A 109,561-nucleotide genomic window follows, 5' to 3' on the forward strand; every position below is an offset into this window, starting at 1 on the left:
TACTCCCGGGGGTAGAGCACTGAATGGGTAATGGGGGCCCACAGCCTTACTGATCCTAATCAAACTCCGAATACCGGGAAGTACTATATGGCAGACACACAGCGGATGCTAACGTCCGTTGTGGAGAGGGAAACAACCCTGACCTACAGCTAAGGCCCCTAATTCATGGCTAAGTGGGAAAGCAGGTGAGACGACCAAAACAACCAGGAGGTTGGCTTAGAAGCAGCCATCCTTTAAAGATAGCGTAACAGCTCACTGGTCTAAATAAGTTGTCTTGCGGCGAAGATGTACCGGGGCTCAAGCCATGAGCCGAAGCTTAGGGTGTGCATTTATGCACGCGGTAGCAGAGCGTAGTGTGACATAGTTCCATTCCTCCTTAGATCCTTCGGGGTCATTGGAGGATCGGAGCTTTCTGTGAAGCCGGCCTGTGAGGGATCCGGTGGAGAGATCACTAGTGAGAATGATGACATGAGTAGCGACAAAGGGGGTGAGAGACCCCCTCGCCGAAAATCCAAGGGTTCCTGCTTAAAGCTAATCTGAGCAGGGTAAGCCGGCCCCTAAGGCGAGGCCGAAAGGCGTAGCCGATGGGAACCAGGTTAATATTCCTGGGCCAGAAGGAAGTGACGGATCTCGAAGGTTGTTCATCCTTATCGGATTGAATGGGCAGCTTAGAGGTTCCTGGAAATAGCCCTTCATGAGACCGTACCCTAAACCGACACAGGTGGATAGGTAGAGTATACCAAGGCGCTTGAGAGAACGATGTTGAAGGAACTCGGCAAAATACCTCCGTAAGTTCGCGAGAAGGAGGCCCAGTTTCTACGCAAGTATTGACTGGGGGCACAAACCAGGGGGTGGCGACTGTTTACTAAAAACACAGGGCTCTGCGAAGTCGCAAGACGACGTATAGGGTCTGACGCCTGCCCGGTGCCGGAAGGTTAAAAGGAGGTGTGCAAGCACCGAATTGAAGCCCCGGTAAACGGCGGCCGTAACTATAACGGTCCTAAGGTAGCGAAATTCCTTGTCGGGTAAGTTCCGACCTGCACGAATGGCGTAACGACTTCCCCGCTGTCTCCAACATCGACTCAGCGAAATTGAATTGCCTGTCAAGATGCAGGCTTCCCGCGGTTAGACGGAAAGACCCCGTGCACCTTTACTACAGCTTCGCACTGGCATCAGGCACAACATGTGCAGAATAGGTGGTGGGCTTCGAAGCAGGGACGCCAGTTCCTGTGGAGCCTCCTTTGAGATACCACCCTTGTTCTGCTTGATGTCTAACCGCGGTCCGTTATCCGGATCCGGGACCCTGCGTGGTGGGTAGTTTGACTGGGGCGGTCGCCTCCTAAAGCGTAACGGAGGCGCGCGAAGGTTGGCTCAGAGCGGTCGGAAATCGCTCGTTGAGTGCAATGGCAGAAGCCAGCCTGACTGCGAGACTGACAAGTCGAGCAGAGTCGAAAGACGGCCATAGTGATCCGGTGGTCCCGAGTGGAAGGGCCATCGCTCAACGGATAAAAGGTACGCCGGGGATAACAGGCTGATACTGCCCAAGAGTCCATATCGACGGCAGTGTTTGGCACCTCGATGTCGGCTCATCTCATCCTGGGGCTGGAGCAGGTCCCAAGGGTATGGCTGTTCGCCATTTAAAGAGGTACGTGAGCTGGGTTTAGAACGTCGTGAGACAGTTCGGTCCCTATCTGCCGTGGGTGTAGGATACTTGAGAGGAGTTGCCCCTAGTACGAGAGGACCGGGGTGAACGATCCACTGGTGGACCAGTTGTCGTGCCAACGGCAGTGCTGGGTAGCTATGATCGGAAAGGATAACCGCTGAAGGCATCTAAGCGGGAAGCCCCCCTCAAAACAAGGTATCCCTGAGGACCGTGGAAGACTACCACGTCGATAGGCCGGAGATGTAAGCATGGTAACATGCTCAGTTGACCGGTACTAATGGTCCGATAGGCTTGATTTGATCCAGTAGAAGACAAATCTACTGATAAATCAAAAGCATACACAAAAGTGTACCAACTTGGATATTTGGAAAACCAAATTCGGGCTCAAGTAGCCGAAGGCGGTAGCCCAAATAAAATTGGATTTTTACTCGGTTTGGTGGTCATAGCACAAGTGAAACACCCGGTCCCATCCCGAACCCGGCCGTTAAGCACTGTCGCGCCAATGGTACTGCGTCTTAAGACGTGGGAGAGTAGGTCACCGCCAAACCTAGTAAAAATCCAACCTATCCTCTCAATACGATCACATAAATCAAAAAACGCCCTTCGCACAAAAGCGAGGGGCGTTTTTGCATGCAGGGAAAAGACAATTATCAAGAAAGTGAAACTGTAAGTGCCATCACCGATGGCGAGAGGATCAGAGGCTGTTCGCTCCCTGCAGTTTCAAAATAACACCTTCAAAAAAAGACCTTACCGCCATACGGCCCCAATCAACGGCTGAGACGTACCTATCAAGTAGCGGGTCGAGTTGGGGAGCCGCTTCGGCGACGTTCGGTGCGTATGCGTAAAGAAGAAGCAGGATCAGGGCGAGCCCGACGCTCAACACAAACCCTTTGCGATATCCGCTACGGGTCTTTGATGTGGCAGGATCACTGCCGTCCTGCTCTATCTCATCCCCTTGTTGGGCATCGAGAGTAGAGTTGATTTCCTCAATGTCCGGCAACAGATCTCGTCCACGACCTTCGGTAAGTGCCTGGGTGGCTTCGAAATCATCGTCGGCACCGCGAAGTCGTGCCATACGTTCACGTATGGATTGCCGTTGCGCCTCTTCCTCATCAAAGTCTTCCAAACCCATTTCGGTTTGGGTTTCGATCTGTTCCTGATGTGATTGACGCGCTTCCAATTCGCGCTGCGCTTCCTCTTGCAAGATCGCCTGCACGTCCGGGCTCAGGGAGCGCCGTGGCGGCGTTTCCTCTGCAGCTGCACTATCGGATGTGGGGTCAGAAACCGGCTCTTGCTCCGGCTCCTCCTCCTGAGGGATCTCTTCGGCCTCGGTTGCGGCGGGATCCATGATCGCTTCTGCGGTGTCTTCCGGCATCTGGGCGCCGCGTTGAAACCAGGCGTGGCCACAGGCAGAACACTGCACATCACGCCCGGTCTCAGGCATGACGCGATCGTCAACCTCGTATTGTGCTCCGCAATTGGGGCAAACCAAACGCATTTTCTCACCCGTCCCGCCACCTCAATGGGTGGCACCACCTGCCTTTTAAGATGTAATATGAGCAAGATAGACCTGAAAACCGAACCAAGGCAATCATTACATTGAAACAATTGACCTTGTGGGGCAAAACTGTCGCCACATCAGGCGGGGGTAGAAAGTGATCGAGCTGACACAAGTGTCTTACGGGTATGGCGGCGGATCGCTGTTGCGTGACATGACGCTACAGGTCCCACCGGGATCGTTTCATTTCCTGACCGGCCCTTCGGGGGCGGGGAAGACCACCTTCCTCAAGCTGTGTTACGGAGAACTGGTGCCGACCCACGGGGCGGCGACCCTTTTTGGGCAGGATACCCGGCAGATGAGCCGGGACGACGTGGCTGTGGTGCGGCGCCGAATCGGGGTTGTTCATCAGGATTGCCAGTTCCTCGACCATCTATCGGTTGCCGAGAATATTGCGTTGCCTTTGGCGGTTGCGGGGCGCCCGATGAGCGACATGCAGGAACTGAATGAGCTTCTGGCCTGGGTTGGGTTAACCTCCCATGCCGATGCGCGCCCCCCGGAATTGTCCGGCGGCGAGCGGCAGAGGGCCGCATTGGCCCGGGCAGTGATTATGTCGCCGGATGTCATCTTGGCGGATGAGCCGACGGGCAATGTTGATTGGGACATGTCGTTGCGGTTGCTGACCCTGCTGGTCGAACTCAACAAGCTGGGGAAAACCGTGCTGATTGCGACCCATGACATGAACCTGATCCGACAGGCAAAGGCGCTGGTGCCAACGCGGGTGCTGCGGATCTCAGGGGGTCAGTTGCAGGCAGCGGGGGCAGACCTATGAGCGTTCGGGTGAGGCAGCTTTTGCATCTGGTGTCTGGCGATGCACAGGCAGACCGGGTTGTGCCCCCAACGGGTTTTACGGCGCGCCTGACGGTGTTTGCTGCAGGGGCTATGGCCTTTCTGGCGGTCTTCGCACTTGCTCTGTCACTTGCGTCGGGGCGGCTTGCGGATCGCTGGGCGCAGGCACTGGCGAAAAGTGCCACGATTCGCATCTCGGCGCCTGCGGATCAAATTGACATCCAGGTGCTGGCCGTGATGGAGGTGCTTGCGACCACAGAGGGGGTCAAAGAGGCCCGTCCACTGGGGGATGACGAGCAGCGCAAGCTGTTGGAGCCGTGGTTCGGGCCGGACCTGCCGCTGGAGCGTTTGCCTATCCCGCGTCTTATCGAGGTGATCGAAGATGACACCGGCGTGGATGTTGAGGGGCTGCGTGCGCGTTTGGCAGGGGAGGCGCCGGGCGCTGTCTTTGATGATCATAACCGCTGGAGAGAGCCTCTGGTCAAAGCGGCCGGTCGGCTGCGCCTGTTGGGATACGCGGCCATGGGGTTGATCACCGCGCTGGCAGGGGTGGTCATTACCCTGGCGGCCTCAGCTGCCCTTTCCGCAAATGAACAGGTCATTCGGGTTTTGCGCCTTGTCGGTGCCCAGGATGCCTATATCGCCCGGGCTTTTGTGCGTCGGTACACCCTCAGGGCGTTCATGGGGGCGTTAGGTGGCACGGCGATTGGGATGATTGCAATCCTGCTGTTGCCCTCAGGTGTGGATCAGGGCAGTTTCCTGACCGGGCTTGGGTTCCAGGGGGGGCACTGGCTTTTGCCGCTGGGGATACCGCCCGTGGCTGCTTTTGTCGCCTTTATCGCAACCCGACAGGCCGCTTTGGCCACCTTGCAGGAGAAACGCTAATGCGTCACGCCATTCAGTGGGTTCGCTCGCTTCTGTTCATCACCCAGATGTATCTGGTTCTTCCCATTATTGGTTTTGGTTTCATCCCGCTGATCTGGGTGAAGAAGGATTTTACCTTCGTGGCGATCCGCGCCTATTGCAATTGGGTGCGCTGGACGGCGTCCTGGATGGTGGGGCTGAAATCCGAAATCCGGGGGGAGGTGCCGCAAGATGAGGTGATCATTGCGGCCAAGCATCAAAGTTTCTTTGATATTTTGCTGATTGCAAGCGTCCTTCCCCGTCCGAAATATATCATGAAAAAGCAACTGAAATGGGCGCCGGTGATTGGGCTTTACGGCAAATACACCAATTCGGTTCCGGTGGATCGCGGCAAGCGCGGGGCGGCGATCAAGCAGATGGTGGCGGATGTGAAATCCGGTGCGGCGGCCCCAGGACAGTTGGTGATTTTCCCGCAAGGCACACGTGTGGCTGCAGGCGCAGAGAAGCCGTATAAAATCGGTGCCGGTGTGCTTTACAAGGAAACGGCGCAGGACGTGGTGCCGGCGGCCACCAATGTGGGTGTGTTTTGGAAACGCCACGGGATCATGCGATATCCTGGAACAGCTGTGGTCGAGTTTCTGCCACGGATTGAGGCGGGTAAGGACCTTAAGACCTTCATGTCGGAGATGGAGACTGCGGTGGAAACCGGGTCTGACGCTCTGATGGAAGAGGCGGGGTTTGACCTGGAGACAGGGAAGCGCAATTTCTAAGAAAACTAGAAAACTAGTTTTCTGGTTTTGTTGGGGGGAAGACGTGGAATTTCTTGAAAACATAGAAGAGCTTGAGGCGCTATATTCCTCCCCTTCAAAAGCGTCGCTTGTCAAAGTGGCGAAGCGCATGACCCCCACCTATCGCAAATGGATCATGGCGTCCAAGTTCTGCGTGCTCAGCACTGTTGGCCCCGAAGGGACCGATGGCAGCCCGCGGGGGGATGACGGGTCGGTGGTGTTGGAACTGGATGAGCGCCATATCGCGGTGCCGGACTGGAGGGGCAACAACCGGATCGACAGCCTGCGCAATATTGTCCGCGACCCGCGCGTCTCTCTCATGTTCATGGTGCCGCATGTCGATATTGTTGTGCGTCTGAATGGGCGGGCTCGCCTGACGGTGGATGAGGCGCTGCGCCAAAGGTTTGCGCGTGCGCAGGGAGAGAAGCTCCCGGGGTTGGTGACCGTTGTGCAGATTGATGAAATCTATGCCCAATGCGCCAAATCCATCATGCGGTCGGGGCTCTGGCGTGCGGATCATACTCCGCCCGACATTCCCAGCCTGGGGGAGATGTTGAAAGAACAGTCCTCGGGCGAATTTGATGGGGAGGCCTTTGATCGGGATTGGCCCAGCAAGGCGGCGCAGACACTTTGGTGATCTGACATAAAAAAGGGCCCTCTCGGGGCCCTTCCTGTTTCTGACGGAGGATTGCGATCAGGCTGTGAGGCCCTGCGACCCCATCTTGAGGAATTTCTCGCGCCGCTCCTTTTTCAGGGCGTCGCCCTTCATGCGGTCCATAAGGGCCTTCAGTTCCTCTTCGATGGCTTTCCCAACGGCTTCGATTGTGCCTTTGCGGTCGCGTTGCGCACCGCCCATAGGCTCGTCGATAATCGTGTCGATCACACCCAGTTTCTTGAGGTCCTGCGCGGTCAGACGAAGAGCTTCGGCGGCCTCCCGCATCTTCTCGGCGTCTTTCCACAGGATCGAGGCGCATCCTTCGGGGGAGATGACAGAATAGACCGAATGTTCCAGCATCATCACCGTATTGGCCGTGGCCAGAGCAACCGCCCCACCAGACCCGCCTTCGCCGATGATCACCGAGATCACCGGAACATTGGCGTTGAGGCAGCGTTCGGTCGAGCGGGCGATGGCTTCGGACTGGCCACGTTCTTCTGCCCCCTTGCCCGGATAGGCGCCGGGTGTGTCGACAAGTGCCACGATGGGCAGGCCGAACCGATCCGCCAAATCCATCAGACGGATGGCCTTGCGATACCCTTCCGGGCGGGCCATGCCGAAATTGCGTTCGATGCGGGACTTTGTGTCATGACCCTTTTCCTGACCCATCACCACGACAGGCATATCGCCGATCCGGGCAAGCCCGCCCATGACGGCGTGGTCATCGGCAAAGTTCCGGTCGCCTGCCAGCGGCGTGTATTCGGTGAAAAGGGCGTCGATATAATCCTTGCAATGGGGGCGTTCCGGATGGCGCGCTACCTGGCATTTGCGCCAGGCTGTCAGGTTTTCGTAAAGCTCTTTCAGCAATGTGTCCGCCTTGGCGTCCAGTGCTGTGGCCTCACCCTCCACATCCATCTCTTCATTGGCTCGCGCCATGGCCCGCAGCTCTTCTGCCTTGCCTTCGATTTCTGCCAGTGGTTTTTCAAATTCGAGATAGTGAGTCATGGCCACGCCTGATTGATACCTGTTTCCTGCTATATGACGCTTGGGAAGCCGCATTGCAACGGCCAGCCCCCGGAAAACGCGCCTTGAGCCCGGTTGGACAGAGGGAAGTTTGGCAAGATTTATGCACGGCTCTTGCGGCAGAAACAGGGGGAAAGGTCAGAAGGGACGCTCAAATGCGATATGAAGACCGGCTGGTCCGGGTGCTTAACCACATTCACGACAATCCAAACGGCGATCTGTCACTGGATACTCTGGCGGATGTTGCTGCGATGTCGCGCTTTCACTGGCACCGGGTGTTTCACGCCATGACCGGTGAAACCTGTGCGCAGGCGGTGCGTCGGATGCGTCTGCATCGGGCCGCCGGTCGATTGGTGAGAGAGGAACTGCCTGTCGATCAGATCGCCCGTGACTGCGGCTACCCCAATCCGCGCAGCTTCGCTCAGGCGTTCCGCGCGTCATACGGGATGAGCCCGGTTGAGTTTCGCAGATCAGGTCATTTTTGCGCCCCAGCCTTGCTGCAACAGAAAGGAATAATCACCATGTATCCCATCGAAATCCGCACCTTTCCGGCCAGAACCCTGATCGGTTTGCGCCACAAGGGGGCCTATATGGAAATCGGATCCACCTTCGAGAAATCTGGCGCCATGATCGCCGCGCGGGGGCTCTGGCCGAAATGTGGCCAGGTCTACGGCGTGTATTTTGATGACCCCGCCGCTGTGCCCGAGGCGGATCTGCGTAGTTTCGCAGGGGCTGAGTGGACGGCTGGCGAGATCCCGGAAGGGTTCGAAAGTGTTGAGCTTCCGGCAGGGCAGGCGGCTGTTCTGACCTTCAAAGGCCCCTATGCCACGATCAAGTCCGGCTATGACGCGCTTTACGGGGAATGGTTGCCACGATCGGGTGAGACCCCGGCTGACAGCCCGTGTTTCGAGATCTACCTGAATGATCCTCGGGAAACGGCTCCCGAGAATTTGTTGACGGAACTCTGCCTGCCGCTCGCGTGATATTGGGGGGGGCGGAGCGGCTCCGCCCCATCCGTTCATTTCGTGGCGATTTCAATCAGCTTGGCAAACTGTTCAGGGGTCAGCACCTCACGCCAGTGATCGGTGCAATTTGAACGCATCATCACCAGCGTGGTTTCATTGGCGCCGATTTTTCCGGCCAGGGCTTGGCGTTCTTCGACTGGCGACCCCTTGATGATGGCAGCTTTCATCTCTGCGCGAAGGGCCACGGTTTCATCCTCCAGTGCCTTGCGTTGCGCGGGCATGGACGCCATCCAGTTTTGTAGGATCTCTTTCTGCGCTTCATCCAACCCAATCACATCCTGGTTTTTATTCAGGATGCCGGTCAGCATGATTACGGGCACTGAAAGGCCGGTTTTGGCGGGTTGCGATTGCTGGGCATGACCGGGGATAGCCATGGCGCAGGTCATGGCGGCAGCAAGGAAAAGTGGTTTCATACGAACCTCTTACATTAAAGAGGCGTCCCTTTGTGGCAGGGCGTAGTCAGCGCCCAAGGAAACTTATAAACACATCTGAATTTAAATAATTGATGTATGTCATAGAGGGCCGGGAAACGGGATCCCAACAAAAAAGCCCTGCCGCGTGGGCAGGGCGAGTTGGGGAAGAGAGGTCTGATCAGCTATTGGCGATCAACTCTGCCTGGGCGACGATCACTTCGGCCTGTTTGATGCTTGCGATGTCGACAAGGCGGCCCTTGTAGACAGTGGCGCCTTCGCCATTGGCCTTTGCCTGTTCCATCGCGGCCAGGATCTCGCGCGCTTCGGTGACGGCTTCTTCGGACGGGGTGAAGACCTCGTTTGCGAGAGCGATCTGTTTCGGGTGGATCGCCCATTTGCCCACCATGCCCAGCGTTGCCGAGCGCTTCGCCTGTGCGATGTAGCCCTCATCGTCCGAAAAATCGCCGAACGGGCCGTCGACCGGCAGGATGCCGTGGGTGCGACAGGCGGCAACGATGGCAGCCTGTGCCCAGTGCCACGGGTCGGACCAGTGCTTTTCGCCTTCGCGCAGCATGTAATAGTTTTCCTGCGTGCCGCCGATGCCGGTGGTCTGCATGCCCATCGAGGCGGCGAAATCAGCGGCCCCCAGCGACATGGCCTGCAGGCGGGGGCTGGATGCTGCGATGGCTTCGACATGGGCGATACCGGCAGCCGATTCGATGATCACTTCAAAGCTGACCGGCTTGGTGCGGCCCTTCGCGCGTTCGATTGCCGTGACCAGCGCGTCCACCGCATAGACGTCTTCAGCACACCCCACTTTGGGGATCATGATCTGATCGATGCGATCACCGGCTTGCTCCAGCAGGTCCACAACGTCGCGATACCAATAGGGCGTGTCGAGGCTGTTGATCCGTACCGACATGTATTTGTTGCCCCAGTCGATCGTGTTCAGGGCCTCAATGATATTGGCGCGGGCCACGTCCTTGTCCGACGGAGCAACCGAATCCTCGAGGTCCAGGTTGATCACGTCAGCAGAAGATGCCGCCATTTTGGGGAACAGCTTGGTGTTTGATCCCGGGCCAAACAATTGGCAGCGGTTCGGGCGGGCCGGGGCAGTGGGTTGGATACGGAAGGACATGTGTCACCTCTGAGCAATGAAGTTGCGATTTTCTTGGCGCAATCGTTATGAAATTGCGTGGACTAAGGCAAGTTGATTTTGCATTTGCAGCATTATGCCGCGCGGCGGCAATATCCCTGCTGGTGACAATTTGGCGAAAGGAATTTGCGCCAGATTGTCAAAATGACGAAGAAACTTGTGCAAATGCCGCCAGTGCTCATGCCTTCGCAAAAAAATGCGGCATTAAATCGTGAAAATGCCCGTTGGGGAATATTTAACACCGAAAAAAGAGGAAAGGGCCAAGGCCATGATCAAAACTCCGTACCTGTTGTTCCTGGGCGATGCGCCTGATCAATTGGCCGCCAAGGTCGCCATTGGCATCCGTGACTGGCGTCCGGAAAATGCCGTGGGGCAGTTCCGCATGGAGGGCTGCGGTGCGGATCTCGGCCTGACCGACATGACCTTGCAAGAAGCCAAGGCGGCAGGTGCGAAAACGCTTGTGGTTGGTGTGGCCAACCGCGGTGGTGTGATCTCGAAAGAGTGGAAGAAAGTGCTGGTGATGGCGCTTGAGGAAGGGTTTGATCTGGCCTCGGGCCTGCACAACCTTCTGACCGACGAGCCCGATCTGGTCGCCGTGGCCGAAGCCACCGGGCAGGAACTGCATGACGTGCGGATCCCCGAGGTGGATTACCCGATTGCCAATGGCAAAAAACGGACCGGCAAGCGCTGCCTGGCCGTGGGCACCGATTGTTCCGTGGGCAAGATGTACACGGCCCTATGCATGGATGCGGAGATGCGCAAACGCGGCATGAAGTCGACCTTCCGCGCCACGGGCCAGACCGGTATCCTGATCACCGGTGACGGTGTGCCTTTGGATGCAGTGGTCGCCGACTTCATGGCCGGCTCGATTGAGTATCTGACCCCGGATAATGACGATGACCACTGGGATCATATCGAGGGTCAGGGTTCGTTGTTCCACGTGTCCTATTCGGGTGTGACCATGGCGCTGATCCACGGCGGTCAGCCGGACGCTCTGGTGCTTGCCCATGAACCGACCCGCGCGCATATGCGCGGCCTGCCGGAATACACTCAGCCCTCGCTGGAAGCGCTGCGCGACACCGCGCTGAAGCTGGCCAAGGTGGCGAACCCGGGCTGCCAGGTGATTGGTATCTCGGTCAACACGCAGCACATGTCGGATGAGGATGCCAAGGTCTATCTGACGAAGGTTGAGGCCGATATGGGCCTGCCGGCGACCGATCCGTTCCGCTATGGCGCGGGCAAGCTGGTGGATGCGCTGGCGGCGATCTGATAGGCCGTTGATGTGATCAGAAGGCTGGGGGCTTTGCCCCCAGACCCCCAAGGTATTTCAGGCAAGAAAAAGGCGGGCGCATGGAAATCTCAGTTACTCCTGACGTGTTCAAACTGGCGCAGGTGTTCACTATCTCGCGTGGATCACGGACCGAAGCGAAAGTGCTGACGGTGCGGGTGAAGGATGGCGATCATCAGGGCTGGGGCGAATGTGTGCCCTATGCGCGTTATGATGAAACGTTGGAGAGTGTAACGGATGAGATCATGGGGCTGTCTGGCGACATCACGCGTGAGGTGCTTTATGATCTTCTGCCGGCGGGGGCCGCGCGCAATGCCGTTGACTGCGCGTTGTGGGATCTGGAAGCCAAGCGCGCGGGAAAACGGGTTTGGGAACTGGCGGGGCTAGCTCGTCCGGGGCCGGAGATCACGGCCTATACGCTGTCATTGGCGGAGCCTGCCGAGATGCAGGTGCAGGCCGCAAAAAACGCTCATCGTCCCTTGCTCAAGATCAAGCTGGGCACGCCCGATGATATGCCGCGCCTGGAAGCGGTGCGGGCAGGGGCGCCAAAGTCGCGTATCATCGTGGATGCAAATGAGGGTTGGACCGCCGAGGTTTACGCCGATCTTGCCCCGCATCTGGTGCGGCTTGGGGTGCAGCTGGTGGAGCAGCCCTTACCGGCCGGAGAGGATGATGCGCTGATCGGGATGGAGCGTCCTGTGCCGGTCTGTGCTGATGAAAGCTGTCACGACCGCTCCAGCCTGCCGGGGCTTGAAGGCAAATATGATGTGGTGAACATCAAGCTGGATAAGACCGGTGGCCTGACCGAGGCATTGCGTCTGCGTGAGGCGGCCCTTGCTGAGGGCTACAAGGTGATGACCGGCTGTATGGTTGGCTCGTCCCTGGCGATGGCGCCGGCGGTGCTGGTTGCGCAGCGGTCGGTTGTGACCGATCTGGACGGGCCGCTTTTGCTGGCAGAAGATCGCGAGGCCCCTTTGTTGTTTGACGACAAGGGGGTGCACCCGCCGGAGGCCGCCCTTTGGGGGTGAGCTTAACCGCGCCCGGCGATCTGGGTCAGAAAGACCCCGGCCCCCATCACCGCGATACCGCCTGCACGGGCAAGGGTCAGTGGATGCTGCGTGGCGCCGAACAGGCCCCAGTGGTCGATGATCGCAGCTGAGATCAATTGTCCGATCAGGACGAAAAAGACCGCGTTGCCCACTCCGAATGTGGGGGCCACCCAAGTGATGGTCAGCACGTAAAACGCCACCAGGCACCCGGCAAGGAACAGGTGAGGAGGGGCACCGATGGCACCTTTGAGGGAGCTGCCGGAAAACAGGAAAACCGCGCTGGCCGTGATCAGCGCCACCAGGAAAAGGATCACCCCTGCCGCTACGGGCGACCCCATCCGCTGGCCCAGTGCCGCATTCAGTGCTGCCAATACCGGGATCCCGATCCCGGCCACGAGCATGATCAAAGCAGATTGTGTGGCGGGCATTGAGGCTTCCCCTTTGCAAATTCATCCGTTAGGCCAGTCCTGACGACTTCAATGTCAACAGCCAAGACAGCAACCCACTGCCCCGTCAATCTTTCTTGTATCCCGTGACGCGGCGTTCCAACGAGGAGACACAAATGACCCGTACCGTTTATGTGAATGGCGACTATCTGCCCGAAACCGACGCCAAGGTTTCGATCTTTGATCGCGGATTTCTGTTCGCGGATGCGGTTTATGAGGTGACGTCGGTTCTGGGCGGCAAGCTGATTGATTTTGAAGGTCACGCGGTGCGTCTGGAGCGTTCGCTGAAGGAACTGGGGATTGAGAGCCCGATTTCGAAAGAGGACCTGCTTGAGGTGCACCGTGAGTTGGTGCGGGCCAATGGCATTGACGAAGGTCTGATCTATCTGCAGATCTCGCGCGGGGCGGACAGTGACCGGGATTTCGTGTTCCCGGATGCGGACAAGGTCAAGCCGACAGTGGTGCTGTTTACCCAAAACAAGCCCGGCCTGGCTGAGACGGTAAAGCCGGTCAAGGTGATCTCGATTGAAGACATCCGCTGGGGCCGTCGTGACATCAAAACGGTGCAGCTGCTTTACCCGTCGATGGGCAAGATGATGGCCAAGGCGGCAGGCTGTGATGATGCCTGGCTGGTGGAAGATGGGTATGTGACCGAGGGCACCTCGAACAATGTCTATATCGTCAAAGGGGGCAAAATTATCACCCGTGCCCTGTCCAACGACATCCTGCATGGCATCACCCGTGCCGCCGTGCTGCGCTTTGCCCGCGAGGCGCAGATGGAAGTGGAGGAACGTAGCTTTACAATTGCTGAGGCACAGGAGGCAGATGAGGCTTTCTTTACCTCGGCCTCAGCCTTTGTGATGCCGGTGGTCGAAATTGACGGGGTGGCATTGGGGGATGGTCAGCCCGGCCCGGTCATGGCGCGCCTGCGTGAAATTTACCTGGAAGAAAGCCTGAAAAAGGCTGAGTGATTGAGCGTCACATCCAAGAAGTGTAGCCCCGCTCCGTAAGGTGCGGGGTTTTCTCTGTGATTTGATCTGAGAAGAGGATGGGCTGTCATCCGATTAAAGCGTTTTCGGCTTTGACCAGCGGTGGGAAAAGTCGAAACGCCCGGTGACAAACACCCTCATGTGCAGCCCTCTCACATATTACCCAAACCGGAAACTGGTGGCGGTGACCCCACCGAAAATGCCCTCTTCGTGGTAGCACACGGTGGCCGCGTCTTCTTCGGCTGCGCCAAGCGCGGCAAAGAGCGGCACGAGATGGTCTTCTTCCTTGTGCGCAATCCGGGCCGAGGGGGCCGTTTCCCAGTTCAGGATCGCAGCCCGGCGTTTGTCGGGTGACAACGTCATGGCCTCGTTCAGCCAGGCGTCAAACTCCGCTGAAGGAATGCGCGCCTCGGGACCCATCAGGCGCAGATTGTGATAAGACAGGCCGGATCCGACAATCAGCACCCCTTCATCGCGCAGCGGGGCCAGGGCCCGGCCAAGTGCCATGTGCTGGGCAGGATCGTACGTCCTGTTCAGGGACACCTGGTAGGTGGGCATATCGGCTTTCGGATACATCACTGCCATCGGCGCAAACACCCCATGGTCAAACCCCTGCGCCGCATTCGGCGCGCTGGGCAGTCCCGCAGCGCGGATCAGATTCTGCGTCCTTTGTGCAAGATCAGGATCGCCGGGGGCAGGGTAGGTGATTTCATATGTCTCCGGCGGGAAGCCGGAATAGTCATAGACCATGGGTGGCGCGGCGGATGACATCACGTCAAACCCGTTGCTCTCCCAATGGCCTGAAATCATCAGAACTGCTTTGGGGCGTTCGGGCAATTCCGACGGCATTGCGGCAAGGGATCGCTCCAACGTCGCAAACATCTGGCGCATGCGGGGTATCCACGGCCAGGGGCCGCCACCGTGGGAGATGAAATAGGTGGGTTGTCTCATGTCTTGCTCCTTTTGAAGCAGATATAAGGGGCAAATTTACGTGCGAAATATCGAAGTTTAAACAGAGGGTGTGCGCAATTGCGCAGGGTCCTGCAGGTGCTTTGCAATCCCGCCAACCGTCAGATCCGTAAGCCCTTCAGGTGATCCTTGCCTTGTTTGGGTGATGATCCGGGGCAGAACCTCGGAAAACAGCTCTTCCAAATCCAGCATCAGATCGTCGATTACGTGATCCGAGGGGCGCAGGGGCAGGGGATTTTTGGCCGAGGAGCAGGTGTGCTGGATTGTGTCATAGACTGCACGGGCGATGGCCGGATCCACATCCGGCAGCGCGGTCAGGAACGTGTCAAACCCCTCGCCTTCACGCGCGCGGTAAAGCGCCAGCATTTTCTGTCCGCCATTCCAGATCGACAGGCCGATCAGCACCATGCCACCGAGCATGAAGAGACCAAGGGCAGGGTGGTAATAAAACCCGGCCACGGTCAGCGCGGCGGATGCGGCCGTCAGGATCAAAAGCGTGCGGGTCACGCCTTCTCTTCACCCACATTTTCAGCGAAAGCCACCTTGAACTCCGCCTGTTTCTCCGGGCTGGCATCGGTCTGATACTTGGACTTCCATTCGTCCATGCTCATGCCATAGAAGATCTCGCGCGCTTGGGTTTTGTCCATCTCGATCCCGCGCTCATTCGCCGCTTCCTGATACCAGCGTGACAGGCAGTTGCGGCAAAACCCGGCCAGGTTCATCATGTCGATGTTCTGCACGTCGGTGCGCTTTTCCATCAGATGCGCACGCAGCGCGCGAAACGCGGCGGCTTCAAGCTCGATACGGGTCTGGTCGTCCATCCTGGGCTCCATTTATAAAATGTCTTTCGCATAAGACGGGCTGAGATCTGCTACGTCAACGGACAGGCTGCCGACATTTGGCAGTTGGCGCCGCAACACCGTAAGGATCAGCTGCGCCAACTCACTCTTCACCGTTTCGCTGCGCCCCGGCAGCAAAGCCAGAGCCGCATGGCAAAAACTGGCAGGGTCGGTGCCGATACGATGGGCATCGCAGGGAAGGGCGCGCACTTTCAGGCTTTCGGGATGGGGGATCGCGTCATGGGCTGCCAGCGCCTCGAAAACGGCCTCACATGCCGGCTGCATTCCCGATGTCACACCAGCATATTCTATCCTTACATGTGGCACCGTGCTCTCCTTTTTCTTGCCTGAAATACCTTGGGGTGAGGCCTCCCTCGCAGAGGGGGGGCGAGGGGCAAAGCCCCTTACAGCCCGCTCTCCACCAGCACCTCCGTCAGGATCGGTGCAAGCCGCTCTGCCCACCAGGCCTGTTGGGCCTCGGTTTCAATCAGGTCATTGCGGATCTCGATCAGCACATTGGGAAGACCCAGCTTCAACGCTTGTCGATCGATGCTGTCACCATCCAGATGGCCGCCATAAGGTTCGTTTTCACCGACACACCATTCGCCCTCGGCCTCAAGACGGGCCAATAGCGGCGTTGCCACCCGGCTGTCCTTGTCGTGCAGCACCGCAATATGCCAGGGGCGGGGTTCGCGCCCCTTGAGCTGAGGTGTATAACTGTGCATTGCCAGAAGAACCGGGTTCGGATGCGCGGCCAGAACCCCGGCCAATGCTTCGTGATAGGGGCGATGAAACGCCGCCAGGCGCCGCTCGCGCTCGGTGGCATCGGCGTGGCGGTTGGCGGGAATGATAGACCCGTCATAAAGCTTCATCAGAACAGTCGGGTCGTCCTCGCCCCGGTTCGGATCCACCACAAGCCGCGAAAACCGGGTCAGGATGGCAGGGCTGTTGAGCAGCCGTGACAGGTGGCGGGTAACCCCGGCGGCGCCCACATCATAGGCAATATGGCGGTTCATATCGGCCTCGGGCAGCCCGAGGTCTCCGCCATTGACGCAGGGCGGCACCCGGTTTGAGGCGTGGTCGCAGGAAATCACCCAGCGGCCAGTCAGGGTCTCGCCAATGATTTCAAAAGCATCATGCAAAATCGCGTCTTTCATCGGAGCACTGTCATGGTTTTGTAACGGTCATCTCTTACCGCCATTTACGTCAGTGCAAGGAAAAGCACCAGTTCCCTCATGCATAAAGTGACGTGAAACAAATTGATGAGAGCGCTAACATATCGTTTCACCGCCCCGCAATATTGGCTATAGAGCGGGTGAGGGATGATGTCGCCCAAAAGGAAATGCCGATGAGACGCCAGAGAAATGTAAAAATTGTCGCCACGCTTGGTCCTGCTTCCAACGATTATGACACTATTCGGGCCTTGTTCGAAGCGGGCGCTGATGTGTTTCGCATGAACATGTCCCATGGCACTCATGACGAGCAGCGCGAACGCCACGCGCTGGTGCGCAAGGTGGAAAAGGATCTGGAACGCCCGATCGCTATCCTTGCAGATCTGCAAGGCCCCAAACTGCGTTGCGGTGTTTTTGCAGCTGGCGCAACCGAGATCGAAGAGGGGCAGGTCTTCCGCTTTGATCTTGATGTCACACCGGGGGACAGCCACCGTGTCTGCCTGCCCCATCCCGAGATTTTTGCAGCTCTTGAGCCCGGGGCTACCCTCCTGGTCAATGATGGTAAGCTGCGCCTGCGGGTCAAGGATTGCAGCGCTGATCACGCCAATTGCATCGTCGAAGTTGGCGGCACGATTTCGGACCGCAAAGGTGTGAACGTGCCCGATGTGGTGCTGCCCCTTGCAGCACTTTCCGAAAAAGACCGCGCCGATCTGGAATTTGCCTGCCAGCTGGGGGTCGATTGGCTTGCGCTCAGTTTTGTGCAGCGGGCCGAGGATGTGGAAGAGGCCCGCACGCTGGCGCAGGGCCGTGCCGCAGTTCTGTCAAAGATTGAAAAACCGGCTGCCGTGGATGCGTTTGACGAGATCCTGAAAGCCTCGGATGGGATCATGGTTGCGCGTGGTGACCTTGGTGTCGAGCTGCCGGTTCAGGCCGTGCCGCCGATCCAGAAACGTCTTATCCATGCCTGCCACCGTGCCGGCAAACCGGTGATTGTCGCGACACAGATGCTGGAAAGCATGATCGAAAGCCCGATGCCCACCCGCGCGGAAGTGTCCGACGTGGCCAATGCGATTTATGACGGGACCGATGCGGTCATGCTGTCGGCCGAAAGTGCGGCAGGGGCCTATCCGGTTGAAGCTGTGGCAACGATGAATGCCGTGGCCATCGAGGTCGAAAATGATCCCACCTACCGCGAACAGGTGGATGCACAGCGCGTGGCCGCGCGACGGGGCGTGAATGACGCCATCGTTGCAGCCGCGCGTGAGATTGCCGAAACCACCGACATCAAGGCGATCTGCTGTTTCACTCAGTCAGGCACCACGGCGCTGCTCACCTCGCGGGAGCGGCCACGGGTGCCGATCATCGCGCTGACCCCGCTGCGGGGGACGGCGCGCCGTCTCTGCCTGTCCTGGGGCACCAATTGTTTTGTCACCCCGGGGGAGGTCAAGCGCTTCAAGGCCGCAGTGGTTTCGGCGGCCCGGGCCGCCCGCGCCTCGGGTCTGGCGCAAGAGCATGATCAGATCGTCGTGACGGCGGGTGTGCCCTTCAACGTGCCCGGCACAACCAACATCCTGCGGGTGGCCCCCTGTGACGAAAGGTTGATTTTCGCCACGGATGCGGAGTAATAATACCTTATTTATATAGGGTATTCAGATGACACATGATCTTTTTCTGGTGATCGGGATCTGCGTTCTTGTCCTGTCGATCCCGGCCATCCTCAACGCGATGCTGGATGGCCATGCCCCCCGGGTGGCCGCCATTACGGTGCTGATCGGAGGAGGGCTGATTTTCATGGCGGTTCGGGGAAAGCCCGGCGGATATGCGATTGCGGATATCCCGGATCTGTTTGTCACCGTATTGGGGCGGATCCTCAACTGAGGAGGCATTGCGCCCGCGCGGTTTTTTTGTGCTGAATGGGGGCTGATACCCCTTGTCAGACTGGCGAATCCCTTCTATACGCCACACTTCATGCGCGCCCGGCTCAAGTGGCATGCCGAGTCGCGTCCGAACCGAACCCATGAAGGAGACGGAAATGCCCAAGATGAAGACCAAATCAAGCGCCAAGAAGCGCTTTAAGGTGACTGCAACTGGCAAGGTCCTCGCTGGCCAAGCCGGTAAGCGTCACGGCATGATCAAGCGGACCAAGAAATTCATCCGCGATGCCCGTGGCACCACCACCCTGTCCGCCCCCGACGCAAAGATCGTCAAGGGCTACATGCCCTACGACCGCTAAGAGGAGTATAGACTATGTCCCGCGTTAAAGGTGGAACCACAACTCACGCCCGTCACAAAAAAGTCGTCAAGGCCGCAAAAGGCTATTACGGCCGCCGCAAGAATACCTTCAAGGTAGCGCGTCAGGCCGTCGACAAGGCGAACCAATACGCAACCCGCGACCGCAAGAACCGCAAGCGCAATTTCCGCGCCCTGTGGATCCAGCGTATCAACGCGGCTGTACGTTCGCATGACGAGGCTCTGACCTATTCGCGCTTCATCAACGGCCTGAACCTGGCTGGTGTTGAAGTCGACCGCAAAGTGCTGGCTGACCTGGCCGTGCATGAGCCGGAAGCTTTCGGCGCGATCGTCGAGAAAGCAAAGGCTGCTCTGGCCTAAGCCGGACGCATTACACTAAGATCAAAGCCGCAGGGGAAACCTTGCGGCTTTTTCTGTTTTGGGCTGCGTGATTTCCTGTTGTTGCTATTTAACGAAGTTGCTGGAGGGGTAAGATGGGGCTGACAAAAGAGGATTTGCCGGAAATCGGCGACCGCAATTCGATCTTGGAGTTTGCGGCAGGTTTCAACGGATACACGCATTTTGGTTCATTTGGGGCCTGTTCCGATGCGGCCTGGGCAAAGAAAAGAGAGACCCTCATCGACCTGCGCAACGAGCTTTTCTTTTCCTACCGCGCCTCCAATCACCTCGGGACAGATGATTTCGTAAAGACATATGCCGATCTGCATCCGTATTTTCTCAGGCTTCTTGACGGCGAATGACCTCAGACCGTTTTTGGAAAAATGCTGATCGCATGTCGATTTGGTCGTTTCCCAAACGTCTGGTATCCAGAAAGGCACTGACCTTTCCCCATTTCAGGAAGGAAACCCGATGCAATACATGCTTCTGATTTACAATGCCGAAGACAATGGCCCGCAACCCGGAACTGAGGAGTTCGGGCCCTATATGCAGGGCTATATGGATTTCACCAAAGAGGTTCAGGATGCGGGCAAAATGCTCTCGGGGGATGCGCTGCAACCCGTGGCGACCGCCTCCACCGTGTCTGTCCGGGGCGGCAAAACCGAAATCGTGGATGGCCCCTTTGCCGAAACCAAGGAACAGCTGGGTGGCTTCTATATCCTCGACTGTGAGGATCTGGATGAAGCCCTGCACTATGCCGCCAAGATCCCCGACGCTGCTTACGGTCGGGTCGAAGTGCGCCCCGTGATGATCTTCGACTGATCCCTTATGGTGCCCCCGGTTGACCTCAGCATAGACCGTCTGATCCGCGAAAATTGGGGGCGCCTCCTTGCTGTGCTAACCGCCCGGCTGGGGGATTATGCGCTGGCGGAAGACAGTTTGCAGGACGCGGTGGTCGAGGCGCTCTCCCATTGGCCCAAATCCCTGCCGCTCCACCCGGATGCCTGGCTGTTGACCGTGGCCCGACGCAAGGCGTTGGATCGGTTGCGCCGCGCGCAGACCGCCAGCCGCAAAGAAGGTGAACTTGCATTATGGCTGGATCAGACCCGGTCCGAGGAAGGGGGCGGCATGGGCGTGATCCCCGATCACCGTCTGGAGCTGATCTTCACCTGCTGTCACCCGGCACTTGAGGAAAAGACCCGCACCGCATTGACCCTGCGGGCCATCGGTGGGCTGACCACCGCTGAAATTGCTGCCGCCTATCTGGACAAACCCGAAACAATGGCCGCCCGCCTGACCCGTGCCAAACAGAAGATCCAGCAGGCGGGCATTCCGTTCAGATTGCCGGATGAGGAGGATTTGCCAGAGCGGCTCAATGCGGTGCTGCGGGTCATATACCTCATTTTCAACGAGGGTTTCCGGTCCAACGGGGCGGAACTGACCCGCGCAGATCTTGTGGGTGAGGCGATCCGGTTGGGGCGCATTCTGACGGGCCTCCTGCCAGAAGATCCTGAGGTGAAGGCGCTGCTCGCCCTGATGTTGCTGGGGGATAGCCGCCGTTTGACCCGGTCGGATGAAGACGGGGCTTATGTTCCGCTTGAGGTGCAGAACCGTGCCCGCTGGGACAAGGCGCGTATTCGTGAAGGCATAACGCTGGTAAAGCAGGCGCTGGGCGTGGGCCCACCCGGCCCTTATGCGCTTCAGGCTGCGATCAGCGCGGTCCATGCAGAGGCGCCGGATTTTGACCGCACCGACTGGGCGCAGATCGTGGCGCTTTATGATCTGTTGCTTGCCCGGCACCCGAACCCGGTGGTCCATATCAACAGGGCCGTGGCGCTGTCCTATCTTCACGGGCCTGACGTGGCATTGGCGCAGTTGGATTGCCTGCCCACCCATGCGGGCCTTGGCCGATATCAACCTTTCCATGCCTGTCGGGCCGACCTTCTGGCGCGGCTTGGCCGGGCGAAAGAAGCCGCAGATCACTACCGGCAGGCCATCGACCTGACCACATCCGTGGCGGAAAAGACCTTCCTGTCCGGGCGAATGGCGGCTTTGCCCCTGTGATCGCCCACGCATACTTGCGTTTTCGTGCCTCAATGGGTAGCACGGCAGGGTGCAAACCGGGGCATCCCCCGGGGGTGATCCGATGGCAATCCATCGGCAGCAAACCAAGGGACGAAGATGGACGATCTGAGGCAGAAATATATCGACGCCGTGGCAGGGGCCGCGGATGAGGCCGCACTGGAAGATATCCGCGTGCAGGCCGTGGGCAAGAAGGGCGAAGTGGCCCTGAAAATGCGTGAGCTGGGCAAGATGACGCCCGAGGAACGCCAGATCATGGGCCCGAAGCTGAATGCGCTGAAGGACGAGATCAACTCGGCCATTTCCGCCAAGAAATCCGCGCTGGCGGATGCAGCCCTTGATGAGCGTCTGCGCACCGAATGGCTGGACGTCACCCTGCCGGGCCGTCCCGCACGTCAGGGCACCATTCACCCGATCAGTCAGGTGACCGAGGAGATCTCGGCCATTTTCGGCGACATGGGCTTCTCGGTTGCCGAGGGGCCGCAGATCGAAAGCGACTGGTATAATTTCGACGCGCTCAACATCCCGCCGCACCACCCTGCGCGGCAGGAGTTTGATACGTTCTACATGCACCGCGATGAGGGTGACAATCGCCCGCCGCATGTGCTGCGCACCCACACATCCCCCGTGCAAATCCGTGCGATGGAAAAGACCGGCGCGCCGATCCGGGTGATTGCGCCGGGCCGTGTCTATCGCTCGGATTATGACCAGACCCACACCCCGATGTTCCATCAGGTTGAAGGGCTGGCGATCGACAAAGACATCTCGATGGCGAACCTGAAATGGGTGCTGGAGGAGTTTTGCCGCGCGTTTTTTGAAATCGACGGCATCGAACTGCGCTTCCGCGCCTCGCATTTCCCGTTCACCGAACCCTCGGCCGAGGTGGACATCCGCTGTTCCTGGGCTGGTGGCACCTTGAAGCTGGGCGAAGGTGACGACTGGATGGAAATTCTGGGCAGCGGCATGGTGCATCCGAAAGTGCTGTCGGCGGCGGGTGTGAACCCCGACGACTGGCAGGGCTTTGCCTTTGGCCTCGGCATCGACCGTCTGGCGATGCTGAAATACGGCATCCCCGACCTGCGCGCCTTCTTTGACAGCGATCTGCGCTGGCTGCGCCATTACGGGTTTGCGTCCCTTGATGTGCCGACCATGCGTGGGGGGCTGAGTAGGTGATTTGGCTTGCCGGCGTTCTAGTCTCACTAATCAGTTTCGTTGCTGGCCGAGTGTTGAGCCAGTCGGAGTCGATTTTGGCCGATAAGCGCCGAGTCTATGAAGCGTTCCTCGAAACCTACCCTTCGCCGAACGAGGCATATTTAGAGTGGTCACAAGAAGTGGAACTCGACCGTTTGGAGAGAATGAGCCGCGCAAACGCCCCAATGATGCTATACGCAGGAAAAGACGTTTTGCGCGCGGTTTCGATCTACTCAGAGAAATTTGCATCGGCAGACGAGCAGTTGAGTCCCGACTCTCCTGCTCTGCACCCGATCTACAAAGAACTGGCGAAAGCTCACAACGACATTGCGCTTGAAATGCGAAGAGATGCCTTAGCGTGGTCAGTGTTTGGTTATCGCGGCCAATCCAGACTGCCAAACAAAGAAAGCCTTTCCTAATGCCGATCTGGATGAATGTCATTGTGGTTCTGGCGATGGCCTTGCTTGTCCTCTGGGGCATGCGCGGGCTGGCGCGGTCGATTGATCACTCGATGGAGAACCAGGGGGATGATGACACATCCAAATCGGCAGACCCAGCAGAGGATGAGGACAAGACATGAGCGATGAGATGGAAGACCTGCAGGTCACCTATCCCGGCGCGGGCACGTTCAAGTTTGGCGACAGCGCCGAACTGTCCAAACGCCTGATCGACCTAGTCCGCGCGGGCAAGAAACGCGCCACCTGCGGCGCGCTGGCCGATTTCAAGGACGAACCCGAAGCGATGCCCGTCGTGGGCCGCACCGATATTGCCGCCAACTGGGACGGCACCCCCGCTCTGGTGATCAAAACCGTGAAAGTGCAGGAAATCCGTTTCTGCGACGTGACCGAAGAGATGGCGCTGGCGGAAGGCGAAGACGACACGCTCGCCGGGTGGCGCAAAGGGCACGAGGCCTATTTCGCCCGCAATGGTGGGTTTGACCCGAACATGATGCTTGTGTTTGAGCATTTCGAACTGATTGAGGATTTGGCCGACCGCTAAGCCGGGGCCACGAAGGAACGCCGTCAGGGCAGACGACTGAGGATACGAACATGAAATTCACACTCTCCTGGTTGAAAGACCACCTCGACACCGAAGCCTCGGTTGACGAAATCGCTGAGGCCTGCACCGATCTGGGGCTGGAGGTCGAAGAGATTTTCAACCCTGTGGATCGTCTGGGGGCGTTCACCATTGCCAAGGTCACGTCTGCCGAGAAACACCCGGATGCGGATCGTCTGCGGGTCTGCAAGGTTGAGACCAACGAAGGTGAAAAGCAGATCGTCTGCGGCGCGCCCAATGCGCGCGAAGGCATCACCGTGGTGCTGGCCAAGCCCGGCGATTATGTGCCCGGCATTGATGTCACTCTGAGCGTGGGCAAAATCCGCGGCGTGGAAAGCCACGGCATGATGGCCTCCGAGCGCGAGTTGGAGCTGTCGGAAGAACATGACGGCATTATCGAGCTGCCTTCGGGCGAAGTGGGTGAGAAATTCGTCGACTGGCTGGCCGCCAATGACCCGACCAAAGTGGACCCGGTGATCGAGATCGCCATTACGCCGAACCGCCCCGATGCGCTGGGCGTGCGCGGCATTGCGCGCGATTTGGCCGCCCGTGGTCTGGGCACGCTGAAGCCGCTCAAGGATCACAAGGTCGACGGCAGCTTTGACAGCCCGATCAATGTCACCATTGACGATGATACCCGTGATGACGCGCCGGTTTTCATGGGCCGTCTGATCAAAGGCGTGAAGAACGGCCCGTCGCCTGCGTGGTTGCAGGCGCGTCTGAAGGCAGTTGGCCTGCGCCCGATCTCGGCCCTCGTCGATATCACCAACTTCTTCACCTACGACATGAACCGTCCTCTGCACGTGTTTGACGCCGACAAGGTCAAGGGCGACCTGCGGGTGCACCGCGCGACGGGTGGCGAGACGCTCATGGGGCTGGACGAGAAGGAATACACTTTCCCCGAAGGTGCCGTTGTGATCTCGGACGCGGAAGGCGTGGAATCGATTGCGGGCATCATGGGCGGCCTGCCCACGGGTGCGACGTTCGAGACCACCAATGTCTTCCTTGAAGCCGCTGTCTGGGACACGATCCAGATCGCAAAAACCGGTCGTGCGCTGAAAATCAATTCGGACGCGCGTTACCGCAATGAACGCGGCATTGACCCGGCCTATAACGCCCCGGCGATTGAAGCCGCAACCCAGATGATCCTTGATCTCTGCGGGGGGGAAGCCTCGAATGTGGTTGTTGCCGGTGAGGTGCCGGATGTGGCCCGTGCCTATAAGCTCGACACCGACCGCGTGCAGTCGCTGGTCGGGATGGACATTCCGGCCGATGAACAGCGTGCGACCCTGACCGCGCTGGGCTTCAAGCTGGAAGGCGATATGGCCCATGTGCCGTCATGGCGGCCTGATGTATTGGGCGAGGCGGATTTGGTTGAGGAAGTCGCCCGTGTGGCATCGCTGACCAAGCTGGTTGGCAAGCCGCTCGCGCGGGCCCATGTAGGTGTTCCAAAGGCGATCCTGACCCCGATGCAGAAACGCGAAGGCGTCGCGCGGCGCACCGTGGCGGCGCTGGGCTACAACGAATGCGTGACCTACAGCTTCATTGATCAGGCCAGCGCCGAGCGTTTCGGAACTGGTGGTGATAACGTTGCGCTGGCCAACCCGATCTCGTCCGAGATGAGCCATATGCGCCCCTCGCTGCTGCCCGGTCTGTTGCAGGCTGCGGCCCGCAACCAAGCGCGCGGTTTCATGGATTTGGCCCTGTTCGAAGTTGGCCCCGTTTTCCATGGCGGTGAGCCGGATGAGTATGAACAGATGGTCACCGGTATCCTTGTTGGTCACACCGGCCCGCGTGACCGTTTTGGCGCCCGTCGCCCGGTTGATACCTATGATGCCAAAGCGGATGTCGAGGCCGTGCTGAACGCCATCGGCGCGCCTGCAAAACTGACCTTCGTGCGCGATATGAACGCGTGGTGGCATCCGGGCCGCTCGGCCAAGCTGGGTCTGGGGCCGAAGAACATCCTTGGCGCCTTTGGTGAGCTGCACCCGAAAACCATTGAGCAATCGGGCGTAAAAGGCCCGGTGGTGGCCTTTGCCGTGCATCTGGCAAAAGTGCCCTTCCCGAAGTCGAAAGGCACCGGACGGGCTGCTCTTGGCGCATCCGACCTGCAACCGGTTGAGCGCGATTTCGCCTTTGTGGTGGATGCGGATGTGGAAGCGATCAACCTGGTGAACGCCGCAGCCGGGGCTGATAAGGCGCTGATCACGGATGTGAACGTCTTTGACGAGTTTATCGGCGGTTCGCTGGGAGAGGGCAAAAAATCCCTCGCCATCACCGTGCGCCTGCAACCACGTGACGCAACCCTGACCGATAAGGATATCGAGGCGGTTAGCCAGAAGATTGTCCAGAAGGTCGAGAAGGCCACTGGCGGCAGCCTGCGGGGTTAATTCCTTCGCCGGGGCGCCTTGCGGCCCGGCACACGCCCGCCCGTGCGGGCGCGTGCCTAACGTCTAGGGATGAAAGGGCTTCCTATGACACTTTCCGTTTATCTTTCCGGCGAAATCCACACCGATTGGCGTGATCAGATCATCGCGGCATGTGACGGGCTGGATGTAAGCTTCTCTTCTCCGGTGACCGACCATGACGCATCGGACGATTGCGGCGTGGCGATCCTGGGCGAGGAGCCGAACAAATACTGGCACGACCACAAAGGGGCGATGGTCAATGCGATCCGCACCCGCAAGGGCATTGAAGAGGCCGATGTGGTGGTGGTGCGCTTCGGCGAAAAATACCGTCAGTGGAACGCAGCTTTTGATGCCGGTTATGCGGCAGCCAAGGGCAAATCTTTGATCATTTTGCAGCAACCAGACCATGATCACGCGTTGAAAGAGGTGGATGCCGCCGCCCTTGCCGTGGCCCGCAACCCCGGTCAGGTGGCGGAAATCCTGCGCTATGTGCAAACAGGCGTCCTGCCCTCCTGAGGGGAGTGCTTGACGCCATTTCCCCTGTTTTCACGCAGCAGGTGATTGCATTAGGGTATGCACACAACCGGTCAACCGGTGCGCGAACAAGGGAAAGGGGCTGTTATGCTGCAAGAGTTCAAAGATTTCATTGCCAAGGGCAATGTGATGGATATGGCCGTCGGGATCATCGTCGGGGCCGCCTTCACGGCAATTGTCAAATCCATGGTGGGGGATCTGATCAACCCATTTGTCGGATTGTTTACCGGCGGGGTGGATTTCACCAACCTTTATGTGGTGCTTGCAGGCTCGGTCCCGCAAGGGGCATCGCTTGAGGCCGCCCGCGAAGCCGGGGCTGCGGTTTTCGCCTACGGGGCCTTTGTGATGGCCGTGATCAATTTCCTGATCATCGCATTCGTGGTCTTCATGCTGGTGCGCTATGTCAACAAGGTGAAAGAGGCCGCCGCTGAAAAAGAGCAAGAGGTGGCCGAAGAGGCCCCTGCAGGTCCCACCGAACTGGAGCTCTTGACCGAGATCCGTGACGCGCTGAAAAAGGCCTGAGACCAACACCTGCTGCCCCTTGGGGTGGCGTCAATTCGGGGCGGCCTTCTGGCCGTCCCTTTTCATGTGCAACACGCTCCGAAGCGGAGCATGAGATAAGGCAAAGACATGAGCGAACTTCTTTCCGGGGCCTGGGGCCCGATGATTTTGAATGTGGGGCAGGCCCTTTTGGTGCTTGTTGTCGGCTGGATCGTGGCCGGCCGCCTTGGTGCATTCGCCCGCAAACGTGTGAACCAGACCAAGGGCATTGACCCCACCTTGGGCAATTTTCTGGCCAGTATTGTGAAATGGGTTGTGCTGGCGATGGTGCTGGTGGCGGTTCTGGGGATCTTCGGGATCGAGGCCACTTCGGTTGTTGCCATCCTTGGCGCGGCCTCTCTGGCCATTGGTCTGGCGCTGCAAGGCACCCTGTCGGATCTGGCGGCAGGTGTGATGCTGGTTGTGTTCCGCCCGTATAAGCTGGGGGATTTCGTGGATATCAACGGCACCTCTGGCACGGTGAAGGATATCAACCTTTTTGTGACGGAACTGGCCACCACGGACAATGTGCAGATCATCGTGCCGAATGGTCAGGCCTGGGGGGCGATCATCACCAATTATTCGGCTCATGATACCCGTCGCGTCGATATGGTGTTCGGGATCGACTATGGCGATGATGCCAATGTGGCGAAAGACGTGATCCTTGAGGTCGTGTCTGGTGACGCGCGGGTGCTTGCGGATCCTGAACCCTGGGTGCGGGTGACAAATCTGGGTGACAGTTCGGTCGACCTGACCTGCCGTGTCTGGGTTGAAGCTGCGGATTATTGGGAGGTGAAGTTCCACCTGACCCAGTCCGTCAAGGAAGCTTTTGATGCCAAGGGCATTTCGATCCCCTATCCCCATACGGTCGAGATCCAGAAGAAGGGATGAGGCAAAAAAATGCGCGGGGTGATGGAGAATAATACACTTTCCATTTGACACCATGCGCGGCTTGGAATACTCACCGCCCACGATATGAGATGGCGTGGTAGCTCAGCTGGTTAGAGCACAGCACTCATAATGCTGGGGTCGGCGGTTCAAGTCCGCCCCACGCTACCATATCGAACAAAACCCCCGCCTCTGGCGGGGTTTTTTGTTGGGAAATGATCTGGCCCAGCTGGATGTTTTCATCTGATTCTGCACCTCCGTTCCCGCAAAAGAAAAGCCCCACCGGATGGCGGGGCTTGTCCTGTGTTCTCAATGGCGGTGATCAGATCGCAAGCGCCTCTTCCGGGGTGATGCAGTCCAGACCAAGGGCTTCGCCCACGGCGGCATAGGTCAGTTTGCCGGCATGTACGTTCAGACCGTTCAGCAGGTGCTTGTCGGCCTTGCAGGCCTCTTTCCAGCCCTTGTCAGCCAGCGACAGCATGAAGGGCAGGGTGGCGTTGCCAAGGGCGATGGTCGAGGTGCGGGCGACGGCGCCCGGCATGTTGGCCACGCAGTAATGCATGACGCCATCCACTTCGTAGATCGGGTCTGCATGGGTGGTGGCGCGGGAGGTCTCAAAGCAGCCGCCCTGGTCAATGGCCACATCCACCAGCACCGCGCCGGGTTTCATGGTGGACAGCTGTTCACGCGAAATCAGTTTCGGAGCTGCAGCGCCGGGGATCAGAACGGCACCGATCACCATGTCGGCGGTCTGGATCAGTTCGGCGGTGGCAGCGGCAGTGGAATACTGGTTCTTGAAGACCCCGCCATAGACGTCATCAAGGTAACGCAGGCGCGGCAGCGAGCGGTCCAGAACAGTCACGTCCGCGCCCATTCCGGCTGCGATCTTGGCAGCATGGGTGCCGACGACACCGCCGCCGATGACCACAACCTTGGCCGGGCCAACACCGGGCACGCCGCCCATCAGAACGCCACGGCCGCCATTGGCCTTTTGCAGGGTCCAGGAGCCGACCTGCGGTGCCAGACGACCGGCAACCTCGGACATTGGTGCCAGCAGCGGCAGGCCGCCGCGATCATCGGTCACGGTTTCATAGGCAATTGCGGTGCAGCCGCTTTCCAGAAGATCTTTGGTCTGTTCGGGATCCGGAGCCAGGTGCAGGTAGGTAAAGAGGAGCTGACCTTCACGCAGCATTTTGCGCTCGATGGCCTGGGGTTCTTTCACCTTCACGATCATGTCTGCCTTGGCAAATACCTCTTCGGCAGTGTCCAGAATGGTGGCCCCGACGGCCACATAATCGTCGTCGGTAAAGCCAGCGCCCATGCCGGCATTGGTTTCAACGATTACCGAGTGACCCCGCCCAATGGCTTCGCCAGCGGCGGCGGGGGTCAGACCCACGCGGAATTCTTGCGGTTTGATTTCTTTCGGGCATCCGATCAGCATGGGTGTCTCCTCTTTCCCTGCGCCGTTGTTCGTAAACTGCCCTAATTTTGAGCAGAAATTTGGTGCAATTGTTTTGAAAATTTTGCGGTGCTTGCTATGTTAACCTCGAAGAAAATCCTGACGATAGCGCAATCGGCGCAAGGAAGTTGTGTAATAATGGAACTCGACAGTATAGATCGCCGCATCCTGGGGGTGTTGCAAAAGACGGGCAGAATCTCAAATGCGGATCTGTCTGATCGCGTGAACCTGTCCCCTTCTGCCTGCCATCGGCGGGTCCAGCGCCTTGAGGCGGAGGGGTATATCAAGGATTATGTCGCCCTTTTGAATGCCCGAAAAATGAAATGTCCCAGCACGGTGTTTGTCGAGATCACTCTTTCCGGTCAGGCGGATGAGGTGCTGGATGCATTTGAGCGTCAGGTGTCGCTGGTTCCAAATGTGCTTGAATGCCACCTGATGGCGGGGAAATCCGATTACCTGCTGAAAGTGGTGGCCGAAGATACCGAGGACTTCGCGCGCATTCATCGGCAGTATCTGGCCAGCCTGCCGGGGGTGCAGGGCATGCAGTCGAGTTTTGCGCTTCGGACCGTGTTCAAAACCACCGCGTTGCCAGTGTAAGAGTGGTTGCCGCGCCCTGACGACCTGATGGTCGCAGGGCTTGGCGGTGGCCTCGCTTTGCTCGGGAATGTCTTGCCTCCGGCGGGGATATTTTGAGCAAGAGGAAGGGGGGGGTGACGGCTATGCTGTGCGGGCTGCGAGTGGCGTTTCTTTTACCGGCAAATGGACAATTGCCGAGAATGCGCCGATGCCCACGCCGAACCACCAGACCATGGTGTAATCCCCAAAGGCGTCATACATCCGCCCCCCGAGCCACACCCCAAGAAAGCTGCCCAGCTGGTGTGAGAAAAAGATGATCCCGTAAAGTGTCCCCATGTAACGTAACCCATAGATATGGGCGACCAGCCCTGATGTGAGCGGAACGGTCGCCAACCACAGGGACCCCATGGCGATTGAAAACACGATCACTGAGGTTGGTGTGATTGGCATCATGATGAACAGGGCCGCGACGACCGTGCGCCCGGCATAGATTGCAGCGAGCAGGTATTTCTTCGGCAGGCTCTTGCCCAGATACCCGGCCAGCAGGGTGCCGGCAATATTGGCAAGCCCAATCAGGGAAATCGAAATTGCCCCGAGCGCAGATGTGGTGGATACGCCGATTGAGGCCAATGTGCCGGATGGGTCGATAGCACCGCACATTTCGGTTACGAAGGCCGGGAAATGTGCGGTGATGAAGGCCAGCTGATAGCCGCAGGAGAAGAACCCCAGAAAGATCAGCGTGTAGCTGGGGTCGCGAAAAGCTTTGCGCAGGATCTGGCCGAGGCTCTCTTCCAGCTCTGCCCGGGTTGCGGTGCTGTCTGTCTGTATCAGGGGCAGAAGAGCAAGGGTGGAGAGGATGGCGGCGGCGAAAATCAGGAACACGTCCTGCCAGCTCATCATGCTCAGAAGGAATTCCGCGACAGGGGCGCCGATTACCTGTCCGGCTGAGCCTGCGGCGGTGGCGATTGCGAGCGCCATGGAGCGGTTTTCGTCACTTGCGGCGCGGCCGACCACCGCGAGGATCACGCCAAAGCCGGTGCCGGCGATGCCGAACCCCACGGCGATTTCCAGCAGCTGATGGGCGCCGGGTGTGACGGCGAAAGATGAGGCGACAAGCCCGAAGGCGTAGACAAGCGCCCCCATGATGATCGCCTTGCGGTCGCTCAGCTTCTCGGCAATGGCACCGAAGATCGGCTGGCCAAAGCCCCATGCAAGGTTCTGGATGGCAATGGCCAGCGAAAATTCCGCCCGCGGCCAGTTGAACTCCTGAGCGATTGGGATCTGGAACACGCCAAAAGAGGCGCGGATCGCAAATCCGACCAGGATGATGAGGCAACCGGCCACAAGAACCGGTGAAATGAGGGGCGCGCGTGTTTCTGTCATGTCACAAACATCTCAAATTCGGCCGGACGGTCAATTCTTGGTTTCTGATGTGTCGGTTCACCTTTCCTTATCTGACATCACGTTTTATGGATCAGACATGACCAGTCTGATCGAAATTTACTCTGAACTGGCCCGTAAGGGCGACATAACCCCGGATCCTGCACAAGAGGCCGTTTTGCCTGCGTTAGAGGATGTTCGTGCGCATCTTGAGGCCGCCCCGACCCGCAAGCGCGGAATTCTTGGCGGACTTTTCCATAAGCCCGTTGAAGTGCCGCAGGGGCTTTATCTTTGGGGTGGGGTCGGGCGTGGGAAATCCATGCTGATGGACCTTTTTGTCGAAAACCTGAATATTCCAGCCAAGCGCCGTGTGCATTTTCATGCTTTCATGCAAGAGGTGCATGAGGGTTTGAATGCCGCGCGCAAGACCGGGGTGGATGATCCGCTTGGTCCGGTGGCGGACAAGATCGCTGCTGATGTGCGCCTGTTTGCCTTTGATGAGATGCAGATCACCGATATCACGGATGCCATGATTGTCGGGCGGCTGTTTGAAAAGCTGTTTGACGCGGGTGTGGTGGTGGTGACCACATCAAACCGCCACCCGGATGAGCTTTATAAGGATGGCCTCAATCGACAGCTGTTCCTGCCCTTTATCCAACTGATCAAAGATCAGATGGTTGTGCATGAGCTGGTCAGCCCAAATGATTACCGGCAGGACCGGCTTGCGGGGGGGCAGGTCTATTTCTCACCGGCCAATGCCGAAGCGCGGGCTGAAATGAATGCGATCTGGCAGGATATGACAGGGGGGCATTCGGAGCCTCTGACCTTGTCGGTGAAGGGGCGAGATGTTGTCATTCCCGCGTATCGCAATGGTGCAGGCCGGGCAGGATTTCATGACCTGTGCGGGGCGATGCTTGGTCCGGGGGATTATCTTGTCATCGCGGATGCGCTGAAAGTGCTGGTGCTGGACAATATTCCCCGCCTGTCGCGGTCCAACTTCAATGAGGCAAAGCGGTTTGTCACGCTGATTGACGCGCTTTATGAGGCGAAGGTTCGCCTGATCGCCTCAGCAGCCGCCCTGCCGGAGATGCTCTATGTCGAGGGGGAGGGGTCGTTCGAATTTGAGCGCACCGCCAGCCGCTTGCGTGAAATGCAGGACAAGGATTGGGGAAGCTGAGCTTGTCCCCGCGCTTTTCTGGATGAGAGCCGCGCAGCCCTGTAGGGGGTGTGCGGCGCTTGCAGCATTTTTCCCCGCCATGGCCGAGAGTGAAAGGCCTTATGCTCCGGTGCTCAGCGAGGGAATGGTCAGGCGCTGACCGGCCCGGATTTGGTCCGGGGTCGGCAATAGACGGCGATTGGCGTCGAAAATGCGCGTGTATTCACCGGCATCCCCGTAGAATTTCTGGGCAATTGCCCCCAGGCTGTCGCCACGCTGCACCGTGTAGAACCGATATTGGAATGTCTTGTCTGCCTGCTGGACCACACGAACTTCGACGCCTTTGCCCCCGGCAATCAGTTCATCACTTGGCGGGTGGGCTGTTTCACCTGTGGCCGCACGGGCCAGCTGGTTGATCAGCGTGTCCTTGTCGATCTCACCTTCTGCCGTGCGCATCGCCGCGGGCACGGATATCATTCCGCGATCAATGGCTTCGCTCAGCAGGGCGCGGATCTGGTCATCTGAAGCCTGGGAGATTTGCGTGCCTTCAGATGTCTCGGTGTCCGTGACTGGGATGTTCGTGATTGGGGGGGCACCCAGCCCGGCCAGAACGGATGAGGTCATCTCCCGCAGCGGATCTGTTTCGGGAGGGGTTTTTTCCACGCCCAACCCGGCCAGCACCGAGTTTGTAAGGTCCAGAAGCTCGTCGCCGGCGGGGTCTTGTGTCGCCTGTGACGACGGGGTGTCGACACTGGCCGAGACGGTGGTGACCCGGGTGATCGGTTCAGCCATTTCCTGGGGGGTGGCCTGCGGCACGGAAGGCAGGGCGGTCTCCATGTCGGGCGTTTCGGGCTGCAACAGGATCAGGATCAGAACGGCGGAGAAAAACCCACCCCCGATAAGGGCATATTTATAGATTTCGTTTCTCGTCATCTGAAGTCTCAGTTCATGTTGGGGGTAATGGTCAACCCCAATGAGGACCACACCAGCATCCCACCCCGGTAATAGCGGATTTTATGTGCCGGATAGCCAGTGTTGATCAGGGCGCGGATGGCGTGGGGGCTTTGGTCACATCCGGGACCGCTGCAGAAAATCATCAGCGGGGTCGCGTTTACGAAGTCCCACGTGGGACCAGTCTTAACGCCCCCAAGTGCTCGAAGAATTTCGTCCCGATAGGGGTTCTTGTCCGTGAGGGTTTCGGCCGGAACATTCAGGGCGCCGGGGATAGATCCCTTGGCAAACAAATCGGGTGAACGGCTGTCCAGCAGTAATCCCTGGTCGGACGCCACTTCATGTTCGAGGAATGCTATTACCTCCAGCTCCCCCACGGTGCTCACGCCGGGGGCGGCTTCCATTGCGGTCACGCAAGAAGGGGGGCACAGGGCTGAGGGTTGGGAGAAATCGGGGGGAAGTGGTGCGTCAGGGGTCTGGTTGCGGGTAATTGTGATCGGCTTGCCCTTGATCACGAAGCTGGCATTCGCCTTATCTTTCGTGATGTTGAGTTGCTGCGCGAAACTGGGCGCAGCCGCAACCACAAGCGCCAACATGGCGCCTACCGCGAAACGAACCATGAGACCCCCCCAAGTCTATATGTACTGCTCGACAGGCCTGTCCGCTAAATCGAACTTATTGCCCGTAGAATGCCCTATATATAGAGCATGGAGGTGTAATTCGTCAATATTCTGGGGTGTGCCATAGGCTGTTGAGGGCCAACCCCGAAAAACCGAATCGTTTCAGTGGGATGAATCGCAAAGCTCACTTCTCCTTGAAACAAAACGAAAATTTTTTTCCCCTGTTTAGGGGAGGAGCCGCTGGTTTGGTGGGTGATTTGGGCGTTCAGACAAATCACCCATTGGTCTTCAGAATGTCGCCTGCAAGGTAAAGTGAGCCACAAATCAAGATGCGACAGTTGGGGTCCTTGGCCACAAGTGCTCTAAGGGCCGTTTCGGCGCTGTCGGCGGTTTTTGCCTGCATTCCCACGGCCCCCGCCTCAGCTGCCGTTGTTTCGGCGGGCAGGGTGTTGATTTCGTTGGGGATCGAAATGGCGGTCAGGCTGTCGGAAACAGCGGCCAGCGGGCGCAGATAACCCGCGATATCCTTGGTGTTGAGCATACCGCAGATCAGATGGGTTGCACGTTCGGGCAGATCCGCCAGCACCTTGGCCAGGGTTTCGCCTGCTGCGGGGTTGTGCCCACCATCCAGCCACAGCTCAGCCTTTCCTGCGGCGTCGACCAGCGGCCCGGTTTTCAGCCGTTGCATCCGGGCGGGCCAGGTCACGTCGCGCATGGCGGCTTCGCAGGCGGTTTCGTCAAACCCCAATACACGTAGCGCGGCAATGGCGGCACCGGCATTTTCGATCTGGTGTGGGCCAATCAGGGCGGGCAGGGGCAGGTCCAGGAGCCCGTTCTCATCCTGAAAGATCAGTCGCCCGCGCTCTTCCCACATATGCCAATGCTGCCCGTGCACATAGAGCGGGCATCCCAGTTTGGCTGCGCGCGCTTCGATCACTTCCAGCGCTTCCTCGGGCTGCGGCCCAACCACGCAGGGCACCCCGCGCTTCAGGATACCCGCCTTTTCACCGGCAATTGCGGTGAGGGTGTCGCCAAGGAATTGGGTGTGGTCGATCGAGATCGGGGTGAGGATGGTCAAAGCAGGCCTGTCCACCACATTTGTGGCATCCAGCCGCCCACCCAGACCCGTTTCCAAGAGCGTGTAATCCCCGGGCGTTTCGGCAAAGGCCATGAGGCCGGCCACGGTGGTGATCTCGAAATAGGTGATGTTCTCGCCATTGTTGCGGGCATAGCAGCGATCCAGCACTTCGCTCAGGGCGTCTTCGCTGATCAGTTCGCCTGCCAGCCGGATGCGCTCGTGAAAGCGGGCCAGATGGGGCGAGGTATAGGCGTGCACTTTCTTGCCCACCCCTTCCAGCCCTGCACGCAGCATGGCCTGGGTTGATCCTTTGCCATTGGTGCCAGCCAGATGGATTACCGGTGGCAATCTGTCCTGCGGGTTGCCCACCTGTTCCAGCAGGCGCCAGACACGATCCAGGGTCAGATCAATGATCTTCGGATGCAGGGCCATCATGCGGTCAAGGATAATGTCGGAAGAAGGCGCGTTGGTCATGTGGGCATGTCTCGGATGCTGTGGTCACGATTTGCGATCTCCTACCCGATTTCATGTGGGCAGGAGGGGCAGTTTACGACGTATTGCGGGCAAAGAACGGGTCTGTGCCAGGCTCAGCTTTTGTCAGAGCTTTCCTCGGAAGTCGCGGTGTCGGTCGCAGCGGGGGGCTCTTCCTTCGAGGTGTCTTCCGCAGGGCTTGGGGCAGGCAGATCGCCGGCCACGGCAGGCCCGAGGCCCATCAGCATCCGCAGGATCGTCACCAGTTCCGATTTCATCTCATTACGGTGGGTGACGCGGTCGAGCATGCCGTGATCCAGCAGGTATTCCGCGCGCTGGAACCCTTCGGGCAGCTTTTCGCGGATGGTCTGTTCAATCACGCGCGGACCCGCAAAGCAGATCAGGGCGTTGGGTTCGGCAATGTGCACATCCCCCAGCATGGCGTAAGAGGCGGTCACGCCACCTGTGGTCGGGTGGGTCAGTACGACGATATAGGGCAGGTTCGCTTCTTTGAGCATCTGGACCGCCACTGTGGTGCGCGGCATCTGCATCAGGCTCAGGATCCCTTCCTGCATCCGGGCGCCACCTGCAGCCGAGAACAGGACCAGCGGGCGTTTCAGGGCCACGGCCCGTTCGGCAGCGGCGATGATCGCATTGCCCACATACATGCCCATGGAACCACCCATGAAGCTGAAATCCTGCGCTGCTGCCACGATGGGTGTGCGACCGATTTCACCTTCGGCCACCAGCATGGCTTCGCGCTCGCCGGTGGATTTACGGGCCCCTTTCATGCGTTCGGGGTATTTCTTCTGATCCTTGAACTGGAGCGGATCGTCAATCGGTGCCGGCACCTCAACCTCGGCGAAGACACCGCCATCAAACAGACCGATGAAACGGTCACGCGGAGTGATCGCCATGTGGTGATCGCAATTGGTGCAGACATTCAGGTTTTCGGCCAGCTCCCGGTGAAAGAGCATCGTGCCGCATTCCGTGCATTTGGTCCAAAGGTTCTCGGGCACTTCGCGGCGCGAGAACAGGGAATTGATGCGTGGGCGGACGTAGTTCGAGATCCAGTTCATCGCCATATCCTTCGTCGTTTGGGCCTAGTTAATCTTCCCCGACGGCATTTGCAATTGCCTGAGGGTTTTTTGGCGTTCGGGGGGCCAGCCGCCACCAGATTGCAAATGCCAGCGCGCTGGCGGTGGTCTGCATCAGGATCGACGCGCCGACATAGGGGCTGGTCAGGTCCGGGGCGGACAGGAACAATGACAAGCCGTCGAGGCTTCCTTCATTGCCCAGAACCAGCAATGTGCTGTTATTGGCCATATGCAGCCCGGCAGCGGCGCCGATATTGCCGGTGCGCAATGTGATCAGGGACAGGATAACGCCGACCACCGTCGTGTGCAGCACGTAGAAATAGGCGTTTATGCCATAGGTCGTGGGGTCAAAATGCAGCACCCCGAAGATGAGCGAAGGCAGCAGACCCCAAATCCAGAAACGCTGAAACCGTGCCCGCAGCTGTTGCAGCAGGTAGCCGCGAAACACCAGCTCTTCCGCCATGATCTGCAGGAAAATCAACCCAAGCGCAAAGGGCAGGAGGGTGATCCAGCGCGCAAAGCCCATATGCTGGAATATGTCCGGCGGGGTGATGCCTGTCCCCGGCAGATGGCCACCGGTTTCGATAATCGCAGTTGTCACGGCAACGGCCAGGGCTGCAATCATCCCATAGGCAAAATGGCGCCAGCGGATCTTCCATGTCGGCCCGAACAGGCTGCGATAGGGGCGTTTATGCAAAAACCGAACCACCAGCCACAGGCCGATGTGATAGCCGATAAAGGTGGCGAAAAAGACCATGGTCTTGGCGGGCGTATCCGCGTCGAGCACCGATTGCGGGTTGAAGCCAAGAAGGGCGCCGCCTGCCAGGATGATACCAAAGGTGGCGGCGAAAAAAGTGACATGAATCAGGAACAACCCCAGAAGGCTGCGCCACAGCTGGGGAAAACGCTGTGCAGGCGTCCAAAACGCGTCTGCACCGGAGGATGGGCTGGAGGATGGGAGGGAAACATCACTCATAATGGGGTCCTTATACATGTCCCTCAACTGTAGCCTGCGTGGGTCTGGTCGCAACGGGGAAAAGTGAAAGATCGACGGCTTGTCCGATCGAATTTGCTCTTGTATGTCGGAAAGAGTGGAGGGCGTTCCTTGCGTAATTTGTTGGTATTGATGTGGTTTCTGGGCCTGTCGGCATGCGTCGCCGGAGGCGGGCAGGTGTTGTCCGGGGGGACGGCGCCCAAGAAACAGGCTGTGCTTCAGGGGGGAATGCAAGTGGTTGGTCCGCCGGGGTTTTGCGTGATCCGCTCTGGCATTCGTGAAGATGAGACCAGCGCCTTTGTCCCCCTTGGCCCCTGTGCACCCCTCTCAGGTCGGAAACAGGCGCGGGACCCGCGGTTTCTGTTGTCAGCATCGATTCAGCGGGTAGAGGCATTGGCAACCCGTTCTCAAAGGGAAACTGCAAGTGAACTGAAGGTCGACATGATGCAGGCGGCCCTTGGGGAGGGCGCTGAAATTCTGTCGTCGCACCAGCAGGGAACGGCGCTGATTGCCAAGACACGGGGCCCCCAACCGGTTGGCGAACTGACCAAAACGCAATGGCGCGCACTGTTCTTGCATGGGGCCTTTGTGGTGGCGCTAAGTGTTTCGGAATTTGCCGGGGCCACCGGCTCCGAAGGAGATGGCGAGGTGATCCTGTTGGCGTTTCTGGCGCAGATGCAGGCGGGAAACCCCAAGACAGAAATGGCCGCAGCTCCACCTGGGGCACAAACCGGACCGGCGACGTTTTTTCGGCGTTTGCTGAATTGAAACTATTCGGTTTGAATATGGAAACAATCGCCATAAATATGGCAGTGTCAAAGAGTTAACCGAATCCCATCCTCACGGATCTAATTGAACGGACCGCAGCAGAACTGATCTCATGGCCAAATACGCAACCGGACTTAGACATCGCCTTATTCAATGGAGGGCCACCCGACACTGGACGAAATTGGCACGTCTTGCGAAAGGGGCGGATCTGGCGTCCCTGCGAGTCATGCGATCCGGGGCGCGGCATTTGCGGGCCAGGCTGGACCAGGTGATCCGGGTTGCCGACAGTCGCCTTGCGCTGCCTTTGATTGGGTCCAACGCCTTTGCCAAACCGCTTTATAGTGACTGGTCCTATCGCCCCGAGCTGTGGCGCGAGCCGATTGCACCGATTGGGATCGCAGCCGCGCCCAGCAAATCGAGCTTTGGCGACGAGGTGATGCTGTTTCATGATTGCCGAAATTCGGAATTAACCATGCGCCAGGTGCGCAATACCCGCGAAAGTGACCTGGCCCCGTTTGGCTTGCGCATGGATGTGTTCCGCTTTGATGGCTCGTTTCTGTCCCTCGTGATCGAGATGCCGCAAAGCGCCGTTGAAGGATTGAAGCGGCGCCATCTGGTGCGTATGAATGCCGTGGTTGAGATGGAAAAACCTTTGGAAGTCTTTGCCCGCCTCAATATCAAACATGGCCCCAATACCGAGCAACTGGTGCGTGAGCTGCCCTTTGGGGATCTGGATGAAACCGACCGCGCGGAGGTTGAGATCGAATTTGATCTTGCCTACACAAATATGAACGAAAAACGCGTCGAGCGAATGTGGATCGACCTGGTGATCGAAAACCCGGAGATGAGCCAGATTGTGCTGCGCGATCTCACATTCAGCCGCCGCCCGCGTGCCGAAGTCTAATCGCTGCCGAAAGGAACCAACATGGCCGAAATGACCCTGACAAAAGCGCGCATTCTGGCAGGGGTCTGGGAAGGCGAGCTAACGGTGACTGGCGGCTCTTCCCTACCTGAAATCGAAGTGTTCCATCTGGCAAAGCCCTTGCCGGGGGCCTCGGTGGAACCGCTCCCCGATCAGGCCAGCCGCTATCTTGTGCGCGTGCCGATCCCGTCTGAATTGTTGAGCGAGGGGGTGCAGACCTTCGTGATCGGTGACAAGGCCAGTGGTGAAAAGCTCTCGCATTTCTCTGTTGTGGTTGGTCAGCCGCTTGATGACGATGTTTTGGCCGAAATGGACCTGCTGCGCGCTGAGCTTGATATGCTGAAACGGGCATTTCGCAAACATTGCCTGGAAACTGCGTGACCGGATGTCAAAGCGGAGCCGCGTCTTGATCAGTGCCTGCCTGCTGGGGCAGAAAGTGCGCTATGATGGACAGGCCAAAATGCTGCCGGGTGATCCGCTGCCACATCTGGAGCGGCTGGCTGAGCTGATCCCGTTCTGTCCGGAACTGGCGGGGGGCCTTCCGGTGCCGCGCAGCCCCGCCGAAATCGAACCCGGATTTTGCGGAGATGACGTTCTTGCTGGTCGCGCGCGCGTGCTGGATCTCAGGGGCGAAGATGTGACCGTCGCGTTTATCGAAGGGGCCCAAAAGGCAGTAACCTTCGCCCTTTCGCAGAATTGCAGCCATGCGCTGTTGACCGAGGCCAGCCCCTCCTGCGGGTCGCGGGTTCTTTATAGTGGGCACCATGATGGGCAAAAGCGGGCGGGGCATGGGGTCACGACATCTGCGCTGCGGTTGGCCGGGATCGCGGTCTTCTCCCCCGATGAGCTAGAAGATCTCTGTCTTGCGCTGGGGCGGTCCTGAGGCAATTTTGCAGATTTACGCTGCGTTTCAGGTGACAGAGCTTTACGTGCACGTCAATGTGTTGGGACGAATGCCAATCACAGGATCCCACCATGACCAGCTATCCCCACCTTCTTGCGCCACTTGACCTCGGCTTTACCACGCTGAAGAACCGCGTTCTGATGGGGTCGATGCATACCGGGCTGGAAGAGCGCGGTGACTGGGAACGGGTGGCTGCGTTTTACGGTGCGCGGGCGCGTGGCGGGGCCGGGCTGATTGTCACCGGGGGGATGGCCCCAAATGCCGAAGGGGGGGTGTTTCCCGGGGCGGCGGGACTTTACACAGACACCGATATTGCCAACCACAAGTCGGTCACTGACCGGGTGCATGAAGAGGGTGGCAAGATCGCCATGCAAATTCTTCATGCGGGGCGCTATGCCTATGGGCCGGACTGCGTGTCGGCCAGCGCGGTGAAATCACCGATCTCTCCTTTCCCGCCAAAGGCGTTGGATGAGGAGGGGATCCAGAAACAGATTGCCGACTTTGCCACCGCCGCTGCCCGTGCCAAACAGGCGGGCTATGACGGGGTTGAGGTGATGGGGTCCGAGGGATATTTCCTCAACCAGTTTCTGGTCACCCATACAAATAAGCGTGAGGATCGCTGGGGTGGTTCCTATGAAAACCGGATGCGTCTGCCGATCGAAGTGGTCAAGGCCGTGCGCGCGGCGGTGGGGCCGGACTTCATCGTGATCTATCGGCTGTCGATGATCGACCTCGTTCCAAACGGGTCTTCCTTTGACGAGGTGGTCCAGCTTGCGAAAGAGATTGAGAAGGCGGGCGCCACGATCATCAATACCGGTATTGGCTGGCATGAGGCGCGCATCCCGACCATTGCCACCTCTGTGCCGCGCGCGGCGTTCACATGGGTGACGAAGAAACTGATGGGGCAGGTGTCGATCCCGGTCATCACCTCCAACCGCATCAACACGCCGGCTGTGGGGGAAGAGGTTCTGTCCAGCGGTGCTGCAGATATGGTGTCGATGGCACGGCCTTTCCTTGCGGACCCGGATTTCGTCGCCAAGGCCGCCGCGGGTGAGGCGGATCGAATTGCGCCTTGTATTGCCTGTAACCAGGCCTGCCTGGACCACACGTTCAACGGCAAGATCTCGACCTGCCTGGTGAACCCGCGCGCCTGTTACGAAACCGAACTGCGCTATGACATGACCGATACACCGAAATCCATTGCCATTGTCGGTGCGGGCCCCGCGGGATTGTCCACCGCACTGGTTGCGGATGAGCGGGGGCATGATGTCACCCTGTTTGATCGTGCGGATCAGGTGGGGGGGCAACTCAACATGGCAAAGAAAATTCCGGGTAAAGAAGAGTTCATCGGGCTGGTGGACTGGTATGCGCGGATGGTGGAGGCCTCCGACATCGACTTGCAGCTGGGCAAGGACGTGCAGGTTGAGGATCTGGTGGGCTTTGATGAGGTAATCATCGCCACCGGCGTCACCCCCCGCGACCCGGCCATCGAAGGACAGGGCAGCGACAAGGTGTTGTCCTATATCGACGTGCTGCGCGACGGGGCGCAAGTCGGCGATCGTGTGGTCATCATTGGCGCCGGCGGAATTGGCTTTGATATGGCTGAGTTCCTGACCCAGGCCGGGGAAAGCCCCAGCGAGAACCTGAACGAATGGCTTGCCGAATGGGGTGTGGCCGACCCAGGTGAGGTGCGCGGGGGGCTGTCACCAGAGGGGCCAAACCCCGAAGCTCCCGCCCGTCAGGTAACGCTGTTGCAACGCAAGGCGCAGGCGCTGGGCAAGGGATTGGGGAAAACCACTGGCTGGATCCACCGCGCGACCCTCAAGATGAAGGGTGTCGAGATGGTGGGTGGAGTGAATTATGAGCGCATTACCGAGGACGGGCTGATGGTGTCGTCGGGTGAGGCGCGGGAAAATCCGCGTGTGATCGAGGTCGACAACGTGATTCTCTGTGCCGGGCAGATCCCCAATCGCACACTTGCTGATCAACTTGCTGAAAAAGGCATCACCGCTCATGTGATTGGCGGGGCTGATGTCGCGGCAGAGCTTGACGCCAAACGTGCCATTGACCAAGGATCGCGACTGGCGGCATCGCTTTGACCTGAACCATCAGGCAGGCAAGACACTGGGTGCCATCTGGAAATGAGGTCCCCATGCTGTTTTTGGCGATTTTTCTTGGATTGATGCCCTCCTTCCTCTTGGTCGGGCTGGGGGGGCTGCTGCGGCGTCGGCTGTCGGACAATGCCTGGCAGGGGCTGGATCGGCTGAATTTCGAAATCCTCTTTCCTGCGCTTCTGTTTGTCGCTGCCTCCTCTCGGCCGATTGAAATGTCAAAAGTGGCAGTCATCGGGCCAGCGGTCTGGGTCATCCTGCTGGCAGGGCTTTTGCTGGGCTGGTTTGCGCGGGGTTTCGGACCCGATCGGTTCCTCGATTTTGCTGGTGCATGGCAGGTGGGATGGCGCTTCAACACCGCAATCGGGTTGGTGGCGGTTGGGCTTTTGCAGCGCGGCAGCATGACGGAGATGGCTGTGGCGGTTGGTATGGCCGTGCCTGTGGCCAATCTTTTTGCGGTGTCTGCGCTGTCGCGCGGGGGATCCATGGGGTTGGGGGCGACGTTTCGCAAAGTGGCCCTGAACCCGTTTCTGCTCGCCTCTCTTGGGGGGGTGATTTTCGGTCTTATGGGGTGGCGTTTGCCGGACCCGGTTCAAGCGCCGCTGGACATGCTTGCACGTGCAGCGATTCCCATCGCGCTTTTGTCCATCGGGGCCACGATGAACTGGGGGGCGTTGGCGCGGCTTGACCGGTTCAACGGCGCAATCTGTGCAATCAAGCTGGTGGTCCTGCCTGCGCTGACCCTTCTGGGGGGGCTTTTGGTGGGGCTGCCGCCCGAAATCGGATCGGTGCTGGTGCTGTTTGCGGCGCTGCCTACCGCGTCAGCCGCCCATGTTCTGGCCTCGGCCTTTGGGGCAAACCGCGAGCTGGTCGCCACGCTGATTGCACAAACAACGTTGTTGTCAGCGGTGACATTGCCAATTTGGATCACATTTGCGGCATATTTTTTCTAAGGCTTTTCGTTCATCAATTGCCTGAAAGTGGCCTGATCCCAACAGGTTACGATGCATGCGCCCAGAGGAATAGCGCGACCGGGATTGGAGCTGTGCCCTAAACGGTGCGCCTAATTTCCCCCTTATTGTCCGTTACTGTTCACAGTCTTGCCCCAATTGGCTGCGATACAATCCAGTGCTGGGGATAGTATTGTAGAAAGATAAAAAATGGATCGACTGACCGAAATGGAAGCCTTTGCCACTGTTGTGGACCAAGGTGGATTTACGGATGCTGCCAAGAAAATGGGGATCTCCAAGTCTGCTGTCTCCAAACATGTATCCAGCCTAGAAGCCCGTCTTGGTGCGCGTCTGCTCAATCGCACCACACGCCGGGTAAGCCCCACGGAAATTGGTCTGGCCTATTATGATCGTGCCCGCCGCGTTTTGAATGATGCGGGTGAGGCGGACAGTCTGGTCACATCCATGCAGTCGGCCCCCTCCGGCATTTTGCGGATTTCAGTCGCAACCGATTTTGGTGTGAACCACCTCAGCCCCATTTTGGGCAACTTTCTGCAGGAATTCCCGGACATCAATGTGAACATGGTGCTGAACAACCGGTATGTCGAGTTGATCAGCGAAGGGTTTGATATGGCCATCCGTGTGGGTGAGCTGGAAGACAGCTCTCTGCGTGCCCGCAAAATTGCCGAAACCACCCGCCGTATGGTCGGCAGCCCCGCCTATTTCGAGAAATATGGCCGGCCCGAGCGGATTGACGATCTGAACAACCACAAGCTTCTGCATTATTCCAGCCAAAGCTCAGGCAATGTGTGGAAACTTCCCGCACCGTCCGGGGAAATCCGTCAGGTGCGCTCCGCCGGGTGGCTGTCGGTGAATGACGGCCAGTCGCTTCTGAATGCGGCCATTTCCGGGCTGGGCATCGCCTATCTTCCCAGCTTCCTTTATGCCGATGCGCTGGAGCAGGGTCTGGTCGAGGACGCCATTCCTGATCTACCCATGGACAGTCAGGGGATCTATGCGATCTATCCTCCGGGGCGCTTTACCCAACCGAAAGTGCGCGCTTTCATTGACTTCTTGGTCCATGCCTTTGCTGAAAAAGGCCCGGACAACTGGTAACACCAGATTTTCTGCATATCGCCTGTCCTGACATTTACCGTCTATGGGACAACTGAGCAGCCGGGCTTCCCCGTGCTGCTCTTTTTTTGAGGTCAGGCGTCACCCTCTGACGCTACTCGGTGTTCAGCAAGACCGCTTCGACGCGACGATTCAGCTCGCGCCCTTCCGCAGTCAGGTTGCTGGCGATGGGGGAAAGATAGCCAACCCCTTCTGCCTGCAGGCGTGTGGAAGAGATGCCATACTCCTCGATCAGTCGGGCGCGCACGCTGGCCGCGCGTTTGCGCGACAGGGCGATGTTGCCCTCAAGGCTGCCCTCGGCATCGGTGTGCCCAACCAGCGCAAGGCGGGCATTCGGCGCATCGGTCAGAAACTGAGCCAGGTCTTCCAGCTGCGCATTTGACCCTGCGGCAAGGGTTGAGGACCCCGTGTCGAAACTGACCTCGGTCAAGACGACATGTCCATGTGTGTTCAGCTCTGTCCCAAGGTCTCCAAAGGTCTGGTTCCGAGCTGGGGTGGTGCTCACGCTGGTTGGCGGGCTGTCCGTCTGAGAGCGAGAGATCTGAACAAACCCGTCGGTGCCCCCGTGGCTGACCAGCAGCCCCACAAAGTCGTCCCCCTTGCGCAAGGTGGCATATTGAAAGGCGCTCAGATCAATGAACAGATCCGGCGCGCCAAACTTCCCGACCTCAAAACGGAAATCATAGCCGCCGCAGGACACCGCCTGACAGCGAAACACCTGCTGGTATCCCTGTTGCGAAAGCTGATCGAGCAACGGGGTCAGCAATTGGTAATTGGTCTGTTTATTGCCAATGATCTGCCACGCCTCTACCTGCATCTCGCCGGGCGGCGTGAATAGGGGAACCTTTGTTCCGTCAAACCTCGCACGGGCAAATTCCGCGGGGCTGAGTGTGATTTCATTGGTTCTGACCGCGCCCGCCGGCAACTCCAATGCCGCCGCGGGCAGGGCCATGGAAAGGGCAAGAACCAGACTGAGCACAGGACGAATCATCGTGGCAGAAATGGTCGTGTTACCGGGCACTTGCGTGATAGGCGTCATTCGGTTTCATCCCAACGGCAGAGGCCATTCGGTTGGACATTGAGAAAAAGCCCACGGTTGCGGCGATGTCCCAGATGTCCCGGTCGGAAAAGCCCAGTATGCGCAGGGCCTGGCGGTCATGTTCTTCGATTTCCGCAGAGGATTTCGTGACTTTTTCGGCAAAGGCCAGCATGCCGCGCTGGCGATCATCCAGATCGGCAACGCGCCAGTTCATCACCATCGCCTCCCCCAGCTTTGGATCCCCGGACAGCTCGCGCACCGCCGCCCCATGGGCGACCTGGCAATACCAGCAGCGATTGACCGAGCTGACCACCACAGCGATCATCTCGCGTTCCAGCTTGCTCAGCCCGCTTTCCCCCAGCATCAGCTCATTATACATCGCCATGAAGGGGCGCAGCTTTTCCATGTCGAAAGCATAGGCTTTGAGAACATTTGGCACGAGGCCAAGCTTCTCGTCGCAGATGTCGAAATATTTCTGAATATCCTCAGGCAGCGGATCGACCATTGGCAGATCCAGTGCTGTTACCCGTTCTGTTTTCTGCCCCATCTTCTGCTCCTCAGGCTTGTTTTGCGCGATAATGGTAATGGCCCACCAGATGCATGCCAAGGTCGGCGTAAAGCGGGTTGGCGGCGTGGTTGCCCTGCGTGACGATCAGCGACAGGTATTTGGCACCATGTTCCTCGGCCCAGATCGCTGCCTGACGCAGCAGGTTGCGCGCGGTGCCCATCCGGCGCAACTCCTCATCGACATGCAGCGCATGAACCATGGCGATGTCGTCATGAATGCCCACAAACCCGACACCTGACGGGGTGTCATCCGTGCGTGCCAGCAGGCCGGTCTTAACGCAGTTTGCACGCTCCATCACGGCCTGGCGCCCTTCGCCAATCCCACCGCGTTCCCACAGCTCCTGCATCACGGCAAGCTTAGGCCAGATCGCAAAAGCCGAGACCGGAGGAGGCGTTTCGCGGGACAGGTCCCCTATGGGAGAGACCCAGATATTCACCTCGTCCACCCGATCATACCCATGGGTTTCCAGCATCTCATCCAGATGCTCGTCACCTGCGCGGATCTGAAACAGCGGGGCTTGGCCCATATCCCGCATCGCCTTTTCGGCCGCAGGCAGGTCGGCTTCGGTGGTCGGCCAGTTTTCGGTTGCGGCGGAAACACGTTTTCCACCCCCTTGCCCGTCGCGCACGATCCAGGCGCCGATACGATTGGTGCTCGCGGCAGGCCAGGTCGCTTCGCAGACCTCGATCAGCGTTTCGGCGCTGGGCAGTTCCAGATGCAGCTTGGCGTTGGCGGTCATTTGTCCTCCGGGAATAGCTGTTTGAGGGCGGTCATGGCATCAGACAGGCGCGCGGGCTCGGTGCCGCGCAGCACGATATTCGCACCATACACCCCTTCATGTATGAATGGGTAGGAGCCAATCGACAAATCGGAAAATTTCGCAGCGACCTCGGCAAGTGGTCCCGCCAGATCGCCTTCGCCGCGATTGATACGAAGGGTTTGTGATATGAGCGGCGCCCCGCCGGTGAGTTGGGGCAGCACGCTGGCCACCATCGCTTTGAAGACGCTGGGCACACCCGCCAGGACATGCACGTTTTCAAGCGTGAACCCCGGGGCGATGGATACCGGGTTGTCGATCAGCGTGGCGCGATCGGGGATTCGCGCCATGCGCTGGCGCGCGGCGTTGAATTCACGTCCCTCGCGCGCGTAATAGGCTGCCAGAAGATCATGGGCATCGGCGCGAATGTCGATATGGTCGCCAAATGCCTCGGCAATGCAATCGGCGGTGATGTCATCATGGGTCGGGCCGATCCCTCCTGATGTGAACACATGGTCATAGGTGCTGGACAAAGCCCGCACCGCGTCAATGATGGTCGGCGCCTCGTCCGGCACTACCCGCACTTCCTTGAGGTCAATGCCGCGTTGGGTCAACTCGCCTGCCAGATAATGCATGTTTGCATCGCGGGTGCGTCCCGACAGGATTTCATCGCCAATGACCAGCATGGCGGCGGTGGGATTTGCCATCACTTGCTCCTTTTCTGTCTTCGGTATAGGCCGGGGATATGCAATTTCCCACCCCCCTGATCCCCGCCCGCCTGACCAAACGCTACAAACGCTTTCTGGCGGATGCGGTGCTTGAGGATGGCCGCGAGGTGACCGCGCATTGCGCAAATCCCGGTTCGATGATGGGGCTGGCGGTGCCCGGCAGCCGGATCTGGCTGGAACCCAATGATGACCCCAAGAAAAAGCTCAAATTCGGCTGGCGTCTGGTGGAGCACGAGAACGGGCATTTCACGGGGGTAGACACCTCTGTTCCAAACCGTGCGCTGAAAGCGGCGCTTGAGGCCCGCGCCTTTCGGGAACTGGGGGCCTATGATCAGGTGCGACCTGAGGTGAAATACGGAGAGAAGAGCCGGATAGATTTCCTGCTGCAAGGCGCTGCGCTGACATATGTCGAAGTGAAATCCGTCACCCTTTCGCGCGAGGCGGGGCTGGCCGAGTTTCCCGACAGTGTGACCGCCCGCGGGGCCAAACATCTGGCGGAACTGGAAAAAATGGTGGGGGAAGGGCATCGGGCGGTGATGTTCTATCTTGTGCAGCGCACGGATTGCGACCGTTTCGACCTTGCCCGGGATATCGACCCGACCTATGCCGCAGCTTTTGATCAGGCCCGTGCGGCAGGGGTTGAGGTGATCTGTTATGATACGGTGATCAGCCCGGAAGGTGTCGATATTGGCAAGCCTCTGGCGATTCTTGCCTGACTGGCCTATTTAAGGCGCAAAGGGGCCATGCGGCCCAGGATACGTTGAAGGATGACGTCGATGGATGACAAGATGCGCGTGACCAGAGAAGGGATCCGCCTCTATAACCCCGAGGATTTTGCAGGCATGCAGGCGGCGGGCCAACTGGCCGCTGAGATCCTCGACCGGATTGCACCGATGGTGGCGCCGGGGGTGACCACGGCTGAGCTTGATAAGGCGATCGAGGATATGGTGGACGAAGCGGGCGCCGTGTCCGCCACGATCGGTTACAAAGGGTATAAACACGCCTCGTGCATCTCGCTCAATCACGTGGTGTGTCACGGTATCCCCGGCTCAAAAGTGCCGAAAGGCAAGAACGAGAAATCTGCGCGCAAACATGATGAACTGATCGAGGGTGATATTCTGAATGTCGACGTGACCGTGATTGTTGACGGCTGGTATGGCGACACGTCGCGCATGTATAAAGTCGGCAAAATCAAACCCTTCGCGGACCGCCTGATCAATGTCACCCATCAGGCGCTGATGGAAGGAATTGCAGCGGTCAAACCGGGCAACACCTTTGGTGACATCGGGCACGCGATCCAGAAATACGTGGAAGCGCAGAAAATGTCCGTGGTGCGCGACTTCTGCGGGCATGGTCTGGGCCGGGTGTTCCATGCCCCCCCCAACGTGTTGCATTACGGTCGGCCAGGCTCCGGCCCGGTTCTGGAGGAAGGCATGTTTTTCACCATTGAACCGATGGTCAATCTGGGCCGCCCTGACACAAGGATCTTGGGTGATGACTGGACCGCGATCACCCGCGACAAATCCCTGTCAGCGCAGTTTGAGCATTCGGTTGGCGTGACCGCCGAAGGGTGTGAAATCTTCACCCTCTCCCCCGCAGGAAAGTTCCACCCAACCTGGGAGTGATGCCGGAAGGCGGCGGTTTATTCCGCCGGCTCGCAGATTGAAATCACCGTGTCGCCATAGCGGCGGCTGTCCAGCAGCCGGATGCCCTCTGGCAGGGTGATCTCGGTGTTTTCTTCCCAGACGATCAACGCATCCGGCGCGATCCAGCCCCCGGCGATGGCTGCGCTCAGCGCCTTTTCTCCCAGACCTTTGCCATAAGGCGGGTCAAGGAAGATCAGGTTATGCGCCGTGCCTTCCGGCAGTCGGGTGGCATCCCGTTTGACCACTGTCACCTCGTCCTGACAGCGGCATTTGGCGATGTTTTCCCGGATGAGAGAAAGAGCCTTTCGCCCATCATCCACCAGCGTGACATGGGCGGCCCCGCGTGAAAGCGCCTCAAGCCCCAGCGCGCCGGTCCCCGCAAACAGGTCCAACACGCGGGCCTCGTTGATCGGGTCGCCAAACCGACCACCGGTCAGCATGGAAAAAAGGCTCTCGCGCACCCGGTCGGTGGTGGGGCGCAGATGGGCCCCCGCATCCCCCTTGCCAACGCTTGCCAGTGCGAGCCCGCGAAATCTGCCAGAAATAATCCGCATTACATCAACGACTTCAGTTCGATGCCTGTGTCCGCCACGGCCTTTGAGGCAGGGGACTTTCCGGCTTCGATCAGCCGTTTTCCAATCATATAGGCGCGAGGATCATTGGCCGCATCCACCGCCAAAAGCGTGTCGCCCTGATAATACCAAAAGCTGACCGCGCCCTCTTTGTCGCCGGGGCGCGTGATCACCTGATCATATCCTGTGTTCAGACCCGCGATCTGGAGTTTTACGTCATATTGGTCGGACCAGAACCAGGGCTTGGCCAGATACTCCACACCCTCTCCCATCATGTTGCGCGCGACCACTTCTGCCTGATCAATTGCGTTTGGCACACTTTCCAGCCGGATCCGCTCGCCCCGATACGGGAAGGAGGCACAGTCCCCGGCCGCCCAGATATCGGGGGCTGATGTGCGCCCCTGAACGCCGGTCTTGATTCCGTTTTCGATCTCGATCCCGGCTGCTTCGGCGAGGGCGGTGTTGGCCGTGATGCCGACGCCAACAATGACAAAATCCACCTCAAGCGCGGTCCCATCGGAAAGCCGCGCGCCCGAGACACGCCCGTCTCCCGTCAGGGTTTCAAGGCCGATCCCCTCGAGGATCCTGACCCCATGGGTTGCGTGCAGTGTGCGGAAATAATCAGAGGTTTCCGGTGCCGCAACTCGTTGCAGGATCCGGTCTGCCATTTCCACCAACGTGACCTGAAGCCCCTTTTTGGCGGCAACCGCTGCGGCCTCCAGCCCGATATAACCACCGCCGACAATCAACACCCGGCGCCCTTCGGAAAACTCGGGTTCCATCCTGTCGACGTCACCCAGGGTGCGGACCACATGCACGCCTGCCAGATCGCCCCCAATCGCGGCGGGCAGGTGTCGCGGGGCGGACCCGGTGGTCAGCGCCAGCTGGTCATAGGCAAGGCGTTCACCACCGATCACCACCTGTTTCGCGGCAACGTCAATCGCGTCCACGCGGGTGCTCAGCCGCAACGTGATGTCCTGCTCTGCATAAAAACTTTCAGGCCGCAGATAGAGCCGTTCAAGCGCCATGTCCCCCAAGAGATAGGCTTTGGACAGGGGCGGGCGTTGATAAGGGGGGGCACTCTCTTCACCAATCAGGGTCACTTGGCCTTCAAAGCCGGAATTGCGCAGCTTTGCCACAAGGGATGCGCCCGCCTGACCTGCACCGATCACAATGATATGGCTCATGTTCTTCTCCTGATCCGGGCCTTCTGGACCCGCCCTGTGTCTATCCCGAAATGCTTTAACGATTTCAGCAGATAATCCTAGCCCGCAAGCGCATCAAGCTTTTGTGCAAGCTTCACATCACGCAGGCTGAGCCCGCCAACATCGTGGGATGTAAGCGTCACATCCACAATATTGTAGATATTGGACCACTCCGGGTGGTGGTTCCATTTTTCGGCAAAAAACGCGGCGCGGGTCATGAAACCGAATGCGTCAACAAAGCCGGAGAACCGGAATGCCTTGTGGATGGCGTCACGATCATTGGTGATACGCCACCCATTGTTCAGAAGTGGCGGCAAGTGCGTGTTGCGTTCTTCCTCAGTCAGCCGTGTCATCTTTCGTCCTCTGCGGGTTTGCGAAACGGGCTCAACTCCTGCAAGGCATCCATGTCTTCACGAATAAACGCGGCCTCCTCGCGCAGGAAACGGTCAATTGCCTCGCGCAAACCTTCATCTGCAATCCAGTGCAATGAATGGGTGCGCGTGGGGATATAGCCGCGTGCGTGTTTGTGTTCGCCCTGTGCCCCGGCTTCGACCCGAGAAAGCCCATGGCGCAGGGCATATTCGATGGCCTGATAATAGCACAGTTCGAAATGCAGGCAGGGGTGATGCTCGGTTGCCCCCCAATAGCGACCAAAAAGCGTGTTGCGACCGATGAAGTTCAACGCGCCCGCGACCGGTGCCCCATTTCGCAGGGCCAGAAACAGCAACACATCATCGCGCATCTCTTCCTGGACAAGATCAAAGAACGCTCGGGTCAGGTAGGGGCTGCCCCATTTGCGCGCCCCGGTGTCTTGATAAAAGGACCAGAAGGCATCCCAGTGTTCCGGGCGCAGCTCCGCTCCGGTCAGGGATACAATCTCGCCGCCAAAACCCTGCGCGACCCTCCGTTCCTTACGGATTGATTTGCGTTTGCGAGAGGTCAGGCTGTCCAGATAGCTGTCAAAATCCGCAAACCCGGAATTCTCGAAATGATATTGCACCCCTTCGCGTGGCAAAAGCCCCATCGCTTCACCCGCCTTGCGTTCCTCTTCGGTGCAAAAGGTGACGTGGAGCGATGAGAGCTCATTGTCAGCGGCGATCTGAACCGCCCCCTGCACCAGGGCAGCGCGCCCGATGCTGTCATATCCCGGCCGGGTCAGGAAGCGACGCCCGGTGACCGGGGTGAAGGGGACAGCGATTTGCAGTTTGGGGTAATACCGCCCACCCGCCCGGTCGAGAGCATTGGCCCAGCTGTGATCGAACACATATTCGCCCTGGCTGTGGGATTTTGCGTAAAGCGGTGCGCAGGCGATCAACTGCCCTTCCGTGTGAACTGTCAGGTAATGCGGCTGCCAACCGCTTTGTCCCCCGACGCTGCCGGATTTTTCGAGGGCAGAGAGAAAGCGATAGGTGGTGAACGGGTCAACCGCCCGCCCGTTTATGGCCTCGGGGCAGGCACAGGCATCCCAATCCGCAGCAGAAATGGCGGAAAGTGAGGCATGGGCGCGGATTTCGATCTGGGTGTCAGTCACCAGCCCATTGAGGCAGCCACCGCCCGGGGGGTCAAGCCTCGTACCCTTCGAAGGTCACGTTGTCTGCAATCTGTCGGGCTGTTTCTTCGACCTCTTGCGAACGCACCGTCCAGCACAGAACCGGCAATCCGCGATCCTTCAACCGGCGCACCGCAGGGTTGGTCAGGTCATTGACATCATGGCTGATGAAACCCGCCCCGACACGGTCAAAATCCGGGATGTCGCGCAGGTGGCGACGGGTCGCGGCGGGCAGCAAGGGCCAATCCTCCTGCAAATAGGCGCAGGTGACCAGTCCAAGCGGCAGATCGCGCCGGTGTTTTGCAAATTCGGCGATGGCGTGGGGGTTGAAGGACATGATTGCCACATCTCCCCTGTAATGCTCCAGGCACTGGGCCGCAGCCTGTTCCAACTGGCCGGTGCGTGGCCCCATTGCCCCGTCCTGATCCTTGATCTCGACCAGAAGCGGAACCCGCCCCGCGACTAGCGCCAACACCTCGTCAAAGCTGGGGATCCCCTCATTCCCGCCGCGCAGCCCAATGGCGCCAAGATCATCCGCGCTGCGCTGCTGAATGGGTCCCGTTGCGTCGGCAAGGCGGGCGAGATCATAGTCGTGAAAAACCATTGCCTGCCGGTCCTTTGACAATTGCAGGTCGATCTCGATGCCGTAACCGCGCTCCACCGCGGCTTCGATCGCAGCGCGGGAATTTTCCGGCCGGCCATTTTTCACGTTGTGAAAGGCGCGGTGTGCGATGGGAGCGGTGAAGAATGAGGGGGGAAGGGGCGTCATTTGACTTCGAAAATCCCTTCGATTTCCACGGCTACGCCGAAGGGCAGGCTGGCTGCTGAAACGGCGGAACGGGCATGACGACCGGCCTCTCCAAGGGCTTCGACCATAAAGTCGGACGCGCCGTTGATCACTTTGGGCTGATCTCCAAAATCAGATGTCGAGTTTACAAAACCCACCAGCTTTACCACACGAACCAGACGGTCGAGGTCTCCGCCGCAAGCGGCCTTGACCTGTGCCAGCAGGGCAATGGCGCATTGGCGGGCGGCGGCGGCCCCGGCGTCTGCATCCAGATCCTGCCCCAGTTTTCCGGTGATGAAAGCACCGTCCTTCATCGAGATCTGCCCGGATACATGCACCAGGTTGCCGACCTGTGCATAAGGCACATAGTTGGCGGCGGGGGCCGGGGCGTCGGGCAGGGTGACACCGATTTCGGCCAGTCGTTGTTCATATCCGCTCATGTCGCGTCTCTCCTCATGTCATTTCCCCGGACGCTAGCCTGCTTCCGGGGCTGGGAAAAGGCGAAATGCGTCCATTAGCGATCCCGAAACGCCTTGGTGAAATAATCAGTGAACGGTTTCACCAGATAGGTGAAGGGTGTCTGTTCCTGCGTTCGGGCAAAGCCCGTCACCGGCATGCCGGGCAGTAAGGTGGCCCCTTCGGGCAGTTTCTGTATTTCACCCTCATTCAGCGCAATCTCGGCGCGATAGAAGCTTTCCCCGGTGCTGTCATTGCGGAACGCATCAGGGGACAGGGTGATCACGGTTCCAAGCAGTTCAGGGGTGGTGCGGGTGGAAAAGGTTGAAAACTGCAGCCGCACCTCCTGTCCGACATGGACCTGATCTATGTGCAGCGGGCTGACCTGTGCGGCGATGCGTAGGGGGCGGTCCTGCGGCACCAGAAACAGCACCGTGTCGGCCGGTCGCAGTACCGAGCGTTCGGCAAAGATCTGCATCCCATGCACCACGCCGGACACGGGTGCGCGGATGTCGAGGCGATGCATCTGTTCGCGCAGACTGATCCGTTGTTCGGCCAGTTCCAGCCGGGTGGTTTCCATGTCGCGGAGCGCGGAAATCGCCTCTTCACGTCCTTGGGCCGCAAGCTGGGTAATCTGCAGCTCAATCTCGGTCATACGCCCCGCGGCCTGTGCACGCCCTGCAATAAGCTCTCCGATACGGCCCGCCAGAGAGGCCTCCTCGCGTTGCAGTGCCAGAACCCGGCTGGCCTGAGTTAAGCCTTTTTCAAGTAACGATTTTTGACTGGCCAATTCTGCGCGGATCAACTCCAGCTGCCGGTTCAGCGCCGTTTCCTGCGCCTGCAGGCCGGAGATCTGGCTGTTAATCTGGCCGACGCGTTTGCGCAGTTGTTCGGTCTGTGAGGCGCGTGTTTCGCGGCGCGAGACAAACAGGCGTTCCTGCCCCGCCACCAGCGCGGCGATGTCTGGATGGGTTTGTGCTGCATTCAGCAGTTCCGGCGCAAAGCTCAGCTTGTCCAGATTGTCCCTTTCCGCAACCAGCCGCGCGCTGCGCGCCAATAGTTCGAAATACTGGCCTTCGACCACATTCAGGCGGGATTGCAGAAGGGTTGCATCCAGCCGGATCAGGACTTCCCCAGCCTCTACCAGATCCCCCTCTTTCACGTTGATATCCGCAACAACGCCGCCATCGGGATGCTGTACGATCTGCCGGTTCTGTTCGACTTCGATGGCGCCGGGAATGATCACGGCACCCGAGATGCTGGCCAGGAGTGACCATGAGCCGAACCCGCCAATCAGGAAGATCAGCGCCAGGATGCCAAGGGTCAGGGGGCGTCGAGCCGAGAAGGGACTGGTGGGGGAGGGCTGTGTCATTGCACGCCCCCTTGCCCCTGTTGGGATCTGATCTGCTGGGCGTTTTTCACATGTCTGGCGAGAATTTCATCACGCGGGCCGAAGCCGCGCACTGTCCCCGCTTCGAGCATCAAAAGCAGGTCGCATTCGGCAATGGCTGCGGGGCGGTGGGCCATGATGATGACACATCCCTGGCGAGATTTGATGTCTCGGATTGCCTTGTTCAGGGCGAGTGTCCCTTCATTATCAAGGTTCGAGTTCGGCTCATCCAACACCAAAACCACGGGTTCACCGTAAAGCGCGCGGGCCAGGCCGATGCGCTGCATCTGCCCACCGGACAACATGCCGCCGGACCCGGAGATATGGGTGTCATAACCGTCAGGCAGGCGCAGGATCATGTCATGTGCATCAGCCCGGCGGGCGGCCTCAACCACCTTTTCGTGGTCGGGCCGCGGGGCCAGCCCGGCGATGTTTTCCGCAATGGTGCCGTCAAACAGGGTGATGCGCTGCGGCAGATACCCGATATGCTGCCCCAAAACAGCGGGGTCAAACTGTTCTAGCGCGGCGCCATCCAGACGCATTTTCCCTCCTGCAAGGGACCAGGCGCCGGTGATGACCCGCGCAAGTGTTGACTTGCCGGAGCCGGAAGGACCGATCACCCCGAGCGCCTGCCCCGGAGCGAGTGAAAAATTCACCATCCGCAGATTGGCCGCGTTCTGTCCCGGCGGCACCACGGTAACGTTTTCGGCGGTCAGTTCCGCGCGGGGACGCGGCAGTTGCATCCGCTCGGGATCTTGCGGGATTTCTGCAAGAAGTTCCGACAGTCCCCGCCAGCCCGAACGCGCGCGTTGCACCACCTGCCACTGCCCAATGGCCAGATCCACCGGGGCAAGGGCGCGCCCCAGCAGGATGGAGCCTGCGATCATGGCGCCGGGGGAAATCTCACCCTGAATGGCCAAATATGCGCCCAGCCCCAGCATGGCAGATTGCAAAAACAGTCGGAATGTTTTGGACAGGGCCGAGAAGCGGCCCAATTGATCTGCGCTGGTCAGGTTTTCGACAAGGGCGTGATGGCGGACCTGATGCCAGCGATCAAAGGCGGCATCCTGCATTCCCAGCGCGCGGATCATCTCGGCTTCAGCCTGGAGCTGTGCCAGCATGTGTTCGGCCTGGGAACTTGCCGCCTGTGCCTGGGCGACAGGGGGCAGGGTGCGGATCTGGTTCAGGATGGCGATCACCACCAGAACCAGGCCACCGGCAACCGCCAGAGCACCCAGCCATGGGTGGAAAATGGCAATCGCAAAAAGGAAAACCGGTGTCCAGGGAATATCGAAAACGGCTGTAAAAACGGGACTGGAGACAAAGCGCTGCACGGCTTCCAGATCGCGCAGGCTATTGCTGTGGCTGGTGGTGCCGGTGTGTCTGGCCAGCCGCCGCAGAGAGGAGGAGAACACCCGTCGTTCCAGATCGGTCTGAAAGCCTGCGCCGATCCGACCAAGCACCCTGCCGCGGGCGTAATCAAGCACCCCCATAACAAGAAACAGGAAGGCCATCACAAGTGTCAGCCCGACCAGTGTTTCGATGCTTTGTGATCCCAGCACCCGGTCATAGACCTGCAGCATGTAGATCGGGCCGGTCAGCATGAGGAGATTGACGAAAACAGAGAAAACTCCGGCAGCCACAAGCAACCCCCGGTAATTACGCCACACACGGCGCAGTTCCTCTTTGCCGTTTTCCAGAATATCCTGTCGCATCGTGCCTCGATTTTGTTCACCCAGCATGCTCAAATAACCTTAATAATCTACAAAAAATATCACCCAGAGCGTGCTTGGCATTCTGTCGCCAAATAGTCACATCTCGGCCTTCAAAACGGTTGCCCTCTGGGCATTCACGTCCCAATCTCTATGTGTCTGTTGGATATCTATACCACTTAAAGGGGGCGGGCCACCGGGATTCGGAGGTGGCTTGTCTGGCTGCTGACGATGAAAAAGACGCATGTTTTTGCCGCGATCGCGCTGGTTGTGCTGGGCGCCTGTGCCAAGGCGCCGGTGCCTGCCGGATATGATGACCCGCATGAGGTGCAGAACCGGCGCACTCATAAAGCGAATATCGCGCTTGACCAGATGCTGGTCAGCCCGGCTGCGCAGGTCTATGGCCAGGTTCCGAAACCAACCCGCACGGCGGTTGCCAATTTCGCGGATAACGCCAGCCTTCCGGGAACCGTGGTGAACAAGCTGCTGCAGGGGCAGATCGACGACGCGGTGCACAATACGGTGCGGTTCCTGTTCAACAGCACCTTTGGTCTGTTGGGTTTGTTTGATGTGGCCAGCGATATCGGGCTGGAAGAACGCGAGAGTGATTTTGGCGAAACCCTGCATGTCTGGGGCATGGCCGAAGGGGATTACGTGGTGCTGCCCTTCTTTGGGGCCTCCACCGAACGCGACACGCTTGGCATTGTCGGAGATTTCGTGCTGAACCCGCTCGGCTATGTTTTGCCGACGGGCTGGACCAATGTGCCGAAAGGTGCTTGGGTGATGTCGAAATTCGGCGATCGCTATGATTTTGCCGATAGTGTTGACAGCATTCTTTACAGCGAGGGCGACGGCTACGCGACCTTGCAGCTCTATTATCTCGACAGCCGCCGGTATGAGTTGGGGCAGGTGGTCGAGGATGATGAACTTGATGATTTGTATGAGGCGTATGATGGGTAAGATGACATTCATGAACCGACGCACGGTATTGGCTGGCATGGCCGCCGTGGTTGCTTTGCCAGGGGCGGCGCTTGCCGCGATTTCCGCTGGTCAGGCTGAAAAGCTGATTGGCAAGGTGGTTGCGGATATCAACTCGATCATCAATTCCGGCATGCCGGAAAGCAAGATGATCAGTCGCTTTGAAGGGGTGTTCCGGCAATATGCGGATACCGACTTTATTGCGCTGGCCGCGCTGGGTGTTGACGGGCGTTCGGCCTCGGCATCGCAGAAAAGCGCGTTCACCAAGGCCTTCACCGGGTATATCGCAAATCGTTACGGCAGCCGTTTTCGTGAGTTCGAAGGGGGCAAGATCGAGGTGGTCAGCTCCAAGCAGGTGAAAAGCCGTTTCGAAGTTCTGACCATGACCAAATTGCAGGGCAAGGCGCCCTTCGATGTGGTGTTCATCGTGTCCTCGAAAAATGGCAAATTTATCGACATGCAGGTCGAAGGCATCTCGATCGTGAAATCCGAGCGCAAGGAAATCGGCGCCATGCTGGACAAGCGCAAGGGGGATCTGGATTTGCTGATCCGGGATCTGGCAAAATACTGACCGGCACACCCTGCCAAACAATAAAACCCGGCCCATCGTGGGTCGGGTTTTTTTGTGGGCGGGGCGGCTCAGCTCAGCAGCAGCGACGACATGCCCGCGACAAAAACGATCATGAACCCTGCCAGCATCATTGCCCAATGCAGGAAACCGATCCGGGCCATGCGGATGTGGCTGGCGCGCAGCGGATCGCCGAACGGACGCTGATAGCCCGCATAAAGGGTCGCAAGTCGCAGGTTGAGCTTTTGCCCGCTGGCCCGCAGTGCTGCAAATTCCCGACGTCGGGATGTAATCCAGAACGACAGGAGGACCGCAGGAATGACCATCACGGCAGCGGCATCAATCAACCAGTTCATATGGGGGCTCCGACCTTGATTCGCGTTGGGCGTTTTGCGGGCCTCACATGTCATTGCTGAGGGGGATCTGCAATGCGATTTTTGGGTCGCAAGGTCGATCCCCCGATCCTTCCGGTCGGATCAATTCTCCGGGCCTCAATTGCCGATGCTTCAATTCCCCTGACCAAAGATGCCGCGGATCACGTTGATCAGCACATCTTCAACCACATCCCCCAGATTGGTGCCTTCCTGTGACGGTGCGCGCGGCGCCGTGCCCGGATCGGATGAGAACGTATCGCCTTCAAACTGAGGGGCCGCATTGGGGCGGATCATGGGAAGGGGGCGGGCGGGAAGGTCTGTATGGATTTTGGCCATGGCGTGTTGCCAGATTTCGGCGGGCAGGCCGCTGCCGGTGACGCCCTTCAGCGGAGTGTTGTCATCATATCCCATCCAGACCCCGGCCACGTAATCAGCCGTGAATCCGACAAACCACGCATCCTTCGCACTTTGGGTGGTGCCGGTTTTCCCAGCGACTTCACGCCCCTTGATGCGCGCGCGATGGCCCGAACCCTTCTCGACAACCTGGTTCATCATATAGACCAGCTGCTCGGCTGCGCGGGGGGTGATGACGCGCTCGCCCATGCCGCCGGTCTGTGTCATCAACGGGTCCTTGTCGCCCACCAATGTCAGTTCGGTCAGCCCGTAAGGAGTGACCGATGACCCGCCATTGAGGATCCCGGCATAGGCACCGGTGGTTTCCAGAAGCGAACTTTCCGACACCCCTAAGGCAAGCGCCGGCCCGGCGGCGAGGTCGCTTTCGATGCCAAAGCTCTCGGCCACGGTTCTGACGGCCTCTCGTCCCACGGTTTCAGAGATTTTCACGGCGGGGACGTTCAGGGATTTGGTCAGCGCCTCGGTCAGGCTGACATTGCCGTAATGCTTGCGGGTGTAGTTTTTCGGGCACCATTGGCCAGAGCCGGGAACGTTCAAGCAATAGGGCTCGTCCAGCACGAAATCATTCCAGTTATAGCCCAGATCCAGGGCCGCCGCATAAACGAAGGGTTTGAACGAAGAGCCGGTCTGGCGCTTTGCCTGGGTGGCCCGGTTGAACGCCCCGACGACGCGTTTTTCGCGCCCCCCCACCATGGCCCGCACGGCGCCGTCGGCGCTCATCACCACGATGGCGGCCTGGGCTTTTGACCCTTCGCGCACCTTGTTTTCGAACACCCAGTCGATAGCGTCTTCGGCAGCGGTCTGGATGGCCGGGTCGAGGGTGGATTTGATCACCACATCCTCGGTTGTTTTACGAGTAAGGAAGGCGGGCAGATCGCGCATGATCCAGTCGGCAAAATACCCCCCGGCCTGCGCCTTGGCTGCGGCGGACAGGGTGGCGGGATTGTTCTGATACTTCTTTTCGTCTGCGGTCGAGATATAGCCCTGTTCACGCATCAAACGCAGCACGGTGGCCGCGCGATCCTGAGAACGTTTCAGGTCGTTGGTCGGCGCGTAAATCGACGGTTTGGGCAGCATACCAGCCAGCATCGCCGCCTGTGCCGGGTTCAGGTCAGATGCTGGAATGGCAAAATACCGGCGCGCAGCTGCGTCAAACCCGTGTGACCCCGCGCCCAGATAGGCACGGTTCAGATAGATGGTCAGAATTTCATTCTTGGAGAACTTCGCCTCCAACGCCATCGCATAGACCGCTTCCTTGATCTTGCGCCACAGAGAGCCGCGGCGGCAATCGGCCTCGTAATCGGCCTCGCTCTCCCACTGGTCCGGGTCGTAAGGCACGCCAAGGCAAAGCAGTTTCGCCACCTGTTGGGTGAGGGTTGAGCCCCCGTGGCCAGACAAGGGCCCGCGCCCTTCGCGCATATTGATACGAATGGCAGAGGCAACGCCGCGCGGGCTGACGCCCAGGTGGCGGTAAAAGCGTTTGTCTTCCGAAGCCACAACCGCATCACGCAGATATGGGCTGACAGTTTCGGTGGTCACGGTGCCGCCACGCTGATCGCCGCGCCAGGCGTAAACCTGCCCGTATCGGTCCAGAATGGTCACCGATCCCTTGGCCCGCCCGTCCAGCATGGTGGTCAGTTCCGGCATGGTCGAGGCGAAATAGAACACGGCCAGACCGACAATCAGCGCCACAACAAGCGCCCCTTTCCAGATCAGTCTCCACGTCAACCGGATCAGCCATTGCACCATGCGGACCGGCCACATCAGGATGCCGCCGCCACCCTTGTTGCCACCCCCGCCATTTGGTCTGGGGCTGCGTTTGGGGGATTTTGCCTTTGCCGGTTTCTTTGCAGCAGGCTTCTTGGCAGCTGCAGAGGACGACGGGTAGCGTTTGTCCGCCACCAGAACGGGGCGTTTTCGGCCGGATTGGCTCATTATATTCAGGTCCAGTTTTGGGGGCCGGTTTTGCGGTCCAGGTCTGCTCGTTGGGGCCAAGGTAACGAATCAACACCGATCTGTGTAGCCCGATCCTGTCCCCTGAGCGAGCTTTCCCACGGTGATTGCGCAAGGAACCGCACGCTTTCCCAATGGTGAAAAAATGGGCAAACCCGTTTTGCACGCGCAGCATTTTTCCGCAGCCTTCGTTTTCCGCCCAATAAATCCCGGCTTTCCCGACCGGCCCCCTGCCCATTTCCCGGCAAAGGCGCCCCGATAGGGGGGACGGCGTGATTTGGTTTTGCGCCACCTGGAATACGAAAAGGAGAAAGGCGTGAAACTGATCATTGCAGCGATCAAGCCATTCAAGCTCGACGAGGTGCGTGAGGCGCTCGTGGGGCTTGGAGTGAGCGGCATGATGGTAACGGAAATCAAAGGGTTCGGCATGCAGGCCGGACATACGGAAATCTATCGTGGGGCGGAATATGACGTGAATTTCCTGCCGAAGATGAAGCTGGAAATCGTGGTGGCGGATGATCTGGCGGAGGCGGTGGTCGCCACCATCGCCAAGTCAGCCCAGACCGGCAAGATCGGGGACGGCAAGATTTTCACGCTGGATGTCGCCAGTGCCATGCGGGTGCGCACGGGCGAAACGGATATGGATGCAATTTGAGGGGATGGACATGAAAAAAGCACTACTCGCAGTGGGGATGGCAATGCTCCCCGGGGTGGCACTGGCAGATGGTGAGGCGATGGCCCACAGCCAGTTCATTTTCACAACGCTTCTGTTTCTGATCGGCGGCTTTCTTGTTTTCTGGATGGCAGCGGGCTTTGCGATGCTTGAGGCCGGTCTTGTCCGGTCAAAGAATGTGACCATGCAGTTGATCAAAAACGTGGCGCTCTTTTCATTTGCGGCGATCATGTATTGGCTGGTCGGCTACGGGCTGATGTACCCGGGCGATGCGTGGATCATTCCGGGCTTCCTCGGCGCGATTGCCCCGGCTGCGCTTGAGCCTGTAGGGGTCGGGGCCGATGTGGCGGATGTGGGCTATGCCTCGGTCGGGTCGGATTTCTTCTTCCAGCTGATGTTCTGCGCCACCACCGCGTCGATCGTGTCGGGCACGCTGGCGGAACGCATCAAACTGTGGCCGTTCCTGTTTTTCGTGGTGGTCCTGACCGGGGTGATCTATCCGATCGAGGCCTCGTGGAAATGGGGTGGCGGCTGGTTGGATGGCCTGGGGTTCCAGGACTTTGCAGGTTCAACGCTTGTGCATGCGGCTGGTGGTTTTGCGGCGCTTGCCGGGGTGCTGGTGCTGGGTCCGCGTCTGGGCAAATACAAGGATGGCCGTGTGATTGCCATGCCCGGTTCGAACCTTGCTTTGGCCACGCTGGGGACGTTTATCCTGTGGCTCGGCTGGTTTGGTTTCAATGGCGGCTCGCAGCTGGCGATGGGGACCATTGGGGACGTGTCTGACGTGAGCCGTATCTTTGCCAACACCAATATGGCCGCCGCGGCCGGGGCTGTTGTCGCGCTGATCCTGACGCAGGTGAGCTTTGGCAAGCCGGATCTGACCATGGTTTTGAACGGCGCGCTGGCGGGTCTTGTGTCGATCACCGCGCAGCCGCTTGAACCCTCGCTGTTTCAGGCGCTGATCATTGGCGGTGTTGGTGGTGCGATTGTGGTCTATGCGGTGCCGATGCTGGACAAGCTGAAGATCGACGACGTTGTTGGTGCCATCCCGGTCCACCTGATTGCGGGCTTCTGGGGCACCTTCATTGTGGCCTGGACAAATGCTGATGCGAGCTTTGTGACGCAGATCATTGGCTTTGCGGCCATCGGTGGCTTCACCTTTGTGGTCAGCTACATCCTTTTCACCCTGATCAAAGCTGTGGTTGGTCTGCGGGTGGACGCAGATGATGAGATGCGCGGATTGGATGTGGCCGAGCTTGGCATGGAAGCCTATCCGGAGTTCACCAACAGCTAAGTAAGAGGTTGTCGCGCCTTTGGCGCGGCAATGCCTTCGGCGAGAGTATTTGGTCCAAGAAGAAAACCAGAGCGCATGCCGAGGGGGACGCAAGTCCGACAGGGAAGAAGAAAGGGGGCGCGGTTTGCGCCCCCTTTTGATTTCTGTTGCAGAGGCAGGTTCTGATGGCTGCGCTGACCCTCCTTCAAATGGCGACGGAGTTGCCGGCGATTTATGAGGCAGAAGATGTTGGGGATTGGTGATGCTGCGTCGTACCCATTGTGTTACGTGGGGTGCAGATTTTGATTTCAGCACAGGAGCTTCGAATATCTTATGCTTAATAAAGCGAATCTTATTAAAATTTTGTGTGCCTTTACTTCAGCGGGGGCGTCTTTTTTTGCTGCTATCACCAATGCTTATGCTGATACAAAAGAAAGCGGCCAGTCACTGGAAGATGAACTTTTAGAGATTGTTGCTTACTTTCAACCGCTGCTGCCAAAACACTACAAAGATGGGACGACCACAGCGGTAAAAGTAGAGGCGCGCGGGCATGTGTTCACCTACCACTATGTGCTAGATACTGACCGGGCTGGCCCCTTATCCGATGAACAAATCGCAACCGTAACTGGCCGAAGTTGTGATCCCTCGAGCGGTGCTTGGCCCTATATCAAAAAGGGTGCAAATATTGAGCACTCTTACACAAATCGTAACGGACAATTCTTAGGTAGTTTTGGTGTGAACCTCTCCAATTGCGGCTAGGCATCGCTGCGGTGCAGGTGGGTTGCTGCAGTTTTTACTCCACTAAACACCAACAATGAAAACGGCTCCCAAATCAGTGATCTGGGAGCCGCCAATCTCAACTAAGATGTTTGACCTTAAACGCCAGCCGCCACAATCGCTTCGGCCAGAATTGGCACGGTGTCTGCATTGAGGCCCGCGATGTTCAGGCGCGAGTCGCCGACCATATAGATGCCGTGATCCACGCGCATTTTCTCGACCTGCTCGGGCGTGGCGCCCAGGCGTGAGAACATGCCGCGGTGCTCGGCGATAAAGCCGAAGCGGTCGGAGTTGGTGCGGGTGCGCAGCTCGTCCGCCAGTTGCTGGCGCAGGCCAAGCATGCCAAGGCGCACGTCTTCCAGCTCTGCCATCCAGTCCGCTTTCAGGCCCTCATCTTCCAGGATCATCGTCACAAGGCGTGCACCGTGGTCGGGCGGGAAGCTGAAGTTCTGGCGGTTCAGGTGGGTCAGGTTCTGCTGGGTCACGCCAGCCTGATCGGCATTGGCCGAGAGGGTCATCAAAAGCCCGGTGCGCTCGCGGTAGATGCCGAAGTTTTTCGAGCAGCTGGCGGCGATCATCACTTCGGGCACCGATTGGGCAATCAGGCGCACACCGGCGGCGTCTTCTTCCAGCCCGTCGCCAAAGCCCTGATAGGCGATGTCGATGAAGGGGATCGCACCTTTGGCTTCGAGAAGGGTTGCGACCTCTTTCCATTGCTCAAGGTTCAGGTTGGCACCGGTCGGGTTGTGGCAGCAGCCGTGCAAGAGCACCGCGTCACCGGCTTTCACGCCCTTCAGGTCATCCATCATCCCGTCGAAATCCACCGCGCGGGTTTCATTGTCGAAATAGCGGTATTCGGCCATGGTCATGCCGAGGTGTTTGATGATCGAGGGGTGGTTTGGCCAGGTGGGGGCGGACAGCCAGATGGTGGCATCGGCGTTGGCCATTTTAATCAGCTCCACCGCCTGGTGGATGGCGCCGGTCCCGCCGGGCTGTGCGGCCATCGACAAGCGAGAGCCATCCTTGGCGCTGCCCAGGACCAGATCGGACAGCGCGTTGCCATAGGCGGGATCCCCGGCCAGACCGGTGTAGGATTTGGTGCCTTCCACGTCCCACAGCACCTTTTCAGCAGCCTTCACGGCGCGCATGACCGGGGTCACACCCTGGGCGTTCTTGTACACGCCGACACCGAGGTCGATTTTGTTTTCACGAGGGTCCTCGCGATACATTTGCATCAGCGCCATGATCTTATCGACGGGCTGTGCCTTGAGGGTGTTGAACATCGCGTTATTCTCCGGTTGCGACTTTCAGATCGTTATACATGCCCCATTCCGACCAGCTTCCGTCATAGACGGCGTGGCGGTCATGGCCGATGCGTTCCAGCGCCAAGGCCAGAATGCAGGCGGTCACGCCGGATCCGCAGGACAGGATGGCGGGTTTGGCAAGGTCCACGTTGGCGGCGTCAAAGGCGGCGCGAATGCCGGCCTCGTCCTTCATGGTGCCGTCGGCATTGAACAGCTCGCCAAAGGGCAGGTTTTTCGAATTGGGGATATGGCCTGAGCGCAGACCTTCGCGCGGTTCAGCCACCTCACCACGGAAGCGATCTGCGCTGCGCGCGTCGATGATTTCGTAATCCCCCAGCTTGGAGGCGGCTGCGACCTGGGTGACGTCCTTGATCATATGGGCCTGGCGGCTGACGCTCATATGTCGGTCCCGGATCACCGGGGGCAGGTCCTCGACCGGGCGCCCCTCGGCTTGCCATTTCGGGAAACCGCCGTCCAGCACCGCGATATCCATTTTGCCCATCAGGCGGAACATCCACCAGACGCGCGCGGCCGAAAACATGCCCAGCGCGTCATAGACCACCACCTGATGCCCATCGCCAATGCCCATCGCGCGCATCCGCGACATGAACTTTTCAACCGGCGGGACCATATGTGGCAGGTCTGACCGCAGGTCAGCAATTTCATCGATGTCGAAATAGCGTGCGCCCGGGATATGCGCGGCGTCATATTCCGCCTTTGCGTCCCGCTCCATGTCGGGCATGAACCAGCTGGCGTCAATCACCCGCAGGTCGGGATCTTTCAGGTGGGTTTCAAGCCAATTGGTTGAAACAAGGGTTTTCGGGTCGCTATGCGGCATGAGAAGGCCCTCTTTGATGCGTCGTTTCATGCCTACAAAGCGACGCGTGGTTAAGCAAGGGAAGAGGCGACGAATTCGGCTAAAAAGCGTGTCATTTGCCTTGTCTGCTTGATCGGTTGCCCCTAGGGTCCTGAGGGATCTGGAATGAGGAGCCGCCGGATGGAGAGTATCACCCCCCTGTTGACCTATGCGCTTGCCCTGTCGATTGCGGCGGTGATTCCGGGGCCCGGTATTGCTGCACTTGTGGGGCAATCTCTGGGCGGGGGATTTCGGGTGGCGATGGTCATGCTGGTTGGGATTGCGATGGGGGACATCATTTACCTCAGCGTTGCAATTGCCGGGTTGGCTGCGGTGGCCCGGGTATTTGCCGATGCCTTTATCGCGGTCAAGATCCTGGGTGGGCTGTATCTGTTTTATCTGGCCTACAAGTTCTGGCGCAGCGAGGCGGGGCTGACGCAGGTGCATAGGGAAAAAGGGCATGGGGCCGCGCGGGCCTTTTTTGGTGGGATTGCGGTGACACTGTCCAACCCCAAACCCATTGTCTTTTACCTCGCCCTGCTGCCCACCTTGGTTGACCTTGAAAGCATTGGCCTTTTGACCTGGGCAAAGCTGTCGATTCTGACCTTTTTGGTGCTGTTCGCCACGCTTACGCCCTATGCATTTCTTGCGGCCAAGGCGCGGGGGATGATGAAAAGCCCCACGGCCTTGCAGCGTCTCAACCGTGTTGCGGGTGGGGTGATCGGTGCGGCGGGGGCGGTCATTCTGGGGCAGACAGTGACCGAAATTGCCCGGCGGACTTAACGCGGTTCGGGATAAACTTGAAACGCTTGAAAGCGCAATGAAAATGGGGAGGCATGACGCCCCCCCTGCACTCATAAAACGAACCTGAAATAGCCTGTGTCAAATACCCTGCTCGGTTTGACCGCAAAGCATTATTTCGCAATGGCATTCCGGATCAGGCTGACAATGGCCAGCACAACACCGCCACCGACGCCACCCGAGGCGAGTTGGCCGATGATCCCCACGAGGTCCATGCCGCCCCCGGCAAGGCCACCGGCCCCCACCATTGACAACAACTGCCCGCCAAGGCCGCCGCCCAAGATACCGGCGATCGAATTGATCAGGGTCCCCTGATTGATAGACCCGATGGTTTTACCTGCAACGTTGCCGCCCACGGCACCTGCGATAAGGCTAATCACAAGTTCCATCTTTCCCTCACTCACTGTCGGGTATGCACCCAGTTGCCTCTGATAAAACCGAATGGGGGACTTCGATTAAGGGGAAAAATGGCTGGCTTTGCCCCGTTCCCTTAGGGAAAGATATCTGTGCTCAGAGGCGTTTGGCGGCCTGCACGGCGCGTTCCAGCGCATCGCGAAAGCGCGAGCGGTCCGCCTTGGAAAACGGTTTGCCACCGCCCTGGCGGAATGGGTCTGCCGCCCGCAGGTCAGCCATCAGGTCTCGGGTGGCAAGTGTCTGGCCGATATTGCGCTGGTTCAGAGCTTCGCCATTTGGGCGCAATACCTGCGCACCGGCCTCTACGCATTTGGCAGCAAGTGGAATGTCGCCCGTCACCACCACGTCACCTTTGCCGGCCCGCTCGGCGATCCACATATCTGCCACGTCGGGCCCGTCGGCGACATAGATCATTTCAACCAGCGGGTTTTGCGAAGGGCGCAACCCGCCATTTGAAACGAAATAGATCATGAGGCGGTGGCGGGTGGCCACCGCTTCGGCTTCGGCTTTTACCGGGCAGGCATCGGCATCGACATAGATCATCGCTGTTTCCTTTCCCGCCCGGCTGCGCTGGCGTTAAGCGTAGAGGGCTTCGGCGTGGAAGCTGACATGGTCTTCCATGAAGCTTGAGACGAAGAAATAGCTGTGATCATAGCCGGGCTGCATGCGGAACACCGCCTGCTGGCGACGGGTGGCAATGGCCTGGGCCAGGGCTTCGGGCTTCAGGAGGTCGATGAACTGATCCTTGGTGCCGGTGTCAATCAGCATGGGGCCTTCGAACCCATTGTTCTTCATCAGGAGGCTGGCATCATGTGCCACCCATTTGGTGCTGTCACTGCCCAGATAGGCGCCCAGTTGCTTGGTGCCCCAATCCGATGCGGTCGGATTGCAGATCGGTGCAAAGGCCGAGACGGAGCGGAAGCGTTCAGGCAGGGTCATGGCAATGGTCAGCGCCCCGTGTCCGCCCATCGAATGGCCGGTGATGCCTTGTCGATCCGCGTCGAGCGCAAATTCGTTGAAGACCAGCTCGGGCAGGTCTTCGGTGACATAGTCCCACATGTTGAAATGCGGAGCCCAGGGGGCTTCGGTGGCGTTTACATAAAAGCCGGCCCCCTGACCAAGGTCATAGGCGTCATCATCGGCCACACCATCACCGCGCGGCGACGTGTCGGGGAAGATCAGGGCAATTCCCTCATTTGCGGCCCAGGCCTGTGCTCCGGCCTTGGTCATGGCGTTTTCATGGGTGCAGGTCAGGCCGGACAGATACCACAGCACCGGCACCGGCCCATCCTGCGCCTCGGCGGGCAGGAACAGACCAAAGGTCATATCGGTGCCGGTGGCATCGGATTTGTGGCGATAGACGCCCTGAACGCCCCCGAAACAGGCGTTTTGAGAGAGAGTTTCCATCTGTGCAGTCCTCTGAAAGATTATGGTCCTGGCGCGGCGTGCGTGTGTGTATGTCGAACCGTAGCGTAAAATCTGCGGCCGTGGATCCCCATTCGCGACCGGTTATGAACTGGAACGTGCCTCAGCTTTGCAGGCGCGGTGTGAGCGCAATGGGGATGATGCGGATTGCAAACAGGATCATGCCAAGCGCCCAGAATGTGCCACCCGCGTGGATGAATCCGATGGGCGCGCCAAACCAATCCGCCATGACACGGATCGCCGCGCCCAGGTGAATGCACAGAAGCAAAGCCACGTCCAGCTTGCTGCCCACCAGCGGGCGCCCGGAATGGCCCAGCATTGCGCGCAGCATCACGATCACTGTCATTGAGCCGATGGCCCCTGCGCCAATCGCGTGGCGCAGCTGGCTTGCGGTGGCCATTTCACCCAGCCCGTGTAGCGCCAGCAGGGCCATGGAGATCACCAACCAGCCATAGGCTGCATGTTGCGCGAACAAAAGCGGCTCGGACAGGACAGACAGGCCGCACCAGCGCGACAGGCGCAGCGCCAGCGCAACCGCGGTGGCGGCGGCGAACATGCCCACCAAAGGGGTCGCCCCGATAAACACCCAACCGAGAGCGGTGGCCGCGGTCAGGGTGATGGCCACCTGATCCACCCGGCCAAAGGGGGCCGGAACGCGCGGCGCTTTGCGTTGGCGCAGCCAGTTGCGGCTGAATGCGGGGGTGACGCGCCCCCCAATATGCACCATCAGCACAAAGGCCATGGCAAAGCCAGCGGTCAGTCCAAGATCGGCATCGGTCCACAAAAACATTGCCTGCGCCAGTCCAAGCGCAAAGATCACCGCTGCGACAATGTAATTCCGGCTGTTTTGGGAGAGGATCAGGTTGCCAAGTGCAAGCCCGGCCACCACCGGCAGGAAGGCCACGGCAAGCTGATGGGTCCAGGCCGCTTCGGGCGCCACAAACATCGCCACCCGTGCAGAGGCCCAAAGGGTGAATAAAAGCGCAAGTGCTACCGGCCCCAGCGGCGGGCGTCCGGTCCAGTTCGGGATGGCGGTGAATAAAAACCCGGCAATGGCAGCAGGCAGATAGCCAAACAGCATCTCGTGCTGGTGCCACAGGTAGGGGGCACTCATCACATCCGAAGCACCCATGAACATCATCAGCCAAAGCGGAATGGCCAGCCCGGTAAACAGGGCGGCGGCGGGGAAGAAAAGGCGATAGGCGCCGGTGAGAAGGATCATGAGCTTACCCAGGCTAGAATGGCGGAAACCGTCAGGATTGACAGGAGTGTAGAGATAAGGATCGCAGCCGAGGCGCGATGGGGGGCAACATTGTAATGCTGCGCAAGGATATAGACATTGCCCGCAACCGGAAGCCCCGCGGCGGCAATCATGACCCCTGCCGGATAGGCGGCGACATCAAAGACAACCAAGGCAAAGAACGCAACCGCTGCGGGGTGCAGCACCAGCTTGGCAAAGCTCAGCCAGCTTGCCACCGACAGGCGTTCGGCGGATTTCACCGCCAGCGACGCGCCAATGGCAAACAGGGCACCGGGGGTGGAGGCCCCCGAAAGGATTTCGAGAAAGCGGTTGGCCGGCACAGGCAATGCCCATCCGGTGGAGGACCAGGCAAAGCCCAGAGCGATGGACACGATCATCGGGTTGGTCGCAAGCCCTTTGGCCACGCTGATCAGGACGGCCGGGCTGACCCTGCCATCCCGGTGGCCGGTGATCAGGATCACGATCAGGCTGCCAAACAGGAACAGATCCACGGCGAGGACCAGCATGACCGGGCCAATTGCGGCCTCTCCCAACAGAAGCGCGAGCATCGGCACGCCCAGAAAACCGGTATTGCCGATCACCGCGCATTGCGCCTCGACCGCGGCTTCCTCCACCCCAACTCGGCGCATCAAAGCGACGATTGTCGCCAGCGCATAGACCACGGCCCCTCCTGCCGCATAAGCCCAGATGAACGGCCAGTTCAGGACCTCGGACAGGGTCAGGTTGGCGGCAAAGCGAAACAGCATGGCCGATAGCGCGAAATAAAACACGAAACGGGTCAGATAGGCGGTGGCCTCAGGGGGGAAAAAGCCACGGGCGGCCGCTGCAAAGCCCAGGCCAATCAGGGCGAAAAACGGCAGGGTCTGAAGCAGCACATCAATCATGAAAACTGGCTATCGCACCTTGCGGGGCAATTGAACTGCAAAAGTCAAGTCGGGCCAGATTGGGCAGCAAAAAGTGGTCCCCCTGTGCAGGCATGGGGCAAAGGGGGCATTGCAGGGGGCCTCATCCCGGTCGATCTTCCAGCAGCTCCAGTTCGATGAAGGCGCATTCAAAGTCATTGTCGCTGATCACGTTATGCTCGGTGCCGATGTCGCGCGCATAGGGCACGCCGTGGCGCAGTTCAGCGATCATCTCCTCTCCGCCGGGCAGTTCGATTCGCAGCTGGCCATTGAAAAGCGGCACCACGACATAGTCGTACGCGTGGCGATGCCAGCCGGTTTGCGCCCCTTTATGAGGAAAGCGCCATTCGGTCACGCGCATGCGGGGGGTGTCGATCTGAACCGTGGGAATAGCGGTGGTTTTGTCACTTGTGTCGCACATGTCGGGCCCTCCTCTGAAGGCCCTCATTCAGCATGAAACCAGGCCCGGCGACAATGGAGTTTGATCCCGAAAGACCAAACGCCTCATCCGCCACCGATCAGAACACCGGCTGCAAAGACCAAGGCGCCCCCCATGACCACCTGCATGGTGGCGCGGCCAAACGGGGTTTGCATGTATTTGTTCTGGATCCAGACAATGGCCCACAGCTCAATAAAGACGACGATGATTGCAATCGTGGTGGCGGTCCAGAAATCGGTGATCAGATAGGGCAGGGCGTGGCCCAACCCACCCAACGTGGTCATGATGCCTGAGGCAAAGCCGCGTTTGACCGGGCTGCCCCGGCCCGAAAGCTCGCCATCATCTGAGGCCGCTTCGGTAAAGCCCATGGAAATCCCCGCCCCGACTGAGGCTGCAAGCCCGACCAGAAACGTCGTGTGCGTGTCATGGGTGGCAAAGGCGGTGGCAAAGATCGGGGCGAGGGTCGAAACGGACCCATCCATAAGCCCGGCCAGACCCGGTTGCACCCAGGTCAGGATGAACTGACGCCGCGCGTCGGCATCTTCCTCTTCGCGGGCGTGATCGGCCAGGTGCTCTGCCTCAAGCTGGCCGGCCACGTTGCCGTGATCCGCTTCAGCGGCCGCCAGATCCCCCAGGAGTTTGCGCGTGTTGGCATCCGTGGTCCGGTCCGCCGCTTTGCGATAGAACTGCTCGGCCTGCCGTTCCATCTCCCGCGCCTCTGCCCGAATGGTTTCAAGTCCGAGGTTTTCCACCAGCCAGACCGGTCGCCGGGCGTAAAACCCGGCAACATGTTCGCGGCGAATAAGCGGGATCACGTCACCAAACCGCGCCTTGTGGGCGTCAATCAGCAGGCGGCGATGCTCGTCCTCCTCCTCGGCCATCCCATCAAACACTTTGGCTGATGCGGGAAAGCTCTCGCGCAGAGATTCAGCGTATTGGCGGTAAATCCGTGCATCGTCTTCCTCGTTGGAAATCGCCAATGCAAGGACTTCCTGATCGGACAGATCGGAAAAACGGCGACGATTGAGGGTGCCAGACAGCATGGGGAAGCTCCTATTTAGAACAATTCTAACATACTCAGAGTTGCCGTATTGGCAAGATCTCTCATGGGGGGTATGCTTTTTTTCTTGTACTAAATATCTCGGGGTGAGGCCGCAGGCCGAGGGGCAGCGCCCCCCCCAGGCTCATCGAAGATGAGCCATGCCCAAGGGCTGCGCGGGAGTGCCAACGAAAAAGGGGAGCCAAGCGGCTCCCCCAATCTTTGCATTTCAGCCGGGATCAGAACTCGATCACGGCCCGGATGCTTTCACCCTTGTGCATCAGCTCAAACCCCTCGTTGATCTGGTCGAGGGAAAGCTTGTGGGTGATCATCGGGTCGATCTCAATCTTGCCGTCCATGTACCAGTCGACGATTTTCGGCACATCGGTGCGGCCCGATGCGCCGCCGAAAGCGGTGCCGCGCCAGACCCGGCCGGTGACCAGTTGGAACGGACGGGTCGAGATCTCGGCACCTGCAGGGGCAACACCGATGATGATCGATTCCCCCCAGCCCTTATGGGCGCATTCCAGGGCCTGACGCATGACGTTCACATTGCCGGTTGCATCGAACGAGTAATCCGCCCCGCCGCCGGTCAGTTCGATCAGGTGGGCCACGATATCGCCGTCCACTTTCGACGGGTTCACGAAATCGGTCATGCCGAAGTGGCGGCCCATTTCTTCTTTGCTGTCGTTCAGGTCCACGCCGACAATCTGGTCGGCGCCCGCCATGCGCAGGCCCTGAATGACGTTCAGGCCAATGCCACCAAGGCCGAACACCACCGCGGTCGATCCGATCTCGACCTTGGCGGTGTTGATCACGGCGCCGATGCCGGTGGTCACGCCGCAGCCGATATAGCAGATCTTGTCAAACGGCGCGTCTTTGCGCACTTTTGCCAGCGCGATCTCGGGCACGACGGTGTGCTGGGCAAAGGTCGAACAGCCCATGTAGTGGTGGATCGGCGTGCCATCCAGCATCGAAAAACGGGTGGTGCCGTCGGGCAGCAGCCCCTGCCCCTGGGTCGAGCGAATCGACTGACACAGGTTGGTTTTCGGATTCAGGCAGTAGTCGCATTCGCGACATTCGGGGGTGTAAAGCGGGATCACGTGGTCCCCCACTTCCAGCGAGGTCACCCCTTCGCCCACTTCGATCACCACGCCGGCACCCTCATGACCCAGAATGGCCGGGAAAATACCTTCCGGGTCATCCCCCGAACGGGTGAATTCATCCGTGTGGCAAAGACCGGTGGCCTTCATTTCAACCAGAACCTCACCGGCGCGGGGGCCTTCAAGGTTCACCTCCATCACTTCAAGCGGTTTGCCGGGGGCAACGGCAACGGCGGCACGGGTGCGCATGGGTATCCTCCAATAAGTCAAAGCGTTTTTCGGTTTTTCTTGCGGGCAATCCCGCGGAAGAGAAAGCGAAAAACGCCTGGGTGGGTTTTGCAATAGGGCGGGAAAACCGGACCATTGCGGATTGTCTCAAGGTGAGCGAAACTCGGGGTGAAATCAATACGAGGGACGACGCGAGGTGCGCTTATGGCGACATCCGCATTGAAAAAACGATATGATGCAACGAATTGGCAGTAAATTTTCGAGTGTTCTTGTGGTGGTGAGCGCGTTGGGGCTGGCGGCCTGTCAGGCGACTGGCCCGGTTGAACAGGGGGGCGACGTGGGCTTTGCTTCAAACAGTGCAGATTGCGGTGCGGTGGACCTTCAATACCTGATCGGCCAGCCACTTTCGGTTTTTGAGGCGATGGGTCACAAGGGAACAACGCGGATCATCCGGCCGGGGGATGCGGTGACGATGGATTACCGACCGGAGCGCCTGAATGTGAAGGTGAATGACCGGGGCCGGATTACCAGCTTTCAATGTAATTGATCAGGTGGCGCAAGGCGGGTGGATCGACCCGCCTTGATCTTGGTTTTGGACCCAAAGTGTTTCGAGAGCGTGTTGTGATTCAACCGGATCCCGAAAGGGGTTACTTTTTGCGATAATCGCTGTGGCACGCTTTGCAGGTGCCGCCGACCTTGCCCAGGGACCCTTGCAATGTGGCAAGATCCGGCAGGGCCGCATTGGCCTTAGCCGCCATGACCATCGCTTCGGATTTTGCGGTAAAGTCGGCCCAGTTTTCCCAGATTACGGGGAGGGCTTCACTTTTCGGGTCGGTTTCATTGGCCTCAAACAGCGCAGGGGCTTTCATGCCTTCACTGGCAATCGTCGCCATTGCAGCTTCCGCCTTGGCGCCGTCAAACGCCATTTCGCCCTTGGCCATACCCGCCAGCGTTTTCATGCTGCCACCAATGGCTTTCATGACTTCCATCCGCGCCATGACCGCCGGATTCTCAACGCCGTCATGGGCCAGGGCGGGCGCCATTGACAGGGCAAGCCCGGTTGCGGAGAGGGACAGGGCGGCAAGGGGCAGGGTGAATTTGTTCATGTGGACCTCATATGTGGAACGGTATCGGTTTCGCTCTGACTTTAAAGCGTTTCGAGATTGACTTGAAACACAAGTTGATTTCGAAACGCCCGCAACATCAGTAGGTTTCGAGCGTTTCGCCTCATTATCGTGTCTCAATAATAAGTCGAAACACTTTAGGCATGAGAACGAGAATGGGAACTGACGAAATTGTGATCAGCGCATTTCACAGCGCATTCAGCCCACCCAAAAGCATGTCTGTGACCAGATCTGCATATTCCTCGCGGCTCAGCCCCTGGCCGGGGCGGTTCCACATGTAATACCAGTTGAGAATACCAAAGACCGACATGGTGACCGGGCGGAGTTTGGCGCCATTGGCCAGAGAGTCGGGGGCTGCGGCCCTCAGGGCGTCCCCCATCATGTCGATCAGGCGTCGCTGCAGGTCAAAAAGCTTGTTCTGCAGTTCCGGTTCCAGCACGGACAAGGCGTCAAGCTGCAGCTTATGTTCGGCATCCGCCCCCTTATAGGCTACGAGAATGGCCCGCACGAGACCACGCAGCCCATCGGTTTCCGGGGCGGCCTCCACCTCTTCGACCAGTGTCGACAGGTGGGTGTCGAGAATGTCGAACAGAAGCGCCTCTTTGCTGTCGTAATAGTGGTAAATCAACGCCTTTGAGACACCGCAATGTTTGGCGGCCCCGGTCATGGATGCCCGATCGAACCCGTGTTCAGCGAAATAGTCGGCTGCCCCCTTGCGGATGGCAGCGCGTTTTTCTTCGTGGTCGCGGGCAATCCCTCGCGGCATCTCTTACTCCTTCGGACGGTTATCAACGATCCTTACAGCTTTCCCCTCGCTGCGCGCAACTGCCCCGGCGTCACGGACATGGACTTTTGCCGAAACTCCAACATTGGATTTGATTTTGCCAGACAGGGTGCGGGCCGCGGCTTCGGCGCCTTCCGAGGGCTGCCCATCGGCCATTTCCACGTAGATATGCATCTCGTCCATTCGGCCCGGGCGGGTCAGCTCAATCTGGAAATGAGGGCTGAGGGCCGGCACGTCCATCAACTGCTCTTCGATCTGGGTCGGGAACACGTTCACACCCCGCAGAATGATCATGTCGTCAGAGCGCCCGGTGATCTTTTCCATCCGTCGCATGGAGCGGGCGGAGCCCGGCAGCAGGCGGGTCAGGTCGCGGGTGCGATAGCGGATGATCGGAAAACCTTCTTTGGTGAGCGAGGTAAAGACCAGTTCCCCCAGCTCGCCATCCTCGACAACTTCGCCGGTATCCGGGTTGATGATCTCGGGATAGAAATGGTCTTCCCAGATGTGCAGCCCATCTTTGGTTTCCACACATTCATTGGCCACACCCGGCCCGATCACTTCCGAGAGGCCGTAGATATCCACCGCATGCATGTCGAAGGCCTCTTCGATTTCGCCGCGCATGGCGTTGGTCCAGGGTTCCGCGCCAAATATCCCGACTTTGAGCGGGCTTTTGCGCGGGTCCAGCCCCTGCTTGCTATACTCATCCAGAATGGACAGCGCATAAGAAGGGGTGACGGTGATACCGGTGGCGCCGAAATCCTCGATCACGCGGACCTGACGCTGGGTCATGCCGCCCGAGACCGGCACAACGGTAAGGCCATATTGTTCCGCCCCGCCATGCACACCCAGCCCGCCGGTGAAAAGCCCGTAGCCATAGGCGTTGTGCAGCACGTCACCTGGCCGCAGCCCTGAGGCCCGCAGGCAGCGGGCCACGACAGAACCCCACATGGTCAGGTCGTTTTTGGTATACCCCACAACAGTGGGCTGTCCGGTGGTGCCGGAACTGGCATGCACGCGGGCAATCTGTTCGCGCGGCACGGCAAACAGGCCAAACGGATAATTGTCGCGCAGGTCCTGTTTTACGGTGAAAGGGAACTTTGCCAGATCCGACAGGGATTTAAGGTCATCCGGATGCACCCCCGCCGCATCGAACTGTTGCCGGTAAAAGGGTACATTGTCATAGGCGTGGCGCAGCGACCATTTCATACGCTCCAGCTGCAACGCCTGAATTTCATCGCGCGAAGCAATCTCGATCGGGTCCAGATCTTCGCGGCGTGGTGTCAAATCTTCCATGCGGTCCTCCCTGACGCGCGGCACCCTCTCCTCTTGGGTGCATCAATGATTGTCGGCCCCGTTCCAAAGGCGGTGGTGTCCCTTCCCCCGCCGGGCCGGATGGCTATTCTTCGAAATGTGTTCCCTTGATCTGGCGGGAATGACCGCGAAAAAGTGCGACCTGTCGCCCATCCCCCCCCGTGACCACCACATCATAGATGCCCGAGCGCCCGGTCCGGCTGGTTTCCGTGGCGGTTGCCGTCAGGCACTCCCCCAACTGACCCGGAGCAAGATAGGTAATCGAGTTATGTTGCGCGACAACGCGCTGGTTGTAGCTGTTGCAGGCAAAGGCAAAGGCGCTGTCGGCGAGGGTGAAGATGAACCCGCCGTGACAGATACCGTGCCCGTTTGACATGTCTGCGCGCACCGGCATGGTGATGACCGCCCGACCCGGCGCGATGTCCGTCAGTGTCATGCCGAGGGCCTGACTGGCTGGATCATCCGCCCACATGGCCTCCGCCGAGCGTCGAGCGCGTGTTTCGGGTGTCATCATGCCTCCCAGCGTCGCATTGGCCCCTGTGCCGGGGCTTTTCTGTTGCTTTCCGGGAAGGATGCACAAAGCTGACCGCTCGGTCAATAGTGTTGTTTCGCAAAACCCACTTCGCAATCAGGCGTGACAAAAACAACAAACCCTGCACGCTTGTGAGCGGCAGGGTTTTGTCAGGTAGCTCCGGTGCCGCAGACTGGGTGGGGGCTGTAAATTTGCGGCACCGGATGAGCATTCGCTCGCTACAGGGCCAGTTTTCTTTCACAACCACGGCGGCAAAAGGGAGGGAACGCGATTATTCGCGGTTCTTTTCGGGGCAAAAATGGGGCAATTCCCCCTTTTTGCATTGGACCTGTTGCCGCGTGTGGCGCAGGGGATTGATTTGATCGGTGCGGCAAGGCAAGCTGAACATATGAATATCCAAAACTCCAATCCCAACGCGCCGGGCGGTTTGCCGCCGGAGCAGGTGGTGTTTGACCGGCGGGAACTTGGTGTGATCATGGGGCTTTACGGGCGGATGGTGGCGGCAGGCGAGTGGCGTGACTACGCGATGAGCTTCCTGCGGGATCTCGCCGTGTTTTCCGTTTTTCGCCGCAGCGCCGAACATCCTTTGTACCGGATTGAAAAACGCCCCCGGCTGCGGATGCGCCAGGGGCAGTATTCGGTGCTGGGAATGGACGGGCGGGTGCTGAAGCGCGGGGATGACCTGCGACAGGTGCTTCGGGTGCTGGAGCGCAAACTGATCCGCGTGGTTGAGTAAGGCTGGACAGTTGGGCACCGTCTGACCCGGCGCGGGTTATGGCGCGCGGGAAATGCCTGCACCACAGGCAGATGCTCACCACGAAGAGCTGTTCGTTACAGGCACCCGTTTACCACAGGCGCCTGCGCGCCGTGACATCGCCATCCCCCTGGGCCTTGATGCGGGCGGTTGCCTCGTCAATCCCTTCCAGAACCACGGCCATGTGGTGGGCGTTGGCGTGGATCAGGCGCTCGTGGTCAAACACCATGGCAACATGACCTTTCCAAAACAGCAGATCTCCCCGGGCCAGGGGGGCGGCATCGGGGATGGCGCGGCCGATCTTTTCTTGCATGTCGCTATCAGCAGGGCAGTCAAATCCGGCTGCGATCAATGCCGCCTGAACAAGGCCGGAACAGTCGATCCCCGCGCGGGAGTTACCGCCCCACAAATACGGTGTGCCCAGAAAAAGCGCCGCTGTGCTGGCGGGATCGTTCAGCTTTCCTCCCCGGTTTGACAAATGGGCGCTGGGCACGAAAAGTCCCTCTGCGGTTTCGCTGAACCGTCCGTGATCTGCGATGATGGCCAGCCGCGCGCCAAAAGACAGGCCCATGCGTTCGATTGTCTTGAAATCGGGCGTCGCATATAGGTGCGTGGCGGCAGCACTGACCCAGTGGGTGGACGCGACTGCCGGGCCAAGACAGCGCCTGTCGACATAACCCACATACCCGTCCCGCTCGGCCTGCACAAACGCGTGGCCTTCGTGCTCTTCCAGAGCCAGAAGCTGTTCGCCGTAGAGCGCCTGCCGGTCGCGCGGGCCATTGGGGGCGCGCAGAATATCGGCAACCGGCGACACAACCCGCATCAACAGGCCCGGTGAATAGCGTTCCGAGCTGACCAATCCGCGCAGGCTGTCATGGGCGACGCGCGGGTTGGCGGGGGTCAGTCGGCGATCTGGCGTTTTCGGCATGCTCATAGGGGCAGAAGCTCCGGCAGGGCGGCAAGGATGGCGCGCGCGCCCATGCCAACGCCGCCTTTCGGGCGGGCAGGGGCGGCGGTGGGGTTCCAGCCGTAGATATCGAAATGCAGATAGCGAGGGGTGTCGGTGACAAAGCGGTTGAGGAAAAGGGCAGCCGTGATCGACCCGGCAAAACCGCCGCCGGGTGCGTTGTCCAGATCTGCTATTCCCGGTTCGATCATGGTCTCATAGGGGCGCCAGAGCGGCAGTTCCCATACCGGGTCGGCCGCGCGGCTTGCCCCGGTGCGGATTGCATCGGCATCCTTGGAGGAGGTGGCATAGAACGGGGACAGATCGGGGCCGACGGCCACGCGGGCTGCCCCTGTCAGGGTGGCCATCGAGATGATCAGGTCGGGCGTTTCCTCATCGGCCAGCGCAAGCGCATCCGCCAGCACCAGACGTCCTTCTGCGTCCGTGTTGTTGACCTCAACGGTCAGCCCCTTGCGGCTGGTCAGGATGTCACCGGGGCGAAATGCATCCCCCGAGACAGCGTTTTCAACCGCAGGGATCAACACCCGCAGGCGCAGTTTCAGGCCAAGCGCCATGATCATCTGCGCCAGCCCCAGAACCGTTGCCGCCCCGCCCATGTCCTTTTTCATCAAAGCCATGGAATTGCCGGGCTTCAGGTTCAGGCCCCCGGTATCAAAGCAGACCCCTTTGCCCACAAGGGTAAGTTGCGGCCCGTCTGTTCCCCAGCGCATGTCGATCAGGCGGGGCGCGCGCGTGGGCAGGGCGGCGGCGCGCCCAACGGCGTGAATCATCGGGTAATTCTGTTCAAGCAGAGCGGATCCTTCGGTGGAGTGGATCTCGGCGCCGAATGTCTTTGCCATGTCCCGGGCTGCCTGTTCCAGATCAGCAGGGCCCATGTCCTGCGTGGGGGTGTTGATCAGATCGCGGGTCAGGGCCTCCCCTGCTGCAATCGCCTCAAGACGCGCCGCATCCACGCCCTCCGGGGCGACAAGATCTGCTTTCGGGGCAGTCTGAGAAGTGTAACGGCTGAAACGATACCCCGCCAGAAGCCATCCCAGCGCGGCCTCGTCGAGCGTGTCTCCGCTGAGATCACTTTTCAGGTCATAAACGCCCTCAGGAAGGGCGGCGCGGGCAGAGGCCAGACCAAACCGCTTGCGCGCGCGATCCTTGGCGGTGCCGCTGCCGACCAGCGCCATGGACAGATTACCCTGCGGATCCGGAACACACAGCACCGCCCCAAGCGCCGGCGTGAAGCTGTTTGCCTTGGCCCAGTTGCGGGCAAGCTCTGGCAGCGCGTCGAGCTGGGTCGGCGCGTCCTTGTCGATGACGTATAGCGGCAGGGCGTCGGGGGTGGGGCGGGCAAAGCGCATGGGCAATCTGACCTATCTGGTTGTTTTGCCCAAGATGGCGTGCGCCTGCTTTGCCTGCAACCCCGGAACGTCGGCATGATGACAACCCGGCGGCTTTGTGGTCCGCCTTTCTAGACGGACATGTCCTGCAGGTCCCAGACCGCGATCAGCGACCCTTCCCCTATGCGGTTGAGGCGGGCCAGAACGGCGGCGCATCCTGCAATATCAGGGCTGCCCACCAGATCCCGTGCGTCACGACAGATCCGGGCGAGGGTGGTCATTCCGAGTTTCTGGGCAATTGCCTTCAGGGCACGAATCTGTTCGCGTGTTTCCTGAACCTGCCCGGCGGCATGGTGTTTCTTGATCTGCGCCAACCCGATTGCCAGATCCTCCAGCGCCTGGTTGACAAGCTTGTCGGCGGATGTGGGCCCAAGCTGCAACAGCAGGATTTCGAGTTGATCCCGATCGAGACGAACGGCTTCCTTGTGATACAAATGACTGATCTCGCGCACGGCGGCACCCCTTGAACTTTCCCTCATGCGAAAAACATAGGGCGGAGTTCCTCAAAAAAGCGTATATCTACCCTATAGAAATCGCTCGAATTCCTAGCGAATTGTCACTAAAACCGTTCGAAATTCGGAGGAGATGAAGATGGAAAATGCGAAACCACTTCCCGCCTATCTGGTGCAGCGTTACCAGGGATGGAAAGCCACAGGATATGCCGAGAACAAAGCATGGTATCGTCGCCTGGCGGATGAAGGGCAGCGTCCACGTGCTATGATCGTTTCGTGCTGTGATTCCCGCGTTCACGTGACGTCGATTTTCGGTGCGGATCAGGGTGAGTTTTTCTTGCATCGCAATATTGCCAATCTGGTCCCGCCGTTTGAACCTGCCGGTGACTATCACGGGACGTCAGCGGCGGTGGAATATGCGGTCACGGCGCTTAAGGTCACCCATCTGATTGTGCTGGGCCATTCGAGCTGTGGCGGGGTCAAAGGGTTCCATGGCATGTGCAAAGGGCATGCCCCCGAGCTGTCCAACGAAAGCAGTTTTGTCGGCAAATGGATCAGCCTGCTGAAACCGGGCTATGAAGCCTTGGAAGCGAAAGAGGGCGAAATCACGGATCGGGATCTGGAAAAACAGGCCGTTGTCGTGTCGCTCAGCAACCTGATGACGTTCCCGTTCGTGCGCGAGGCGGTGGAAAAGGGCGAGCTGTCGCTGCACGGGCTTTGGACCGATATCGGGGAAGGTGGGCTTGAGTTTTACGACGCGGCAACGGACAGTTTCCTGCCAGTCTGATTTCTGCCGGTGTGAAAATTGCCTGATACGGGCGGGGTGTTTATCTCTCGTTAATCACCCTGTCGCAAACTCGGGTCATGACTGATGTGACGTTGAGATTGGAAATGCCGCTGCAGATGCTGGTCGACTTGAAACGATCCGCAGATGTGACGGGTATCTCGGTGGAGCAATATATCCGCGATCTGATCCGGTCCCGCAGTTTCTTAGAGTGCACAGGCGGTTCTGATACCTCAGAACCGCCTTTTTCACGCCCGCTGGCACGCCCGAAGACAGGTCGGGTCAAGGCCGCCAGCTAAGCGTCCATCCGTCGGGCCAGCTCAGACGCGTGTTGATCGTGACCTCGGCTTCTTCTCCGGGGGCAAGCGACAGGTTCCAGACAGACAGGCCGCGCTTGTCATCGTGGTTGCTTTCATCCGGGCGCGGGGTGGCGGTGACCCTGACCTCCAGATCTTCCTGTTCGGAATAGGTCAGGGGGTAGAAGGTTTTCACCTCATGCGTCTTGCCCGTCAGGTTCGTGACGCGGAAAAGCGTGTCCTGTTCACGGGTGTTGGTGGTGGTGATGATACCGCGATCCCCGGTTTCATTGTCCGCGACGACGTGTTCAAGACGAATGCCTTCGATGGGGCCGAACGGCAGGGTCGCGTCGTCCCCCGCGGCCAGGAAGGGCATCTGCGTGTGCCCGACCAAGCTGTCACCGCGATAGATACGTGCCGTACCGCCAAGCAGCGGCTCTTTGGTGTCGTTGATGAGCTGGGCCACCAGAAAGGCGGTGTCATCCCGACGGGGGACCGCGTAGATTTCGGAGGTGACGGGTAGGGTGAGACTGCCCAACTCAAGGATCGGCACATCCCCCCCGCTCGCAGACACCTTGCCGGGGTAATGATAGGTGACGGCGACACCGCCGGTGTCGATGGAAAACCCTGCGGCTGGTTCCACCACAACCAATTCCGGTTCGATGATCGGGGCTTCCATCGCCATATCCGCGGATTTCAAACTGCGGGTTGATGCCATCGGTTCTGGACGTGGTTGGCGAATATGAGCGCGTTTGTCGCGCGGGTCGCTGGGGGCCACCTGCATGGACGGGCGCTGGGTAGAGAGGGTCACGTCAATCTGGTCCCAAACCGCGCCTTGCGGGGCATCCAACCAGACAAATCGGGTGATGGTCAGGCTGTCTTGGGCGGGCTCTGCCAGCTTCAGATCATAGTTCGGCGCCCATCCACCGCCATATTCAACGGATGTGGTCTCAATCTCAACAAGCTGTGGGGTTGCCAGATTGACCGGCAACATGGCAAGGCGTCCTGTGTCTTCTGGAGGAGACAGGCGGTCATATGCTTTCCGGGCGGCAGTGAGTGCCTTTTCCAGATCGGCCTGCCGGTCTTTTGCCTCGCGGAGCGCGACCTGCTGCGTGGCCATGCGGCTGCGCACATCCTGTGTTTGGTTGCCAACCAATGCTGCAATGGCTTTCAACTCCTCAACCGATGTGGTGTCGTCCGGTGCGGAGATGCTTTCCAGAAAGGTGAGTTCATTTTTCAATGAAGCAATGCTGTCCGCAATGCCGGACACATTGTCCTGTGCAGAAACGAGGGTGTCCTCGGCGCTCTCGACCGCAGTCTTTGCCTTTGCCTGGGCAGGGGTCAGAAGTCCCGGATCCATGGTGGGGACATCAAAGAGGATGGTGACGGGGCCAAGATGCGCATCGCCGCCCACCAGGGTGACAGTCGGTGCACCCTCTGTATTTTCAAACGGTGCGGCAGGCAGGAAGAGGCGATGCTGGCCCGCGGGCAGCTCGATTTTGATGCGGTGGGTCTGCGTCGCGCCTTCTGGATAGAGGATGGCAGAAACCACCGGGGCTGAGGCGTAGAAATCATCCGCCCAGAGCGGCAGGGGCAGGGTGGTCAGGGCGGATAAGAGCAGGGCGCGGCGCATTGGAAATGTCCTTTTGGGTTCAATCTTATAGCGAGAGGACCATGTTGTGCTGCGCTTGGGAAGGGGGAGTTTTGGGACGGGCGGAGCTTTGCCGTGAGCGGATGTGCTCCCGCCCCCAGTGCCTGCGCACCCTTAGTGCTTGCCCGGGGTTGGGGGTGGCCTTGCTTCGCTCGGCGGCCTCCGGCGGGAGTATTTGCACCAAGAAGAAAGCAGGCGGTGTGTATGAAAAAAGCCCCACCATTTGGCGGGGCTTTCCTGGATTGGATTGTGAAAAGGGTTAGCCCTTTTTCAGAACCTCACGGCCCAGAAGCTCGGCGATTTGCACGGCATTGAGGGCGGCGCCTTTGCGCAGGTTGTCCGAGACGCACCACAGGTTCAGGCCGTTTTCCACGGTCACGTCCTGACGGATGCGCGAGATGAAAGTGGCGTAGTCACCCACGCATTCCACCGGGGTGACATAGCCACCGTTTTCGCGTTTATCGACCACCAGGATGCCCGGCGCTTCGCGCAGGATGTCACGGGCTTCGTCTTCGTCAAGGAAGTCTTCGAATTCGATATTCACCGATTCCGAGTGGCCCACGAAGACCGGCACGCGCACGCAGGTGGCGGTGACTTTGATCGACGGGTCGACGATTTTCTTCGTCTCGACGATCATCTTCCATTCTTCTTTTGTGTCGCCCGAATCCATGAAGACGTCGATATGCGGGATCACGTTGAAGGCGATCTGCTTGGGGTAGACCGACGGCTCGACTTCCTGACCGGGGACATACATGCCCTTGGTCTGGTTCCACAGCTCATCAATCGCGTCTTTGCCCGAGCCCGACACCGACTGGTAGGTCGACACGACAACGCGCTTGATCTTGGCGCGGTCATGCAGGGGCTTCAGCGCCACAACCATCTGCGCGGTTGAGCAGTTGGGGTTGGCGATGATGTTCTTGTTTTTATAGTCGTGAATGGCCTGCGGGTTCACCTCGGGCACGATCAGCGGAATGTCGGGGTCGTAGCGGTACAGCGACGAGTTGTCGATCACCACACAGCCAGCTGCGGCCGCTTTCGGCGCGTAGGTTTTGGTGGCGTCCGAACCCACGGCAAACAGCGCCATGTCCCAGCCGGTGAAGTCGAAAGTGTCCAGATCCTGGGTGGTCAGGGTCTTGTCACCAAAGCTGACTTCAGTACCGAGCGAACGGCGCGATGCAAGCGCAGCAATCTCGTCTACAGGAAACTGGCGTTCCGCCAGGATGTTCAGCATTTCGCGGCCCACATTACCCGTGGCGCCCACGACGGCGACTTTATAGCCCATTACGGCCTCCTATGTTTTCAATGTCTTTGAACCACCCAAAGACGGGGGGTTCCTTAGACCAAAAAAACCTTGTGTGGAAGGGCAATCCCGACGATCTGCCATGATTTCTCGTTGACTTGTCACCAAATTGCTGTGATACGGGCGCATTCTGTCCGGCTGACGCGTGAGCAGCCCGCCAAAATGAAACTGGCAGGCAGAGTGATTTGCGCCCGATATCTCAGGGGCGCAACCCAAGAGTTCCCAAATCACGCGGGGTGCTGACGGCCGGATCGGCGGGCAGGATACTGCACGGGGATATGCCCCACCGCGAGCGCTGGTCGCAACCGAAGCGATGGGCTGACGCGTGGCGCGGCCCCTGACCCGTGTGAAACGGTGCGCCCGTGTGCGTGCCAGAAAGATGATCATGACAAAATTTGCAGAGCTCGGGCTGGACCCGAAGCTGGTGACCTCTGTTTCAGAGGCTGGATATGACACGCCGACCCCCATTCAGACCCAGGCCATCCCGCTGGTCCTGTCGGGCCGCGACGTGATGGGGCTGGCGCAGACCGGCACCGGTAAGACGGCCGCCTTTGGCCTGCCGCTGATCCACCAGCTGTTGCGCAACCATGACAAGCGCCAGCCGAAGTCGATCAAGGCGCTGGTGCTTGCGCCCACCCGCGAACTGGTGAACCAGATTGCGGTGAACCTGCGGGACTATGTGAAGGGCACCCACCTGAAGGTGATGACCGTGGTGGGCGGTGTGTCGATCAACCGCCAGATCGAACAGCTGAACCGCGGCACGGACATTCTTGTGGCCACACCCGGTCGTCTGATTGACCTGATGGACCGCCGGGCCATTCGTTTGGATACGGCAACTTTCCTTGTGTTGGACGAAGCGGACCAGATGCTCGACATGGGCTTTATCCACGCCCTGCGCCGGATCGCGCCCGAACTTGGCACGCCGCGCCAGACCATGCTGTTTTCCGCCACCATGCCAAAACAGATGGAAGAGCTGTCGCGCGCTTATCTGACCGATCCCGCCAAAGTGCAGGTGACCCCTCCGGGCAAGGCCGCCGATAAGATCACCCAATGCGTCTATTATGCGCAGGACAAAGAAGACAAGGCGCGCCTGCTGATCAAGCATCTGCGGGGCGAACCCGATGGGTTGTCGCTGGTCTTTTCGCGCACGAAACATGGTGCTGAACGGCTGATGAAAAAGCTGGTGGCTGAAGGCTTTAAAGCGGTGTCGATCCACGGCAACAAATCGCAAGGCCAGCGCGACCGCGCCCTTGCAGCCTTCCGTGCAGGTGAAGCGCGCGTGCTTGTCGCCACCGATGTCGCAGCACGCGGGATCGACATTCCGGGCGTGAGCCATGTGTTCAACTTCGATCTGCCGGAAGTGGCTGACAACTACGTGCACCGCATTGGCCGCACCGCCCGCGCAGGTGCCGATGGTGATGCGATCAGCTTTGTGTCCGGGGTTGAGCTGGGCCTGCTGCGTGACATTGAAAAACTGATGAAAATCTCGATCCCGGTGCTGGGTGGCGAACGCCCGCAAGAGGAAAAACGCCCGACCCGTCAAGGTCGGGGTGGCGGCGGCGGTCGTGGTCGTTCCGGTGGTGGCCATCGTGGTCAGGGTGGCAACCAGAGCGGCGGCAAACCCTCTGGTGGCAAATCCGATCAACGCCGTTCGGCTGGTGGGAAATCTCGCTCGGGCGTGCCATCTGGCGGACGCCCGGGGGGCAGTCGTCGCCGTAAGAAAGCCTCGTAAATAATACACAAAAGGGTGCTGATTTGGGCGCCCTTTTCTTTCCCCGCTGTATAAGGCGGGCTTAGTCCATGCGGTCCTGACTGAACAGATAGAGCAGGCAACCCACCAACATCGGCACCGCGAAATAAAGTAGGACAGCCTGATAGGGAGCGGCGGTGCTGCCCGCTCCGAATGCCTGCGCCGATTTGAACACCGTGGCTGAGCTGAACTGGAAAAAGCCCACGCCACCGATCCCAACCATATTCATCAAGGTCACACCTCGTCCGACCAGATGTGGCGGGTAAAAGCTGCGCCCATGGGCCATGATCAATGGGAAGCTCGAGGCAAACAACCCAATGCCTGCCATCAGGAGGGCCACGGTCCAAACCCCAGATGCGGGCATCGCCCATAAGGCAAAGACGAAACTGACCGCTATCATGTTGCCGATGAAAATCACCCATTTGCGTGTGCCGAACAGGCGATCCAGCGGGCCGTAGGCGAAATTTCCCAAAACCATTGCAAAGGCGATCCCCATGGTGACCCAACCAATCCCCGTGGCATCCAGACCGTAAAGATCGCGCATGAACGGTCCGGCCCAGCTTCCCCGCAGACCCGCCGCCGCCGCGTAATTCACGAACATGATCGGAAAAATTGCCCAAAGCGCAGGCAGTTTTAGCAGGTCCAGAACGGACCCTTTCTGCCCATCCTGATGCGAGATTTTCGGGGGGTCCTGCACCGTTACCATGATGATCAGGGCAACAAGGAACGTAACAGCGGCCAATGCCCAAAGGCAGGCTCGCCACCCAAAGCTCTCGACCGCCAGCGCAAGCGGCAGTGCCCCCGCGATATTTCCTAGGGCTCCGAAACCGATCACCATGCCCGCCATGGTGCCGAACACGCGAGGGGAATACATCCGTGCAAAGATGAAATATGACGCCATCAGCACTGGTGAACACCCCACACCAATCATCATCATGGCGTAAAGGATGTGATCAGGATGGGTGGCATTGGCAAATAAAAGCGCGCCCCCACCTCCGCCGATTGCCAGCAGGCCTGCCGCAAGCCGCCGGGGCCCGATATTGTCCAGCGCCCAGCCCACCGGCAACTGCATCAGGGCAAAGATCAGGAACCACGCGCCAGATGCCCGCGCCAAGTCTTCGGGTGTTGCCCCGAGATCAAGCTTCAGCGCAGGGGTCATCACCGCCAGAAAAGCCCGATAGAACTGGCTCAGAACATAGGCGATGATCAGCGAAAAAATCCCAACCCGCATAAGGCGCTCCTCCCAAAATACAACTGGGCCACAAGACACGGGATAGGCGCATATGGCAAGCCCGTAGAACCACGCATCAAAAAAGGCGCGACATAAGATCCGCGCCCTTTTTCTTGCTGAAAATACCTCGGGGTGAGCCTTGAAAAGGCGAGGGGCAGAGCCCCTTTCCCGATTATCCGTTGCGGATCGTGTCGATCATCAGTTGAACGTTCTCCGGGTCGGCATCGGGGGTGATGCCGTGACCCAGGTTGAAGATATGCGGACCGTTCTTGAACGCTTCCACAATCGCGCGGGTCTCGTCGACCAGCGCCTGGCCACCGGTGACCATATGGCTCGACTTGAGGTTGCCCTGCACACAGCTGTCGACCTGCACGTTTTCCGCTGCCCATTCGGGGCTGACCGAATTGTCCAGCGCCACGCAGTCCACGCCGGTGGCCTTGGCAAACCCGATATAGCCCTCGCCCGCTTCACGCGGGAAGCCGATCACCGGAATGCCCGGATGGCGGCGTTTCAGTTCCTGCGTGATGACGCGGGCGGGTTCCACCGCGTATTTCTGGAAATCCTCGCCCTTCAGCGATCCTGCCCAGCTGTCAAACAGCTTCACCACTTCGGCGCCAGCCTCGATCTGCTTCGACAGATACTCGATGGTGCCTTCGGTCAGGCGATCCATCACCGCTTCAAACAGGGCGCGGTTCTCGGCCTTCAACGCATGGGCCGGGCCCTGATCCTTGGTGCCTTGACCGGCAATCATATAGGTCGCCACGGTCCAGGGCATCCCGGCAAACCCGATCAGAGTGGTCTCGCTGGGCAGTTCACGGCGCAGAATGCGCACGGTTTCATAAACCGGAGCGAGGTGATCATGGATGTCGTCCTTGCCCACCAGCTTGTCGAAATCGCCTTGGCTGGTGATGGTCGACAGACGCGGCCCTTCGCCGGTCACAAACCACAGATCCGCGCCAAGGGCCTGGGGCAGCAGCAAAATATCGGCAAACAGAATCGCTGCGTCAAACCCGTAACGGCGAATGGGCTGCAGGGTCACTTCGGCGGCCAGCTCGGAATTGTAACACAGCGACAGGAAATCCCCGGCCTGGGCGCGCGTGGCGCGATATTCCGGCAGGTAACGCCCGGCCTGACGCATCATCCAGATCGGAGGGGTCGGCAGCGTTTCACCCGCAAGGGCCCGCAGGATCGTCTTTTGCTCGCTCATGTCTTACGCCTTTCCTGTCAATTCAATCACGGCACTCGCCCGTTCGGCCCGCGATGTCAAGCATAGTCTCGGTCGCATGTGTTTGACCTATGTTATGGACATGTTGATTCTGCATGTTAAATGAGGCCCATGACACACAATAATCTCACCCCCGTTCCCACCGCCGAAGCCCCCTTCAAGATCGGCACCCGTGGCAGCCCGCTTGCGCTGGCGCAGGCTTTTGAAACCCGGTCCCGCCTGATGGCTGCGTTCGACCTGCCGGAAGAGGCGTTCGAAATTGTGGTGATCCACACAACCGGCGACAACCGCTCGATGATCGACGCGGATAAACCGTTGAAAGAGATTGGCAACAAGGGGCTCTTCACCAAGGAAATCGAAGAGGCGATGCTGGACGGTCGCATCGACATCGCGGTGCATAGCTGCAAGGACATGCCGGTGGAGCAGCCCGAAGGGCTGGTGCTGGACTGTTACCTGCCGCGTGAAGATACGCGTGATGCGTTTGTGTCGTTCAAATATAAATCCATCGCGGACCTGCCGCAGGGGGCGGTGGTGGGCACCTCCTCGCTGCGCCGCAAGGCCCAACTGCTCAATAAACGCCCCGACCTGAATGTGGTCGAATTTCGTGGCAATGTGCAGACCCGCCTGAAAAAGCTTGAGGCAGGTGTGGCCGAGGCAACGTTCCTTGCGATGGCGGGGCTCAACCGTCTGGGGATGGATGAGGTGCCGAAAACCGCTATCCCGACCGAAGATATGCTGAATGCCGTGGCGCAGGGGGCGATTGTGATCGAGCGCCGTATCGCAGATGAGCGCGCAAAGACCATGCTGGCCGCGATCCATGACACCACCACCGGGCAACGGCTCGATTGCGAGCGCGCTTTCCTTGGTGCGCTGGACGGATCCTGTGAGACCCCGATTGGGGCGCTGGCCACGCTGGATGGCGACCAGATCACGCTGAAGGGCGAAATCCTGCGGGTGGATGGATCTGAGGCCGTTTCGGATCAGATTACCGGCGCGATTGCCGATGGTCCTGAACTGGGCCGCAAACTGGCCGCTGACCTGCTGTCGCGTGTGGACGATGATTTCTTTGACTGGAAGTGAGGCGGTCTCAGGGACGATTGCTCCTTGACGCCTGTCGCTGGTAACCACTCTTTAAGAAAACTAGAAAACTAGAAAACTAGAAAACTAGAAAACTAGAAAACTAGAAAACTAGTATTCTGGTTTTGTAACGGAAAAGGGCGCCAGTTGGGCGCCCTTTTTGTTTCAGTCAGCCTGCTGGATGCCCCGTGTGGGGCGAAACGCTCAGGTCCGCTCGATGGCGATGGCGATGCCCTGTCCGCCGCCGATGCACATGGTAATCAGGGCTTTTGACCCGCCGATGCGCTCCAACTCATAAAGTGCTTTCAGCGTGATGATCGCGCCGGTTGCGCCAACCGGATGGCCAAGGGCAATGGCGCCCCCGTTCGGGTTCACTTTCGCCGGATCCAGGCCCAGCCCCTTGTTGACCGCAAGTGCCTGGGCAGCAAAGGCTTCGTTTGATTCGATGACGTCGAAATCTGCCACCGAAAGCCCGGTTTTCGCCAACAGGTTCTCGACCGCCGGGACCGGGCCGATGCCCATCACCTCGGGGCGCACCCCGGCATGGGCATAGCCCAGGATGCGGGCGCGCGGCGTAAGCCCTGCGGCCTCAGCGGCCTCGGCGCGGGCCAGCACCATCGCGGCGGCCCCGTCATTGATGCCAGACGCATTCCCGGCGGTGACGGACCCGTCTTTCCTGAAGGCCGGGCGCAATCCTGACAGCGCCTCCAGCGTGGTCGCCTTGGGGTGTTCATCGCGTTTGAACGCAACCAGCTCGCGGCGCTGCTTGACCTCGACCGGCACGATCTGATCGTCGAAATACCCGGCGTCGATGGCTTTGGCGGCGCGGGATTGGCTTTCCAGTGCAAAGGCGTCCTGATCGGCGCGGCTGACATCATGCTCTTCTGCGACATTTTCAGCGGTGATCCCCATATGACCAGTGCCAAAGGGGCAGTTCAGCGCGCCGAGCATCATGTCCCGCGCGCCTGCGTCTCCCATTTTCTGCCCCCAGCGGGTGGCGGGCAGGATATAGGGCGCGCGGCTCATGCTTTCAGCACCACCGGCAATGGCGAAGTCAGCATCCCCCAGCATCAGCGCCTGCGTGGCCGACACCACCGCCTGCGCGCCGGAGCCGCAAAGGCGATTCACGTTCATGGCCGGGGTTGTGTCGGGGATACCGGCCTCCATCGCGGCAATGCGCGACAGATACATGTCGCGGGGTTCGGTATTGATCACATGGCCAAAGACCACGGTGCCAATCTGCCCCGGTTCGACCCCGGCGCGGGCCATGGCTTCGCGGGTCACATGCGCGCCCAGGGCGCTGGGGGCGATGCCGGAGAGGCTGCCGCCAAAGGTGCCGATGGCGGTGCGGGCGCCGCCCAGAATTACGATATCGGTCATGGTGATCCCCTTACGTTTCGAACCGTTCACACAAGACTGTGCCACGGCGGGTGGGAGCTGTCTTTTGTGACGCCCCGTCAGAAAGGGAAAGTGGGATCAGGTCGCGGCGTCATCTTTGCCCGGACCCGTGTTCAGGTCCCGAAGCAGCGCGTTGATCTGGTGGTGGAACCCGTCCGGATCCTGCAAAAGTGCTTCCAGCTCCGCCTGATAAGCGTCCGCAATCGGGGTCAGGGCGGTCATCATCTCGCGGCCTTTTTCGGTCAGGCTCAGCTCTACCAACCGTCGGTCGTTCGGGTTTACGGTCTTGGTAACATAGCCCGCGCTTTCCAGCCGAGAGGCCGCCCGGCTGACCTTTGGCTTGTCCATATCCACGCGTTTGTGGATCTCGCGCACGCTGACGCTGTCGGCCTGGGAAAGATGTGCGACCACGCGCCATTCCGACACGGAAATGCCATAGGCCTTGCGGTAATGGCGTTCAAACCCGGCACTGATCCGGCTGGACAGCACGGCGATCTGATAGGGTAGAAAATTGTCGAGCTTGAAAGTGGTCACGTCCGGGCCTTTCATTTCCTTTAAAACAATCTGCCCGGTTGCGTGGTGCAAAGCAAGCTGCCTCGCCCTCAGATCAACGGATCATAGGCCCATTGCAACAGGGCCTGACGTTGGCGCGGGCGGCAAAAGACATCCCCCGGATCGCAATTGGCCCGGATTTGGCCCGCATGCCGGGCAAAGGCCCGCCAGCGTTTGATCTGGGCAGCGTCGGTATCGGGCAGGCGGCGGCCCATATAGTAGCGGCAATACCACTGAAACCATCCACGTGGATCAGGCCCGAAGATCCATCCCTTCTCACGCCAGACCGACAGGGGTTGGCGGCTTTTCACGCCAAAGAAGTTTACGGTCTCATCCGGGCGGTCCGACAATTTGGCCCCGTCAAACCAGGTTTGCGGAAACTCGTCGCGGCAATCATTGAGGTATTTGCCCTCGAACACCCCCATGGCGAGCATCTCGGCCGGGCTGTGATGCGGGGTGAAGCCGGGGGCAAACTCCGCACCCACCGGGGTCTCCAGACGATAGGAATACCCCGATTGCATCTTGTCGTTTACGTGAACTTCATCCCCGACCTGCGCCATCGTTCCCCCCCGGTCAGATCCATTTCGCCATAGGCGGCAGGCTCATGAGCACCGCATTGGCGTCATGCCCCGTCGCCAGGCCAAACTTGGTTCCGCGGTCATAGACCAGATTATACTCGGCATAGAGGCCGCGATGGACCAGCTGGGTGTCCTTGTCCGCCTCGCTCCAGGGTGTGTTGCGGCGCTTTTCGGTGACGGGAACAAAGGCAGGCAGAAAGGCCCGGCCAATATCCTGGGTCAGGGCAAAATCCGCCTCCCAGTCGCCCGAGTTGCGATCATCCATAAAGATGCCGCCCACGCCCCGTGCGCGCCCGCGATGTGGCACATAGAAATACTCGTCCGCCCAGGCCTTCAATTCCGGATAGAGCGTCTTGTCATGCGGGTCGAGATGCTGCTTTTGCACCTCATGAAAATGGGCCGTGTCCTCGTCATATTCGATGCAGGGATTGAGGTCGGATCCCCCGCCGAACCACCAGGCGTTCGGGGTCCAGAACATGCGGGTGTTCATATGCACGGCCGGGCAATGGGGGTTTTGCATATGTGCCACCAGCGAAATGCCCGAGGCCCAGAAGCGCGGATCATCCTTGATGCCAGGCACGCCGCGGGCCGCCATCGCGCCCTGTGCGGCTTCGCCCAGCGTTCCGTGAACGGTGGAAATGTTCACGCCGACTTTCTCAAACACGCGTCCTCCGCGCAGGACGGACATCAGCCCCCCGCCGGCATCCGCGCCATCGTCGCCCTGACGCTTGGTTTTGGTCACTTCGAACCGCCCGGCGGGTGCGTCGGCAAAGGGGCCGGTGGTCTGGCTGTCCTCGAGGGCTTCAAATCGGGCAACGATCTGGTCGCGCAACTCGTGAAACCACGCGCTTGCCCGCGCCTTCTGATCCTGCATCATGTCCATTGTTTTGATCCTTTACCTGATTGCGCGGTTTTCTTGGACCCGAGCTATCAGGTTTTGACAGCACAGGCCAACCCGCGTGTTGCCGCAGAGAGGCGTGCGCCGAGCCGAGGGGTGTCAGTGCGAGGGGTTGGAGACCACATCCAGCAGGCTCCGCCCGCCATCGACCTGCAGGATATGGCCGGTCATGAAACTCGACCCGTCCGAGCAGAGGAACTGGGCCGCCTCAGCAATTTCCGTGGCGCTGGCAATCCGCCCCAAAGGCGTGCCTTCGATAATGTCGGCACGTGTGGATTTATTGGCCTTGATGGTTTCGCGCAGGCTTGCGCTCATCAGGGACCCAAAGCTGATCGCGTTGACACGGATCCGGCTGGGCGCCAGCGCCACCGCCAAGGAGCGGGTCATCTGATCCACCGCCGCAGAGGCCACCGAATAGGCCAGGAGGCCCGGCTGGGTGCGGCAGGCGGCAATCGAGGAAAGGTTCACGATGGCGCCAAGCGGCGTGTCCTGGTCATCTTCGCTCAGGTCCAGTCCCTGCTGGATCATCCGCTTTGCGACCAGTTGGCTTAACCGCAGACTGGTCATCAGGTTCTGGTCCAGAAGGGTGCGCATCGCGGTATTGTCCGCATCCAGCGGATCCGAGATCATCACCTGGCGCGATGCATTGATCAGGATGTCGACCTGCTCAAACGCGTCAATTGTTGCCGACAGAAGATTGGCGATGGTCAGCTTTTCACGCAGGTCACCGGCAAATATCCGGGTGTTGGAGCTGCTGCCCTCATCATCCTCGGGGTTGTTCCCCCATTCTTTCAAAAGGCCCTCTTCGTCCATGTCCGCACAGACCACATTTGCGCCGTGATCGGCAAAATGGCGGGCGATGGCCAGACCAATCCCGTTGGCGGCCCCAGTGACGATGGCAGTTTTGCCTGCGATGGAAAAAGACATGCGGTTCTCCTGATTCCCCAGCCCGACCCTAAGCGATCTTACCGGGTCGTGCGAAGTGACTTTGTGTCCGGCCGGGTGGCACGGATGACCTTGAAGCCCGAGGTCCCGCCGATTTCGGACACGTCGCGGAAATACTGCGCCAGCGTGTCTTCATAGGGCAGGTGGCGGTTGGCGACCATGATGAACTGGCCCGCCCCCTTGAGGATCTTTGCCGCTGTCTGGATGAATGCGCGACCCAGATCCGGGTCGCCCTTGCGTCCGGTGTGAAAGGGTGGGTTGGAGACCACCGTGTCATAGGGCGCTTTGGCCAGATAGGTCGTGGCGTCCCCCCACAGGAAATGAGCACGCGGATCGGTGATATTGCGCCGCGCGCAGTCCAGCGCCGTGGCATTGGCCTCAATCAGGTCGAGATGCTCTACTGCGTCTTGCGCCAGAATATGTCGTGACAGATACCCCCAGCCCGCGCCGAGATCCGCCACGCGCCCGCTGAGCGTCTGCGGCAGGGCCTCAATCAGGGCAGCGGATCCCTTGTCGATCCCATCTGCGGAAAAGACGCCGGGACGGGTGATGAAATCCCCTGCAATCACCGTGTCCTTCGCCGCCCAGTCGGACAGGTCGGCACCGTGCAGCCAGGCAATCTTGCCATGGGCCTTGGACATCACCCCGTCAGGTGAGGCGCGCTTTTTGAGCAGTTTCAGCAGGCTGTCGATACCATCGGTTTTCTGCCCATCCAGAACGATCAGCCCGCCCTGCGCGGCTTTGCTGGCCTCCGCGGCCCAGGCCTGTGCCAAGGCTTTGGCGCGTGGAACACATATGATTGCGGCGGCGATGTCTTGCGCGGGCAGGGTGGGGGACACAGACCAGCCCTGTGCCTGCCAGGTCGCATGGGCCGGGAAATCCGGCGCGATGATCACGGTGCGTTCACGGGGAAGCCCGGACAAGTCCATGTCGGGCGTCGGGCCAAAGATCGCGATCTGTCCGTCTTCGGGCAGGGTAAGGCCAGCCTCGCCAGATGCGAGGGCAAAACGGGTGTGAAACATGTTCAGCCTCCGCTCAGAGGGTTGATGGGATTATTCTCGTTCCATGGTGCATTGCAGCGGGTGCTGATGCTCGCACGCCAACTGCATGACCTGGGTGACTTTGGTTTCGGCGATTTCAAAGGAAAAGACGCCCACAACGGCCAGACCCTTTTTATGAACGGTCAACATCAGTTCGAACGCCTGCGCATGGTTCATGCCGAAAAAGCGTTCAAGGATCATCACCACGAATTCCATCGGGGTGAAGTCATCGTTCAGGATCATGACCTTGTACATCGGCGGTCGCTTGGTCTTGGGTTTGGTGGCCAGCGCCACCCCCAGATCGCCATCATCGTCGCTTCCGCCGTTGTGCTGCGCGGTGGTCATGAGGATGGGGTCAAAACGCACGGGGCTTCTCCGAAGATCTGTCATGTTTGCAGCCGGGCCCGGTTGGGCCAGTCTGGTGCTTTGCCGAGTATATAGGGACGGCGCGGAAGTTTCAAAAGGACCGGTTCCCCCTGTCAGAGGCCCCGAATATCACGAGGCTCTTAACAGACTGCGCATAAAAGTCACAACAATTGGTTTCGTTGCAGCGGGCGCAGGGGGGATGAGGGTATGGCGGGATCTTGGGCGGAGGGCTGATGTTGTGCGCTGGTGGCGTTTGGGTCGCAGATACATCGTCGGAATTCGAACAGGTGGGGTGATTGGTCGATCCTGCGGGGGGGCAAACGGCAGATGTTGTGGTCTGCCCGTGCAAGGACACTCAAACTTGTGGCGTGGTCAGAAGGTCACGGCGCGGAACCTCTCGCAAAACAAGGGAAAATTGACTTTCCATGATTGGAATTCTCGTGTTACGCTGAAAAAAATAAATGAACGGGCGTCAGACCCGATTTCAGACGCAGACCCGAACAGGGCATGTCTGATTTGAGGCAGAAAAGGTAAGCGACGTGCAGACACGTCTTGGGCAGTGGGCCAGTTTTTGGCTATTTCTCGCAGTATTTTGCGTTATGTCGGCGGTTTCGGTCCGGCATGTGGTGGCTGCGCCGTATGCGGCCATGGTGATGGACGCGCGCTCGGGTAAAATTCTTCATGCCCGCAATGCCGATACCCGGCTGCACCCGGCGTCACTCACCAAGATGATGACGCTTTATATTGCATTTGAAGCAGTATCTCGCGGGGAAATCTCTCTGGATACGGTGGTGACGATCACCAGAAAGGCGGCCGCTGAGCCGCCCTCGAAGCTGGGGCTGCGGGCCGGGCAGAAGATCAAGCTGCGCTATCTGATTCGTGCCGCTGCCATCAAATCCGCCAATGATGCCGCCACCGCGATCGGGATTGCGATTTCGGGATCAGAGGCCGCTTTTGCCCGCAGGATGAACCGGACCGCCAAGGCGATGGGGATGACCCGGACGCATTTCAAGAATGCCAATGGCCTGACGGAAAGCGGCCACCTGTCCACGGCGCGGGACATGACGACCCTGGGGCGGCATGTTTTTTATGATTACCCGGATTATTACAACCTGTTCTCGCGCCGGACGGCGGATGCCGGAATGCGGCGGGTGAACAACACCAACACGCGGTTTCTAAACAGCTATCGCGGTGCGGATGGGATTAAGACCGGGTATACACGTGCGGCCGGTTTTAATCTTGTTGCCTCTGCGCAGCGCGGAAGCGAGCGGATTATCACCACCGTGTTTGGCGGGCGGTCCACCGCATCGCGCAATGCAAAAGTGGCGGAACTGATGGACCTTGGGTTCCGTCGTGCCCCCAGCCGTGTGGCTGTGCGCAAACCGGCCAAACCGACCTATCAGGGTAATGGCACGCCGCAAGGGGCGGGCAAGACCATTCGTCTGGTGGGGGCGGTGAAAACCAGTCCGCGCCCAATGCTGCGCCCCGCTTCAGGAACGCCTGAGACCACAGCGGAACCTGTTACCTCCGCGCAATTGGCGGCGCTGAGTGAGGGGATCGCCGAGGCGGTCGAAGAGGTGAACCGGGAAGTTGTGGTTGCCGCGGCAACTCCGGTTGCGCCTGTTCCCGCCCCTGTTCCCGCCCCGTCGCTGGTTGTGGCGCAGACATCTGCGACGCGCCCGGTCGCCAGCAGCCTTCTGGCTCCGGCTTCTGTCATGGCCCCGCGCCCGCGTCCTGCGGGGATCGTGCTTGCGGCCCGCGCCAAAACGCCCACCGATCCTGTGCCACAGGAAGTGGTGACGCGGATGTCCACGTCCGGTGGACGCCATTGGGGCATCAATGTCGGTATCCTCGGGTCGCGGTATCAGGCGGAGCGCCTGTTGCTGAAAACCGCGCTGAAAGAGATCGACACGCTGGATGATGCGCTGCGCAAAGTGGTGAAGCGTCCGAAGGGATGGTATGCGAATTTTGTCGGAATGACAGAGGAGCAGGCCGACCTTGCCTGTCGCCGCCTGAGCGCCCGGAATACGGAGTGCAAGGTGTTGGGGCCGAGCTGATCCCACTAACTTGCAGCACAGGTAGAGTTCGAAACAAAACAAAAGGGCGCGGTTTTCCGGCGCCCTTTGCTGTTTTGTCAGGCTTGTGATCAGGATTTATTGCGACACCGCGTCCGAGGCTTTCATGTCAAAGGCTGCGGCCATCAGCGCGCGGGTGTAATCGGTGCCCGGTGCGTCGAAAATCTGATCCGCGGGACCGCTTTCGACAATGTCGCCCGCGCGCATCACCAGCACCTTGTGGCTAAGGGCGCGGACCACGCGCAGGTCATGGCTGATGAACAGATAGGCGAGGCCGTATTTTTTCTGCAACCCGCGCAGAAGCTCTACGATCTGCACCTGAACGGTCATGTCGAGGGCCGAGGTGGGTTCGTCGAGCACCACCAGTTTCGGGCGCAGGATCATCGCGCGGGCGATGGCGATGCGCTGGCGCTGCCCCCCTGAAAACTCGTGTGGGTAGCGGTCCATCGTGGTGGGGTCAAGGCCGACCTCTTCCATGATTTCAGCCACCATCTCACGTCTGTTGCGGCCCGGCTGCACCCCATGCACGGTCAGCCCTTCGGCAATGATCTCTTCGCAGGTCATGCGGGGTGACAGCGAGCCATAGGGGTCTTGGAACACGATTTGCATGTCGCGGCGCAGCGGTTGCAGCTGGCGTGATTTTCGCCCCTGAATGTCTTCGCCCAGAAAGACGACCGGCCCGTCCGACCGGATCAGCCGCATAACCGCCAACGCCAGAGTGGTCTTGCCCGATCCGCTTTCACCCACGATGCCCACCGTTTCGCCGGCCCGGACCGTGAACGAGGCAGCATTGACCGCTTTGACATGGCCCACGGTGCGGCGCATGAGCCCGCGCTGAATGGGGAACCAGATGCGCAGGTCCTTGGTTTCGGCGATGATCGGCGCCTCGGCGTCCACCGGTTCCGGGCGGCCGCCTGCTTCGGCGTTGATCAGCGTTTTGGTATAATCATTTTGCGGATTGGCAAAGATCTCGGCGGTTGGGCCCGTCTCGACGATCTCACCCCCTTTCATCACGCAGACCCGGTCGGCGATCCGGCGCACGATGCCAAGGTCATGGGTGATGAAAAGCAGGCTCATCCCTTCGCTCTCTTTCAACTCCATCAACAGGTCGAGGATCTGTGCCTGAATGGTGACGTCCAGTGCGGTGGTGGGTTCATCCGCGACCAACAGGTCCGGCCCATTTGCGAGCGCCATGGCGATCATCACCCGTTGGCGCTGACCGCCGGATAACTGGTGCGGATAGTCGGACAGGCGCCGTTCGGCATCGCGGATCCCCACCTTGTTCAGCAGGTCGAGGATGCGCACACGCGCGTCCTCTCCGCGCAGCCCCTGATGCAGTTCCAGGCTTTCCGCCAGCTGCTTTTCGATTGTGTGCAGCGGATTGAGCGAGGTCATCGGTTCTTGAAAAATGAAACTGATATCGTTGCCACGCACATCCCTGAGATCAGCCAGCGAGGCGCCGATCATCTCACGCCCTTCATAGGTGATGGAGCCCGCGATCTGCGCGCTGTCAGGCAACAGTCCCACGGTGGACAGGGCGGTCACCGATTTGCCCGATCCGCTTTCGCCGACCAGCGCCACGGTTTCCCCATGCCCGACCTCGAAACTCACCCCGCGCACCGCCGGGTGAAGCTGCCCGTCCTGACGGAAGGAAATCTGCAGATTGTCAACTTTCAGAACGCGGGCATCCGTCATTGGAACGTCTTTCGCGGGTCAAAGGCGTCGCGCACCCCTTCGAAGATGAAGACAAGCAGCGACAGCAGGATCGAGAAGGTCAGGAAGGCGGTGAAGGCAAGCCAGGGCGCCTGCAGGTTGGCCTTGGCCTGACGGGTCAGTTCCCCCAGCGATGGCGCAGAGGAGGGCAGGCCGAAACCGAGGAAATCCAGCGTTGCCAGGGTTGAGATCGTGCCGGTGATAATGAACGGCAGGAGCGTGAGCGTGGCCACCATCGCGTTGGGCAGAACATGGCGATACATGATGACCCGGTTCGAGACGCCAAGCGCGCGCGCGGCGCGGACATATTCGAAATTGCGTGCGCGCAGGAACTCGGCCCGCACGACACCGACCAGCGCCGGCCAGCCGAACAGGACGGTCACAAAGACCAAGAGCCAGAAACTGCGTCCGAGAATGGCAAACAGGATGATGATGACGTAAAGCGATGGGGTAGAGCCCCAGATCTCCAGCAGGCGTTGGAAAATCAGGTCGGTCTTGCCGCCGAAATAGCCCTGGATCGCCCCCGCGGCAATGCCGATGACCGAGGTCAGCAGGGTCACGACAATGGTGAAAACCACCGACAGCCGAAAGCCATAGATCACCCGCGCGAGCACATCGCGCGACGTGTCATCGGTGCCCAGCCAGTTTTGCGCACTGGGGGCTGAGGGCACGGCCCCGCCCGTGTCGACAATAGTGGTGTAGCTATAGGGGATCGGGGGCCATAACAGCCACCCGGCTTCGACAGGTGCACCTTCGAACTGACCGGTTGCGGCCTCGGCGATCACCTCGTCGGGGGCGTCCCAGCAGGCTTCCAGCCCGCCGGTTTTGATCAGGCATTGCACCTCGATATCCCCATAGGGGGCTTCGGTCCTGAAATCGCCGCCAAAGGTGGTTTCGGGATAGAATTTCATGATCGGCACATAAAACTCGCCGCGATAGCTCACCAAAATCGGTTTGTCATTGGCCAGAAGTTCCGCGATCAGCGACAGGCCAAACAGCAGGCAGAAGATAATCAGCGACCAGAAAGCGCGCCCGTTGCGGCGGAAATTGCGCCAGCGGCGCTGGTTGAGGGGGGAGAGCGCCATGGATCAGCCCTCCCGCGCTTCAAAGTCGATGCGCGGATCGACAAAGACATACATGAGGTCAGAGAGGATACCGATCACCAGCCCCATCAGGCCAAAGACGAACAGGGTGCCGAAAATCACCGGGTAATCGCGTTGCAGCGCGGCTTCGAACCCCAGCCGGCCCAACCCGTCCAGCGAGAACAGCGTCTCGATAATGACCGAGCTGCCGAAGAAAACGCCCAGGAAGACCGAGGGGAAACCTGCGATCACGATCAACATCGCATTGCGGAACACATGGCCATAAAGCACCCGGTTCTCAGCCAGGCCCTTTGCGCGGGCGGTGACCACATATTGCTTTTTGATCTCGTCGAGAAAGCTGTTTTTGGTCAGCAGCGTGAGCGTGGCAAAACTGGCGATTGTGGTGGCCAGAACCGGCAGGGTGATGTGCCAGAAATAGTCGATGATCTTGCCCCAGAGGCTCAGCTCTTCGAAATTGTCCGAGGTCAGGCCGCGCAGCGGGAACCATTGCAGATAGGATCCGCCCGCAAACACGACCAGAAGCAGGATCGCAAACAGAAAGCCGGGGATGGCATAGGCGATGATGATCATGCCCGAGGTCCAGGTGTCAAAGCGTGACCCGTCCTGCACCGCTTTCTTGATCCCCAGCGGGATCGACACGATATAGGCAATCAGCGTGGACCACAGGCCAAGGGTGATCGACACGGGCAGTTTCTCGGCCACCAGTTCGAACACGCCGATGGACCGGAAATAGCTTTCGCCAAAATCCAGCCGCACATAATTCCACAGCATCAGGAAAAACCGTTCCACCGGCGGTTTGTCGAGGCCAAACTCCCGTTCCAGCTCTTCGATGAATTCCTTGGGAAGGCCGCGCGCCCCAATGTATTCGCTGTCGGACCCAAAGGTTTCCTCTCCCACATCATTGGCATTGCCGATGATCTGCTGGGTCACATCCCCTTCGCCCTGAAGTTTGGCCAGCACCTGTTCAACAGGGCCACCCGGAACAAACTGGGTCAGCGTGAAGTTGATGATCATGATGCCCAGAAGGGTCGGGATGATCAGCAGAAGACGTCGTAGAATATAAGCGCCCACAGGGGATTACCTCAGCACACCTTTGGATTTCAAAGCGGCGTATTTATCTTCGTTGATCCACCAGAAATCAAGAAAGCCCGTTGCATGGGGCGGCAGGTTTTCGGGATGTTCAAAAAAGTCGTAATAGGCCAGCCATGTATCGGGCACATACCCGGCGTGGATCATGATGCGTTCATGGCGCAGCGCACGGTCCAATGCGGTGAGGGTGGTGATTTCGTCTTCGCGGGTTGTGGTGTCCAGAGCTGCGGTGATGATGGCGTCAACCAGGGGGCTGCGCAGCGTGGCCGGGTTGTAAGAGGAGACTTCGGCTGTTTCAGAGCCAAATATCTGCCGAAGACCGGTGCCCGCCTGGACAAAGGAATTATATCGCGTGAACAGCATCTGGTAATCCTTGTCCAGATACCGTTTCTGCATCTGGGCCGAGTCGACCTTTTCCGCTTTCGCGTCGATCCCCAGATCCTGAAGTGCCTTCACATAGGCGGTGATGATCGCCGAGGCGGTGTTGGAGGTCGCCGATGACAGCAGGAATTCCAGCACCATCTGTTTGCCGGCTGCATCGCGCAATACGCCTGCGTCATCCACATCCCATCCGGCCTGTTCCAACAGCTTCAGGGCCTTGCGCTTGTTCTTGCGGTCTGATGGTTTATCGGGGTTTGAGCTGTGCGCCATTACCGCCGGTTCCGTCAGCATCTCTTCCGGCACCAAATCCCCCAGTGATTTCAGAAACGCAAGTTCCTTGCCCTTGGGCAGCCCCTCGGCCATCACCTCTGTCCCTTGCGAGAAGGAATGGCGCTGGGTGGTCAGGCCATATTGCAGGGACTTGCTGACCCATTCGAAGTTGAACAGAAGCGACAGCGCATGGCGAACCGTCTTGTCATCCAGCGGCGCCTTCAGGGTGTTGAAGATGATGCCGCTATTGCTGGGCGGGTTCTGCAGCAAAATCTCTTCGCGCACCACGTCGCCGTTTTCCACGGCCGGGAAATCATAATCGATGGCCCAGCGTTTGGTGCTGCCTTCGGGGCGGAAGGTGACCTCGCCTGCCTTGAACGCTTCAAACTCGGCGGTGTCATCGGCGAAATATTCAAACCGGACATAATCGAAATTGTGACGGCCCTGGTTGATCGGCAGATGCCAGCCCCAGTAATCGGGATTGCGCTTGTAAACCACATAGCGGTTCAGCTCGTAGTCATCCAACTGGTAAGGCCCGCTGGCCATCGGGGATTTCAACGATCCTTCGTCCAGCCGTTCACCGGTTTCCTCATACCAGGCTTTGGAGAAAATCGGCGTGCCCCCAACCTGGTCAATCAATGAGCGGCGGGAAATGCCATCTGCAAAGGTATATTTGATCGTGTGATCATCCAGCACTTCGACCGACGTGATCCGCTCCTTGACCGCACGCGCGTAGGAGCGAATGGCCTGTTCCAGAAACAGATTATGCGTGAATGCGGCATCATGTGCGGTCAGCGGAGATCCGTCGCGGAACCGCGCTTCGGGGCGCATGTGGAAGATGCAATAGGACTGATCTTCCGGGTATTCGACGCTTTCCGCGATCAGGCCATAGCTGTCGGTGATGTTGTCAGCGGGGACGCCGCCGCCAAAGGGCATGTCGCCAAACATGCTTTCCGCCACGACAGAAGAGTTCACTTCCGCATTCCCCGATTTCCAGGACCAGCGGTTAAAACCATCAAAGGTCCCACGTTCGGACAGGGTGATGGTGCCGCCTTTCGGGGCGTTTGGATTGACATAGGTGAGATGGGGGAAATCAGCCGGGTATTGCAGCTCTCCATAGAAGGAATACCCGTGGCTTCGGATCAATTTCCCGCCCGAGCCTGCGGTGCCCGATGCCCAGCCCGTGCGTGGAATGCCGCCAAGCCCCACCGCCGTTCCCGCTCCTATCAGACCAAGGGCCGTGCGACGGGATACGGGGCCAAAACGCGATGAGGTCATGATGGATCTCCTGATGTCATCTTGTTGCAGATACATAACCTGCGGTGAAACCGGACAGGCGTGTCATTCCTATCGGACGTTAAAGCGTTTTAGGAACTGTGTGAATCCCAAACTTGGCCCTGAAACCTCGCGCGGGATCAATCCTGCGTGGGTGTAGGCGAAGACTTGCTGGATGGGGGCAGGCCGCAAAGAAAAAGGCCACCAGCATCGGCTGATGGCCCTGTCTTCAATCTGTGTCAGGCGCTGCCTGTATCGGGGGCTTAGCCGCCGATGGTGCCCAGATAGGCAATCAGGTTGGCACGATCGGTGTCTTTCTTCAGACCCTTGAAGGTCATCTTGTTGCCCGGAGCGTAGCCTTTCGGATCTGTCAGCCAGTTGTTCAGCTCTTCCGCGGTCCAGTTGGAACCAGCCAGCCCAGCCAGCGCGTCCGAATAACCGAAGCCGTCAACAGAGGCGATCGGGCGATCGATCAGACCGTAAAGATGCGGGCCGGTGCCGTTGGCGCCGTCTTCCAGCTTGTGACAGGCTTTACACTTGCTCCAGACTTTCGCGCCTTTTTCGGCGTCGGCGGATGCCAGAAGCTCTTCAAAGGAAACTTCTTCCACCACTTCCTCTTCTGCGGCCTCTTCACCAGCAGCCAGAACAAAGCCGGTGGTGGCATGACCGTCAGCAGCGTGGCTATCGCCTTCGGTAAACAGAATACTGGCAACCCAGCTGCCCAGAAGGAAAACAAGCAGGGCACCGCACAGGGCACCACCGGCTTTCGTCAGTGTCATAGTGTCGAACATGTCGCGTCTCGTTTCATCCAAAGTTAAAGCCTTCTAGCCGCTTCCCTTGTGTCATTTCAAGCGATATGACGCTTATTCACAGGGACAAATTGCCATAGTGCAGGAGTGAACAGCCAAATGACCGGTCGGATCGCATTTCAGGGGGAACCCGGAGCCTACTCACATGAGGCCTGTATCAAGGCCCGTCCGGATATGGAGGCGATGCCCTGTGAGACGTTCGAGGACGTGATTGCCGCGGTGCGGTCAGGGGCGGCGGATCAGGCCATGCTGCCGATCGAAAACTCGACCTATGGACGGGTGGCCGACATTCACCGCCTTCTGCCGGAAAGCGGGTTGCATGTTCTGGATGAGGCTTTCGTGCGGGTGCGGATCAGTCTGTTGGCCCTGCCGGGGGCAAAGATCGACGATATCAGTCTGGTGCGCGCCCATCTGGTATTGCTGCCGCAATCTGCCAACTTCCTGAAATTGCACGGGATCAAAGGCGTCGCTGCGGCGGACAGTGCCGGGGCGGCGGCCAAGCTTGCCAAGACCAAGGTGGCGGGAGAGGGCGTTCTGGCCTCATCCCTGGCAGGCGAGATTTATGGGCTCGATATTCTGGCCGAGGATGTTGAGGATCATGGCCACAACACCACTCGGTTTGTGATCATGGGGCGTGAGCCGAATCATGAGCGGCGTGGTGAGCACGGCATGATCACCACATTTGTATTCGAAGTGCGCAACATTCCGGCGGCGCTTTACAAGGCGATGGGGGGATTTGCCACCAACGGGGTGAACATGACCAAGCTGGAAAGTTATATGGTCGACGGATCTTTCACCGCCACCCGATTCTATGCCGATATTGATGGCCACCCCGATGATCCGGGTGTGCGCCTGGCAATGGAAGAGCTGGATCATTTCACCGAGACGGTTGATATCCTCGGGGTGTATCCACGCGACCCGAGTCGCGACGAGTGAGCCTTTGGCAAGAGACCTGCGGGTCAACAGCCGAATTTGCATCTGAGCCGGGGTATCTCCGGGTCAGATGACATGGCGCGGATGCCGGCGATCGTCGGTGTCAGGCGGGGCTGTCAGGACCGGGCGCGGTCTTCGATCGTCTGCGCGTAATCAGCCACCCGGCGGCGGAACTTTTTGACCAGGTTCCCCCGCGCGAGCTTCATCGACTGCATCATCAGACGTGCGGGGATGGATTTCGGTTTCATTTCCACGTCAAGATTCAGGCGGGTGCGCCGTGGGGACAACGCTACCAGGTCAACACGAACCTCCGCTTCAATTCCCGAGATCTTGGAAAACAGGACCATGCCGTGCGGGGCTTCGTAGTGGGTAAGCTTCATGTCTGCTTGCCGTTCGCGATTGCGAAAGGGAAAAGTTGCCCGCCAGCTCATGCCCGGTCCGGGGGCGGACAGGGTATCCGTGCGCACCACATCTGCGCCCCGGCGCAGGGCGGCGCGTTCCAGCCCACCGAAATCAGATACCGATGCAAAGACATATTCGATGTTGGCAGCGATATCTTCGCGGGTGCTGAATCTCATGACAACCTCATTTGTTACGGAACCCACGCATACCGGAGTTCGGATGACGCAGCAAACTTGCGGCCCAATCTGCGGTCAAACGGTGTGATCCGCAAGCCAGTTTCTAAGCAGGAAATGGGCGATGGATCCGGGGCGGGCCGGGCGGATTGCGGGATGGTGCCCCGCGAAACTTTGCATCACCTCTTCGCGGGTCAACCATAAGGCGTCCTCCAGCTCGTTCGGGTCCAGCGTGATCTTGTCGCTCAGGGCTTCCCCCCGGGTGCCGATCATCAGTGAGGCCGGAAAGGGCCAGGGCTGCGACGCGAGGTAGCCAACCTTGCCGACCCGCACACCGGTTTCTTCAAACACTTCGCGGCGGGTGGCGGCCTCGATGGTTTCTCCCGGTTCCATGAAACCGGCAAGCAGGGAATACATGCCCTCGGGCCAGCCCGGAGAGCGACCGATCAGCACCCTGTTGCCATGGGTGATCAGCATGATCACCACGGGATCCGTGCGTGGAAAATGCATCCGCCCACAGGACGGGCAATCACGTTGCCACCCCGCCTGCGCGCTGAGCGAGGGCTGACCACAGCAAGAGCAGAACCTGTGGCTGCGATGCCATTCGTGGATCGCGCGCGCGGTGGCCGCAATCTCGGCCTGGGATGGGGTCAGCGCGGTCAGCATGGTGCGCAGCTCTTTGAACACACTGCCAGCCGGGGCCTCGGGGTGGCTCTGCTCCTGGGTGTCGAGGAAGCTGTTGGTGTCGGGAAGGGCGATGCCTTCCCAGTCCGGCAGGGTCACGGCAAAGACTGGCTGGTTCCCGGACAGACCGAGGAAAACCGGGGAATCATTGCAGTTTGCAACGAGGGGGTGGGTTTGCTCAACCAGCACCAGCCGAAGCCCCCCTCCGTCCTCCGGATGGACCAGAGGTTTGCCCCGCCAAAGCGGTAAAAAGACCCCATCTGCCTGAAGACCAAGGAGCTTTTCCGGGTCGGAGCGAAAATGTGCGGCCCGGTCCAACTGGTTGACTCCAAAACTCAAAATATCGGTGGCTGCCATTGAAATCGTCTTTCTTTGTTCCAGAAAATGCGTCCATCGCCTTTCATATAGGCGATCACATCCCTCATAGGTAGTGTATTGTATCTCGATTCATCTTTTGCTGGTGGCTCTTCCCATTCGGCGTTAAGCTACTTTGTGCAAAACGCAAATTTCCTGTGCAAGTGGGGAAATGGTAGAAAGGCAAGCAAGCGTGTCGCAAAACGCCGCGAATGTGGATGAGTGTTCCCGATCTCTCAGGATGCGGGTGCGCTTTCTGGCGACCACGGATTTGCATATGCATATTCTGCCGTATGATTACCTGAACGATCTGCCAAACGCACGTTGGGGGCTGGCGCAAACCGCCAAGCTGATCCAGCAGGCGCGTATGGAAAGGCGCAATGCAGTTTTGCTGGATGCGGGGGATTTCCTGCATGGCACGGCCATGGGCGATTTTGTGGTCGAACAGGCCAGGGGTGAGCGGGCGCGCGGGCACCTTCCGGAGGTTCACCCGATGATCGCCGCGATGAACCATCTGCGCTATGACGCAGCGACCATTGGCAATCATGATTTCGACCGAGGTGTGGACGTCCTGCTGTCTGCAATCGAGCAGGCCGAGTTTCCGATTGTCTCGGCCAATTCGGTGCTGAAAAAGGGCGAGCATCCCTTTCTCGACAGCACCTTCATGCCGCCCTACACGATCCTCAATCGTTGCTTTCAGGACTGCGATGGGGTGTCGCATATGCTTCGGATCGGCGTGATCGGCTTTCTGCCGCCAAACTCGATCCACACGGGCGAATCTCAACCCATCACGCCGGGCACACGTGATATCCTTGAGGCCGCGCGGAGCTTTGTCCCGCGGTTGCGCGCCAAGGGGGTCGACCTCGTGGTCGCTCTGGCGCATAGCGGAATTGACATGTCAGAGCCGCGACCCGGAATGGAAAACGCGGTTGTGCCACTCTGTGAGATTGACGGTATCGACGTGGTGATCGGCGGGCATTCGCACCAGTGCTTTCCGCCGCCACCCGGGGATGCAAACCCTGCCCATAACTGGCTGCACGCGGCGCATGTGGATCTCGAAGGGGGCAAGATCCATGGCAAACCGGTGGTGGTGCCGGGTTTCTGGGGGTCCCATCTGGGTGTGATTGATCTGGATCTGACCCGCAGCGATGGTCGCTGGCACATTTGCGCCGGCCGGTCCGAACTGCGCGAAGTGCCGGAAAGCGAGCAGGACGCGGTCGGGGCTGATTTCTCGGCGCTTCTGGGCCAGTTGCACGAAAGCACCCTGATGCATGTGCGCACCCGTATTGGATACGCGCATCAAAGTCTGCACAGCTATTTTTCACTGGTGGGACTGGACCCGTCGACCCGTCTGGTGCAGCAGGCCATGACAGATTTCACCCGCCAGCTGATCAGCGATGGTGAGGTGCCGGACCTGCCAGTGCTGGCCTCTTCAGCCCCGTTTAAAAGCGGAGGGCTGGGAGGGCCTGGCTATTTTACTTCGATCCAACCGGGAGAGCTGACCCTGCGCTCGGTGTCGGACCTTTACATCTTTCCCAATGAGCTGGCATTGGTGCGGGCCAGCGGGGCCTATATCCGAGATTGGCTGGAACGCGCAGCCAGCGTGTTCTGCCAGGTGGCACCGGGGCAGGCGCGGCAGGTGCTCAAGGATGTGGGCACGCCGGGATATCTGCTCGAAACCATTCTTGGGGTGAGTTATCGGATTGACCTGTCACAACCGGCGCGGTTCAGCACGGCAGGGCGATTGGAAAATCCCGCCGCCTGTCGGATCACGGATCTGCGATATCAGGACAGGCTGGTGCGTGATGAGGACGAGTTCCTGCTGGTCACCAGTGATTTCCGCATCCGGGGCGGCGGAGGGTTTCCAATCATCGACCCGGATCGGATCGTTCCCGTGAAACAGGTGTCGATCCGGGATCTGGTGCGCCAATATGTCGAACAGCGTCAGAACATCGAACTGGAGCCGACACTGCAATTCACCTTCGCTCCGGTCAGGGAAGCCAGCGTTGTCTTCCCGTCTTCGCCGCTTGGAAAAGCGCAATTGGCCGAGGGGGTGCCCTTGTCTTTGCGGGATCTTGGCGAAGAGGATCCGCGCGGCTTTTCCCTCTACGAGCTGATGCTG

116 protein-coding genes, 1 tRNA gene and 2 rRNA genes (2 of these 119 cut by a window edge) are annotated in these 109,561 nt (G+C 59.3%); 53 read left to right on the forward strand and 66 right to left on the reverse strand.

Annotated features, from left to right (window positions below):
• Together XMD517_RS12395 and rrf are read left to right on the forward strand one after the other, a co-directional pair.
• Positions 1-1,962: ribosomal RNA gene (locus XMD517_RS12395) — 23S ribosomal RNA — on the forward strand; it begins 869 nt to the left of the window's first position.
• 133 nt (positions 1,963-2,095) lie between these two features.
• A 5S ribosomal RNA gene (gene rrf / locus XMD517_RS12400) occupies positions 2,096-2,210 on the forward strand.
• A 147-nt stretch (positions 2,211-2,357) separates the two neighbouring features.
• Here rrf and XMD517_RS12405 read toward each other — a convergent pair.
• Entirely contained in the window at positions 2,358-3,161 is an 804-nt protein-coding gene (locus tag XMD517_RS12405) for a zinc-ribbon domain-containing protein (RefSeq protein ID WP_173484796.1), read from the reverse strand.
• 157 nt (positions 3,162-3,318) lie between these two features.
• Between XMD517_RS12405 and XMD517_RS12410 the strand changes: the two genes are divergently transcribed.
• The 4 genes from XMD517_RS12410 to XMD517_RS12425 are packed head-to-tail and all read left to right on the forward strand — an operon-like array spanning position 3,319 to position 6,299.
• Complete coding sequence (locus XMD517_RS12410) at positions 3,319-3,993, forward strand: cell division ATP-binding protein FtsE (protein ID WP_173484797.1); 675 nt, start codon at positions 3,319-3,321, stop codon at positions 3,991-3,993.
• Positions 3,990-4,895, forward strand: coding sequence for an ABC transporter permease (locus XMD517_RS12415; protein ID WP_055187372.1), 906 nt, complete (start codon positions 3,990-3,992; stop codon positions 4,893-4,895). The genes XMD517_RS12410 and XMD517_RS12415 overlap by 4 nt, the downstream gene beginning before the upstream one ends.
• Entirely contained in the window at positions 4,895-5,644 is a 750-nt protein-coding gene (locus tag XMD517_RS12420; protein ID WP_173484798.1) for a 1-acyl-sn-glycerol-3-phosphate acyltransferase, read from the forward strand. Before XMD517_RS12415 ends, XMD517_RS12420 begins: the two co-directional genes overlap by 1 nt.
• Positions 5,645-5,687: 43 nt before the next feature.
• Positions 5,688-6,299 carry a pyridoxamine 5'-phosphate oxidase family protein gene (locus tag XMD517_RS12425; RefSeq protein WP_173484799.1) on the forward strand — a complete coding sequence of 204 codons (612 nt, stop codon included), beginning with the start codon at positions 5,688-5,690 and terminating at the stop codon, positions 6,297-6,299.
• 57 nt (positions 6,300-6,356) lie between these two features.
• Here the strand turns inward: XMD517_RS12425 and XMD517_RS12430 are convergent, their stop codons facing one another.
• Positions 6,357-7,322 carry an acetyl-CoA carboxylase carboxyltransferase subunit alpha gene (locus XMD517_RS12430; RefSeq protein WP_173484800.1) on the reverse strand — a complete coding sequence of 322 codons (966 nt, stop codon included), beginning with the start codon at positions 7,320-7,322 and terminating at the stop codon, positions 6,357-6,359.
• A 173-nt stretch (positions 7,323-7,495) separates the two neighbouring features.
• On the opposite strand from XMD517_RS12430, the gene XMD517_RS12435 reads away from it, so the two are divergent.
• A complete protein-coding gene (locus tag XMD517_RS12435; RefSeq protein ID WP_173484801.1) occupies positions 7,496-8,323 on the forward strand; it encodes a GyrI-like domain-containing protein in 828 nt (275 codons plus the stop codon).
• Positions 8,324-8,358: 35 nt separating this feature from the next.
• Here the strand turns inward: XMD517_RS12435 and XMD517_RS12440 are convergent, their stop codons facing one another.
• The gene (locus XMD517_RS12440) at positions 8,359-8,778 is read right to left on the reverse strand and encodes a hypothetical protein (RefSeq protein WP_173484802.1); all 420 of its coding nucleotides are present in this window, start codon (positions 8,776-8,778) and stop codon (positions 8,359-8,361) included.
• Positions 8,779-8,956: 178 nt separating this feature from the next.
• Positions 8,957-9,916 (reverse strand): L-malyl-CoA/beta-methylmalyl-CoA lyase, encoded by a 960-nt coding sequence (locus tag XMD517_RS12445; protein WP_173484803.1) that lies wholly within the window; start codon positions 9,914-9,916, stop codon positions 8,957-8,959.
• Positions 9,917-10,202: 286 nt separating this feature from the next.
• Between XMD517_RS12445 and dgcN the strand changes: the two genes are divergently transcribed.
• Positions 10,203-11,204, forward strand: coding sequence for an N-acetyltransferase DgcN (gene dgcN, locus XMD517_RS12450; RefSeq protein ID WP_173484805.1), 1,002 nt, complete (start codon positions 10,203-10,205; stop codon positions 11,202-11,204).
• Positions 11,205-11,284: 80 nt separating this feature from the next.
• Positions 11,285-12,250: an N-acetyl-D-Glu racemase DgcA gene (gene dgcA / locus XMD517_RS12455; protein ID WP_173484806.1), complete on the forward strand. Its 966-nt coding sequence runs from the start codon at positions 11,285-11,287 to the stop codon at positions 12,248-12,250.
• A 2-nt stretch (positions 12,251-12,252) separates the two neighbouring features.
• On the opposite strand, the gene XMD517_RS12460 is transcribed toward dgcA, so the two are convergent.
• Complete coding sequence (locus XMD517_RS12460) at positions 12,253-12,699, reverse strand: DMT family transporter (protein WP_173484807.1); 447 nt, start codon at positions 12,697-12,699, stop codon at positions 12,253-12,255.
• Positions 12,700-12,833: 134 nt separating this feature from the next.
• On the opposite strand from XMD517_RS12460, the gene XMD517_RS12465 reads away from it, so the two are divergent.
• A complete protein-coding gene (locus tag XMD517_RS12465; protein ID WP_173484808.1) occupies positions 12,834-13,688 on the forward strand; it encodes a D-amino-acid transaminase in 855 nt (284 codons plus the stop codon).
• Between the two features lie 177 nt (positions 13,689-13,865).
• Here the strand turns inward: XMD517_RS12465 and XMD517_RS12470 are convergent, their stop codons facing one another.
• The 5 genes from XMD517_RS12470 to XMD517_RS12490 all read right to left on the reverse strand — a co-directional run bounded on the left by XMD517_RS12470 (position 13,866) and on the right by XMD517_RS12490 (position 16,671).
• Positions 13,866-14,657 carry a class III extradiol ring-cleavage dioxygenase gene (locus tag XMD517_RS12470; protein WP_173484809.1) on the reverse strand — a complete coding sequence of 264 codons (792 nt, stop codon included), beginning with the start codon at positions 14,655-14,657 and terminating at the stop codon, positions 13,866-13,868.
• A 57-nt stretch (positions 14,658-14,714) separates the two neighbouring features.
• Positions 14,715-15,182, reverse strand: a complete 468-nt coding sequence (locus XMD517_RS12475; protein WP_173484810.1) for a hypothetical protein — start codon at positions 15,180-15,182, stop codon at positions 14,715-14,717.
• Entirely contained in the window at positions 15,179-15,496 is a 318-nt protein-coding gene (locus XMD517_RS12480) for a DUF1244 domain-containing protein (protein WP_173484811.1), read from the reverse strand. Before XMD517_RS12480 ends, XMD517_RS12475 begins: the two co-directional genes overlap by 4 nt.
• Before the next feature lie 12 nt (positions 15,497-15,508).
• Positions 15,509-15,841 carry a 5-carboxymethyl-2-hydroxymuconate isomerase gene (locus XMD517_RS15800; protein ID WP_173488043.1) on the reverse strand — a complete coding sequence of 111 codons (333 nt, stop codon included), beginning with the start codon at positions 15,839-15,841 and terminating at the stop codon, positions 15,509-15,511.
• Positions 15,842-15,918: 77 nt separating this feature from the next.
• Complete coding sequence (locus XMD517_RS12490) at positions 15,919-16,671, reverse strand: N-formylglutamate amidohydrolase (protein WP_173484813.1); 753 nt, start codon at positions 16,669-16,671, stop codon at positions 15,919-15,921.
• Positions 16,672-16,862: 191 nt separating this feature from the next.
• Here XMD517_RS12490 and pyk point away from each other — a divergent pair, with 191 nt between their 5' ends.
• The 16 genes from pyk to XMD517_RS12570 all read left to right on the forward strand — a co-directional run bounded on the left by pyk (position 16,863) and on the right by XMD517_RS12570 (position 28,184).
• Positions 16,863-18,311, forward strand: coding sequence for a pyruvate kinase (gene pyk, locus XMD517_RS12495; RefSeq protein WP_173484814.1), 1,449 nt, complete (start codon positions 16,863-16,865; stop codon positions 18,309-18,311).
• 28 nt (positions 18,312-18,339) lie between these two features.
• Positions 18,340-18,564, forward strand: coding sequence for a hypothetical protein (locus XMD517_RS12500; protein WP_055187386.1), 225 nt, complete (start codon positions 18,340-18,342; stop codon positions 18,562-18,564).
• 154 nt (positions 18,565-18,718) lie between these two features.
• A complete protein-coding gene (gene rpmI / locus XMD517_RS12505) occupies positions 18,719-18,919 on the forward strand; it encodes a 50S ribosomal protein L35 (RefSeq protein WP_055187494.1) in 201 nt (66 codons plus the stop codon).
• Positions 18,920-18,933: 14 nt separating this feature from the next.
• On the forward strand, positions 18,934-19,296 hold the full coding sequence (gene rplT, locus XMD517_RS12510) for a 50S ribosomal protein L20 (RefSeq protein WP_055187387.1): 363 nt from the start codon (positions 18,934-18,936) through the stop codon (positions 19,294-19,296).
• A gap of 113 nt (positions 19,297-19,409) precedes the next feature.
• Positions 19,410-19,676 carry a hypothetical protein gene (locus tag XMD517_RS12515; protein WP_217360405.1) on the forward strand — a complete coding sequence of 89 codons (267 nt, stop codon included), beginning with the start codon at positions 19,410-19,412 and terminating at the stop codon, positions 19,674-19,676.
• A gap of 109 nt (positions 19,677-19,785) precedes the next feature.
• Positions 19,786-20,136: a YciI family protein gene (locus XMD517_RS12520; RefSeq protein WP_173484815.1), complete on the forward strand. Its 351-nt coding sequence runs from the start codon at positions 19,786-19,788 to the stop codon at positions 20,134-20,136.
• 6 nt (positions 20,137-20,142) lie between these two features.
• Positions 20,143-21,378: an RNA polymerase sigma factor gene (locus XMD517_RS12525; protein ID WP_173484816.1), complete on the forward strand. Its 1,236-nt coding sequence runs from the start codon at positions 20,143-20,145 to the stop codon at positions 21,376-21,378.
• Between the two features lie 117 nt (positions 21,379-21,495).
• Positions 21,496-22,569, forward strand: coding sequence for a phenylalanine--tRNA ligase subunit alpha (pheS, locus tag XMD517_RS12530; protein ID WP_173484817.1), 1,074 nt, complete (start codon positions 21,496-21,498; stop codon positions 22,567-22,569).
• A gap of 74 nt (positions 22,570-22,643) precedes the next feature.
• Positions 22,644-23,006 (forward strand): hypothetical protein, encoded by a 363-nt coding sequence (locus XMD517_RS12535; RefSeq protein WP_173484818.1) that lies wholly within the window; start codon positions 22,644-22,646, stop codon positions 23,004-23,006.
• Positions 23,006-23,167: a hypothetical protein gene (locus tag XMD517_RS12540; protein WP_173484819.1), complete on the forward strand. Its 162-nt coding sequence runs from the start codon at positions 23,006-23,008 to the stop codon at positions 23,165-23,167. The genes XMD517_RS12535 and XMD517_RS12540 overlap by 1 nt, the downstream gene beginning before the upstream one ends.
• A complete protein-coding gene (locus XMD517_RS12545) occupies positions 23,164-23,586 on the forward strand; it encodes an ASCH domain-containing protein (protein WP_173484820.1) in 423 nt (140 codons plus the stop codon). The genes XMD517_RS12540 and XMD517_RS12545 overlap by 4 nt, the downstream gene beginning before the upstream one ends.
• A 50-nt stretch (positions 23,587-23,636) precedes the next feature.
• Positions 23,637-26,033 carry a phenylalanine--tRNA ligase subunit beta gene (gene pheT / locus XMD517_RS12550; protein WP_173484821.1) on the forward strand — a complete coding sequence of 799 codons (2,397 nt, stop codon included), beginning with the start codon at positions 23,637-23,639 and terminating at the stop codon, positions 26,031-26,033.
• Between the two features lie 84 nt (positions 26,034-26,117).
• Complete coding sequence (locus XMD517_RS12555; RefSeq protein ID WP_173484822.1) at positions 26,118-26,567, forward strand: YtoQ family protein; 450 nt, start codon at positions 26,118-26,120, stop codon at positions 26,565-26,567.
• A 105-nt stretch (positions 26,568-26,672) separates the two neighbouring features.
• The gene (gene mscL, locus XMD517_RS12560; protein ID WP_173484823.1) at positions 26,673-27,107 is read left to right on the forward strand and encodes a large conductance mechanosensitive channel protein MscL; all 435 of its coding nucleotides are present in this window, start codon (positions 26,673-26,675) and stop codon (positions 27,105-27,107) included.
• 108 nt (positions 27,108-27,215) lie between these two features.
• Entirely contained in the window at positions 27,216-28,016 is an 801-nt protein-coding gene (locus tag XMD517_RS12565; RefSeq protein ID WP_173484824.1) for a mechanosensitive ion channel family protein, read from the forward strand.
• A 91-nt stretch (positions 28,017-28,107) separates the two neighbouring features.
• A tRNA-Met gene (locus XMD517_RS12570) sits at positions 28,108-28,184 on the forward strand.
• Positions 28,185-28,335: 151 nt separating this feature from the next.
• Here the strand turns inward: XMD517_RS12570 and ald are convergent.
• On the reverse strand, positions 28,336-29,454 hold the full coding sequence (ald, locus tag XMD517_RS12575; protein WP_173484825.1) for an alanine dehydrogenase: 1,119 nt from the start codon (positions 29,452-29,454) through the stop codon (positions 28,336-28,338).
• Between the two features lie 156 nt (positions 29,455-29,610).
• Here ald and XMD517_RS12580 point away from each other — a divergent pair, with 156 nt between their 5' ends.
• On the forward strand, positions 29,611-30,069 hold the full coding sequence (locus XMD517_RS12580; RefSeq protein ID WP_173484826.1) for an Lrp/AsnC family transcriptional regulator: 459 nt from the start codon (positions 29,611-29,613) through the stop codon (positions 30,067-30,069).
• Between the two features lie 120 nt (positions 30,070-30,189).
• Here XMD517_RS12580 and XMD517_RS12585 read toward each other — a convergent pair whose 3' ends face one another.
• Complete coding sequence (locus XMD517_RS12585) at positions 30,190-31,431, reverse strand: MFS transporter (RefSeq protein WP_173484827.1); 1,242 nt, start codon at positions 31,429-31,431, stop codon at positions 30,190-30,192.
• A gap of 97 nt (positions 31,432-31,528) precedes the next feature.
• On the opposite strand from XMD517_RS12585, the gene zapE reads away from it, so the two are divergent.
• The gene (gene zapE, locus XMD517_RS12590; protein WP_173484828.1) at positions 31,529-32,605 is read left to right on the forward strand and encodes a cell division protein ZapE; all 1,077 of its coding nucleotides are present in this window, start codon (positions 31,529-31,531) and stop codon (positions 32,603-32,605) included.
• Positions 32,523-32,744 (forward strand): prepilin peptidase, encoded by a 222-nt coding sequence (locus XMD517_RS15860; protein WP_368493346.1) that lies wholly within the window; start codon positions 32,523-32,525, stop codon positions 32,742-32,744. The genes zapE and XMD517_RS15860 overlap by 83 nt, the downstream gene beginning before the upstream one ends.
• On the opposite strand, the gene XMD517_RS15640 is transcribed toward XMD517_RS15860, so the two are convergent.
• From XMD517_RS15640 to XMD517_RS12620, 5 genes are all read right to left on the reverse strand, one after another.
• Positions 32,705-33,517, reverse strand: a complete 813-nt coding sequence (locus XMD517_RS15640) for a LysM peptidoglycan-binding domain-containing protein (protein WP_217360406.1) — start codon at positions 33,515-33,517, stop codon at positions 32,705-32,707. The two genes, XMD517_RS15860 and XMD517_RS15640, sit on opposite strands and share 40 nt — an antisense overlap.
• 8 nt (positions 33,518-33,525) lie before the next feature.
• Entirely contained in the window at positions 33,526-34,155 is a 630-nt protein-coding gene (locus XMD517_RS12605) for a rhodanese-like domain-containing protein (protein ID WP_173484830.1), read from the reverse strand.
• 274 nt (positions 34,156-34,429) lie between these two features.
• Positions 34,430-35,707, reverse strand: a complete 1,278-nt coding sequence (locus XMD517_RS12610) for a folylpolyglutamate synthase/dihydrofolate synthase family protein (RefSeq protein ID WP_173484831.1) — start codon at positions 35,705-35,707, stop codon at positions 34,430-34,432.
• 113 nt (positions 35,708-35,820) lie between these two features.
• Positions 35,821-36,783, reverse strand: a complete 963-nt coding sequence (gene accD, locus XMD517_RS12615) for an acetyl-CoA carboxylase, carboxyltransferase subunit beta (protein ID WP_173484832.1) — start codon at positions 36,781-36,783, stop codon at positions 35,821-35,823.
• A gap of 28 nt (positions 36,784-36,811) precedes the next feature.
• Positions 36,812-37,777: a CPBP family intramembrane glutamic endopeptidase gene (locus XMD517_RS12620; protein ID WP_173484833.1), complete on the reverse strand. Its 966-nt coding sequence runs from the start codon at positions 37,775-37,777 to the stop codon at positions 36,812-36,814.
• 129 nt (positions 37,778-37,906) lie between these two features.
• On the opposite strand from XMD517_RS12620, the gene XMD517_RS12625 reads away from it, so the two are divergent.
• From XMD517_RS12625 to XMD517_RS12655, 7 genes are all read left to right on the forward strand, one after another.
• The gene (locus XMD517_RS12625; RefSeq protein ID WP_173484834.1) at positions 37,907-38,563 is read left to right on the forward strand and encodes a hypothetical protein; all 657 of its coding nucleotides are present in this window, start codon (positions 37,907-37,909) and stop codon (positions 38,561-38,563) included.
• A 112-nt stretch (positions 38,564-38,675) separates the two neighbouring features.
• Entirely contained in the window at positions 38,676-39,467 is a 792-nt protein-coding gene (locus XMD517_RS12630) for a DUF6478 family protein (protein WP_173484835.1), read from the forward strand.
• Positions 39,468-39,488: 21 nt separating this feature from the next.
• Complete coding sequence (locus XMD517_RS12635; protein WP_173484836.1) at positions 39,489-39,866, forward strand: hypothetical protein; 378 nt, start codon at positions 39,489-39,491, stop codon at positions 39,864-39,866.
• A 4-nt stretch (positions 39,867-39,870) separates the two neighbouring features.
• Positions 39,871-40,368 carry a DUF523 domain-containing protein gene (locus XMD517_RS12640; protein ID WP_173484837.1) on the forward strand — a complete coding sequence of 166 codons (498 nt, stop codon included), beginning with the start codon at positions 39,871-39,873 and terminating at the stop codon, positions 40,366-40,368.
• A gap of 92 nt (positions 40,369-40,460) precedes the next feature.
• Positions 40,461-42,488, forward strand: a complete 2,028-nt coding sequence (locus XMD517_RS12645) for an NADPH-dependent 2,4-dienoyl-CoA reductase (protein ID WP_173484838.1) — start codon at positions 40,461-40,463, stop codon at positions 42,486-42,488.
• A 53-nt stretch (positions 42,489-42,541) separates the two neighbouring features.
• Positions 42,542-43,453 carry an AEC family transporter gene (locus tag XMD517_RS12650; RefSeq protein ID WP_173484839.1) on the forward strand — a complete coding sequence of 304 codons (912 nt, stop codon included), beginning with the start codon at positions 42,542-42,544 and terminating at the stop codon, positions 43,451-43,453.
• Positions 43,454-43,660: 207 nt separating this feature from the next.
• Positions 43,661-44,566 carry a LysR family transcriptional regulator gene (locus XMD517_RS12655; protein ID WP_055187408.1) on the forward strand — a complete coding sequence of 302 codons (906 nt, stop codon included), beginning with the start codon at positions 43,661-43,663 and terminating at the stop codon, positions 44,564-44,566.
• A 112-nt stretch (positions 44,567-44,678) separates the two neighbouring features.
• Here the strand turns inward: XMD517_RS12655 and XMD517_RS12660 are convergent, their stop codons facing one another.
• The 4 genes from XMD517_RS12660 to XMD517_RS12675 are packed head-to-tail and all read right to left on the reverse strand — an operon-like array spanning position 44,679 to position 47,655.
• The gene (locus XMD517_RS12660) at positions 44,679-45,623 is read right to left on the reverse strand and encodes an OmpA family protein (RefSeq protein ID WP_173488044.1); all 945 of its coding nucleotides are present in this window, start codon (positions 45,621-45,623) and stop codon (positions 44,679-44,681) included.
• The gene (locus XMD517_RS12665; RefSeq protein WP_173484841.1) at positions 45,595-46,170 is read right to left on the reverse strand and encodes a peroxidase-related enzyme; all 576 of its coding nucleotides are present in this window, start codon (positions 46,168-46,170) and stop codon (positions 45,595-45,597) included. Before XMD517_RS12665 ends, XMD517_RS12660 begins: the two co-directional genes overlap by 29 nt.
• Before the next feature lie 10 nt (positions 46,171-46,180).
• Positions 46,181-46,930 (reverse strand): N-acetyltransferase, encoded by a 750-nt coding sequence (locus tag XMD517_RS12670; protein ID WP_173484842.1) that lies wholly within the window; start codon positions 46,928-46,930, stop codon positions 46,181-46,183.
• The gene (locus tag XMD517_RS12675; protein ID WP_173484843.1) at positions 46,927-47,655 is read right to left on the reverse strand and encodes a molybdopterin-binding protein; all 729 of its coding nucleotides are present in this window, start codon (positions 47,653-47,655) and stop codon (positions 46,927-46,929) included. The genes XMD517_RS12670 and XMD517_RS12675 overlap by 4 nt, the downstream gene beginning before the upstream one ends.
• Before the next feature lie 38 nt (positions 47,656-47,693).
• Between XMD517_RS12675 and sfsA the strand changes: the two genes are divergently transcribed.
• Complete coding sequence (gene sfsA / locus XMD517_RS12680; RefSeq protein WP_173484844.1) at positions 47,694-48,392, forward strand: DNA/RNA nuclease SfsA; 699 nt, start codon at positions 47,694-47,696, stop codon at positions 48,390-48,392.
• A 60-nt stretch (positions 48,393-48,452) separates the two neighbouring features.
• Positions 48,453-49,301: a type I methionyl aminopeptidase gene (map, locus tag XMD517_RS12685; RefSeq protein WP_173484845.1), complete on the forward strand. Its 849-nt coding sequence runs from the start codon at positions 48,453-48,455 to the stop codon at positions 49,299-49,301.
• A 17-nt stretch (positions 49,302-49,318) separates the two neighbouring features.
• Here the strand turns inward: map and rsmD are convergent, their stop codons facing one another.
• The 8 genes from rsmD to XMD517_RS12725 form a co-directional block, all read right to left on the reverse strand.
• Positions 49,319-49,876 carry a 16S rRNA (guanine(966)-N(2))-methyltransferase RsmD gene (gene rsmD, locus XMD517_RS12690; RefSeq protein ID WP_173484846.1) on the reverse strand — a complete coding sequence of 186 codons (558 nt, stop codon included), beginning with the start codon at positions 49,874-49,876 and terminating at the stop codon, positions 49,319-49,321.
• Positions 49,876-51,081, reverse strand: a complete 1,206-nt coding sequence (locus tag XMD517_RS12695; RefSeq protein ID WP_173484847.1) for an NAD(P)/FAD-dependent oxidoreductase — start codon at positions 51,079-51,081, stop codon at positions 49,876-49,878. The genes rsmD and XMD517_RS12695 overlap by 1 nt, the downstream gene beginning before the upstream one ends.
• A gap of 77 nt (positions 51,082-51,158) precedes the next feature.
• Entirely contained in the window at positions 51,159-51,452 is a 294-nt protein-coding gene (locus XMD517_RS12700; RefSeq protein WP_173484848.1) for a 4a-hydroxytetrahydrobiopterin dehydratase, read from the reverse strand.
• On the reverse strand, positions 51,449-52,630 hold the full coding sequence (locus XMD517_RS12705) for a GNAT family N-acetyltransferase (RefSeq protein ID WP_173484849.1): 1,182 nt from the start codon (positions 52,628-52,630) through the stop codon (positions 51,449-51,451). Before XMD517_RS12705 ends, XMD517_RS12700 begins: the two co-directional genes overlap by 4 nt.
• A 31-nt stretch (positions 52,631-52,661) precedes the next feature.
• Positions 52,662-53,417 (reverse strand): glycerophosphodiester phosphodiesterase family protein, encoded by a 756-nt coding sequence (locus XMD517_RS12710; protein WP_173484850.1) that lies wholly within the window; start codon positions 53,415-53,417, stop codon positions 52,662-52,664.
• The gene (locus XMD517_RS12715) at positions 53,414-53,875 is read right to left on the reverse strand and encodes a RidA family protein (protein WP_173484851.1); all 462 of its coding nucleotides are present in this window, start codon (positions 53,873-53,875) and stop codon (positions 53,414-53,416) included. Before XMD517_RS12715 ends, XMD517_RS12710 begins: the two co-directional genes overlap by 4 nt.
• A gap of 74 nt (positions 53,876-53,949) precedes the next feature.
• Positions 53,950-55,263 (reverse strand): HlyD family type I secretion periplasmic adaptor subunit, encoded by a 1,314-nt coding sequence (locus XMD517_RS12720; RefSeq protein WP_173484852.1) that lies wholly within the window; start codon positions 55,261-55,263, stop codon positions 53,950-53,952.
• The gene (locus XMD517_RS12725; protein ID WP_254449847.1) at positions 55,260-57,023 is read right to left on the reverse strand and encodes a type I secretion system permease/ATPase; all 1,764 of its coding nucleotides are present in this window, start codon (positions 57,021-57,023) and stop codon (positions 55,260-55,262) included. Before XMD517_RS12725 ends, XMD517_RS12720 begins: the two co-directional genes overlap by 4 nt.
• 201 nt (positions 57,024-57,224) lie before the next feature.
• Here XMD517_RS12725 and XMD517_RS12730 point away from each other — a divergent pair, with 201 nt between their 5' ends.
• The gene (locus XMD517_RS12730; protein WP_173484853.1) at positions 57,225-57,953 is read left to right on the forward strand and encodes a VacJ family lipoprotein; all 729 of its coding nucleotides are present in this window, start codon (positions 57,225-57,227) and stop codon (positions 57,951-57,953) included.
• Positions 57,954-57,963: 10 nt separating this feature from the next.
• Positions 57,964-58,542, forward strand: coding sequence for a phospholipid-binding protein MlaC (locus XMD517_RS12735; protein WP_173485572.1), 579 nt, complete (start codon positions 57,964-57,966; stop codon positions 58,540-58,542).
• Positions 58,543-58,610: 68 nt separating this feature from the next.
• On the opposite strand, the gene XMD517_RS12740 is transcribed toward XMD517_RS12735, so the two are convergent.
• The gene (locus XMD517_RS12740; RefSeq protein WP_173484854.1) at positions 58,611-58,895 is read right to left on the reverse strand and encodes a hypothetical protein; all 285 of its coding nucleotides are present in this window, start codon (positions 58,893-58,895) and stop codon (positions 58,611-58,613) included.
• Between the two features lie 150 nt (positions 58,896-59,045).
• The gene (locus XMD517_RS12745) at positions 59,046-61,262 is read right to left on the reverse strand and encodes a transglycosylase domain-containing protein (RefSeq protein WP_173484855.1); all 2,217 of its coding nucleotides are present in this window, start codon (positions 61,260-61,262) and stop codon (positions 59,046-59,048) included.
• A 334-nt stretch (positions 61,263-61,596) separates the two neighbouring features.
• On the opposite strand from XMD517_RS12745, the gene XMD517_RS12750 reads away from it, so the two are divergent.
• The 3 genes from XMD517_RS12750 (at position 61,597) to XMD517_RS12760 (ending at position 63,985) form a co-directional block, all read left to right on the forward strand.
• Positions 61,597-61,935: a P-II family nitrogen regulator gene (locus XMD517_RS12750; RefSeq protein ID WP_173484856.1), complete on the forward strand. Its 339-nt coding sequence runs from the start codon at positions 61,597-61,599 to the stop codon at positions 61,933-61,935.
• A 4-nt stretch (positions 61,936-61,939) separates the two neighbouring features.
• The gene (gene amt / locus XMD517_RS12755; RefSeq protein ID WP_173484857.1) at positions 61,940-63,247 is read left to right on the forward strand and encodes an ammonium transporter; all 1,308 of its coding nucleotides are present in this window, start codon (positions 61,940-61,942) and stop codon (positions 63,245-63,247) included.
• Positions 63,248-63,559: 312 nt separating this feature from the next.
• Entirely contained in the window at positions 63,560-63,985 is a 426-nt protein-coding gene (locus XMD517_RS12760; protein ID WP_173484858.1) for a hypothetical protein, read from the forward strand.
• A 116-nt stretch (positions 63,986-64,101) separates the two neighbouring features.
• On the opposite strand, the gene XMD517_RS12765 is transcribed toward XMD517_RS12760, so the two are convergent.
• Together XMD517_RS12765 and sseA are read right to left on the reverse strand one after the other, a co-directional pair.
• Positions 64,102-65,286 (reverse strand): amino acid aminotransferase, encoded by a 1,185-nt coding sequence (locus XMD517_RS12765; protein ID WP_173484859.1) that lies wholly within the window; start codon positions 65,284-65,286, stop codon positions 64,102-64,104.
• Positions 65,287-65,290: 4 nt separating this feature from the next.
• A complete protein-coding gene (sseA, locus tag XMD517_RS12770; protein WP_173485573.1) occupies positions 65,291-66,145 on the reverse strand; it encodes a 3-mercaptopyruvate sulfurtransferase in 855 nt (284 codons plus the stop codon).
• 159 nt (positions 66,146-66,304) lie between these two features.
• On the opposite strand from sseA, the gene XMD517_RS12775 reads away from it, so the two are divergent.
• Positions 66,305-66,946, forward strand: coding sequence for a LysE family translocator (locus tag XMD517_RS12775; protein WP_173484860.1), 642 nt, complete (start codon positions 66,305-66,307; stop codon positions 66,944-66,946).
• Between the two features lie 131 nt (positions 66,947-67,077).
• On the opposite strand, the gene XMD517_RS12780 is transcribed toward XMD517_RS12775, so the two are convergent.
• The 8 genes from XMD517_RS12780 to XMD517_RS12815 form a co-directional block, all read right to left on the reverse strand.
• Positions 67,078-67,353 carry a hypothetical protein gene (locus XMD517_RS12780; protein ID WP_173484861.1) on the reverse strand — a complete coding sequence of 92 codons (276 nt, stop codon included), beginning with the start codon at positions 67,351-67,353 and terminating at the stop codon, positions 67,078-67,080.
• 121 nt (positions 67,354-67,474) lie between these two features.
• The gene (locus XMD517_RS12785; RefSeq protein ID WP_173484862.1) at positions 67,475-67,921 is read right to left on the reverse strand and encodes a YaiI/YqxD family protein; all 447 of its coding nucleotides are present in this window, start codon (positions 67,919-67,921) and stop codon (positions 67,475-67,477) included.
• Positions 67,922-67,954: 33 nt separating this feature from the next.
• Positions 67,955-68,785: an S-formylglutathione hydrolase gene (gene fghA / locus XMD517_RS12790; protein ID WP_173484863.1), complete on the reverse strand. Its 831-nt coding sequence runs from the start codon at positions 68,783-68,785 to the stop codon at positions 67,955-67,957.
• A gap of 121 nt (positions 68,786-68,906) precedes the next feature.
• The gene (locus tag XMD517_RS12795; protein WP_173484864.1) at positions 68,907-70,025 is read right to left on the reverse strand and encodes an NnrS family protein; all 1,119 of its coding nucleotides are present in this window, start codon (positions 70,023-70,025) and stop codon (positions 68,907-68,909) included.
• A complete protein-coding gene (locus XMD517_RS12800) occupies positions 70,022-70,948 on the reverse strand; it encodes an AEC family transporter (RefSeq protein ID WP_173484865.1) in 927 nt (308 codons plus the stop codon). The genes XMD517_RS12795 and XMD517_RS12800 overlap by 4 nt, the downstream gene beginning before the upstream one ends.
• A 121-nt stretch (positions 70,949-71,069) precedes the next feature.
• The gene (locus XMD517_RS12805) at positions 71,070-71,387 is read right to left on the reverse strand and encodes a cupin domain-containing protein (RefSeq protein WP_173484866.1); all 318 of its coding nucleotides are present in this window, start codon (positions 71,385-71,387) and stop codon (positions 71,070-71,072) included.
• A gap of 83 nt (positions 71,388-71,470) precedes the next feature.
• On the reverse strand, positions 71,471-72,448 hold the full coding sequence (gene mbfA, locus XMD517_RS12810; protein ID WP_173484867.1) for an iron exporter MbfA: 978 nt from the start codon (positions 72,446-72,448) through the stop codon (positions 71,471-71,473).
• 235 nt (positions 72,449-72,683) lie between these two features.
• On the reverse strand, positions 72,684-73,796 hold the full coding sequence (locus XMD517_RS12815) for an S-(hydroxymethyl)glutathione dehydrogenase/class III alcohol dehydrogenase (protein WP_173484868.1): 1,113 nt from the start codon (positions 73,794-73,796) through the stop codon (positions 72,684-72,686).
• Between the two features lie 211 nt (positions 73,797-74,007).
• Between XMD517_RS12815 and XMD517_RS12820 the strand changes: the two genes are divergently transcribed.
• The gene (locus XMD517_RS12820; RefSeq protein ID WP_173484869.1) at positions 74,008-74,322 is read left to right on the forward strand and encodes an I78 family peptidase inhibitor; all 315 of its coding nucleotides are present in this window, start codon (positions 74,008-74,010) and stop codon (positions 74,320-74,322) included.
• 100 nt (positions 74,323-74,422) lie between these two features.
• Here the strand turns inward: XMD517_RS12820 and XMD517_RS12825 are convergent, their stop codons facing one another.
• The 4 genes from XMD517_RS12825 to paaI form a co-directional block, all read right to left on the reverse strand.
• Positions 74,423-74,881 (reverse strand): cytochrome c, encoded by a 459-nt coding sequence (locus XMD517_RS12825; RefSeq protein WP_173484870.1) that lies wholly within the window; start codon positions 74,879-74,881, stop codon positions 74,423-74,425.
• Positions 74,882-75,086: 205 nt separating this feature from the next.
• Positions 75,087-75,665, reverse strand: coding sequence for a TetR/AcrR family transcriptional regulator (locus XMD517_RS12830; RefSeq protein ID WP_173484871.1), 579 nt, complete (start codon positions 75,663-75,665; stop codon positions 75,087-75,089).
• Between the two features lie 3 nt (positions 75,666-75,668).
• Positions 75,669-76,976, reverse strand: a complete 1,308-nt coding sequence (paaK, locus tag XMD517_RS12835; protein WP_173484872.1) for a phenylacetate--CoA ligase PaaK — start codon at positions 76,974-76,976, stop codon at positions 75,669-75,671.
• A 103-nt stretch (positions 76,977-77,079) separates the two neighbouring features.
• Positions 77,080-77,505, reverse strand: a complete 426-nt coding sequence (gene paaI / locus XMD517_RS12840; protein ID WP_055187503.1) for a hydroxyphenylacetyl-CoA thioesterase PaaI — start codon at positions 77,503-77,505, stop codon at positions 77,080-77,082.
• Between the two features lie 409 nt (positions 77,506-77,914).
• On the opposite strand from paaI, the gene XMD517_RS12845 reads away from it, so the two are divergent.
• A complete protein-coding gene (locus XMD517_RS12845) occupies positions 77,915-78,262 on the forward strand; it encodes a DUF2794 domain-containing protein (protein WP_173485574.1) in 348 nt (115 codons plus the stop codon).
• 109 nt (positions 78,263-78,371) lie between these two features.
• On the opposite strand, the gene XMD517_RS12850 is transcribed toward XMD517_RS12845, so the two are convergent.
• The 3 genes from XMD517_RS12850 to XMD517_RS12860 all read right to left on the reverse strand — a co-directional run bounded on the left by XMD517_RS12850 (position 78,372) and on the right by XMD517_RS12860 (position 81,087).
• The gene (locus tag XMD517_RS12850) at positions 78,372-79,214 is read right to left on the reverse strand and encodes an NlpC/P60 family protein (RefSeq protein WP_254449776.1); all 843 of its coding nucleotides are present in this window, start codon (positions 79,212-79,214) and stop codon (positions 78,372-78,374) included.
• On the reverse strand, positions 79,211-80,602 hold the full coding sequence (locus tag XMD517_RS12855) for a M17 family metallopeptidase (protein WP_254449775.1): 1,392 nt from the start codon (positions 80,600-80,602) through the stop codon (positions 79,211-79,213). Before XMD517_RS12855 ends, XMD517_RS12850 begins: the two co-directional genes overlap by 4 nt.
• A gap of 104 nt (positions 80,603-80,706) precedes the next feature.
• Positions 80,707-81,087, reverse strand: coding sequence for a hypothetical protein (locus XMD517_RS12860; RefSeq protein WP_055187440.1), 381 nt, complete (start codon positions 81,085-81,087; stop codon positions 80,707-80,709).
• A 139-nt stretch (positions 81,088-81,226) separates the two neighbouring features.
• Here XMD517_RS12860 and XMD517_RS12865 point away from each other — a divergent pair, with 139 nt between their 5' ends.
• Together XMD517_RS12865 and XMD517_RS12870 are read left to right on the forward strand one after the other, a co-directional pair.
• On the forward strand, positions 81,227-81,874 hold the full coding sequence (locus XMD517_RS12865) for a carbonic anhydrase (protein WP_173488045.1): 648 nt from the start codon (positions 81,227-81,229) through the stop codon (positions 81,872-81,874).
• A gap of 77 nt (positions 81,875-81,951) precedes the next feature.
• Positions 81,952-82,170: a hypothetical protein gene (locus XMD517_RS12870; RefSeq protein WP_139231377.1), complete on the forward strand. Its 219-nt coding sequence runs from the start codon at positions 81,952-81,954 to the stop codon at positions 82,168-82,170.
• Here XMD517_RS12870 and XMD517_RS12875 read toward each other — a convergent pair.
• Both XMD517_RS12875 and XMD517_RS12880 read right to left on the reverse strand, forming a co-directional pair.
• A complete protein-coding gene (locus XMD517_RS12875) occupies positions 82,154-83,800 on the reverse strand; it encodes a mucoidy inhibitor MuiA family protein (RefSeq protein WP_173484875.1) in 1,647 nt (548 codons plus the stop codon). The genes XMD517_RS12870 and XMD517_RS12875 overlap by 17 nt on opposite strands.
• Before the next feature lie 277 nt (positions 83,801-84,077).
• Complete coding sequence (locus XMD517_RS12880) at positions 84,078-85,100, reverse strand: aspartate-semialdehyde dehydrogenase (RefSeq protein WP_173484876.1); 1,023 nt, start codon at positions 85,098-85,100, stop codon at positions 84,078-84,080.
• 403 nt (positions 85,101-85,503) lie between these two features.
• Between XMD517_RS12880 and XMD517_RS12885 the strand changes: the two genes are divergently transcribed.
• Complete coding sequence (locus tag XMD517_RS12885) at positions 85,504-86,850, forward strand: DEAD/DEAH box helicase (RefSeq protein WP_173484877.1); 1,347 nt, start codon at positions 85,504-85,506, stop codon at positions 86,848-86,850.
• Positions 86,851-86,911: 61 nt separating this feature from the next.
• Here XMD517_RS12885 and XMD517_RS12890 read toward each other — a convergent pair whose 3' ends face one another.
• Entirely contained in the window at positions 86,912-88,099 is a 1,188-nt protein-coding gene (locus XMD517_RS12890; protein WP_173484878.1) for an MFS transporter, read from the reverse strand.
• Positions 88,100-88,271: 172 nt separating this feature from the next.
• A complete protein-coding gene (gene hemE / locus XMD517_RS12895; RefSeq protein WP_173484879.1) occupies positions 88,272-89,306 on the reverse strand; it encodes a uroporphyrinogen decarboxylase in 1,035 nt (344 codons plus the stop codon).
• A gap of 129 nt (positions 89,307-89,435) precedes the next feature.
• Between hemE and hemC the strand changes: the two genes are divergently transcribed.
• Positions 89,436-90,404 (forward strand): hydroxymethylbilane synthase, encoded by a 969-nt coding sequence (gene hemC, locus XMD517_RS12900; RefSeq protein WP_173484880.1) that lies wholly within the window; start codon positions 89,436-89,438, stop codon positions 90,402-90,404.
• A 201-nt stretch (positions 90,405-90,605) separates the two neighbouring features.
• Here the strand turns inward: hemC and XMD517_RS12905 are convergent, their stop codons facing one another.
• From XMD517_RS12905 to clpS, 7 genes are all read right to left on the reverse strand, one after another.
• A complete protein-coding gene (locus tag XMD517_RS12905) occupies positions 90,606-91,781 on the reverse strand; it encodes an acetyl-CoA C-acyltransferase family protein (RefSeq protein ID WP_173484881.1) in 1,176 nt (391 codons plus the stop codon).
• Between the two features lie 96 nt (positions 91,782-91,877).
• Positions 91,878-92,348, reverse strand: coding sequence for a MarR family winged helix-turn-helix transcriptional regulator (locus tag XMD517_RS12910; RefSeq protein ID WP_173484882.1), 471 nt, complete (start codon positions 92,346-92,348; stop codon positions 91,878-91,880).
• A 53-nt stretch (positions 92,349-92,401) separates the two neighbouring features.
• A complete protein-coding gene (locus tag XMD517_RS12915) occupies positions 92,402-92,911 on the reverse strand; it encodes a hypothetical protein (protein WP_173484883.1) in 510 nt (169 codons plus the stop codon).
• A gap of 13 nt (positions 92,912-92,924) precedes the next feature.
• Complete coding sequence (gene hemF, locus XMD517_RS12920) at positions 92,925-93,806, reverse strand: oxygen-dependent coproporphyrinogen oxidase (RefSeq protein WP_173485576.1); 882 nt, start codon at positions 93,804-93,806, stop codon at positions 92,925-92,927.
• Positions 93,807-93,926: 120 nt separating this feature from the next.
• Positions 93,927-94,754 (reverse strand): SDR family NAD(P)-dependent oxidoreductase, encoded by an 828-nt coding sequence (locus XMD517_RS12925; protein ID WP_173484884.1) that lies wholly within the window; start codon positions 94,752-94,754, stop codon positions 93,927-93,929.
• A gap of 38 nt (positions 94,755-94,792) precedes the next feature.
• Positions 94,793-95,794 (reverse strand): class I SAM-dependent methyltransferase, encoded by a 1,002-nt coding sequence (locus XMD517_RS12930; protein WP_173484885.1) that lies wholly within the window; start codon positions 95,792-95,794, stop codon positions 94,793-94,795.
• A 30-nt stretch (positions 95,795-95,824) separates the two neighbouring features.
• The gene (gene clpS, locus XMD517_RS12935) at positions 95,825-96,157 is read right to left on the reverse strand and encodes an ATP-dependent Clp protease adapter ClpS (protein WP_173488060.1); all 333 of its coding nucleotides are present in this window, start codon (positions 96,155-96,157) and stop codon (positions 95,825-95,827) included.
• Between the two features lie 620 nt (positions 96,158-96,777).
• On the opposite strand from clpS, the gene XMD517_RS12940 reads away from it, so the two are divergent.
• A complete protein-coding gene (locus tag XMD517_RS12940) occupies positions 96,778-98,235 on the forward strand; it encodes a D-alanyl-D-alanine carboxypeptidase family protein (protein WP_173484887.1) in 1,458 nt (485 codons plus the stop codon).
• Between the two features lie 96 nt (positions 98,236-98,331).
• On the opposite strand, the gene XMD517_RS12945 is transcribed toward XMD517_RS12940, so the two are convergent.
• The 5 genes from XMD517_RS12945 to XMD517_RS12965 form a co-directional block, all read right to left on the reverse strand.
• Complete coding sequence (locus tag XMD517_RS12945) at positions 98,332-99,948, reverse strand: ABC transporter ATP-binding protein (RefSeq protein ID WP_173484888.1); 1,617 nt, start codon at positions 99,946-99,948, stop codon at positions 98,332-98,334.
• Positions 99,945-101,051, reverse strand: coding sequence for an ABC transporter permease (locus XMD517_RS12950; protein ID WP_173484889.1), 1,107 nt, complete (start codon positions 101,049-101,051; stop codon positions 99,945-99,947). Before XMD517_RS12950 ends, XMD517_RS12945 begins: the two co-directional genes overlap by 4 nt.
• A gap of 3 nt (positions 101,052-101,054) precedes the next feature.
• Positions 101,055-102,140 (reverse strand): microcin C ABC transporter permease YejB, encoded by a 1,086-nt coding sequence (locus XMD517_RS12955; protein ID WP_173484890.1) that lies wholly within the window; start codon positions 102,138-102,140, stop codon positions 101,055-101,057.
• Between the two features lie 6 nt (positions 102,141-102,146).
• On the reverse strand, positions 102,147-104,087 hold the full coding sequence (locus XMD517_RS12960; RefSeq protein ID WP_173484891.1) for an extracellular solute-binding protein: 1,941 nt from the start codon (positions 104,085-104,087) through the stop codon (positions 102,147-102,149).
• 260 nt (positions 104,088-104,347) lie between these two features.
• Entirely contained in the window at positions 104,348-104,875 is a 528-nt protein-coding gene (locus XMD517_RS12965) for a cytochrome c family protein (protein ID WP_173484892.1), read from the reverse strand.
• 117 nt (positions 104,876-104,992) lie between these two features.
• Here XMD517_RS12965 and XMD517_RS12970 point away from each other — a divergent pair, with 117 nt between their 5' ends.
• The gene (locus XMD517_RS12970; protein ID WP_173484893.1) at positions 104,993-105,829 is read left to right on the forward strand and encodes a prephenate dehydratase; all 837 of its coding nucleotides are present in this window, start codon (positions 104,993-104,995) and stop codon (positions 105,827-105,829) included.
• A 113-nt stretch (positions 105,830-105,942) separates the two neighbouring features.
• Here the strand turns inward: XMD517_RS12970 and XMD517_RS12975 are convergent, their stop codons facing one another.
• Together XMD517_RS12975 and nudC are read right to left on the reverse strand one after the other, a co-directional pair.
• Positions 105,943-106,404 (reverse strand): SRPBCC family protein, encoded by a 462-nt coding sequence (locus tag XMD517_RS12975; RefSeq protein ID WP_173484894.1) that lies wholly within the window; start codon positions 106,402-106,404, stop codon positions 105,943-105,945.
• 75 nt (positions 106,405-106,479) lie between these two features.
• A complete protein-coding gene (nudC, locus tag XMD517_RS12980) occupies positions 106,480-107,442 on the reverse strand; it encodes an NAD(+) diphosphatase (protein WP_173484895.1) in 963 nt (320 codons plus the stop codon).
• A 169-nt stretch (positions 107,443-107,611) separates the two neighbouring features.
• Between nudC and XMD517_RS12985 the strand changes: the two genes are divergently transcribed.
• A protein-coding gene (locus XMD517_RS12985; RefSeq protein WP_173488423.1) for a bifunctional 2',3'-cyclic-nucleotide 2'-phosphodiesterase/3'-nucleotidase crosses the window boundary here: on the forward strand, positions 107,612-109,561 show its 5' portion. The gene runs 3 nt beyond the window's last position; only the first 1,950 of its 1,953 coding nucleotides appear in the window; it begins with the start codon at positions 107,612-107,614; the stop codon falls past the right edge of the window.

It is taken from the genome of Aliiroseovarius sp. xm-d-517 (genome assembly GCF_013283135.1).
Classification (GTDB): domain Bacteria; phylum Pseudomonadota; class Alphaproteobacteria; order Rhodobacterales; family Rhodobacteraceae; genus Aliiroseovarius; species Aliiroseovarius crassostreae.

What these genes read in the sequence shown, in the direction of transcription:
- XMD517_RS12405 (WP_173484796.1), bottom strand. Translation starts at nt 3,161, where the DNA reads ATGCGTTTGGTTTGCCCCAATTGCGGAGCACAATACGAGGTTGACGAT.
- XMD517_RS12415 (WP_055187372.1), top strand. Translation starts at nt 3,990, where the DNA reads ATGAGCGTTCGGGTGAGGCAGCTTTTGCATCTGGTGTCTGGCGATGCA.
- XMD517_RS12420 (WP_173484798.1), top strand. Translation starts at nt 4,895, where the DNA reads ATGCGTCACGCCATTCAGTGGGTTCGCTCGCTTCTGTTCATCACCCAG.
- XMD517_RS12430 (WP_173484800.1), bottom strand. Translation starts at nt 7,322, where the DNA reads ATGACTCACTATCTCGAATTTGAAAAACCACTGGCAGAAATCGAAGGC.
- XMD517_RS12435 (WP_173484801.1), top strand. Translation starts at nt 7,496, where the DNA reads ATGCGATATGAAGACCGGCTGGTCCGGGTGCTTAACCACATTCACGAC.
- XMD517_RS12440 (WP_173484802.1), bottom strand. Translation starts at nt 8,778, where the DNA reads ATGAAACCACTTTTCCTTGCTGCCGCCATGACCTGCGCCATGGCTATC.
- XMD517_RS12445 (WP_173484803.1), bottom strand. Translation starts at nt 9,916, where the DNA reads ATGTCCTTCCGTATCCAACCCACTGCCCCGGCCCGCCCGAACCGCTGC.
- dgcN (WP_173484805.1), top strand. Translation starts at nt 10,203, where the DNA reads ATGATCAAAACTCCGTACCTGTTGTTCCTGGGCGATGCGCCTGATCAA.
- dgcA (WP_173484806.1), top strand. Translation starts at nt 11,285, where the DNA reads ATGGAAATCTCAGTTACTCCTGACGTGTTCAAACTGGCGCAGGTGTTC.
- XMD517_RS12460 (WP_173484807.1), bottom strand. Translation starts at nt 12,699, where the DNA reads ATGCCCGCCACACAATCTGCTTTGATCATGCTCGTGGCCGGGATCGGG.
- XMD517_RS12465 (WP_173484808.1), top strand. Translation starts at nt 12,834, where the DNA reads ATGACCCGTACCGTTTATGTGAATGGCGACTATCTGCCCGAAACCGAC.
- XMD517_RS12470 (WP_173484809.1), bottom strand. Translation starts at nt 14,657, where the DNA reads ATGAGACAACCCACCTATTTCATCTCCCACGGTGGCGGCCCCTGGCCG.
- XMD517_RS12480 (WP_173484811.1), bottom strand. Translation starts at nt 15,496, where the DNA reads ATGGACGACCAGACCCGTATCGAGCTTGAAGCCGCCGCGTTTCGCGCG.
- XMD517_RS12490 (WP_173484813.1), bottom strand. Translation starts at nt 16,671, where the DNA reads ATGAAAGACGCGATTTTGCATGATGCTTTTGAAATCATTGGCGAGACC.
- pyk (WP_173484814.1), top strand. Translation starts at nt 16,863, where the DNA reads ATGAGACGCCAGAGAAATGTAAAAATTGTCGCCACGCTTGGTCCTGCT.
- XMD517_RS12500 (WP_055187386.1), top strand. Translation starts at nt 18,340, where the DNA reads ATGACACATGATCTTTTTCTGGTGATCGGGATCTGCGTTCTTGTCCTG.
- rpmI (WP_055187494.1), top strand. Translation starts at nt 18,719, where the DNA reads ATGCCCAAGATGAAGACCAAATCAAGCGCCAAGAAGCGCTTTAAGGTG.
- rplT (WP_055187387.1), top strand. Translation starts at nt 18,934, where the DNA reads ATGTCCCGCGTTAAAGGTGGAACCACAACTCACGCCCGTCACAAAAAA.
- XMD517_RS12515 (WP_217360405.1), top strand. Translation starts at nt 19,410, where the DNA reads ATGGGGCTGACAAAAGAGGATTTGCCGGAAATCGGCGACCGCAATTCG.
- XMD517_RS12520 (WP_173484815.1), top strand. Translation starts at nt 19,786, where the DNA reads ATGCAATACATGCTTCTGATTTACAATGCCGAAGACAATGGCCCGCAA.
- XMD517_RS12525 (WP_173484816.1), top strand. Translation starts at nt 20,143, where the DNA reads ATGGTGCCCCCGGTTGACCTCAGCATAGACCGTCTGATCCGCGAAAAT.
- pheS (WP_173484817.1), top strand. Translation starts at nt 21,496, where the DNA reads ATGGACGATCTGAGGCAGAAATATATCGACGCCGTGGCAGGGGCCGCG.
- XMD517_RS12540 (WP_173484819.1), top strand. Translation starts at nt 23,006, where the DNA reads ATGCCGATCTGGATGAATGTCATTGTGGTTCTGGCGATGGCCTTGCTT.
- XMD517_RS12545 (WP_173484820.1), top strand. Translation starts at nt 23,164, where the DNA reads ATGAGCGATGAGATGGAAGACCTGCAGGTCACCTATCCCGGCGCGGGC.
- pheT (WP_173484821.1), top strand. Translation starts at nt 23,637, where the DNA reads ATGAAATTCACACTCTCCTGGTTGAAAGACCACCTCGACACCGAAGCC.
- XMD517_RS12555 (WP_173484822.1), top strand. Translation starts at nt 26,118, where the DNA reads ATGACACTTTCCGTTTATCTTTCCGGCGAAATCCACACCGATTGGCGT.
- mscL (WP_173484823.1), top strand. Translation starts at nt 26,673, where the DNA reads ATGCTGCAAGAGTTCAAAGATTTCATTGCCAAGGGCAATGTGATGGAT.
- XMD517_RS12565 (WP_173484824.1), top strand. Translation starts at nt 27,216, where the DNA reads ATGAGCGAACTTCTTTCCGGGGCCTGGGGCCCGATGATTTTGAATGTG.
- ald (WP_173484825.1), bottom strand. Translation starts at nt 29,454, where the DNA reads ATGCTGATCGGATGCCCGAAAGAAATCAAACCGCAAGAATTCCGCGTG.
- XMD517_RS12580 (WP_173484826.1), top strand. Translation starts at nt 29,611, where the DNA reads ATGGAACTCGACAGTATAGATCGCCGCATCCTGGGGGTGTTGCAAAAG.
- XMD517_RS12585 (WP_173484827.1), bottom strand. Translation starts at nt 31,431, where the DNA reads ATGACAGAAACACGCGCGCCCCTCATTTCACCGGTTCTTGTGGCCGGT.
- zapE (WP_173484828.1), top strand. Translation starts at nt 31,529, where the DNA reads ATGACCAGTCTGATCGAAATTTACTCTGAACTGGCCCGTAAGGGCGAC.
- XMD517_RS15860 (WP_368493346.1), top strand. Translation starts at nt 32,523, where the DNA reads ATGTCGAGGGGGAGGGGTCGTTCGAATTTGAGCGCACCGCCAGCCGCT.
- XMD517_RS15640 (WP_217360406.1), bottom strand. Translation starts at nt 33,517, where the DNA reads ATGACGAGAAACGAAATCTATAAATATGCCCTTATCGGGGGTGGGTTT.
- XMD517_RS12605 (WP_173484830.1), bottom strand. Translation starts at nt 34,155, where the DNA reads ATGGTTCGTTTCGCGGTAGGCGCCATGTTGGCGCTTGTGGTTGCGGCT.
- XMD517_RS12610 (WP_173484831.1), bottom strand. Translation starts at nt 35,707, where the DNA reads ATGACCAACGCGCCTTCTTCCGACATTATCCTTGACCGCATGATGGCC.
- accD (WP_173484832.1), bottom strand. Translation starts at nt 36,783, where the DNA reads ATGAACTGGATCTCGAACTACGTCCGCCCACGCATCAATTCCCTGTTC.
- XMD517_RS12620 (WP_173484833.1), bottom strand. Translation starts at nt 37,777, where the DNA reads ATGAGTGATGTTTCCCTCCCATCCTCCAGCCCATCCTCCGGTGCAGAC.
- XMD517_RS12630 (WP_173484835.1), top strand. Translation starts at nt 38,676, where the DNA reads ATGGCCAAATACGCAACCGGACTTAGACATCGCCTTATTCAATGGAGG.
- XMD517_RS12635 (WP_173484836.1), top strand. Translation starts at nt 39,489, where the DNA reads ATGGCCGAAATGACCCTGACAAAAGCGCGCATTCTGGCAGGGGTCTGG.
- XMD517_RS12640 (WP_173484837.1), top strand. Translation starts at nt 39,871, where the DNA reads ATGTCAAAGCGGAGCCGCGTCTTGATCAGTGCCTGCCTGCTGGGGCAG.
- XMD517_RS12645 (WP_173484838.1), top strand. Translation starts at nt 40,461, where the DNA reads ATGACCAGCTATCCCCACCTTCTTGCGCCACTTGACCTCGGCTTTACC.
- XMD517_RS12650 (WP_173484839.1), top strand. Translation starts at nt 42,542, where the DNA reads ATGCTGTTTTTGGCGATTTTTCTTGGATTGATGCCCTCCTTCCTCTTG.
- XMD517_RS12655 (WP_055187408.1), top strand. Translation starts at nt 43,661, where the DNA reads ATGGATCGACTGACCGAAATGGAAGCCTTTGCCACTGTTGTGGACCAA.
- XMD517_RS12660 (WP_173488044.1), bottom strand. Translation starts at nt 45,623, where the DNA reads ATGACGCCTATCACGCAAGTGCCCGGTAACACGACCATTTCTGCCACG.
- XMD517_RS12665 (WP_173484841.1), bottom strand. Translation starts at nt 46,170, where the DNA reads ATGGGGCAGAAAACAGAACGGGTAACAGCACTGGATCTGCCAATGGTC.
- XMD517_RS12670 (WP_173484842.1), bottom strand. Translation starts at nt 46,930, where the DNA reads ATGACCGCCAACGCCAAGCTGCATCTGGAACTGCCCAGCGCCGAAACG.
- XMD517_RS12675 (WP_173484843.1), bottom strand. Translation starts at nt 47,655, where the DNA reads ATGGCAAATCCCACCGCCGCCATGCTGGTCATTGGCGATGAAATCCTG.
- sfsA (WP_173484844.1), top strand. Translation starts at nt 47,694, where the DNA reads ATGCAATTTCCCACCCCCCTGATCCCCGCCCGCCTGACCAAACGCTAC.
- map (WP_173484845.1), top strand. Translation starts at nt 48,453, where the DNA reads ATGGATGACAAGATGCGCGTGACCAGAGAAGGGATCCGCCTCTATAAC.
- rsmD (WP_173484846.1), bottom strand. Translation starts at nt 49,876, where the DNA reads ATGCGGATTATTTCTGGCAGATTTCGCGGGCTCGCACTGGCAAGCGTT.
- XMD517_RS12695 (WP_173484847.1), bottom strand. Translation starts at nt 51,081, where the DNA reads ATGAGCCATATCATTGTGATCGGTGCAGGTCAGGCGGGCGCATCCCTT.
- XMD517_RS12700 (WP_173484848.1), bottom strand. Translation starts at nt 51,452, where the DNA reads ATGACACGGCTGACTGAGGAAGAACGCAACACGCACTTGCCGCCACTT.
- XMD517_RS12710 (WP_173484850.1), bottom strand. Translation starts at nt 53,417, where the DNA reads ATGACGCCCCTTCCCCCCTCATTCTTCACCGCTCCCATCGCACACCGC.
- XMD517_RS12715 (WP_173484851.1), bottom strand. Translation starts at nt 53,875, where the DNA reads ATGAGCGGATATGAACAACGACTGGCCGAAATCGGTGTCACCCTGCCC.
- XMD517_RS12720 (WP_173484852.1), bottom strand. Translation starts at nt 55,263, where the DNA reads ATGACACAGCCCTCCCCCACCAGTCCCTTCTCGGCTCGACGCCCCCTG.
- XMD517_RS12725 (WP_254449847.1), bottom strand. Translation starts at nt 57,023, where the DNA reads ATGCTGGGTGAACAAAATCGAGGCACGATGCGACAGGATATTCTGGAA.
- XMD517_RS12730 (WP_173484853.1), top strand. Translation starts at nt 57,225, where the DNA reads ATGAAAAAGACGCATGTTTTTGCCGCGATCGCGCTGGTTGTGCTGGGC.
- XMD517_RS12735 (WP_173485572.1), top strand. Translation starts at nt 57,964, where the DNA reads ATGAACCGACGCACGGTATTGGCTGGCATGGCCGCCGTGGTTGCTTTG.
- XMD517_RS12740 (WP_173484854.1), bottom strand. Translation starts at nt 58,895, where the DNA reads ATGAACTGGTTGATTGATGCCGCTGCCGTGATGGTCATTCCTGCGGTC.
- XMD517_RS12745 (WP_173484855.1), bottom strand. Translation starts at nt 61,262, where the DNA reads ATGAGCCAATCCGGCCGAAAACGCCCCGTTCTGGTGGCGGACAAACGC.
- amt (WP_173484857.1), top strand. Translation starts at nt 61,940, where the DNA reads ATGGACATGAAAAAAGCACTACTCGCAGTGGGGATGGCAATGCTCCCC.
- XMD517_RS12760 (WP_173484858.1), top strand. Translation starts at nt 63,560, where the DNA reads ATGCTTAATAAAGCGAATCTTATTAAAATTTTGTGTGCCTTTACTTCA.
- XMD517_RS12765 (WP_173484859.1), bottom strand. Translation starts at nt 65,286, where the DNA reads ATGTTCAACACCCTCAAGGCACAGCCCGTCGATAAGATCATGGCGCTG.
- sseA (WP_173485573.1), bottom strand. Translation starts at nt 66,145, where the DNA reads ATGCCGCATAGCGACCCGAAAACCCTTGTTTCAACCAATTGGCTTGAA.
- XMD517_RS12775 (WP_173484860.1), top strand. Translation starts at nt 66,305, where the DNA reads ATGGAGAGTATCACCCCCCTGTTGACCTATGCGCTTGCCCTGTCGATT.
- XMD517_RS12780 (WP_173484861.1), bottom strand. Translation starts at nt 67,353, where the DNA reads ATGGAACTTGTGATTAGCCTTATCGCAGGTGCCGTGGGCGGCAACGTT.
- XMD517_RS12785 (WP_173484862.1), bottom strand. Translation starts at nt 67,921, where the DNA reads ATGATCTATGTCGATGCCGATGCCTGCCCGGTAAAAGCCGAAGCCGAA.
- fghA (WP_173484863.1), bottom strand. Translation starts at nt 68,785, where the DNA reads ATGGAAACTCTCTCTCAAAACGCCTGTTTCGGGGGCGTTCAGGGCGTC.
- XMD517_RS12795 (WP_173484864.1), bottom strand. Translation starts at nt 70,025, where the DNA reads ATGATCCTTCTCACCGGCGCCTATCGCCTTTTCTTCCCCGCCGCCGCC.
- XMD517_RS12800 (WP_173484865.1), bottom strand. Translation starts at nt 70,948, where the DNA reads ATGATTGATGTGCTGCTTCAGACCCTGCCGTTTTTCGCCCTGATTGGC.
- XMD517_RS12805 (WP_173484866.1), bottom strand. Translation starts at nt 71,387, where the DNA reads ATGTGCGACACAAGTGACAAAACCACCGCTATTCCCACGGTTCAGATC.
- mbfA (WP_173484867.1), bottom strand. Translation starts at nt 72,448, where the DNA reads ATGCTGTCTGGCACCCTCAATCGTCGCCGTTTTTCCGATCTGTCCGAT.
- XMD517_RS12815 (WP_173484868.1), bottom strand. Translation starts at nt 73,796, where the DNA reads ATGCGCACCCGTGCCGCCGTTGCCGTTGCCCCCGGCAAACCGCTTGAA.
- XMD517_RS12820 (WP_173484869.1), top strand. Translation starts at nt 74,008, where the DNA reads ATGATGCAACGAATTGGCAGTAAATTTTCGAGTGTTCTTGTGGTGGTG.
- XMD517_RS12825 (WP_173484870.1), bottom strand. Translation starts at nt 74,881, where the DNA reads ATGAACAAATTCACCCTGCCCCTTGCCGCCCTGTCCCTCTCCGCAACC.
- XMD517_RS12830 (WP_173484871.1), bottom strand. Translation starts at nt 75,665, where the DNA reads ATGCCGCGAGGGATTGCCCGCGACCACGAAGAAAAACGCGCTGCCATC.
- paaK (WP_173484872.1), bottom strand. Translation starts at nt 76,976, where the DNA reads ATGGAAGATTTGACACCACGCCGCGAAGATCTGGACCCGATCGAGATT.
- paaI (WP_055187503.1), bottom strand. Translation starts at nt 77,505, where the DNA reads ATGACACCCGAAACACGCGCTCGACGCTCGGCGGAGGCCATGTGGGCG.
- XMD517_RS12845 (WP_173485574.1), top strand. Translation starts at nt 77,915, where the DNA reads ATGAATATCCAAAACTCCAATCCCAACGCGCCGGGCGGTTTGCCGCCG.
- XMD517_RS12850 (WP_254449776.1), bottom strand. Translation starts at nt 79,214, where the DNA reads ATGAGCATGCCGAAAACGCCAGATCGCCGACTGACCCCCGCCAACCCG.
- XMD517_RS12865 (WP_173488045.1), top strand. Translation starts at nt 81,227, where the DNA reads ATGGAAAATGCGAAACCACTTCCCGCCTATCTGGTGCAGCGTTACCAG.
- XMD517_RS12870 (WP_139231377.1), top strand. Translation starts at nt 81,952, where the DNA reads ATGACTGATGTGACGTTGAGATTGGAAATGCCGCTGCAGATGCTGGTC.
- XMD517_RS12875 (WP_173484875.1), bottom strand. Translation starts at nt 83,800, where the DNA reads ATGCGCCGCGCCCTGCTCTTATCCGCCCTGACCACCCTGCCCCTGCCG.
- XMD517_RS12880 (WP_173484876.1), bottom strand. Translation starts at nt 85,100, where the DNA reads ATGGGCTATAAAGTCGCCGTCGTGGGCGCCACGGGTAATGTGGGCCGC.
- XMD517_RS12885 (WP_173484877.1), top strand. Translation starts at nt 85,504, where the DNA reads ATGACAAAATTTGCAGAGCTCGGGCTGGACCCGAAGCTGGTGACCTCT.
- XMD517_RS12890 (WP_173484878.1), bottom strand. Translation starts at nt 88,099, where the DNA reads ATGCGGGTTGGGATTTTTTCGCTGATCATCGCCTATGTTCTGAGCCAG.
- hemE (WP_173484879.1), bottom strand. Translation starts at nt 89,306, where the DNA reads ATGAGCGAGCAAAAGACGATCCTGCGGGCCCTTGCGGGTGAAACGCTG.
- hemC (WP_173484880.1), top strand. Translation starts at nt 89,436, where the DNA reads ATGACACACAATAATCTCACCCCCGTTCCCACCGCCGAAGCCCCCTTC.
- XMD517_RS12905 (WP_173484881.1), bottom strand. Translation starts at nt 91,781, where the DNA reads ATGACCGATATCGTAATTCTGGGCGGCGCCCGCACCGCCATCGGCACC.
- XMD517_RS12910 (WP_173484882.1), bottom strand. Translation starts at nt 92,348, where the DNA reads ATGAAAGGCCCGGACGTGACCACTTTCAAGCTCGACAATTTTCTACCC.
- XMD517_RS12915 (WP_173484883.1), bottom strand. Translation starts at nt 92,911, where the DNA reads ATGGCGCAGGTCGGGGATGAAGTTCACGTAAACGACAAGATGCAATCG.
- hemF (WP_173485576.1), bottom strand. Translation starts at nt 93,806, where the DNA reads ATGATGCAGGATCAGAAGGCGCGGGCAAGCGCGTGGTTTCACGAGTTG.
- XMD517_RS12925 (WP_173484884.1), bottom strand. Translation starts at nt 94,754, where the DNA reads ATGTCTTTTTCCATCGCAGGCAAAACTGCCATCGTCACTGGGGCCGCC.
- XMD517_RS12930 (WP_173484885.1), bottom strand. Translation starts at nt 95,794, where the DNA reads ATGTTTCACACCCGTTTTGCCCTCGCATCTGGCGAGGCTGGCCTTACC.
- clpS (WP_173488060.1), bottom strand. Translation starts at nt 96,157, where the DNA reads ATGACCACCGCGCAGCACAACGGCGGAAGCGACGATGATGGCGATCTG.
- XMD517_RS12940 (WP_173484887.1), top strand. Translation starts at nt 96,778, where the DNA reads ATGTCGGCGGTTTCGGTCCGGCATGTGGTGGCTGCGCCGTATGCGGCC.
- XMD517_RS12945 (WP_173484888.1), bottom strand. Translation starts at nt 99,948, where the DNA reads ATGACGGATGCCCGCGTTCTGAAAGTTGACAATCTGCAGATTTCCTTC.
- XMD517_RS12950 (WP_173484889.1), bottom strand. Translation starts at nt 101,051, where the DNA reads ATGGCGCTCTCCCCCCTCAACCAGCGCCGCTGGCGCAATTTCCGCCGC.
- XMD517_RS12960 (WP_173484891.1), bottom strand. Translation starts at nt 104,087, where the DNA reads ATGACCTCATCGCGTTTTGGCCCCGTATCCCGTCGCACGGCCCTTGGT.
- XMD517_RS12965 (WP_173484892.1), bottom strand. Translation starts at nt 104,875, where the DNA reads ATGTTCGACACTATGACACTGACGAAAGCCGGTGGTGCCCTGTGCGGT.
- XMD517_RS12970 (WP_173484893.1), top strand. Translation starts at nt 104,993, where the DNA reads ATGACCGGTCGGATCGCATTTCAGGGGGAACCCGGAGCCTACTCACAT.
- XMD517_RS12975 (WP_173484894.1), bottom strand. Translation starts at nt 106,404, where the DNA reads ATGAGATTCAGCACCCGCGAAGATATCGCTGCCAACATCGAATATGTC.
- nudC (WP_173484895.1), bottom strand. Translation starts at nt 107,442, where the DNA reads ATGGCAGCCACCGATATTTTGAGTTTTGGAGTCAACCAGTTGGACCGG.